General features: G+C 38.5%; 103 protein-coding genes and 1 tRNA gene (1 of these 104 running past the window's edge). 55 read left to right on the top strand and 49 right to left on the bottom strand.

Features of this window, described 5'->3' with window-relative positions:
- Positions 1-126: 126 nt before the first annotated feature.
- Positions 127-202: transfer RNA gene (locus V6260_RS12320), tRNA-Phe, on the bottom strand.
- A 348-nt stretch (positions 203-550) separates the two neighbouring features.
- Here V6260_RS12320 and V6260_RS12325 point away from each other — a divergent pair.
- Complete coding sequence (locus V6260_RS12325) at positions 551-3328, top strand: hybrid sensor histidine kinase/response regulator (RefSeq protein WP_341594439.1); 2778 nt, start codon at positions 551-553, stop codon at positions 3326-3328.
- A gap of 49 nt (positions 3329-3377) precedes the next feature.
- On the opposite strand, the gene V6260_RS12330 is transcribed toward V6260_RS12325, so the two are convergent.
- Complete coding sequence (locus tag V6260_RS12330; RefSeq protein ID WP_002962543.1) at positions 3378-3650, bottom strand: oxidative damage protection protein; 273 nt, start codon at positions 3648-3650, stop codon at positions 3378-3380.
- A gap of 35 nt (positions 3651-3685) precedes the next feature.
- Complete coding sequence (mutY, locus tag V6260_RS12335; RefSeq protein WP_341594441.1) at positions 3686-4747, bottom strand: A/G-specific adenine glycosylase; 1062 nt, start codon at positions 4745-4747, stop codon at positions 3686-3688.
- A 161-nt stretch (positions 4748-4908) separates the two neighbouring features.
- On the opposite strand from mutY, the gene trmB reads away from it, so the two are divergent.
- The 4 genes from trmB to arcA all read left to right on the top strand — a co-directional run bounded on the left by trmB (position 4909) and on the right by arcA (position 9699).
- Positions 4909-5634 (top strand): tRNA (guanosine(46)-N7)-methyltransferase TrmB, encoded by a 726-nt coding sequence (gene trmB, locus V6260_RS12340; RefSeq protein WP_341594443.1) that lies wholly within the window; start codon positions 4909-4911, stop codon positions 5632-5634.
- A 64-nt stretch (positions 5635-5698) separates the two neighbouring features.
- Complete coding sequence (gene rsmC, locus V6260_RS12345; RefSeq protein WP_341594445.1) at positions 5699-6724, top strand: 16S rRNA (guanine(1207)-N(2))-methyltransferase RsmC; 1026 nt, start codon at positions 5699-5701, stop codon at positions 6722-6724.
- Positions 6725-6886: 162 nt separating this feature from the next.
- Positions 6887-8506: a HAMP domain-containing sensor histidine kinase gene (locus tag V6260_RS12350; protein WP_341594447.1), complete on the top strand. Its 1620-nt coding sequence runs from the start codon at positions 6887-6889 to the stop codon at positions 8504-8506.
- A 476-nt stretch (positions 8507-8982) separates the two neighbouring features.
- Complete coding sequence (arcA, locus tag V6260_RS12355; RefSeq protein WP_341594449.1) at positions 8983-9699, top strand: two-component system response regulator ArcA; 717 nt, start codon at positions 8983-8985, stop codon at positions 9697-9699.
- A gap of 14 nt (positions 9700-9713) precedes the next feature.
- On the opposite strand, the gene arcB is transcribed toward arcA, so the two are convergent.
- Positions 9714-12032 carry an aerobic respiration two-component sensor histidine kinase ArcB gene (gene arcB / locus V6260_RS12360; protein WP_341594451.1) on the bottom strand — a complete coding sequence of 773 codons (2319 nt, stop codon included), beginning with the start codon at positions 12030-12032 and terminating at the stop codon, positions 9714-9716.
- Positions 12033-12266: 234 nt separating this feature from the next.
- On the opposite strand from arcB, the gene folE2 reads away from it, so the two are divergent.
- The 4 genes from folE2 to V6260_RS12380 all read left to right on the top strand — a co-directional run bounded on the left by folE2 (position 12267) and on the right by V6260_RS12380 (position 15668).
- Positions 12267-13187, top strand: coding sequence for a GTP cyclohydrolase FolE2 (folE2, locus tag V6260_RS12365; RefSeq protein WP_341594453.1), 921 nt, complete (start codon positions 12267-12269; stop codon positions 13185-13187).
- A 111-nt stretch (positions 13188-13298) separates the two neighbouring features.
- The gene (locus V6260_RS12370) at positions 13299-13892 is read left to right on the top strand and encodes a DUF2726 domain-containing protein (protein ID WP_341594455.1); all 594 of its coding nucleotides are present in this window, start codon (positions 13299-13301) and stop codon (positions 13890-13892) included.
- 123 nt (positions 13893-14015) lie between these two features.
- Positions 14016-14723, top strand: a complete 708-nt coding sequence (gene mtnN / locus V6260_RS12375) for a 5'-methylthioadenosine/S-adenosylhomocysteine nucleosidase (protein ID WP_341594457.1) — start codon at positions 14016-14018, stop codon at positions 14721-14723.
- Entirely contained in the window at positions 14724-15668 is a 945-nt protein-coding gene (locus V6260_RS12380) for a cobalamin biosynthesis protein CobD/CbiB (protein WP_341594459.1), read from the top strand.
- A gap of 81 nt (positions 15669-15749) precedes the next feature.
- Here V6260_RS12380 and tyrS read toward each other — a convergent pair whose 3' ends face one another.
- Positions 15750-16949 (bottom strand): tyrosine--tRNA ligase, encoded by a 1200-nt coding sequence (gene tyrS / locus V6260_RS12385; RefSeq protein ID WP_341594461.1) that lies wholly within the window; start codon positions 16947-16949, stop codon positions 15750-15752.
- Positions 16950-17272: 323 nt separating this feature from the next.
- Between tyrS and V6260_RS12390 the strand changes: the two genes are divergently transcribed.
- A complete protein-coding gene (locus V6260_RS12390) occupies positions 17273-18586 on the top strand; it encodes a peptidoglycan DD-metalloendopeptidase family protein (RefSeq protein ID WP_341594463.1) in 1314 nt (437 codons plus the stop codon).
- Positions 18587-18849: 263 nt separating this feature from the next.
- Here the strand turns inward: V6260_RS12390 and V6260_RS12395 are convergent, their stop codons facing one another.
- The 4 genes from V6260_RS12395 to V6260_RS12410 form a co-directional block, all read right to left on the bottom strand.
- Positions 18850-19821: an aldo/keto reductase gene (locus V6260_RS12395; RefSeq protein ID WP_341594465.1), complete on the bottom strand. Its 972-nt coding sequence runs from the start codon at positions 19819-19821 to the stop codon at positions 18850-18852.
- Between the two features lie 300 nt (positions 19822-20121).
- Complete coding sequence (locus V6260_RS12400) at positions 20122-21252, bottom strand: sodium ion-translocating decarboxylase subunit beta (RefSeq protein WP_341594467.1); 1131 nt, start codon at positions 21250-21252, stop codon at positions 20122-20124.
- Positions 21253-21265: 13 nt separating this feature from the next.
- Positions 21266-23047 (bottom strand): sodium-extruding oxaloacetate decarboxylase subunit alpha, encoded by a 1782-nt coding sequence (gene oadA / locus V6260_RS12405; protein ID WP_341594469.1) that lies wholly within the window; start codon positions 23045-23047, stop codon positions 21266-21268.
- Between the two features lie 11 nt (positions 23048-23058).
- Positions 23059-23304 carry an OadG family protein gene (locus V6260_RS12410; RefSeq protein WP_341594471.1) on the bottom strand — a complete coding sequence of 82 codons (246 nt, stop codon included), beginning with the start codon at positions 23302-23304 and terminating at the stop codon, positions 23059-23061.
- Positions 23305-23823: 519 nt separating this feature from the next.
- Between V6260_RS12410 and V6260_RS12415 the strand changes: the two genes are divergently transcribed.
- Complete coding sequence (locus V6260_RS12415) at positions 23824-23997, top strand: DUF1328 domain-containing protein (RefSeq protein ID WP_002961939.1); 174 nt, start codon at positions 23824-23826, stop codon at positions 23995-23997.
- 56 nt (positions 23998-24053) lie between these two features.
- Positions 24054-24245 carry a hypothetical protein gene (locus V6260_RS12420; RefSeq protein WP_341594480.1) on the top strand — a complete coding sequence of 64 codons (192 nt, stop codon included), beginning with the start codon at positions 24054-24056 and terminating at the stop codon, positions 24243-24245.
- Positions 24246-24515: 270 nt separating this feature from the next.
- Here V6260_RS12420 and V6260_RS12425 read toward each other — a convergent pair whose 3' ends face one another.
- Positions 24516-25214, bottom strand: coding sequence for a tRNA1(Val) (adenine(37)-N6)-methyltransferase (locus V6260_RS12425; protein ID WP_341594481.1), 699 nt, complete (start codon positions 25212-25214; stop codon positions 24516-24518).
- A gap of 76 nt (positions 25215-25290) precedes the next feature.
- Between V6260_RS12425 and srmB the strand changes: the two genes are divergently transcribed.
- From srmB to V6260_RS12440, 3 genes are all read left to right on the top strand, one after another.
- Positions 25291-26517 carry an ATP-dependent RNA helicase SrmB gene (gene srmB, locus V6260_RS12430; protein ID WP_058549508.1) on the top strand — a complete coding sequence of 409 codons (1227 nt, stop codon included), beginning with the start codon at positions 25291-25293 and terminating at the stop codon, positions 26515-26517.
- 271 nt (positions 26518-26788) lie between these two features.
- Complete coding sequence (locus tag V6260_RS12435) at positions 26789-27109, top strand: BON domain-containing protein (protein WP_341594482.1); 321 nt, start codon at positions 26789-26791, stop codon at positions 27107-27109.
- A gap of 357 nt (positions 27110-27466) precedes the next feature.
- The gene (locus tag V6260_RS12440) at positions 27467-28171 is read left to right on the top strand and encodes a hypothetical protein (protein WP_341594483.1); all 705 of its coding nucleotides are present in this window, start codon (positions 27467-27469) and stop codon (positions 28169-28171) included.
- A 202-nt stretch (positions 28172-28373) separates the two neighbouring features.
- Here the strand turns inward: V6260_RS12440 and V6260_RS12445 are convergent, their stop codons facing one another.
- Together V6260_RS12445 and yaaA are read right to left on the bottom strand one after the other, a co-directional pair.
- Complete coding sequence (locus V6260_RS12445; protein WP_341594484.1) at positions 28374-29330, bottom strand: mechanosensitive ion channel family protein; 957 nt, start codon at positions 29328-29330, stop codon at positions 28374-28376.
- Positions 29331-29452: 122 nt separating this feature from the next.
- A complete protein-coding gene (gene yaaA / locus V6260_RS12450; protein ID WP_341594485.1) occupies positions 29453-30232 on the bottom strand; it encodes a peroxide stress protein YaaA in 780 nt (259 codons plus the stop codon).
- A gap of 225 nt (positions 30233-30457) precedes the next feature.
- Between yaaA and tal the strand changes: the two genes are divergently transcribed.
- Together tal and V6260_RS12460 are read left to right on the top strand one after the other, a co-directional pair.
- Entirely contained in the window at positions 30458-31408 is a 951-nt protein-coding gene (tal, locus tag V6260_RS12455; protein WP_058549502.1) for a transaldolase, read from the top strand.
- 190 nt (positions 31409-31598) lie between these two features.
- Positions 31599-31787 carry a DUF3545 family protein gene (locus V6260_RS12460; protein ID WP_210998904.1) on the top strand — a complete coding sequence of 63 codons (189 nt, stop codon included), beginning with the start codon at positions 31599-31601 and terminating at the stop codon, positions 31785-31787.
- A 67-nt stretch (positions 31788-31854) separates the two neighbouring features.
- Here V6260_RS12460 and ung read toward each other — a convergent pair whose 3' ends face one another.
- The 8 genes from ung to V6260_RS12500 all read right to left on the bottom strand — a co-directional run bounded on the left by ung (position 31855) and on the right by V6260_RS12500 (position 39592).
- Positions 31855-32517, bottom strand: a complete 663-nt coding sequence (ung, locus tag V6260_RS12465) for a uracil-DNA glycosylase (protein WP_341594486.1) — start codon at positions 32515-32517, stop codon at positions 31855-31857.
- The gene (locus V6260_RS12470; protein WP_341594487.1) at positions 32514-33374 is read right to left on the bottom strand and encodes a cobalamin-binding protein; all 861 of its coding nucleotides are present in this window, start codon (positions 33372-33374) and stop codon (positions 32514-32516) included. Before V6260_RS12470 ends, ung begins: the two co-directional genes overlap by 4 nt.
- Positions 33374-33973, bottom strand: a complete 600-nt coding sequence (gene cobO / locus V6260_RS12475; RefSeq protein ID WP_256847850.1) for a cob(I)yrinic acid a,c-diamide adenosyltransferase — start codon at positions 33971-33973, stop codon at positions 33374-33376. Before cobO ends, V6260_RS12470 begins: the two co-directional genes overlap by 1 nt.
- The gene (locus tag V6260_RS12480) at positions 33963-35447 is read right to left on the bottom strand and encodes a cobyric acid synthase (protein ID WP_341594488.1); all 1485 of its coding nucleotides are present in this window, start codon (positions 35445-35447) and stop codon (positions 33963-33965) included. Before V6260_RS12480 ends, cobO begins: the two co-directional genes overlap by 11 nt.
- A 4-nt stretch (positions 35448-35451) precedes the next feature.
- Positions 35452-36456 (bottom strand): iron ABC transporter permease, encoded by a 1005-nt coding sequence (locus V6260_RS12485; RefSeq protein ID WP_341594489.1) that lies wholly within the window; start codon positions 36454-36456, stop codon positions 35452-35454.
- 1 nt (position 36457) lies between these two features.
- Positions 36458-37270, bottom strand: a complete 813-nt coding sequence (locus V6260_RS12490; RefSeq protein WP_341594490.1) for an ABC transporter ATP-binding protein — start codon at positions 37268-37270, stop codon at positions 36458-36460.
- A 355-nt stretch (positions 37271-37625) separates the two neighbouring features.
- The gene (locus tag V6260_RS12495) at positions 37626-38558 is read right to left on the bottom strand and encodes a porin (protein WP_341594491.1); all 933 of its coding nucleotides are present in this window, start codon (positions 38556-38558) and stop codon (positions 37626-37628) included.
- Positions 38559-38740: 182 nt separating this feature from the next.
- Positions 38741-39592: a LysR family transcriptional regulator gene (locus V6260_RS12500; protein ID WP_341594492.1), complete on the bottom strand. Its 852-nt coding sequence runs from the start codon at positions 39590-39592 to the stop codon at positions 38741-38743.
- A 91-nt stretch (positions 39593-39683) separates the two neighbouring features.
- Here V6260_RS12500 and V6260_RS12505 point away from each other — a divergent pair, with 91 nt between their 5' ends.
- Both V6260_RS12505 and V6260_RS12510 read left to right on the top strand, forming a co-directional pair.
- Complete coding sequence (locus tag V6260_RS12505; RefSeq protein WP_149603214.1) at positions 39684-40058, top strand: DUF413 domain-containing protein; 375 nt, start codon at positions 39684-39686, stop codon at positions 40056-40058.
- Positions 40059-40143: 85 nt separating this feature from the next.
- On the top strand, positions 40144-41379 hold the full coding sequence (locus tag V6260_RS12510; protein WP_341594493.1) for a diguanylate cyclase: 1236 nt from the start codon (positions 40144-40146) through the stop codon (positions 41377-41379).
- 12 nt (positions 41380-41391) lie between these two features.
- Here V6260_RS12510 and rarD read toward each other — a convergent pair whose 3' ends face one another.
- Together rarD and V6260_RS12520 are read right to left on the bottom strand one after the other, a co-directional pair.
- A complete protein-coding gene (gene rarD / locus V6260_RS12515) occupies positions 41392-42309 on the bottom strand; it encodes an EamA family transporter RarD (protein ID WP_341594494.1) in 918 nt (305 codons plus the stop codon).
- Between the two features lie 51 nt (positions 42310-42360).
- The gene (locus V6260_RS12520) at positions 42361-42816 is read right to left on the bottom strand and encodes a thioesterase family protein (RefSeq protein WP_341594495.1); all 456 of its coding nucleotides are present in this window, start codon (positions 42814-42816) and stop codon (positions 42361-42363) included.
- 133 nt (positions 42817-42949) lie between these two features.
- Between V6260_RS12520 and recQ the strand changes: the two genes are divergently transcribed.
- The 4 genes from recQ to V6260_RS12540 all read left to right on the top strand — a co-directional run bounded on the left by recQ (position 42950) and on the right by V6260_RS12540 (position 47566).
- Positions 42950-44773, top strand: a complete 1824-nt coding sequence (gene recQ / locus V6260_RS12525) for a DNA helicase RecQ (RefSeq protein ID WP_341594496.1) — start codon at positions 42950-42952, stop codon at positions 44771-44773.
- 7 nt (positions 44774-44780) lie between these two features.
- A complete protein-coding gene (locus V6260_RS12530) occupies positions 44781-45065 on the top strand; it encodes a DUF3630 family protein (RefSeq protein ID WP_341594497.1) in 285 nt (94 codons plus the stop codon).
- Between the two features lie 124 nt (positions 45066-45189).
- Entirely contained in the window at positions 45190-46899 is a 1710-nt protein-coding gene (locus tag V6260_RS12535) for a BamA/TamA family outer membrane protein (RefSeq protein ID WP_341594498.1), read from the top strand.
- A gap of 94 nt (positions 46900-46993) precedes the next feature.
- Positions 46994-47566, top strand: coding sequence for a mechanosensitive ion channel domain-containing protein (locus V6260_RS12540; RefSeq protein ID WP_341594499.1), 573 nt, complete (start codon positions 46994-46996; stop codon positions 47564-47566).
- A 92-nt stretch (positions 47567-47658) separates the two neighbouring features.
- On the opposite strand, the gene V6260_RS12545 is transcribed toward V6260_RS12540, so the two are convergent.
- The 3 genes from V6260_RS12545 to V6260_RS12555 are packed head-to-tail and all read right to left on the bottom strand — an operon-like array spanning position 47659 to position 50048.
- The gene (locus V6260_RS12545; RefSeq protein ID WP_341594500.1) at positions 47659-48717 is read right to left on the bottom strand and encodes a succinylglutamate desuccinylase/aspartoacylase family protein; all 1059 of its coding nucleotides are present in this window, start codon (positions 48715-48717) and stop codon (positions 47659-47661) included.
- Positions 48704-49609 carry a 30S ribosomal protein S6--L-glutamate ligase gene (rimK, locus tag V6260_RS12550; RefSeq protein WP_341594501.1) on the bottom strand — a complete coding sequence of 302 codons (906 nt, stop codon included), beginning with the start codon at positions 49607-49609 and terminating at the stop codon, positions 48704-48706. The genes V6260_RS12545 and rimK overlap by 14 nt, the downstream gene beginning before the upstream one ends.
- A 10-nt stretch (positions 49610-49619) precedes the next feature.
- Positions 49620-50048: an ATP-dependent zinc protease gene (locus tag V6260_RS12555; RefSeq protein ID WP_341594502.1), complete on the bottom strand. Its 429-nt coding sequence runs from the start codon at positions 50046-50048 to the stop codon at positions 49620-49622.
- A gap of 286 nt (positions 50049-50334) precedes the next feature.
- Between V6260_RS12555 and zntB the strand changes: the two genes are divergently transcribed.
- A complete protein-coding gene (zntB, locus tag V6260_RS12560) occupies positions 50335-51306 on the top strand; it encodes a zinc transporter ZntB (protein WP_341594503.1) in 972 nt (323 codons plus the stop codon).
- Positions 51307-51538: 232 nt separating this feature from the next.
- On the opposite strand, the gene rraB is transcribed toward zntB, so the two are convergent.
- The 9 genes from rraB to V6260_RS12605 all read right to left on the bottom strand — a co-directional run bounded on the left by rraB (position 51539) and on the right by V6260_RS12605 (position 60573).
- Positions 51539-51874 carry a ribonuclease E inhibitor RraB gene (rraB, locus tag V6260_RS12565; RefSeq protein ID WP_341594504.1) on the bottom strand — a complete coding sequence of 112 codons (336 nt, stop codon included), beginning with the start codon at positions 51872-51874 and terminating at the stop codon, positions 51539-51541.
- On the bottom strand, positions 51874-52587 hold the full coding sequence (locus V6260_RS12570) for a 1-acylglycerol-3-phosphate O-acyltransferase (protein WP_341594505.1): 714 nt from the start codon (positions 52585-52587) through the stop codon (positions 51874-51876). The genes rraB and V6260_RS12570 overlap by 1 nt, the downstream gene beginning before the upstream one ends.
- 161 nt (positions 52588-52748) lie before the next feature.
- On the bottom strand, positions 52749-55043 hold the full coding sequence (gene parC / locus V6260_RS12575; protein ID WP_341594506.1) for a DNA topoisomerase IV subunit A: 2295 nt from the start codon (positions 55041-55043) through the stop codon (positions 52749-52751).
- Positions 55044-55053: 10 nt separating this feature from the next.
- The gene (locus tag V6260_RS12580) at positions 55054-56148 is read right to left on the bottom strand and encodes a PQQ-dependent sugar dehydrogenase (protein WP_341594507.1); all 1095 of its coding nucleotides are present in this window, start codon (positions 56146-56148) and stop codon (positions 55054-55056) included.
- Positions 56149-56177: 29 nt separating this feature from the next.
- Positions 56178-58067 carry a DNA topoisomerase IV subunit B gene (gene parE, locus V6260_RS12585; RefSeq protein ID WP_341594508.1) on the bottom strand — a complete coding sequence of 630 codons (1890 nt, stop codon included), beginning with the start codon at positions 58065-58067 and terminating at the stop codon, positions 56178-56180.
- Positions 58068-58144: 77 nt separating this feature from the next.
- On the bottom strand, positions 58145-58705 hold the full coding sequence (locus tag V6260_RS12590; RefSeq protein ID WP_341594509.1) for a YqiA/YcfP family alpha/beta fold hydrolase: 561 nt from the start codon (positions 58703-58705) through the stop codon (positions 58145-58147).
- Complete coding sequence (locus tag V6260_RS12595; protein WP_341594510.1) at positions 58690-59475, bottom strand: metallophosphoesterase; 786 nt, start codon at positions 59473-59475, stop codon at positions 58690-58692. The genes V6260_RS12590 and V6260_RS12595 overlap by 16 nt, the downstream gene beginning before the upstream one ends.
- The gene (locus V6260_RS12600; RefSeq protein ID WP_341594511.1) at positions 59462-59920 is read right to left on the bottom strand and encodes a DUF1249 domain-containing protein; all 459 of its coding nucleotides are present in this window, start codon (positions 59918-59920) and stop codon (positions 59462-59464) included. Before V6260_RS12600 ends, V6260_RS12595 begins: the two co-directional genes overlap by 14 nt.
- A 26-nt stretch (positions 59921-59946) precedes the next feature.
- Positions 59947-60573: an NUDIX domain-containing protein gene (locus tag V6260_RS12605; RefSeq protein WP_341594512.1), complete on the bottom strand. Its 627-nt coding sequence runs from the start codon at positions 60571-60573 to the stop codon at positions 59947-59949.
- Between the two features lie 151 nt (positions 60574-60724).
- Here V6260_RS12605 and tolC point away from each other — a divergent pair, with 151 nt between their 5' ends.
- From tolC to V6260_RS12620, 3 genes are all read left to right on the top strand, one after another.
- Positions 60725-62080 carry an outer membrane channel protein TolC gene (tolC, locus tag V6260_RS12610; protein WP_341594513.1) on the top strand — a complete coding sequence of 452 codons (1356 nt, stop codon included), beginning with the start codon at positions 60725-60727 and terminating at the stop codon, positions 62078-62080.
- 109 nt (positions 62081-62189) lie between these two features.
- Positions 62190-63119, top strand: a complete 930-nt coding sequence (lpxL, locus tag V6260_RS12615) for an LpxL/LpxP family Kdo(2)-lipid IV(A) lauroyl/palmitoleoyl acyltransferase (RefSeq protein WP_341594514.1) — start codon at positions 62190-62192, stop codon at positions 63117-63119.
- A 46-nt stretch (positions 63120-63165) separates the two neighbouring features.
- Entirely contained in the window at positions 63166-63738 is a 573-nt protein-coding gene (locus tag V6260_RS12620; RefSeq protein WP_341594515.1) for a TcpQ domain-containing protein, read from the top strand.
- A gap of 87 nt (positions 63739-63825) precedes the next feature.
- Here V6260_RS12620 and glnE read toward each other — a convergent pair whose 3' ends face one another.
- The gene (gene glnE, locus V6260_RS12625; protein WP_341594516.1) at positions 63826-66621 is read right to left on the bottom strand and encodes a bifunctional [glutamate--ammonia ligase]-adenylyl-L-tyrosine phosphorylase/[glutamate--ammonia-ligase] adenylyltransferase; all 2796 of its coding nucleotides are present in this window, start codon (positions 66619-66621) and stop codon (positions 63826-63828) included.
- A gap of 77 nt (positions 66622-66698) precedes the next feature.
- Here glnE and V6260_RS12630 point away from each other — a divergent pair, with 77 nt between their 5' ends.
- The 6 genes from V6260_RS12630 (at position 66699) to ruvX (ending at position 71108) form a co-directional block, all read left to right on the top strand.
- Positions 66699-67592, top strand: coding sequence for a hypothetical protein (locus V6260_RS12630; RefSeq protein WP_341594517.1), 894 nt, complete (start codon positions 66699-66701; stop codon positions 67590-67592).
- 70 nt (positions 67593-67662) lie between these two features.
- Positions 67663-68124: a hypothetical protein gene (locus tag V6260_RS12635; RefSeq protein WP_341594518.1), complete on the top strand. Its 462-nt coding sequence runs from the start codon at positions 67663-67665 to the stop codon at positions 68122-68124.
- 84 nt (positions 68125-68208) lie between these two features.
- Entirely contained in the window at positions 68209-68943 is a 735-nt protein-coding gene (gene rsmE / locus V6260_RS12640) for a 16S rRNA (uracil(1498)-N(3))-methyltransferase (RefSeq protein ID WP_341594519.1), read from the top strand.
- A gap of 54 nt (positions 68944-68997) precedes the next feature.
- Positions 68998-69948: a glutathione synthase gene (gene gshB, locus V6260_RS12645; RefSeq protein WP_341594520.1), complete on the top strand. Its 951-nt coding sequence runs from the start codon at positions 68998-69000 to the stop codon at positions 69946-69948.
- 115 nt (positions 69949-70063) lie between these two features.
- Positions 70064-70621 carry a YqgE/AlgH family protein gene (locus V6260_RS12650; RefSeq protein ID WP_341594521.1) on the top strand — a complete coding sequence of 186 codons (558 nt, stop codon included), beginning with the start codon at positions 70064-70066 and terminating at the stop codon, positions 70619-70621.
- Between the two features lie 37 nt (positions 70622-70658).
- Positions 70659-71108, top strand: a complete 450-nt coding sequence (ruvX, locus tag V6260_RS12655) for a Holliday junction resolvase RuvX (RefSeq protein ID WP_341594522.1) — start codon at positions 70659-70661, stop codon at positions 71106-71108.
- A gap of 49 nt (positions 71109-71157) precedes the next feature.
- On the opposite strand, the gene V6260_RS12660 is transcribed toward ruvX, so the two are convergent.
- Positions 71158-72291, bottom strand: a complete 1134-nt coding sequence (locus tag V6260_RS12660; protein ID WP_341594523.1) for a PilT/PilU family type 4a pilus ATPase — start codon at positions 72289-72291, stop codon at positions 71158-71160.
- A gap of 9 nt (positions 72292-72300) precedes the next feature.
- Entirely contained in the window at positions 72301-73341 is a 1041-nt protein-coding gene (locus V6260_RS12665; RefSeq protein WP_341594524.1) for a type IV pilus twitching motility protein PilT, read from the bottom strand.
- Positions 73342-73343: 2 nt separating this feature from the next.
- Here V6260_RS12665 and V6260_RS12670 point away from each other — a divergent pair, with 2 nt between their 5' ends.
- From V6260_RS12670 to V6260_RS12705, 8 genes are all read left to right on the top strand, one after another.
- The gene (locus tag V6260_RS12670) at positions 73344-74057 is read left to right on the top strand and encodes a YggS family pyridoxal phosphate-dependent enzyme (RefSeq protein WP_341594525.1); all 714 of its coding nucleotides are present in this window, start codon (positions 73344-73346) and stop codon (positions 74055-74057) included.
- 17 nt (positions 74058-74074) lie between these two features.
- Positions 74075-74896 (top strand): pyrroline-5-carboxylate reductase, encoded by an 822-nt coding sequence (gene proC, locus V6260_RS12675; protein ID WP_341594526.1) that lies wholly within the window; start codon positions 74075-74077, stop codon positions 74894-74896.
- A gap of 26 nt (positions 74897-74922) precedes the next feature.
- On the top strand, positions 74923-75456 hold the full coding sequence (locus V6260_RS12680; protein WP_341594527.1) for a YggT family protein: 534 nt from the start codon (positions 74923-74925) through the stop codon (positions 75454-75456).
- A gap of 60 nt (positions 75457-75516) precedes the next feature.
- The gene (locus tag V6260_RS12685) at positions 75517-75960 is read left to right on the top strand and encodes a DUF4426 domain-containing protein (RefSeq protein WP_341594528.1); all 444 of its coding nucleotides are present in this window, start codon (positions 75517-75519) and stop codon (positions 75958-75960) included.
- A gap of 4 nt (positions 75961-75964) precedes the next feature.
- The gene (gene rdgB, locus V6260_RS12690; RefSeq protein ID WP_341594529.1) at positions 75965-76564 is read left to right on the top strand and encodes an RdgB/HAM1 family non-canonical purine NTP pyrophosphatase; all 600 of its coding nucleotides are present in this window, start codon (positions 75965-75967) and stop codon (positions 76562-76564) included.
- The gene (gene hemW, locus V6260_RS12695; protein WP_341594530.1) at positions 76561-77697 is read left to right on the top strand and encodes a radical SAM family heme chaperone HemW; all 1137 of its coding nucleotides are present in this window, start codon (positions 76561-76563) and stop codon (positions 77695-77697) included. The genes rdgB and hemW overlap by 4 nt, the downstream gene beginning before the upstream one ends.
- A gap of 79 nt (positions 77698-77776) precedes the next feature.
- Positions 77777-79609, top strand: coding sequence for a DUF885 domain-containing protein (locus V6260_RS12700; protein ID WP_341594531.1), 1833 nt, complete (start codon positions 77777-77779; stop codon positions 79607-79609).
- Positions 79610-79696: 87 nt separating this feature from the next.
- Positions 79697-80365 (top strand): hypothetical protein, encoded by a 669-nt coding sequence (locus V6260_RS12705; protein WP_341594532.1) that lies wholly within the window; start codon positions 79697-79699, stop codon positions 80363-80365.
- Between the two features lie 420 nt (positions 80366-80785).
- Here V6260_RS12705 and V6260_RS12715 read toward each other — a convergent pair whose 3' ends face one another.
- Positions 80786-81502, bottom strand: a complete 717-nt coding sequence (locus tag V6260_RS12715; RefSeq protein ID WP_341594533.1) for an SIMPL domain-containing protein — start codon at positions 81500-81502, stop codon at positions 80786-80788.
- Between the two features lie 104 nt (positions 81503-81606).
- Between V6260_RS12715 and V6260_RS12720 the strand changes: the two genes are divergently transcribed.
- The gene (locus V6260_RS12720; RefSeq protein WP_341594534.1) at positions 81607-84276 is read left to right on the top strand and encodes a bifunctional acetate--CoA ligase family protein/GNAT family N-acetyltransferase; all 2670 of its coding nucleotides are present in this window, start codon (positions 81607-81609) and stop codon (positions 84274-84276) included.
- Positions 84276-85229 carry an ion transporter gene (locus tag V6260_RS12725; RefSeq protein ID WP_341594535.1) on the top strand — a complete coding sequence of 318 codons (954 nt, stop codon included), beginning with the start codon at positions 84276-84278 and terminating at the stop codon, positions 85227-85229. The genes V6260_RS12720 and V6260_RS12725 overlap by 1 nt, the downstream gene beginning before the upstream one ends.
- Positions 85230-85254: 25 nt before the next feature.
- Here V6260_RS12725 and V6260_RS12730 read toward each other — a convergent pair whose 3' ends face one another.
- From V6260_RS12730 to V6260_RS12740, 3 genes are read right to left on the bottom strand one after another with little or no spacing between them, the layout of a single operon-like run.
- Positions 85255-89763, bottom strand: coding sequence for an EAL domain-containing protein (locus V6260_RS12730; protein ID WP_341594536.1), 4509 nt, complete (start codon positions 89761-89763; stop codon positions 85255-85257).
- Positions 89764-89788: 25 nt separating this feature from the next.
- Complete coding sequence (locus V6260_RS12735) at positions 89789-90190, bottom strand: GNAT family N-acetyltransferase (RefSeq protein ID WP_341594537.1); 402 nt, start codon at positions 90188-90190, stop codon at positions 89789-89791.
- A 14-nt stretch (positions 90191-90204) separates the two neighbouring features.
- Positions 90205-90408, bottom strand: a complete 204-nt coding sequence (locus tag V6260_RS12740; protein ID WP_002962585.1) for a DUF3283 family protein — start codon at positions 90406-90408, stop codon at positions 90205-90207.
- A 119-nt stretch (positions 90409-90527) separates the two neighbouring features.
- Here V6260_RS12740 and V6260_RS12745 point away from each other — a divergent pair, with 119 nt between their 5' ends.
- Positions 90528-91226: a transporter substrate-binding domain-containing protein gene (locus V6260_RS12745; RefSeq protein ID WP_341594538.1), complete on the top strand. Its 699-nt coding sequence runs from the start codon at positions 90528-90530 to the stop codon at positions 91224-91226.
- Here V6260_RS12745 and V6260_RS12750 read toward each other — a convergent pair.
- A complete protein-coding gene (locus tag V6260_RS12750) occupies positions 91223-91468 on the bottom strand; it encodes a DUF1289 domain-containing protein (protein WP_341594539.1) in 246 nt (81 codons plus the stop codon). The genes V6260_RS12745 and V6260_RS12750 overlap by 4 nt on opposite strands.
- Before the next feature lie 105 nt (positions 91469-91573).
- On the bottom strand, positions 91574-92707 hold the full coding sequence (locus V6260_RS12755; RefSeq protein ID WP_341594540.1) for a 1-acyl-sn-glycerol-3-phosphate acyltransferase: 1134 nt from the start codon (positions 92705-92707) through the stop codon (positions 91574-91576).
- A 425-nt stretch (positions 92708-93132) separates the two neighbouring features.
- Between V6260_RS12755 and V6260_RS12760 the strand changes: the two genes are divergently transcribed.
- Positions 93133-94077: a D-2-hydroxyacid dehydrogenase gene (locus V6260_RS12760; protein ID WP_341594541.1), complete on the top strand. Its 945-nt coding sequence runs from the start codon at positions 93133-93135 to the stop codon at positions 94075-94077.
- A 185-nt stretch (positions 94078-94262) separates the two neighbouring features.
- A complete protein-coding gene (locus tag V6260_RS12765) occupies positions 94263-94643 on the top strand; it encodes a DUF3192 domain-containing protein (RefSeq protein ID WP_341594542.1) in 381 nt (126 codons plus the stop codon).
- A 590-nt stretch (positions 94644-95233) separates the two neighbouring features.
- Here V6260_RS12765 and V6260_RS12770 read toward each other — a convergent pair.
- The 3 genes from V6260_RS12770 to V6260_RS12780 form a co-directional block, all read right to left on the bottom strand.
- Positions 95234-96133 (bottom strand): diguanylate cyclase, encoded by a 900-nt coding sequence (locus V6260_RS12770; RefSeq protein ID WP_341594543.1) that lies wholly within the window; start codon positions 96131-96133, stop codon positions 95234-95236.
- Positions 96117-99905: an ATP-binding protein gene (locus tag V6260_RS12775; RefSeq protein ID WP_341594544.1), complete on the bottom strand. Its 3789-nt coding sequence runs from the start codon at positions 99903-99905 to the stop codon at positions 96117-96119. Before V6260_RS12775 ends, V6260_RS12770 begins: the two co-directional genes overlap by 17 nt.
- A gap of 66 nt (positions 99906-99971) precedes the next feature.
- Positions 99972-101369 carry a PhoH family protein gene (locus V6260_RS12780; protein WP_341594545.1) on the bottom strand — a complete coding sequence of 466 codons (1398 nt, stop codon included), beginning with the start codon at positions 101367-101369 and terminating at the stop codon, positions 99972-99974.
- Between the two features lie 305 nt (positions 101370-101674).
- Here V6260_RS12780 and rapA point away from each other — a divergent pair, with 305 nt between their 5' ends.
- The 3 genes from rapA to V6260_RS12795 all read left to right on the top strand — a co-directional run bounded on the left by rapA (position 101675) and on the right by V6260_RS12795 (position 106812).
- Positions 101675-104569, top strand: coding sequence for an RNA polymerase-associated protein RapA (gene rapA / locus V6260_RS12785; protein WP_341594546.1), 2895 nt, complete (start codon positions 101675-101677; stop codon positions 104567-104569).
- 210 nt (positions 104570-104779) lie between these two features.
- Positions 104780-105433, top strand: a complete 654-nt coding sequence (gene rluA / locus V6260_RS12790; RefSeq protein WP_341594547.1) for a bifunctional tRNA pseudouridine(32) synthase/23S rRNA pseudouridine(746) synthase RluA — start codon at positions 104780-104782, stop codon at positions 105431-105433.
- A 449-nt stretch (positions 105434-105882) separates the two neighbouring features.
- On the top strand, positions 105883-106812 hold the full coding sequence (locus V6260_RS12795; RefSeq protein ID WP_341594548.1) for a DUF3530 family protein: 930 nt from the start codon (positions 105883-105885) through the stop codon (positions 106810-106812).
- Here V6260_RS12795 and djlA read toward each other — a convergent pair.
- Genes djlA through V6260_RS12810 form a run of 3 tightly spaced genes read right to left on the bottom strand, consistent with a single transcriptional unit; the run spans position 106795 to position 109339 of the window.
- Entirely contained in the window at positions 106795-107652 is an 858-nt protein-coding gene (djlA, locus tag V6260_RS12800; RefSeq protein ID WP_341594549.1) for a co-chaperone DjlA, read from the bottom strand. The genes V6260_RS12795 and djlA overlap by 18 nt on opposite strands.
- A 23-nt stretch (positions 107653-107675) precedes the next feature.
- Positions 107676-108341, bottom strand: coding sequence for an N-acetylmuramate alpha-1-phosphate uridylyltransferase MurU (gene murU / locus V6260_RS12805; RefSeq protein WP_341594550.1), 666 nt, complete (start codon positions 108339-108341; stop codon positions 107676-107678).
- Entirely contained in the window at positions 108338-109339 is a 1002-nt protein-coding gene (locus V6260_RS12810; RefSeq protein WP_341594551.1) for an aminoglycoside phosphotransferase family protein, read from the bottom strand. Before V6260_RS12810 ends, murU begins: the two co-directional genes overlap by 4 nt.
- 112 nt (positions 109340-109451) lie before the next feature.
- Here V6260_RS12810 and lptD point away from each other — a divergent pair, with 112 nt between their 5' ends.
- The 6 genes in view from lptD to V6260_RS12840 are tightly spaced (at most 39 nt apart) and all read left to right on the top strand, a layout consistent with a single transcriptional unit that may run on beyond the window.
- Positions 109452-111704, top strand: coding sequence for an LPS assembly protein LptD (gene lptD / locus V6260_RS12815; protein ID WP_341594552.1), 2253 nt, complete (start codon positions 109452-109454; stop codon positions 111702-111704).
- Positions 111705-111743: 39 nt separating this feature from the next.
- Positions 111744-113039 (top strand): peptidylprolyl isomerase SurA, encoded by a 1296-nt coding sequence (surA, locus tag V6260_RS12820; RefSeq protein ID WP_341594553.1) that lies wholly within the window; start codon positions 111744-111746, stop codon positions 113037-113039.
- A 2-nt stretch (positions 113040-113041) separates the two neighbouring features.
- Entirely contained in the window at positions 113042-114034 is a 993-nt protein-coding gene (gene pdxA / locus V6260_RS12825; RefSeq protein WP_341594554.1) for a 4-hydroxythreonine-4-phosphate dehydrogenase PdxA, read from the top strand.
- Positions 114031-114837, top strand: coding sequence for a 16S rRNA (adenine(1518)-N(6)/adenine(1519)-N(6))-dimethyltransferase RsmA (gene rsmA / locus V6260_RS12830; protein ID WP_341594555.1), 807 nt, complete (start codon positions 114031-114033; stop codon positions 114835-114837). The genes pdxA and rsmA overlap by 4 nt, the downstream gene beginning before the upstream one ends.
- Entirely contained in the window at positions 114821-115210 is a 390-nt protein-coding gene (gene apaG, locus V6260_RS12835; protein WP_341594556.1) for a Co2+/Mg2+ efflux protein ApaG, read from the top strand. Before rsmA ends, apaG begins: the two co-directional genes overlap by 17 nt.
- A gap of 13 nt (positions 115211-115223) precedes the next feature.
- Positions 115224-115343, top strand: the 5' end (the start) of a protein-coding gene (locus V6260_RS12840; RefSeq protein WP_341594557.1) for a symmetrical bis(5'-nucleosyl)-tetraphosphatase. Its footprint extends 699 nt past the window's final position; 120 of the gene's 819 nt are visible here — the first part of the coding sequence; its start codon is at positions 115224-115226; its stop codon lies off the right edge, out of view.

The following is a 115343-nucleotide window of genomic DNA, read 5'->3' on the forward strand; positions in this document are numbered from 1 at the left end:
CGGTTGACCTACTGATTACAAGTCAGTTGCTCTACCAGCTGAGCTAAGTCGGCACACAAAACTGTGTGCTAAGGCACGCATAATAACATTTAATATTTTTTATTTTAAACATTATTACTTTAATAATGGTGCCTCGACCCGGAATCGAACCAGGGACACGAGGATTTTCAATCCTCTGCTCTACCAACTGAGCTATCGAGGCACTTAAATAGTGCTAATTAAAAATCTTAAAGGATTTTTAATGCAATCCCTAATCAGCTCTATCAACTGAGCTATCTGGGCGTGCGGCGTATTAAACGAGTTTTGCCCTTACAAGTCAACTTTTTTTTTATTCTTTATAACTGTTTGAACGGTTTTCAAGCAACTAGAGGCTTTTTTACAAATTTGTGTTTGTTTATTCAACAGATAAATTAAAAAACAATTAGTTAATCAATTAAACCAGACTAAAAACGTAGTGAATTATTTTTTGTAAATGTTACGATTACCTAGTAATACGGTAAAGGCTTACCGTATTTAAATATACCAACTGGATACCAACTGGGAACATTCAATGCAGAGTAAACTCTCTTCACCGGTAAAAGGCTTACTACCTCTTTTTTTAATTATAAATATTGTAGTAACTGCACTCGCTCTTATTGCATATTCATTTTATTTAAAAAAAGAAACAAACTCCTTACAACCAGAGCCATCAATCAATATAACAGCACTTGCAAGTAAACTTGATTCACCAATGATTGATGCACTAACTATGTATGGGCAAGGTAAGGTAAAACAATTGCTTGATTTGACCTCACTACTGGATGATAACTTCGAATATACTTTGTATCGTTTCAACACGACTTCAGATATTCAACTGGTATATAGTAGTACTAAACCCACAATTGATGCGGCTAAAACAGATCAACACATAGCTGAGAAAGGTATTTTACATCATTTATTAATGCTAAATGATCAGCCCATTGGCGAACTCATCATTAAACAGAAGCAGCCCTCGCTCATTTTAAGTGCACAAAACTCTCAAGTTATTGCTTACGTTATTGCTATCGCCTATGTCGTTACATTATTAATGCTTACTTTAGTATTTAATACTTACATAAATACTCGTTTACGTAAAAGCACCGACTACCTTACACAAGAGTTACAGGCCGTTACTGAAGAGGGAAATTATGATAGTAATGTTAATGAGCAGCTAGATATTGGGCTCAGTGTAGTAGCCAAACATATCAATTTATTACTACAAAAAGTACAAAGTGCAATGAGTGATAATGAAGCTGCACAAAAGGAGCTTCGAAAATTACAAAATGGTCTAGAAGCAGAGGTACAAAATCGCACCTTAGCACTTGAACAGGCAACATTAAAAGCCGAGCGAGCTAGCGAAACTAAAACAACGTTCTTAGCTACAATGAGCCATGAAATAAGAACACCAATGAATGGTGTTATAGGGACAATTGATTTATTACGTCAAACCGAGCTCGATGGAGCACAACATCGTTTGAGCACAATCATTCGCGAATCTGCATTCTCTTTATTAAGTATTTTGGATGACATTTTAGATTTTTCTAAAATTGAGGCTGGAAAGTTAAATATTGATCCAACCCCTTTTTCAGTAACCGATACTATTGAGGAGGTTGCTCGTGTACTTTCATCGGTTGCCAAAAAGCGTGAACTTGATTTAGAGCTAGCAATTGCACCAGACATCCCTATAAACCTTACAGGGGATAGCGTTCGTGTACGCCAGGTTCTTTATAACTTATGCAGTAATGCAATCAAATTTACTAGTACCGATGAAAAAACTCAAGGTCATGTGAAAATATCTGTAGAAGTGGCGCACAATACAGCGGACCATTTTACCTTACGTTTTTGTGTAACCGATAATGGTAAAGGGATGACGCAAACACAGCTGCGCGAAATATTTAATCCATTTATACAAGCCGAAAACTCAATAACTCGAGAGTATGGAGGCACAGGCTTAGGCCTCTCTATCTGTAAAAGTTTGACAGAGCTTATGCTAGGTACTATTCATGTAACTAGCCATGCAGGCATAGGTAGTGAATTTACGGTTGAATTACCCTTTAGCACATCAGGTAAAATTAAGTATGCACATAAAGGCGCACTTAATGGCAAGCAAATAATAGTAGTAAGCGACCATCTTGAGCGCGAAAAAGTAATGTATCGTTACTTATCTTTCATGGGCGCTAAGATAACCTACATACATGCCGAAGAGGAAATTGAAGAATATCAGCATTCACAAGGTATTATTTGGGTAGCTGATGGTATAGATAATATGGATAAAATTAATGCGCTTTTAAGGCGCTTATTATACTCATTAGAGGACTATAATCAGCAAATCGTTGTACTAAGTAAGCTTGATGAGGCGGCTATTAACCATAAAAATATTTTTTATATTAATGCTTCACCTTTATGTAAATCGAACTTTATGCTTTCTATTTTAGTAGCTGCTGGTTTACATACACCTAAGCAAATTAAAAAAACTAAAACTCTTAATAACTACTTAAATGTCGAGCAAGCCCGTAAATCAAATAAGCTTATTTTGCTTGTTGAGGACAATCTACTAAACCAGCAAGTACTCACCGATCAGCTGCATATATTAGGTTTTGGTGTTGAAATAGCTAACAACGGTGAAGAAGGCTTAGATATGTGGAGAAAAGGTGATTATTCACTTATTTTAACCGACTTACACATGCCTAAAATGTCGGGTTACGATATGGTTGAAAAGATCCGTAATGAAGCAGAGCTATTAGAATCCATCGATGCACAGCCTTACATTATTGCTGTAACTGCCAATGCACTCAAAGGTGAAAAGGAGCGCTGTTTAGCGGTAGGTATCAACGATTTTATCACTAAACCTATCGAGTTAAACGCACTTGAAGAGACTTTGAAACGCTGGAGTGATAAGAAAAACCTAAATCAAAATGTAGTACTTCACCAAGTTACAGCACTACCGATTGACATGGAAGCGGTAGCTAAGTACGTAAATGGTGATCACGCAAAGCAAATTCGTTTTTTCAAAATGTATTTAGACCAAAGCCAAGGACTGATTAAAAGCATTAACTCTGGCGTTATGGTTAATGATTTAAATGAAATTATTGATGGATGCCATCAATTGAAATCAATTTCCAAAACAATTGGTGCTCAAACGGTGGCAGAACTTTCAAATATGTTTGAAGATAAATGTAAAGAAAGTGAACTCACAATTGATGAATTAATAGACTTAAGAGATAAATTAGAAATTGAATACTCTAAAGCAGCTCAATTTTTAAAGGAACAAATTAAAATATCTGAGCAAGAAGATGAGTTAAATGAATAAATAAACATAAAAAAAGGGCTAAATAGCCCTTTTTCTTATGTTTAAAACATTACTTTTCAGGCGGTCGATAACCTTCAATTTCTACATCTTTGTTTTCAAACAAAAAGCCAACCATTTGCTCTTCTAAAAATGTGCGGTGCTCTGGGTCCATCATATTTAAATGCTTTTCGTTGATAAGCATTGTTTGTTTATGTTGCCACTGAGCCCACGCTTCTTTAGAGATGTTATTAAAAATCTTTTCACCAATTTCACCAGGGTATAACTGAAAGCCAAGCCCTTCGGCTTCTTTTTGTAACTTTTGACAAAATACTGTACGTGCCATGATTGATTCTCTCTAACGCTAAATATGGAGCTATTCTATACTATTGCTGTAATTTGTTTAACCAACTTTTTAGTTGGCGCTGCTAGGCCAACCTCTATTGATTGATCAAGCGGATACCAGACCAATTGCTTATCGTTTACCACATCAGGAGCTTTCTTAACATTAAGCACATGCGGGTTAATCCTCAACTCAAAGTGTGAAAACACATGAATGAACGCTTCAAGCTCTACCAAACTAGCCCCAAGGCCTTGCTGAGCTAAAAATATTTGAAGCTCTTCATACTCATTAAATTCAAAAAAGCCAAACAATCCTCCCCAAATACCGCTGTTAGGACGTTTTTCCATAAGCACTTTATCACCACACTGAATAATTAACTGATGACAACTCTTTTTAGGCACTGCTTTTTTTGGTTTTGAATGTGGGAACTCTTTTACCTTGCCTGTATTAAAAGCGCCACAGCCTGAGTTTAATGGGCAAGCCTCACAATCAAACCGACTACGTGAGCAAACGCTCGACCCTAAATCCATCATAGCTTGATTAAACTCGGTAACATTATCTTTAGGCGTTAACTGCTCTGATAAATGCCAAAGCTGGTTTTCGACTTTTTTAACGCCGTACCAGCCTTCAATCATAAAGTAGCGCGCTAAAACTCGCTTAACATTCCCATCTAAAATAGGATGATGCTGCCCAAGCGACAATGATAAAACAGCTCCAGCAGTAGAGCGCCCTATTCCTGGTAAACCCATTACTTCATCGAGTGTTTTCGGGAACTCACCTTGGTATTTGTCACGCACTATTTTAGCTGTTTTATGTAAGTTACGCGCACGAGCGTAATATCCTAAACCAGTCCAGTGATGCAGTACCAAGTCTTCATCCGCATCAGCTAAAGCGATAATGTTCGGAAAGCTTTGCATAAACTTTTCAAAGTATGGAATAACAGTAATAACTTGGGTTTGCTGCAGCATAACCTCTGACACCCATACTTTATAAGGTGTCTTACCTAGCTGCCACGGGAGTGTTTTACGCCCATGAAGGTGATACCAATCAACAACTTGATTAGAAAAACAGTACAACTGCTCTTTATTTAAATCCAACATTTTTTACTTTTACTGATCCCCAATGGCGGCTCAGTCTATTGCAGTTAACAAAAAGATCAAGCTATGTGGGGTGTAAAACCAGCTAATACTTGTGATTGCGGGCTCGGTCAGGGATAATATGCAACCATTTTAAAACACATTGTTTTTGTCAGGCCAATAATATGAGTGAATCAAGCAACACTAACCTTGAGCAAGCTAAGCAAGAAGGTAAATACATCCGCACTATTCGCAGTTTTGTAAAACGCGAAGGTCGATTAACCAAAGGCCAAGCTGCTGCAATCGAAAAATGCTGGCCAACAATGGGCCTAGAGCATAAAAACGGTATGCTTGATTTAAGTGAAGTTTTTGGCAACAACAACGATGTTGTAGTAGAAATTGGTTTTGGTATGGGTAAATCGCTTGTCGAAATGGCAGCAAATGCCCCTCATCTAAACTTTATTGGTATTGAAGTACACCGCCCAGGCGTTGGTGCTTGTTTAATGGATGCCGATGAAGCAGGCGTTACCAACTTACGTATTTTTGAACACGATGCAGTTGAAGTACTAGCAGATTGCATACCTAATGAAAGCTTAACAACACTACAGTTATTTTTCCCTGATCCTTGGCATAAAAAGCGTCATCACAAACGCCGTATTGTACAAACTGAGTTTGTTGAAAAGCTAAGGGCCCAACTTAAAATGGGTGGTGTTTTTCATATGGCAACAGATTGGGAAAACTACGCAGAGCACATGCTTGAAGTAATGAATGTAGCGCCTGGTTTTAAAAACCAGTCAGAAACAAATGATTATGTTCCACGTCCAGATTTGCGTCCGCTTACTAAGTTTGAGCAACGCGGCCATCGTTTAGGTCATGGCGTATGGGATTTAATGTTTGAGCGTATTAAGTAATTAAATTTTAATTACTTAATCTCACTTTTAATAAAACTAAACATACTGTAAGGCAAAGCCATTTATGAGCGTATTAACCAACCCAAGTTTACTGTTACTTCGAAATAGCGAGGCACTAACGGGTAAATCTATCTTGGTGGTCAACTTTGTTCAAGATGGCTTCTTAACAGAGCTTAAAAAACTTAATCCGCAAAGCAAAGTAACTGCGTTTAGCTACAACTATGCTAACGGAGAGTTTGCTAAAAACACCAAAGACATTGACGTTCATGTAAGCCACACAATACCTGGTAACGACTACGATTTAGTTATTCTTTACTACCCTAAATCAAAACCAGAGTTATTAATGGCACTTGATAATATTCGTTCTGCTATTACCGATGATGCCGAACTGTTGGTGGTAGGTGAAAACAAAGGTGGTGTTAAGTCAATTGAAAAGCAATTAGCTGGTAAAGCTGAGTTTAGTAACAAGATTGATTCAGCTAAGCACTGCGTTCTTTACTCATTTGCTGAAATTTCTAAGCACCCTCACTTTGATATTACGACTTACCATAAAAAGTTTGTTGTTAATGTTGCCGATACTGAATTTACAGCTGTTAGTGTTCCAGGAGTGTTTAATCACGGTAGTTTAGATATAGGAACGAAAGTTCTACTGGAAAACGCACCGACAATTAATCAAGGTAAAGTTCTCGACTTTGGTTGTGGCGCAGGTTTAATAGCCGCTTTTTTAGGGCTCCATAATCCAGAACTTGAGTTTGTGTGTAGTGATGTAAGTGCGTTGGCAACTTACGCAACACAGCAAACCCTAAAGCTTAACAACATAAATGGCAAAGCGATATTAAGTGACGGCCTTAAAAGCATTAATGGCAAATTTGATTTAATTATTAGCAATCCACCTTTTCATACTGGTATTGCAACCGACTACACAGTAGCAGAAACATTTTTAGAAAATGCAAAGCAGCATTTAACTAAAGCAGGAAAACTAAATATTGTTGCGAATAGCTTTTTAAAATACCCTCCTATTTTAGAGATGCAATTTGGAAAATATCAAACCGTGTTTAAGAACAATAAATTTGCGGTGTATAGTAATTAATCTAAATTTTGGATAGTAAATCTAATTCTAACTTTATAGATTGAGTATATAAGATACTCAATCTAATTGAAGAATAACGATAAATTTTGGCTTATTTTTCTCCATATCCTCTCTTTTTTGCTAAACTAAAAACTCCCAACCATTGCAATTAATTCAGCGATAATGCCTAAAAAAGCTCATCAAAGTAGTATCCGAAAAGCACTTATAAGCTTAATTATACTTATTACAGGAATATGCCTGTCGTTATCTATTTCTGTATCTACCTATTTAAGTATTAGAGAACAAAAACAATTAAAAACGAATAAACTTATTATTCTTTCTGAAATTATTGCCTTTGATGCTGGTAAGTCAGTATTAAATAATGATCGAAAAACTGAAGAAAAGCGTCTCAAGTCATTTGAAAAAATCCCTCTAATAAAAAACATCCATATTTATTCGATAGAGAAAAGTACGCAAAAACCTATTTTTTTTATTAGCTTTAATGCTAAAAAAACACCACCCGTACCAATTAAAATCAATAGTGTTGCTGAGTTAATAACCCCCCGCATTACGGGCAACTATATTGAGCTTACTCGACCTATCTATGACGGTAAAAATTTAATAGGTCATATATACATACGAGGTAGCCTAGAAAGCTTAGATATTTATATTAAGAAAAAGATTTTTATCGACATATTATTAACATTGTTAATTTCTGTGGTGGTTTATTTTATTACCATCAGAGTTCAACGTCGTATAGCTGGGCCCATTGAGCAATTAAGCATGCTTTTACAAGACGTATCTAAAAACCATAACTATGATGTACGTGCAAAAAGAACAGACATACAAGAAATTACAGCACTTTCTAATAATTTAAATATCATGCTATCGCGCACTAGAAAACAACTAACTCGTCATGAAAAAGATAAACAAGAAATAAAACGTTTAAATCAAAACCTCGAAGAAAAAGTAAATCAACGCACCATTGCACTAAGAGAAGCCAATCAGGAGCTCTTATCAACTCTTGAGCGAATGCATCAATATCAAACACAAATTGTTGAAAATGAAAAAATGGCATCTCTTGGGCAAATGGTAGCTGGAGTTGCCCACGAAGTTAATACACCTATAGGCCTTGGCATTACAAGTTCAACATTGTTACAAGATAAACTGTCTAATATTCAGACTAGTTTTAACGAAAAAAAGCTTACCTCAAATCAGCTAAAACTTTTTATCGACGAAGGCATAGAGAACTTAGAGTTAATTTATCGTAATTTAAATCGTGCCGCTGATTTGATCGCTAACTTTAAAAAAGTAGCTGTGCTAAAAGATGACGGTATAAATACACATATTAATATCTACAAATTAATAAATAACGTTTTAATATCAATACAATCTGAAATAGTAGTGAGAAATCCAGAAGTTATTATAAACTGCTCTCCGCATTTAATGGTACTTAGTAAGGCTGAACCCTTACAGCAAGTATTTCAGCAGCTCATCATGAACTCTATAGTTCATGGCTTTGTAACCAATAAAAATAATAAGATATATTTCGATATAGATCTAACAGCGAATCAACTTACTATTGTTTACTCTGACAATGGTCAAGGGGTTAGCGGCAGTATTAAACATAATATTTTTGACCCCTTTATTACATCAAAAAGAGGACAAGGAGCAAGTGGCCTTGGAATGCACTTGGCATATAACTTAGTTACTCAAACTCTTGGGGGGAAAATAATATTTGACCTTGAAGAAAAGCACGGTGCACGCTTTATAATTACAATCCCACAAGTAAAGAACACCTAAAAGCATACTAATTTAAAATTTGTCCTTGAATTAGTATTTAATGGCCTCATTTAGAAAGCATGTGGTAAATGTGTAACATTTTTTAATTATATTAAATAAATATTGCCAAGCAAATTATGAACTTTATTGCCTTTGCAGTATCACATACATTGATGAAAGGTTAGAAAATGGTATAATTTCGCTTTGGATTAGTCTGATTATTTTGAGTACTTTGTTTGATTGGTGGATATATCAATTATCAGAGGAAAACGGCTTCAACTTTTATGATTCAAATAACTACATCCATGAATATACCAATTAAACAGTAGTTTTTGCACAGCCCTTTTTATGTAGACTTTGGATACCCTACTGTTTTATTTTTATCCAATTTGTTTTTTCTTGTTAACAAATGGGTATAATCCTATAATCTCTAGCAATCGGTTATAAATTCATCACCGATTTTTTATAAATAAAATATTCCAAAAGGTTAATTAATAATGCAAACGCCAGTCATTCTAATCGTAGAGGATGAAGACGTAACTCGACTCAACCTCGTTAGTTTATTTGAAGCTGAAGGTTACAAAGTTATTGAAGCCATTGATGGCGATGATATGCATGACAAGCTTACAAATAACGATGACGTTAATCTTGTAGTTATGGACATCAATCTTCCAGGTAAAAACGGCCTCATTTTAGCCCGTGAGTTACGTCAAAAACGCAAGGTAGGCCTTATTTTCTTAACAGGTCGTGATAATGATGTCGATCGTATTTTAGGCCTTGAAATTGGTGCTGATGATTATATCACTAAACCATTCAATCCTCGTGAATTGACTATTAGAGCGCGTAACCTTATTACTCGTACTGCTTTAGGTGGTGAAGAGTCGGCACTAGAAACAAATGGTGTTATTACATTTAACGGTTGGGAGCTGGATGAAAACAGCCGTTGTCTTACTTCTCCAAATGGCGATGCTAAACGTTTACCAAAAGGTGAATACAGAGCACTTCGTTTAATGCTCGATTCTCCTGGTCGTATTTTTAGCCGAGAGCAATTAATCAAGCACATGACAGGCCGAGAACTTCGCGCAAATGACCGAACTGTTGACGTTACTATTCGTCGCATTCGTAAGCATTTTGAAAGCGACAACTCAACGTCTGAACTAATCAGCACCATTCATGGTGAAGGTTACCGCTTTATTGGTAAAATTGACGCTTAATTAAAGTAAATTCATTACTCTAATTGTTGTAAGAATAAATGAAGGGCCTGCTGTCCTTCATTTATTTTATCTGCTAGCACATCCAACCACCCCTTTAATACTTCATCTGACTCTTCAATCGCACCATACTCCATTATTTTTGCATGTAGCTGTACGTCATTTAAACCTACTGAGCCTGCAGACCCTTTAAGCTTATGCGCTACCGACTTATATTCTTCCCTGTCGTTTGAGTTGAGTGAAGTTAACATTTCTTGTTGGTACTGAGGATTTAATTTTTCAAATAACTGACTACTGCGCTTAAACACATCTAAGCCCATTGAGTTAACAAAATCTTCTATCGTTTCAACATCGAGTAAATGTGCATTAATTTCTTTAAGTGCTTCTTCGCTCACTTTTAATTGCGGCTCAGTACACTTAGCCTGCTTAATATCAAATAAATCGGCAAGCATTTTATCAAGCTTCACGGTATTAATTGGCTTAGCTAAAGCACCTTGTATCGAAATCCCTTCAAGCTCTTCTTCAGCGCTGCGCACGTTAGCTGTAAGTGCAACTATAGGTAGATTATCAAAATGGCTATCTGAGCGTATGTGCTTAGCAACCACATCCCCGTTTATATCCGGTAACTGCATGTCTAGCAGTACTAAATCCAAATCGTCTTCGGTTTCTACAAACGACAGTGCATCTTCGCCGGTTTCAGCCCAAAGCACTTCATGGCCTCGTTGCTCTAATAAGTTAGTTGCTATTTCGGCATTTAATGGGACATCTTCAACAAGTAATATATATAAACCTCGTCCCACATAGCTTTGCTCTGTAGGTGCTACACATAAACTAAGTGGAATTTGTACTGTAAAGCAGCTACCTTCCCCTTCGGTACTATTAACTGTAATTGTGCCTTTCATAGCGCTAACAAGCGCTTTAGTTACAGCAAGCCCAATGCCAGAGCCTATGGCATTAGTCCCTTTTAAATCTGGCGCTTTATAGTACATATCAAATATTCGAGCAAGTTGTTCTTGCGGAATACCTTGCCCAGTGTCTGATATTTTAATAACGAGCCAAGGCCTCTCTTCGTGGTTTTCACGGCTACACTCAAGAGTAACTTTACCTTGTTGGGTAAACTTAACGGCATTATTAATTAGATTCCAAACCACTTGACGTAAGCGAGTCGGATCGAGCAACGCATACACGTCTAGCTTGCCATTTCGCTCAATATTAAACTCTAACTCTTTTTGCTCAGCAATAAGTCCTGCAAAATTAACCACATCATTTATAAAGTCAGATACATTGATTGAGTCAGTTGCAATATCAAGCTGATCTCTATCTATTTTATCTAAATCTATAATATCATTAAATATATTACCGAGCGTCTCAGCACTTGAAAATACAGTATTACACCAACTTCGTTGCTGTTTATTTAACTCTGTATCAAGTAACATACGCGTTAAACCTACGATACCATTTAGAGGGGTGCGTAGCTCATGACTTAATGTAGCTATAAATTTACCTTTATCTTTATAGGCAGTTTCTAGTGCCTGCGCAGCTTCTTTACGGCTAGTTATATCACGCCCAAAACCAAGCAACCCAATATACTCGCCTCTGTCATTAATAAACGGTAACTTACGTAATTCAAACCAACGTTTTTCACCTTCAACTTCATAGCCCACATCTATAGTAATAGGTTTATGTGTTTGCTCTACTTGCTCATCAGTAGTAAGTACCTGGGATAAAAAGTGTGTTGGAAATATTTTCTCAGCACTTTTACCAATAATTTCGCTACTTGATTTTCCCATAACCTCTTCAAACATTTTATTACAACCAGCAAATACGCCATTGTTGTCGCGGTAGTAAAATAAATCGGGGGATGAATCAACAATAGAGCGCAGTAACATGCCCTGCTGGGCTAACTCTTGCTGCGTTTTTTTACGCTCTGCAATTTCTCGGCGTAGCTCTTCAATTGCACGGTGCTTGGCATGAAATGCCATTTTTCGTTCATCAATTTCAATGTTTAAACGATTAATATTGTCTTTTAAGGTTTGGTTTAAAAGCTTTTCTTGTTTTGTAGCGCTATCTAAATAGGCGTATGAGGCATCAAGCTGACGAATAGAATTCAGCAGAACATTAATTATAAGTGGTGAAACAACTGCAGCAAAAAACATTACAGCCAAAATATCAACAATATGTAGTTCACCAATAGCCACATAATAAAACATACTTGATAAAATAAGTGATACAGACAGCAGCAAGCCATAACAAAAAGCGGCGGTTTTAAATTCACCAAATCGCTTTATAGAGCTGGAAAGAGCCCTGACCCAAGGGCTCAATGAATAATCAGTCATACGTAATTTTATCTCTTAGCTGTATGCTTTAATGTTATAAAGAAAGCAATGTATATGTATAAACATACTATTTTTCCAGATTTTAGCATTTTTATGTGTTCTCTACTCATGTTGTGCAACAAAAACAGAAGATTTTCTGCTTGAATTTCCCCTCTTCTTAAACTCATCATTTCAGCCATAAATTATTTAGTGTAAAATGCAGCGCTTTATTATGATCAATAACGAGTAGTGTAGATGCAAACCAACATGCCCGATATAGCTGATACGGCACCCGCTTTACAAACAGGTAAGTTAGACTGGGTTGGTATGGGCGAAATAGAACTGCCATTTATTTTTGAAACAAAAAACTTAGCGCCGGTTACCGTTAATGCTAAAGCGCATGCATTTGTTAATTTACATAAAGAAGATGCCAAAGGCATTCATATGTCACGCTTGTTTTTAGCTCTCGACCTGCTATCTACCGAACAACACGTTAACCCACATACAATTGCACAAGCACTCGATACTTTTATTACTAGCCACGAAGATTTAAGTGATAAAGCAAAAATTGAATTTAAATTTGAGTTACCACTTCGTCGAAAATCATTATTAAGTGGTAAAGCTGGCTGGAAAAGCTACCCGATTACGCTTACAAGTACAATTGAAAGCAATACCATTAGCTACGAGCTAACAGTAGATGTCACCTACTCATCAACATGCCCTTGCTCAGCAGCACTTGCTCGTCAGCTTATACAAAATGCATTTAATAAAAAGTTTAATCAAGAAACACTAAATCAAAAGGACGTACTCGAATGGTTAGGAACTACCCAAGGTATTGTGGCTACTCCCCATTCTCAACGTTCTGTTGCCAACGTAAAAGTAAAGCTTGTTGACAACATTGAAGAGTTTGATGTTGTTAACTTAATAAACACTCTTGAAAATGAACTCAAAACGCCTGTGCAGGCGGCAGTAAAACGCGAAGACGAGCAAGAGTTTGCCCGTTTGAATGGCCAAAACCTTATGTTCTGTGAAGACGCAGCCCGTAAAATTAAAGCCTTATTAGAAGCCGATAACTACAAAGACTACTGGTTACAAATAAACCACTATGAATCACTACATGCACACGATGCTGTAGCTATTGCGATTAAAGGTATTGAAGGTGGCTACAAAGCTTAATAGCTGCGTAGCGTCATTTTAAAAAACATACGATAGTTTATAACAACCACTATATAGGCACGTTAATTGCTTTAATTAAACAGTGTCAATTTGTTGTTATGGAGTTACCGTATGGAATTCGCTTTATTATTAATCCTAGTATTAGTCGTCGGGGCATCTATCGTTGCGTCAAAATTTAATGATGATGGCGGAAACCCCTATCCTTTTACTCGTAAGCAAACTGTATTCACACAGGTTGAAGGGGCTTTTTTAAACCTTCTAGAACGCGCCGTTGGCGATCAATATAAAATTGTTAGTCGTGTTAAGCTAATTGATGTTATTGATTGTAAAGAGGGTCTTTCTGTAAAATCTAAGCGTGTGGCATTAGCAAAAGCTAAAAATAAACAGCTTGATTTTGTATTAGTCGACAAAGAGAAATTAACTATAATTGCAGCTGTTGACTTAGTTAACAATTCAAACAGAGATGGGCATAAAGCTCAACGCGATTGGTTTGTAAATGGTGCTTTAGAGTCCGCGGGTATTCCGCATATTCGCATGAAAGTAAAATCAGGATACCGCCCATCAGAAGTGCGTGATGCAATCATGTTTAAATTAGGTAAGCCATCAGCGCAGACACAGCGTCCTGCTCGTAACAGAGCCTATAAACCCGCAGTGCTTTCCCCTTCACAAGCAAAAGCGCAAACAACTTCATTGGCCGAGATTTAAAATTCAATTATATACTCTCCTCCTAAAGGTATTTCAAGCGAGCCGCAAAAACTGCTCGCTTTTTTGTTTTTTATAGCTAACTTCACGTATAATAAAGTTATTCAAACTCAGGAATTTAACACTATGAATGTTGGTATTATTGGCGCAATGGAGCCAGAAGTTAAGATTTTACGCGAGGCAATGCAAAATCCAGAAATCTTAACTAAAGCAGGTTTTACTTTTTATACTGGTGAGCTGGCTGGTAACACAGTAACACTTGTTCAATCTGGTATAGGTAAAGTTGCATCAACTATTGCAACTACTTTACTTATCGATAATTTTAAACCTGATTGCGTTATTAATACAGGCTCTGCTGGTGGCTTTGATCCGTCACTTAGTGTTGGTGATGTAGTTATTTCCTCTGAAGTTCGCCATCACGATGTAGACGTAACTGCATTTGGTTATGAAATTGGTCAAGTACCACAAATGCCTGCAGGCTTTGCTGCCCACCCTAAATTAGTAGAAGCAGCACAACAAACAATTACTCAAATTAGCGAAGTAAACACCTTAGTTGGTCTAATTTGTACTGGCGATTCATTTATGTGTGACCCTGTACGCATTGATAAAGCTCGCAGTGATTTTCCTACAATGCTTGCCGTTGAAATGGAAGGCGCCTCAATCGCACAAACTTGTTTTACGCTTAATACACCTTTTGTGGTCATTCGCTCTATGTCTGACATTGCAGGAAAAGAGTCTCCACAGTCATTTGAAGAATATCTAGAAACTGCATCAATCAACTCGTCTAAAATGGTTGTTGCACTTCTTGAAAAGCTAACAACAGTATCGTTGTAAATGCTTAACAATATTGTTCAGGAAAATTTGGACTTTGTTGCCTTTGTAATAGCGCTCATTGCCGAGCGCTTTTTTCCTTTGCTAAGCTTATATCACCCAAATACAGTTTTAACGGCTATTTTTAATGCGATAGGAAAGCGAGTTTACAAACCTGCTGAACCAAAAAGTTATCTCTATTTAGCGTCGAGCCTTGCATGCATGCTCCCTCTTAGTATTATACTGATTATTACTACACTACTGCTCGAATTTGCCTTTTACCCTGAACTTCTCTCTGGTCTAATATTATATTTATGCCTTGAAAGCAAAGCCATAGATAAAAAAGCACTGCGCATAGCAAAACTTACTAGACAGAACCAAAAATCGACAGCGCGTGAGTTACTAAGTCCATTACTTGCACGAGAGGTAAATAAACTTTCAGCTTCTGGAATTATTAAAGCCTTAATAGAAAGTTTAATCCTGCGCACTGCCCGCAATTACTTTGTCGTTATATTTATATTTATATTACTTGGTCCGATTGCTGCTTTAGCCTATAGATTGCTTACTCTAATGCAACAAGCATGGCGAGCCGACATTTCTCCTAATAGCTATTTTTTACAGCCACTTAAAGTAATGCTATTTGTTATAGAATTTATTCCTATACGTTTACTTGCTTTAACTATTGCTGCAACAAGGGCAAGCAAACAAAGCCTTCATTATATAAGGCATTATGGCAGGCACTTCTATCAAACAAATTCCGGTTGGCTACTAAGTGCGTGCTCGGCATCACTTGGCGTACAACTTGGTGGCCCTGCGTTTTACTTTGGTAAGCGCTTCAATAAAATGCGCATTGGTACGGATAGGTTGCCCACTGCCGATGATGTCCCCTTAATAATTAATAGATTAAATCAAGCTCGTGTATTTTGGCTGTTAGTTATTGTAAGCGTCGAAATATTGAAAGTGATTTAGTGATTACCTCGTATTTAATTTTGTAGCCACAATACAAGCACAAAAAACCAGCCTAGGCTGGTTTTATAGTTTTCAACAAATTTAAGCTACAGTGATGTTTGCAAACTTACGTTTACCTACTTGGTAAATAGCTGTTGTGCCTTTTGCTACTTCAAGTTTGGTGTCAGTGATTTTATCTTCACCGTTAAGTTTAACCGCACCTTGCTTAATCATACGCATTGCTTCTGATGTACTTGCTACTAAATTTGCTTCTTTAAGCAAGTTAGCAATTAAAATAGTATCTTCTGCGATAGTGATTGTTAGCTCAGGGATTTCATCTGGTAACGCTTTTTTCTGAAAACGTTTTATAAAATCGTCATGTGCCGCTTGTGCATCTTCTTCGCTATGAAAACGTGTGATTAGCTCTTTAGCCAGCTCAATTTTAATATCGCGCGGATTAGTGCCTTGTTCAACACGTTTTTTTTGCGCTGCAATTTGCTCAATTGAAAGACCACTTAATAAGTCGTAGTAGCGCCACATTAGTACATCGCTAATCGACATTACTTTACCAAACATATCATTTGGCGCATCAGTAATACCAATGTAATTACCTAGCGACTTAGACATTTTTTGAACGCCGTCAGTACCTTCAAGTAATGGCATCATTAATACAGTTTGCGGTTTTTGACCTTCTACTTTTTGTAGCTCACGGCCCATTAACAAGTTAAAGCGCTGATCTGTACCGCCTAGTTCAACATCTGATTCTAGTGCAACCGAATCCCAACCTTGTACAAGCGGGTATAAAAACTCATGAATCGCAATCGGTTGACCACTTCCGTAACGCTTTTTAAAATCATCACGTTCAAGCATACGTGCTACTGTTTGGTTAGCAGCAAGCTTAATCATACCTGCTGCACCTAGTTTTTCCATCCAAGTAGAATTAAATGCAACCGTTGTTTTAGCCGGATCTAATATTTTAAATACTTGCTCTTTGTATGTTTCAGCATTGGCTAGTACATCTTCGCGAGTAAGTGGTTTACGTGTTACGTTTTTACCTGTTGGGTCACCAATCATACCTGTAAAGTCACCAATTAAGAAAATTACCTCATGACCTAAATCCTGAAAGGTTTTCATTTTATTAATTAGTACAGTGTGACCTAAGTGTAAATCAGGCGCTGTAGGATCAAAGCCTGCTTTTATTTTTAGCTTTTTGCCCGACTTTAGTTTTTCAACTAGTTCGTCTTCAATTAATATTTCTTCTGCACCGCGTTTTATCTCTGCTAGAGCGGTTTGTAAATCCACTTTTTATTACTCCAAAATTCTGCCAACGAAGAGGCGACTAGTTACTTGCGTAATCATGGTTTAATAAAGGCTTAAACCAAATATATAGATGTAGCTAACATAACAAATTTCTACCTAATTAAAACAACTTTTTAAGTGATTCATGCAACTAAACTAAATCAATTGAGTCTTAGCGAGGTAGAGCGTTAAAAAAGGCTTTCTAAGCCCGATTTTAGCGTAATTTAAGGTCAGTTTAAATCTACAAAACACTAGTATTCATACATTTTTAAGTATATCCTGCAATATTATGTATTAATTATCTTGACAGCAGAAAAAGGCACGTTATGGTTCACGTGGTTCACACGCTCCCCAAAAAACACAAATTGCTTATTCTAGGTTTGCTTTCTGCTATTGTTGGCTTAGCCTTTCTTCCTTCTGAAAAAGCCACTGCCTCCAAAGACAATAGTGCAAATGCACTAGAAATTGGAAAGCGATATGAGCTGCCTGTTAAAGTTGATAACAACGAAAAATTAACTGAGTTAAATTCAGAGCAAGCAGCAGAAAAGTTACCAGAATACGATTTCGTCAATTATAAAGTTAAAAATGGCGACAATTTAGCAATTATCTTTAAGCGTGCTGGTTTTTCAGCTCAAACGCTTCATAAACTTATTAACACTAATGCAGAGACTCGCAAGCTGACTAAAATTCACCCAGGTGAGATACTTAGCTTTGCAACTGCTGAAGATGGCTCTTTAGCTCAACTGCGTTATGTGATTTCAAAAACCGATACTTTATTTGTCACCCTAAACGACGAAGGTAACTACGATACAGCTATTGATAGCAAAGAGATTGAAACACTGACTAAAACCGCCGGTGGTGAAATATCTAACAACTTCTGGACCTCTGCGATTGCCGCAGGTCTAAGTGAACGTCAAATAATGAATTTTGCTGATATTTTTGGTTGGGATGTTGATTTTGCAAATGATATTCGTAAAGGTGATGAGTTTGGTCTAATTTACGAGTCTCATTATGTAGATGGTGAATTTATTGGCACTGGTAAAATTATTGCCGCAGAGTTTATTAATCAAGGCCAGCGTTTTGCTGCTATTCGCCATACAGACGGTAACTTTTATACACCAGAAGGCCGCAGTATGAAAAAAGCATTTCTACGCGCACCTGTTAATTTTAAGTATATTAGCTCAAGTTTTAACCCTCGACGCTTACATCCAGTTACAGGGCAAGTAAGAGCTCATAGAGGTATTGATTACGCAGCTCGCACTGGTACGCCAGTTGTTGCATCAGGTAATGGCAAGGTAATTAAGGCTGGTTACAGCAAATATAATGGCAACTATATATTCATCAGCCATGGCACAAAATATGTAACGAAGTACTTGCACCTTAATAAAAAGCTAGTTAAAACAGGACAAAGAGTTAAACAAGGACAAAAGATTGGTACTGTTGGCTCAACAGGTCGTGTTACTGGCGCTCACTTACACTATGAGTTTTTAGTAAATGGCGTTCACCGTAACCCTAAAACAGTAAAACTTCCTAAGTCTGAGCCATTACCTCGCTCAGAACTTGCTAAGTTTAAACCTATTGCTGATAACTTTATTGCCCAGCTTGAGCGCAATCGCGAACTGCAAGTTGCACTTAAATAAAGTTTATTAATAAACATTAAAAAAGCCTTTGCAGGTTTAATCTGCATAGGCTTTTTGTACACACTAGAAACCATTAATACATTAATAAATAAATGAGCTGAATAACCAAAGACCCCATCACTAATGGCCAGATATATTTACTATATTTGGTTGCACCGTTGAGTCCTATTTTACTTTGATATTTTTCAAGCAAGGGTATAAGTATCGCCAGCGCAACAAACAAACCAATTAAAATAACAAATATGTTCACATTAATGCCCTACTTATGGTAATTCGTGGCCTTTAGCGCTTACATAAAGTGCGTACCAATGCTCACGAGTTAGCTCTACGTTTACAGCATCACAAGAAGCTTTAATCCGTTTAGCATTAGTTGTTCCAATAATTGGCTGAATAGATGCGGGATGGCGAAGCAACCATGCAAGTACAATTGCCTCAGCAGAGGTTTCATAAAGTGCAGCCAGCTTATTGACTAAAAGACTGGTGTTGATGTCTGCTTGAGATGCGTTTGATAAATCACTACCGCTGTACAAGCCTTGACAAAGACTACCCCAGCTTTGAATTTGGATTTCAAAATGGCGACAGTATTCAGTGCTTCCTGAAGTAAAATTGAGGTTTTTACCATCAGCGTTACCGGCATATACACCTTCATCAACAAACTGATGTTTTTGCAGGCTCGCTTCTATTTGATTAGCAACAATTGGCATATCGAGCGCATGCTGTAAAAAATTCATTTGGTGCTGCTGCATATTAGACACTGCAAAATTGCGCACTTTACCGCTTTCTTTTAAGCAACTAAATATGCGAGCAATTTCGTTAACTTCCATGAGTGGATCAGGGCGATGTAGCATAAGTACGTCTAAATAGTCTGTATTTAATCGTTTTAAGGATGCTTCAACTGATTGCTCAATCCACTTTGGTGAAAAATCATAGCGCTTTGGCCCTAAGTCATCTTCAAAACGAATCCCACACTTAGATTGAATATACATGTGCTCTCTAAGCTCTGGTCGTTCACTTAGTGCTTGTCCAAAAACCTGTTCTGCTTTACCAAAAGTATAAATATCAGCATGGTCAAAAAAATTAATGCCGCCTTCAATGGCGTTATCTATACATTCATGAGCTTGCTTAACATGTGCATCAGTGATTGCGTCTTTATCCCAACTGCCGCCCAGCCCCATACATCCAAATACAAGTTTACTAACATGAGGCAAGTGCTTTGCTAAAGGCGTGTGAAGCATGGTAACTATCCTTAAAATGTTGAAGAGCTGTTACTGTAAACAAAAAGCGCTGAACAAGAAACCATTAAGAGGCGAAGAAATTAAGAACAAAAAAAAGCGCAGTAAACTGCGCTAATCGGTTGGATTAAAAGAAGGGTCTATTGATCTTTGCGGATTAAATTTATCCAAACTAGGGGCTATTTAATCACGGCGAGAGGTTTGTAACCTAGTGGGCTCGGTAACTGCTCCTGCGTTACTCTACTGGCTTACATCCATATAAGAATAAGTAAAAACCAAGCAACAAAGAAAATAACCCCTAGCTTAACCAACAAGTGCTAATAAAATACCCGCAGCAACTGCACTACCAAGTACACCCGCTACATTGGGTCCCATAGCATGCATAAGTAAAAAGTTATGTGGATTACTTTCAAGGCCAACTTTATTAACTACTCGTGCCGCCATTGGCACAGCCGATACACCTGCTGCCCCAATTAATGGATTTATAGGTGTTTTAGATATACGGTTAAGTCCTTTTGCCATAAATACGCCCGACGCTGTACCAATTGCAAAAGCCAGTGCGCCAAGCAATAAAATACCAATCGTCTCAACAGTTAAAAACTTATCTGCAGCAAGCTTTGAGCCTACAGCTAAGCCTAAAAATATAGTTGTAACATTGATGATTTCGTTTTGAGCACTGTTACTTAATCGATCAACAACACCCGACTCTCGCATTAAGTTACCTAAACAAAACATACCTACAAGTGGTATAGCTGCTGGTAAAAATAGTGCCGTTAAACTAAGCACCATAAGAGGAAAAATGATCTTTTCCTTTTTAGATACTTTGCGAAGCTCTGGCATTTTTATTTTGCGTTCTTCTGGGGTCGTTAATGCACGCATAATTGGCGGCTGAATAATTGGCACAAGTGCCATGTATGAATATGCAGCTACTGCTATTGCGCCTAGTAAATCAGGTGCCAGTTTTGACGCTAAAAATATTGCTGTTGGTCCATCGGCACCACCGATAATGGCAATAGCCGATGCATCTTGTAGCGTGAACTCAAAACCTGGAACATAGTTAAGTAATATAGCGCCAAACAATGTAGCAAAAATACCAAACTGTGCAGCCGCACCTAATAACAACATACGTGGGTTTGCAATAAGCGCGCTAAAGTCGGTCAGCGCCCCTACTCCCATAAATATCAACAGCGGAAAAATCCCCGTATCAATACCCACATAATAAACATAGTATAAAAGCCCACCTGGGTCTGACAAACCTGCCACAGGCACATTTGTTAAAATTGCACCAAAACCAATAGGTAGCAGCAGTAGTGGCTCAAAGCCTTTAGCTATCGCTAAAAACAGTAATAAACACCCTACCGCAATCATTATTAACGATGGGATTGTAAAGTTAGCAATGCCCGTCGCATTCCAGAGGTTTAAAATACCGTCCATCCTCTATTTACTCCTAAGCTAATGCAATGATAGCGTCACCAGTATTTACAGCATCGCCTTCACTAACTAACACTTCAGCAATTGTTCCGGTATGCATTGCGCGTATTTCAGTTTCCATTTTCATGGCTTCCATAATAATCACTACATCACCTTCGTTAACAACTTGCCCTGCCTTTACTTTAATTTTAAAAATATTACCGGCTAACGGCGCATTAAGTGTTTCGCCCGATGCAACCGATGCAGACTGAGGAATGTGCTCAGAGTCTTTTAATGTTACCTCTTTTAGCTCACCACCTTGCGCCACTACTACGTCGTAAACTTTACCGTCTACTTTTACACTGTATTGCTCAGCTTTAACGCTGTTACTATTTGAAGCTGATTGAGAAGGTGCTTTACTGCTTTTATCTTCAGCAGAAGGTACTGGCTCAAATGCATCTGGGTTGTTGCGGTTTTTAATAAACTTCAAACCAACTTGTGGGAATAATGCATAAGTTAATACGTCATCAATTTGCTCATCCGCAAGTATTAACCCTTGATCTTGCGCTTCTTTTAATAATTTAGCTTCAAGCGTTGCAAGCTCAGGGTCAATGTTATCAGCTGGACGACAAGTAATTACGTCCGCTCCATCAAGCACGCGCTCCTGTAGCTCTTTGTTTATGGGAGCGGGCGTTAAACCATATTCACCTTTTAATACACCCGCTGTTTCTTTCGTAATTGTTTTATAGCGCTCACCCGTAAGCACGTTAAGTACTGCTTGAGTACCTACAATTTGCGACGTGGGTGTTACTAAAGGTAAAAAGCCAAGGTCTTCGCGTACACGAGGGATCTCAAGTAAAACCTCATTAAGTTTATCAGCCGCGCCTTGTTCTTTAAGCTGGTTTTCCATGTTTGTAAGCATGCCACCAGGTACTTGAGCCAGTAAAATACGACCATCAACTCCTTTTAAACTACCTTCAAATGCCGCATATTTAGTACGTACATCTCTAAAATAAGCTGCAATTTCTTCTAAGTGGTTTAAATCAAGATTGGTATCGCGCTCAGTTCCTTCAACTATCGAAACAATGGTTTCAGTTGCTGAATGGCCATACGTCATACTCATAGATGAAATAGCGGTATCAAGCATATCAATACCTGCATCAATTGCTTTTTGATAAGTCGCAGTACTTAAACCTGTTGTAGCATGGCACTGCATAGCAATAGGAATTGATACCGTTTCTTTAAGTGCTTTAATTAGCTTTTCAGCATCGTACGGCTTTAATAAACCCGCCATGTCTTTAATACAAATTGAATGACAGCCTAAATCTTCTAGTTGCTTAGCAAGAGTCAGCCACATATCAAGTGTATGAACAGGGCTTACTGTATACGAAATAGTACCTTGAGCATGCGCGCCTACTTTTATAGCCGCTTTAATCGCTGTTTCAAGGTTACGTACATCGTTCATTGCATCGAATATACGAAACACATCAACGCCATTTTTATGCGCGCGTTCTACAAATTTTTCAACAACGTCATCAGCATAGTGACGATAACCTAATAAATTTTGCCCACGCAACAACATTTGCTGTTTAGTATTAGGCATCGCTTTTTTAAGCGCACGAATACGCTCCCAAGGATCTTCGCCTAAATAACGAATACATGAGTCAAATGTGGCACCGCCCCATGATTCAATTGACCAATAACCCGCATCGTCTAACTTGCTAGCAATAGGTAGCATATCGTCTAGGCGCATGCGTGTTGCGAGCAATGATTGATGCGCATCGCGTAATACCAATTCTGTTAATTTTAATTTAGCCATGTGTGTGCCCCTTATTTGTTATTTGATTTGTGCTGAGCAATGGCAGCACTAATAGCCGCAATGTGCTCATTAGGCACGCCTTGAGATTTAAAAGACGGTGACTTAACTGACGTAGCCACTTCAGGTACACCAAAGCGCGTCACCAAATTAGACATAAGCGTTACTGCACCAATTAATATCGACAGAAATACAAACACCCCAACCATGCCAGTAAGCATTAAGTTACCAGCCGTTGTGAGTAGAGCACCTATATCCATTTTTCTCTCCCTTAAAACTCATATCGAAAATAAAAAATCGATTTAATTAAATATTTATTCACTGGATAATAACAAAACTAATAGTTTTGTCTACATCCTGTAAATTGGTAAAACCAATTAAACAATAAACAACATAATACTCAATTAATTTACATGCTATAACTCAGCAATTACGCACTCTGCAATACACACAATAAATAACGACTATAGTTAATAGTTATATTGAAGTTGGTAAGTAACTATCAACCCAAGTAAAAATAAGCACTAACTTTTAATATTAAATACAAAGCAGTATGCCAATTGTTAATTGGTCTTACCATAAAAGTGTACTTATCGAACATTTAGCAGTTATTTGCAACAGTGTGAATAACTTACATAACAAAGCGTAAAAGTTACTAACCAATTAATAACTAAAAACACATCAAAAACCCATAAATCACTGATATATATGAAAAATAAATATTGGCATATAACTAGCACCTGTTACTGTGAGCAAATTTGATAACCAAGGAGAAAACAATGTTACGCTGGACAATTACATTTTTAGTTATTGCTTTAATCGCTGCAGTGTTAGGTTTTGGTGGCATCGCAGGTGCCGCAGCTGGTATAGCAAAAATTATATTTTTTATCTTTTTAGTACTTTTAGTGATTTCATTAGTCTCAGGTGCACTACGTGGTAAATCACCCAGGTAAATAATGCATTTAACTAATAAGCACTAAATTAATTAACACTTACAAGGAATTACATTATGAACACTACAACTTTAAAAGCAGCATTAATTGGCGTTTTCGCAAGTCTTTTCATCATGGGTTGCGAAGACAACCACGCAGAAGAGGCTGGTGAGCGTATTGACGAAGCAGTAACTGATGTACAAAACTCTGTTGAAGATGCATGTGAAAATGTAAAAGAAGGCGTTAACGCAGAAGAAACTAACTGCTAATTCTTCACCTAAAAAAGCCACCAATAATTAGATATCTAATTATTGATGGCTTTTTTAGTATTTTTTAATACCAAGCCACTTAATTAAGTGAGCTATTTTTAGGTAAGAAATCATGTCGATAACACGTCAAAAATTTCGCTATTCAATTGTTCTACATAAGAGTTTTTAACACTTTTAGTGTCAGATTCAATCCCTTAAATTGATTAAGTATTATTGAGGATTGGTGTAAATAGCACACCTCTGAATATTTTACCGTCATAAATGATAAATCTACATTTTCAAATAAAATGCTTTGCACAGGGCTATATAATCAGCAGTGTAGGTATTATCTAAGTTTCTAATACACAGAGTTGATGATTCTATATCGCTTTTTACGTAGCTAAATGTCATTAAACTGCGGCTAATATCTTTATTGGGCGTGGCTTTTACTTGGCAGTGAGTATTTAAATAAAGCCCATTTTGAGTAGCAAGCTCAATAAATAATGCACCTCCTATACTCGGAAGTATTAAACTAAAGCGAGAGCGACTATGGCTTAAACGTTTAAACGCATTTAGTAACTCTTCAAAACTTAATCCGTCGGTATGGCGTGCGGTATTACGCGCAGCATTATCGCCTTTTAAACTGTGATTAAAATACGGTGGATTAGAGATAACCACGTCAAATTTAACTTCACTACTAAAGCTTTGAATAGTTTGGTGCGTAATATTTATAGTTGACCACGGGCTATTAGCTACATTTTGTAATGCTTGGGTATAGGCGCTCTCGTCAATTTCTACCGCAGTTATATCAAGCTCATTACTGCGCTGCTTACACATTAGTGCTAGTAAGCCGGTGCCTGTGCCTATATCAAGTAATGACTTTGCACCGCTTAAATTAGCCCATGCGCCAAGTAAAATGCCGTCGGTTGAGACCTTCATTGCACACCTGTCGTGCTCAACCTTAAATTGTTTAAACGTAAACCCAGACATTTTTTCACCTTTTCGTTCACCAACTGGCGTATAGCGCGTATAATTGCAGGTAATTGTCCCTTATTTTAGACACTCTATGCAATTTTCTGAATTTGATCTTGATACCAAGCTACTCGACGCCATTGATAAAATGGGTTACGAAACGCCAACTAGCATCCAACAACAAGCTATTCCTGAGGCACTACAGGGGCGCGATATTTTAGCATCTGCACCTACTGGCACAGGTAAAACAGCGGCATTTTTAATTCCTGCTATTCAATACTTATTGGATTTTCCACGTCGTGAACCTGGTTTTGCCCGCGTATTAATAATGACTCCAACACGTGAGCTGGCGTATCAAATTCATGAACAGTGTGAACTACTTGCTAAACGTACGCACCTAAAAATTGGCGTGGTAACGGGCGGCATTAACTACGGTACTCACAAAGAGATTTTTGAAAAAAATAACGATGTATTAATTGCCACTCCAGGGCGATTAATGGAATACCTAGAAACTGAAAACTTCCATGCTGAACATGTAGAAATGCTTATTATTGATGAAGCAGATCGCATGTTAGACATGGGTTTCAAAAAAGAAATGAGCCGCATCTGCGATGAAGCTAAAAACCGTCGTCAGTGCTTTTTATTCTCGGCAACGCTTGAAGGCGACAGCGTAGAAAGATTTGCAGAAACAACGCTAAACGACCCTGCTCTACTTGAAGCTGAATCGTCACGCAAAGAAAAAGCTAAAATTCACCAGTGGGTTCATCTTGCAGATGATTACCACCATAAACTAGAACTTTTAGTAAACACCCTAAATGGCCCTGACGTCACTAAAGCTATTGTATTTGTTAAAACGCGTGAGCGCCTTGAAACACTCATTGGAGAGCTTACTAATAATGGCGTAAAAGCGGCGTGGTTACGCGGTGAAATGCCTCAAGATAAACGCATGAAAGCCATGGAAAACTTTCACAGCGGCCGTACTAAAATACTTATCGCTACTGATGTTGCAGCGCGTGGTATAGATGTATCAGACATCAGCCATGTAATTAACTTTGACCTACCGCGCACCGCAGACGTATACGTACACCGAATTGGGCGTACAGGCCGTGCAGGGAAAAAAGGGGTAGCAATATCACTTGTTGAAGCACACGACATTGGCATTTTATATAAAGTAGAGCGCTACATTGAGCAAAAACTTAAACGCCGTGTAATTAAAGGTATTGAGCCGCAGCATAAAGAAGCTAAGCCACCGGCTAAAAAGCGTAAAGATCCAGTAAAAATGAAAGCCAAGAAAAAGGCTAAGGTTAAAAAGAAAAAGTAACCAAACATATTTTATTCTAAGCCGACTTTTGTCGGCTTTTTAATGCAAGCCTTGCAGTCTCTGGTGTTTGTACCTGTTACATATGTAACCCAAGCATGTAACTCATACTCATTTAAATGTAATTTTTGCCCACCTGAATTCTCACTTAATAAAATTCCCTTATATTTCATAGCGTTAATATTGGCATCGAAATTGTAACTACAAAGATAACCTAGCCGATGGAATTTCCATTTTGTGGCTGCACTATTCACTGTAATGTAAGGATTAAGTTATGAACCGCTTCAAGTTAACTATCGCTTTAGTATCATTTTGTTGTTTATTTTTATTAGCTTGCGCTACAAAAGTAAGTGCAGCAACAAGTATGGCCGTAGTAAGCAGTGTAGCCTCTCAACCTAACTTACAACAAACTATCACCAACACCCTACGAACCAACCCTAACCTGGCGTTAAGTGATATTCGTGTGCAGGTAAAAAATGGTGAAGTAGATTTATACGGTGAAGCACAAACTGGTTTTCAACGTGCACTAGCTCAAAAGTTTTTAGAAAATATGGATGGGGTTAAAATCATTCGTAATAAAATTAGCGTTATTTAATACGTACCACATAAACCTATTTACATAACTAATTCGTAAGCGCGGCTTGTTACTCCAACACAAGCTGCGCTTTTTTATATGATAGTAACTCTTCAGCTAAACCTATAAATAGCTTTAATGAAGCACTTCTTTGTATTCTACAAATAACTTGTCTTACACTCGCACAGTGATGACACTAAAGTCTAGATCAACCAAGTATCAACTGCTCAATTCTGAAAAATGATTATTTTAAATAAGTTATAGGCGACACCATTGATTAGATTGTTTTAAATAGTTAGTGTCAGAGTTACACCCAACATAGTTACAATGTGAGATTTTAATAAACTTCCACATACACAGCCTAATAAGATCAACCCTATGATAAATACAAAAAATAACATTTCATTTAACAGTCTAATTGAGATTATAGAACTCTTTCAAAATGACAATACTACAATTAATGTAGTCTCATTGTTAAATGACGATCTTAATAACGGGTACAAAAAAAGATGGATGCAACTAGCTGAATACGGATGGTTTCTTCATTGGTATATTTCTACTGAAATTGAGGAGATAATTCCAAAAGGGGCTAAAAGAGTTGACGAATACATGATCACAGAAACTAAATCATATCTCGTTTATATATTTGAAAAAGTCATAAGTTTATACCCTCACCGGAAACATATTCTTGATGCAGCACTCGATCTCCATAATGAAGGTAACTATATAGCATCTATACCTTTAATTTTTGCACAAACAGACGGTATTTTTGAAGAAGAAACATCTAAATTTCTTTTTACGAAGAAAAAAAGAGAAAATGCTTTAGAGCAGCTAATTAATTCAGACTTAAACAACTTAGATGATATATCACTTTCTCCACTCCTAAAAAAATTAAACAGCTCTCTGCCCATTCGTAGTGATGATATTAGGGATTTAAAAAAGTCAGCACCTAATCGACATGGTATATTACATGGAGATCAAAAACATCTTGATTATGGTACGCAGATCAATTCTTTGAAGTGCATTACGTTGCTCGCTCATGTAGCCAACACCTTTGAAAAATTAGACAATAAACCAAAATAATTTTATGTATTTCCTCTCTAATAAAGATGTAGAAATAATTGAATGTCGACTATTTAGAGCTTGGGAGCAACGCTCTTCATTTCACTTTGCTGAATTTACCAAAATTATCTCCTAAATAATTGCAGCATAAACTTCCCTGTAAAAATGCGCTGTTGGTAAGTAACTATTTCCCAATGCTTTTGGCTAATGTGCTTTAACTAAATTACTCACTTTGGCTAGAGTCAGCACCGTCGCTACTATCTTTAGTTGATGACTGCGGGCTTATTTTATCGCTTATCATTGCATCGAGCTTTTCGCCGCCTTTAATACCAAAATCTAGAGTACGAATTGGGAAAGGAATACTAATATCAGCTTCATCAAGTGCTTGCTTAACTGCAACAACACCTTTGTGGCGAACTGTCATGAAATCAGGCTCGCCTGGGTATTTAATCCAAAACCACACCAACAAGTTAATGCTGCTGTCGCCAAAACCTTCTGCGTATACAGCGGTTTCGTCTTTGCGTATAACAAAGTCAAATTCGTTAATTTTATCAACTATAACGTCTTTGGCCTTTTCAATATCATCACCATACGAAATGCCGACCGGTACTTCTATGCGCCTAACGCCTAACGTGGTGTAATTTTTTAGTATATTTCTAAATAAGACTTTATTTGGTACGAGTATTAGCTGCCCGTAAAAGCTCTCTATTAGCGTGTTACGCAGGTTTATAGAATGTATTGAACCGAAAACATCGTCGGTTTCAATTACATCACCCGCTTTAAATGGTTTGCGTATTCCCATAGCTATACCGGCTATTAGATTTTCGGTCATGTCTTGAAATGCAAAACCAATAGCTAAACCCACAATACCGGCACCGGCAAGTAGCGAGGTAACAGTGCCCTTTAGCCCAACAAAATCGAGCGCTATAAATAAGCCAATACAAAGTACAATAACTTTAAATATAGAAGCCATTAAGTCAGCTATTTGTGTTGAGTCGAGCGAGCGGCGCAATACGTTTTTCATCAATTTACCGGCATAGCGCGCTAATATAGAAAATACGAGTGCGATAACAATAGCGACAATAAAATTAGGAATGTGACTTATTACTACATCAAACCAGCCACCAAGTTTTTCTTCTATCAGTTTTTCGGCTTCGCCAACGGTTGGCATATTCATCATAATGCTGTACCTGCTTGTTAGTCGTTAATTAATTTTAGACAATGTTTGCAAGTTTAGCGCCAGCATAAAAAAACCATGCAATGCATGGCTTTTTTGTAATTATAAGGCGTAAGAAAAACCCATTAGTTTTGCTCGTCGCGCATAAATACTGGCTCAAGATCTTTAGTTGTTGCCTCGGGGCTAAAGTAATAGCCCGCAACAGTAAACTCTTTTAATTGGCTGAGCTGCGTTATTTGGTTTTCTATAATGTAACGGGCCATCATACCGCGTGCTTTTTTAGCGTAAAAGCTAATAACTTTATACTGACCATTTTTGCAGTCTTTAAAATGTGGCGTAATAATTTGTGCATTAAGCGCTTTTTTATCTACCGCTTTAAAGTACTCGTTTGAGGCAAGGTTAACGAGGTATTGTGCGTCTTGTGCTTTTGTTACTTCGTTTAGCTTGTTAGCAATAATACTACCCCAAAACTCATACAAGTTTTTACCACGAGGGTTTTCAAGCCTGGTACCCATTTCTAGGCGGTAAGCTTGCATTAAATCAAGTGGTTTTAATAACCCATATAAACCAGAAAGAATACGTAAATGGCTTTGTGCGTACTCTAGGTTACTCGCGGTAAGTGTGGCGGCATTTAAACCACCGTAAACATCGCCGTTAAAGGCAAGTACTGCTTGTTTAGCATTACTTTGTGTAAACGGCTGCGACCATTCACTAAAGCGCGCTGCGTTAAGCCCAGAGAGCTTATCGCTAATTTTCATTAGGCTGCCAATTTGCGCTGGTGTTAGTTCTCGGCATACTTTCATGAGCTCTTCGCTGTGCTCTAGTAATTCAGGCTGAGTGAACTTGTCTGTTGCGGGTGGCGTGTCGTAATCAAGATTTTTTGCTGGTGAAATAACAGTGATCATAGTTAGCTATTGACTTGTAATTTATTTAATGTCAATTTCAACATTAAATGAAACGAAAAGCACGTTTTGTTTAAATAAATCCTCCCTTAAATAACTCATACATCGCCGTTATTCTATTGATAAGGACATAAGACCTATCAAGCATTGTCACACTGTTGCAGTATGGATTGTATATATTAAGGGTGTTTAGATTTTCTTTTAACTTGCTTGGAATGAGGAAAGCAAATGACTTCAGCTCTACAAAGGCTCAAACAACATTCATCTATCGTAGCCGACACTGGCGATATTGAAGCGATCAAAAAGCATCAACCAGAAGATGCAACAACAAACCCATCGCTTTTGTTAAAAGCGAGCGAGATTGAAGCTTATAAGCCTTACCTTGATAAAGCTTGGAGCTATGCAAAAGAAACCGAGCAAGATGCAGCTAAACAACTAGAACTTGCATGTGATTACTTTGCAGTATTGCTTGGTAAAGAAATTAGTGAAATTGTACCGGGTTACATTTCTACAGAAGTAGATGCTCGTCTATCGTTTAATACTCAAGCTACAATTGACAAAGCCCATACGCTACTTAGCCTTTACGAAAAAGAAGGCGTAAGCAAAGACAAGATTTTAATTAAAGTTGCGTCTACGTGGGAAGGCATTAAAGCCGCTGAGCAGCTAGAAAAAGAAGGGACTAAATGTAACCTTACTTTATTATTTAGCGATGCCCAAGCTCGCGCATGTGCCGATGCAAACGTATTTTTAATCTCACCATTTGTTGGCCGTATTTTAGATTGGCACGTTGCTAACGGTATGGAAAAACCAACTGATCCATTACAAGATCCTGGTGTTCAGTCGGTTCGCAGCATTTTTGAATTTTACAAACGTCATGATTATAAAACCGTTGTTATGGGCGCAAGCTTTCGTAACACGGGCGAAATTATTGCCCTTACAGGTTGTGACAAGCTAACTATTAGCCCTAACCTTTTAGAAGATTTAGGTAATTTAGAAGGCGCACAGGAATACCTATTAGAGACAGATATTCCTAAAGAGCCAAAACCTGAACCGCTTACAGAGGCTCAGTTCCGTTGGTTACATAACCAAGATGCAATGGCAACTGAAAAGCTAGCAGAAGGTATTCGCTCTTTTGCTGATGCACAAGAACAACTAGAAGCACGTTTTAAAGCAATGTAATTGGTTTAAAACGTACTTTAAAAAACGTCGCAATTGCGACGTTTTTTTATGCCTAAAATAATATAAGACCTGTATAAACCTTCATCAAGCGATCACATATTTGCAACATTACTGTCACTTTTTTATTCTATTTTAGCTAGGCCTGTGGTATAGGTATTCTTGAGGTCAATAAAATCAATAGGAGAAGTACATGGATAGCCTAAACGATATATTAGAGATATTAGAAGGTCCTGATACAACACGGAAAACCTCTCAGAAAAATAAAAAAAGGAAGTGGCGGGAAATAGAAGCAATAAAAGACAAACACCGTTTACGTAAAGAACTAGAAGAATACGATTACTTAACAGACAGCATTTCAATTGACGAGCTAGACTTTTAATCCTTTACAACCAACTAAGCAAAAAGGCTTTCACTATATGAAAGCCTTTTTAATGCGTTGCTTTTAGTTAAACCTGCCAATTAATGGGTTCATTACCTTGTGATTGTAATAACTCATTTGTTTTTGAAAAGTGCTGACGGCCAAAAAAGCCACGATGCGCCGAAAGCGGCGAAGGGTGCGGTCCTTTTAAAATATGATGGCGTGCACTGTTAATACTTTTACCTTTTTTTTGTGCGTGTGCACCCCATAAAATAAATACCACGCCTTCGCAGTGCTCGTTAATATGCGCAATTACATTATCTGTAAACAGCTCCCAGCCTAAGTGCTTATGAGAATGCGCTTGCCCTTGCTCAACAGTAAGTACAGTATTAAGTAAAAACACACCTTGCTCTGCCCAACTTTGCAGGTAACCGTGTTCTGGAATAGTAAAACCAGCAATGTCGGTAGCTAACTCTTTATACATATTTTTAAGCGACGGTGGCAGTTTTTTAACCTCAGGCAATACCGAAAAACACAAGCCATGTGCTTGCCCTTCGCCATGGTAAGGGTCTTGCCCCAAAATAACCACTCGAATGTTGTTAAGTTCTGTAGCATCAAAAGCGTTAAATACTTGCTGCTCAGGCGGATAAACTGCAACGCCTTCTTCTCTGCGCTTAGTGACATAATCTAAGGTTTTCAGCATATAGGGCTGCTGTAATTCGCTTTGTAAAAAGCCTGACCAATCGCTCATTGTGTGCTCTTAATTTGTTTGCGTGATGCATCTATTTTATCACACATATCAGCAAGCCCATCAAGCATACGCGGCGAAAAGCGATGTAATAAATCGGCATTTACACTAATAAAATGATTATTTTTAACCGCAGGCACTTCTGGCCACTTTTGCCAATTGACGACCGGTTGTGGTGTTTTTGATTTTTCATCAGGGGTAATAATAATTTGCGGCTTAGTCACAACAACATTTTCGATACTAATCTGCGGGTAGTCGGTATCGCTTTGTGCAAACACATTACTTACATGACATGTTTCAATAAGCTGGTTTATCCAAGTGTTTTTACTTACCGTCATCATTGGCTCTGGCCATAGTTGATAAAAACCAGTTAATATTTTTTTGCTTTGCTGCTGTTTTTTAATTTTTTTAAGCTTAGTAATAAATGCGTTTGCTACTTGCTCGCTTTGCTCAATACGCCCAGTAAATTTACCAAAAGTAATCAGCTCGTTTGCAACTTCTTCTATTTTTTTGGGATCACTTAAATGTACTTTTATACCTAGGCGTTTAATTTGTTCTAAATCTTCACTTTGATTTCCGCTTTTCCACGCAATTACCAAGTCAGGTTTGAGCGCTAATAACTTTTCAAGGGAAATACCATAGTAACCACCAATGCGCTCAATGTTTTTAGCCTCAGCAGGGTAATCGGCGTAATCAACAGTGCCGACAATATTACTCCCCGCACCTATAGCAAATAGGTTTTCTACTATATGCGGCGCAAGTGCCACTACACGTATCTTATTAGGATTTGTTACTTCATTTGCAGCTGCATTGCCTAATAAACTGCATAGCCCAAGTCCAACTAAAAGCGCTTTGTACATTAGTAATCAAACCCTTCTAATGCTTTTATTCCTGAGTCGAACGCATGTTTTACATTACGTACTTCACTTACTGTGTCTGCAAGATCGGTTAAAGTGCGATGCGCTGCACGACCGGTAATAATAACCGACTGCATAGGTGGGCGGTTATTAAGTGCACTGACCACTTCGTCTAGATCGATGTAGCCGTAAGTCACCATGTACGTAAGTTCATCAAGCAATACTAAATCAATACTGCTATCTGCAAGCATACGTTTAGACTCTTGCCACGTTGCTTGGGCAGCAGCAGTGTCGGCCTCTTTATTTTGTGTATCCCATGTAAACCCTGTATTCATTACTGCAAATTCAACGCCTGCACCTTGCAATAAGTTACGCTCGCCACATTCCCACGTACCTTTAATAAACTGACATACTGCGGCTTTTTTACCATGACCAACACAACGCGCAACCACACCAAAGCCCGAGGTTGATTTACCTTTACCATTTCCTGTAATTACTTGGAATATACCTTTTACGTCTTGCGCAGCAGCAACACGCGCATCTACCTGCTCTTTTACTTTTTGCTGGCGTTGCTGGTGCTTATCGTTGCTTTTATCTGTCATTATTGTACCCTTCATAAATCGATATAATTTGTTGTATGTTTAAGTGCGCCTCGCACATAGTTGCTAAGCGCTCTAATTGCTGTTCGCGATGCTGGGCAATACTAATTGGCTTTAATGTGGCCTCTGGTTTTACCCAGTTTAAAATTTGCGTTGTGGCGTTTGCTTCATCAAATAAACCATGTAAGTAAGTGCCCGCTATAGCATTATCATCGCTAATAAAGCCATCGTTTACAAACCCATTAGGATGCTCATTAAAAGTTAAAAATGGCTTATTAAGCGCTGTGCCTTTACTAATACCTGCATGTATTTCGTAGCCGCTGCACGGTGTTTGTAAATCATTTAACTGCATCGTCGCTGATAATTTAGAGAGTACTTTTTGCGTGCTCAATGTGGTTTCAAAATCGCACAGGGCAAGCCCCGTTATTTGCTTTAATGACGACTCAACTCCATCTGGATCGTTGATTGTATTGCCCAGCATTTGCATCCCTCCACAAATGCCAAGTACTTTGCCACCATAGCGTAAGTGTTGCTTTATTTGTGTATCCCAACCTTCGCTTTTTAAAAAGGTTAAATCCCCAAGCACATTTTTACTACCCGGTACAATGATCAGATCAACTGCTGGGATCGTTTGCGTGTGGCGTACATACGTTATATTAATATTGGGATGCAAACGCAGTGCATCAAAGTCGGTATGGTTACTAATATGAGGTAATAAAAGTACTGCAATATTAATGGTGGCACTCGTCACTTTGTTATCTATCGCAACGGCATCTTCAGCATCAAGGGCTAAATCGTGCAAATACGGAAGTACACCAAGCACTGGCTTATTTGTGTATTGCTCTAGCCAATCAAGCCCGCCTTGTAGCAAACTCAAATCGCCTCTAAAGCGGTTTATCACAAACCCTTTTACGCGCGCTTGTTCTGATTCGCTTAGTAGCGCTAATGTACCCACTAAGTGTGCAAACACGCCGCCTTTGTCAATATCAGCAATGATAATGACCGGGCAATCTACCGCTTCTGCATAACCCATATTTGCTATATCGTTTTCACGTAAGTTAATTTCAGCAGGGCTACCAGCACCTTCAACCAATAATAAATTAAAGCGTTTAGCTAAGCGGTTATGCGAGGTAAGTACGGCATCCATTGCCACTTTTTTATAATCGTGATATTTGCCCGCTTCCATATTACTAATAGCTCTGCCATGAATAATAACTTGTGCGCCAGTGTCGCTATTAGGCTTAAGTAATATTGGGTTAAAGTCTATCTCTGGCTCTACCTTTGCTGCTATTGCTTGAAGAGCCTGGGCACGGCCAATTTCGCCGCCATCTTTAGTTACTGCACTATTAAGTGCCATATTTTGTGGCTTAAACGGGGCAACATTTACTCCTCGCTTTGCAAACACTCTGCAAAGCGCGGCTACTAACGTGCTTTTACCCGCATCTGATGTAGTGCCTTGAACCATTAGGGTTTTCATTGGGCTACACCTTCGATTTTCTAAGAAACAATAAACTTAAAAAAAACACACTACCTATTGCAGCAGTAATAACACCGACAGGTAGCTCTTGGTTTTTTAATAATGAGCGTGCAAACACATCAACCCACACCATAAACGTGCCGCCAACTAAGCTCGTCACTAATAGGCCAGCTACACTACCTTGTGATATAAAAAAGCGCACAATATGCGGTACCATTAAACCTACAAAGCCTATACCACCACACATTGCCACCAGCACTGCGGTTATTAACGAACTTAAAACAAGCATTAAAATTCTAAATCGATGTACCCGTACACCTAGCGTTATGGCGCTTTCATCGCCCAATAACATTGCATTAAGCTGCCTTCTGAAGCTCAGCATAAAACCAATGCACACAACAATAACGACTAACGGCAACCAAAGCGTTGCCCATTGCGCACGTGCAAAGCTACCTAACGTCCAAAACAAAATGGCCGCAACAGCCTGAGGATCGCTCCAATAAAGTAATAAGCTAGTAAATGCGCTAAATAAAAACGACAATGCAACACCTGCCAACAACATAGACTCAACTTGAGCACTTTGCTGCCTACCGGCTATAAGTATTAATAAACTCATTGCAGCCAAACTACCTAAAAGCGCCGCTGTCGATAACATAAAACCAGCGCTAATACCTGTAACAGCCATAAGCACTACCACACCAAACGAAGCCCCCGATGATATACCGAATAAATACGGATCGGCGAGTGGATTACGCGTAACAGTTTGTAAAATAAGCCCTGCAATTGCTAATCCAGCGCCTGCCATAAATGCAAGTAAGGTACGCGGCATTCTCAGCTCGTAAATAATACGCGTATTGAGAGATGCATCATTTGACAGTAAAAAACTAGTTAGCACATCCTCAAGTGAAGTATCTGCTGCGCCAAAACTAAGTGCTGCAAATAAGCTAAATAACGCAGCTAAAATGCTTATAAATAGCGCAAGTGAGTGGCGAGTATTAACTGCGCTCATATTATTTGTAACCATAAAAGTAAGTGATGTGCGGAATGCTATTTCCTGATTTCGATAGTTGTGGATGGCTATTGACTTGAGCACACACACCAAAAACGTCGTCTAGCATATTTTCGGTTAATACCTGCGTTGGCGTGCCCGAATGCGTAATTTCACCGTTTTTAATAACGACTAGTTCGTCACACATTGCTGCTGCTAGGTTTAAATCGTGAAACGATGCAAACACCGTTACCCCGAGCGATTTAGCTAGCTCCATAACTTGTATTTGGTATTTAACATCTAAATGGCTGGTTGGTTCGTCCATAATTAATAACTGAGGCTGCTGCACAATAGCGCGAGCTATTAAAGCGCGCTGCTTTTCGCCGCCAGAGAGCGATTCGAAACTTTGATCACTATGATCTGCCAACCCTACAGTGTTGATAGCTTGGATGATTTTTTGTTTATCGCTGCTGGTAACTGAACTGAATATCGATTTATGAGGAGTAAACCCAAGTGCAATAACATCAAATACACTTAGGTTAAATTGCGAAGGCGTTTCTTGGAGTACCACAGCAACTTGCTTTGCATAATCTTCACTTTTAAGTTGCCAAATATCGTGATTATTAAAAGTAATCTGCCCTGATGTTGGCTGATTAAAACGATATAAGCAACGAAGCAAACTCGACTTACCTGCGCCATTTGGGCCTATTAAGCCCACAAACTTACCTGGCGATATTTGCAAATTAATATTATTTAAAATGCTTTTCTTGGCAATCCCCCACGAAACATTATTAACGTTAAGTAAAGGTGTGTTTGGCGCTAATTTAGTGTGCAACAGTGAGTCCTTGGTAGGCGCGTACCCACTAACAATACAACTAACAATACCTAGTGCATTAAAAAAAATGAGTAAACCCGCTCGTTAAAAAATTTTTACCGATCTGCTTAGATACAAAAACTATTAAGCGATAAAATTTAATTCGTTAAATGCTCAAATATTTATGCTGATTGGTATTACTCATTTGTATCTGACTTAAAGCTTTATGCTAATTACAGTTACGGGAATAGTTGAGGGTTTGCACCTCATTCCAAATGAGGGTCTATTATGGGCGGCTAAAGAATTTAAAGCAAAAAAAACCGCGCTCAAAGGAGCGCGGTTAAAAAGGGAGTGTTTTAACTAATTTAGCGAATAGTTAAAACTTGTATTCCATACCTAAACCTACATAATCTTGGTCAACGTTGTTGTCCATGTCGAAGCTTGAGTAAAAACCAAACACTTTAATGTTTTTGTTCAACTTGTGATCAACACCTACCGATACCGCTGTTTTATCATCGCTATCGTCAAAGTCCATTGCTTGGTACTGTACTTTGAAGGTGTTTTTACCCATGCTGTAAGCTGCATTTAATAAGTAACCATCCGCTTCTGCACTGCCATCTACAGTTTCTTGCGTTTGGTACATTGCGCCTAGTTTAAAGTTTTCAACTTTACCTTGGATTGACGCACGTACAACATCGTAGCCATTTACTTCGCTATCAGCTGCAACTGACGCATAAATAGCGCTCTTTTTAAGTGCTACATCACCATAAGTAACCGCTAATGAGTAACCGTTATCAGCATCTACGTCATCTTCAGCGATAAAGGTAGCAAGTAACTTAAAGCCTTCGTATGTTTTAGATGTATAAGTAATTGAATCACCTAAACGGTTTTCACCTTTAAATACGTTTTTAATATCGCCTTCAAGGTCGTTAAATAAATCTAACTTACCTTGAGATTGTTTAAGGGCTGTATCATTACGGCCCACAACTACCTGACCATATGCGCCTTTTAAGCCAACATATTGGTTACGAGCAGAAATATTATCGTCGTTATCACCTTTTGAGTCAGCATCAGACACGTCTACTTGAAACTCAAACTTATAAACCGCTTCTAGGCCATCTGTTATTTTTTCAGAGCCTTTTAAGCCAAAGCGAGATGCGTTACTTTTAATTTCAGTGAAAGACCCTTCACCATCATCAGACGATTGCACAGTAACATTCGCTTTACCGTAAACATCAACGTCTGCGAGCGCATTAAAAGATAAACCACTTACTAAAGCGACACATAAGCTCGATTTTACAAATTTCATGTTATTTCCTCGATAATCACAAAAGACTAATTTTCAAAACAGGTGCAGTTTGGCACCACTAAATGACAAAAATATTACAAATGAAATATTTTTGTCTTTTAAAGTTAATAAAACTGCATTATTTATGAAATTAAAAGTACATGAACAGTTATTGGTTACCTAGTACCAAATAAAAATACCGATTAAGTTAGCTCAACTTTAGGCAATAAGTTTATTAAGGTTTCTATTAATTCCTTTTGTTCATTGTCTCTATGATAGGCTACAAAAATATCTCTTGAGGTATTTTCTACATCTTTAACATGAAACAGCTCACCCTTATCAAGATGATCTTGCACAAGTACCTGAGGTATAAAGGCACTGCCACCACATTGCAGTATTAAATCAAGCGCAATACGCCCAGTACTCGTTCTAAAATAAGGTGGGGTTTTCCCCGTAAATTGACGAGCATGCCAAAGTGAAAACGTTGTACCCCAGTCAACATACACATACTGGTTATCAAAAAAGTTTTCGTTGGTTGCAGTATCGTAGCCACTCACTGGAATAATAGGCAACTCACATATACGCTCAACCACTAGTTCGTCTACCTTTGGCGGATCAAACAAAATTGCTAAATCGAGTGTGCGCTCTAAAAGTAGTCGTGTACTTTCTTGCTGCGCTTTAACCTCAGCTACAAGCGACACCCCAGGCATCGCCGACACTATATTAGTAATACCAAACTGTAAAAAGGCATCCCATATGTTTGGTGTGCCAGCCAAGCTTATTTGTTTATGCATATTATCAGCAAGCGCCACATCTACTTTTGCGCGCTGCATGCCCGTAATAATCATTTTTGCATGAGGTAGTAAACGCTCACCGGGTGCCGTTAATTGAATATTATTTCGTTGGCGTATAAATAAATTAACCCCAAGCCCTTGCTCAAGCTGGCGAATCCTAAAACTAACCGCAGACTGCGTAATATAAAGATTTTCGGCCGCTTTACCAAAGTGGCGAGTACGCACTACTTCTACAAATGTTTTTAATAAATCTATATCCAATTTTTTATCCTCACGATAAAAATAATTTGTTTAATAAATTGCCAAACTTGCATCATACTCCAGCTAATTACTAAGGTATGAGGATAAAGCTATGAGCAATAACATTTCATTACTACGCCAAGCATTTGTTAGCCAACGTCAATTTTATGATGATCAAAATTTTCCACGAGGCTTTAGCCGTAGCGGAAACTTCACCTTATTAGAAGCCAGCATACTTGAACAACACGGAGTTGTTTTAAAAGGCTTATACAGTAAAACAATTGAGCCGCAAAACGAACATCAAGAACAGTTTGTAGCAGTTGTAACTGGCTCACAAGAACCTACCAACCCAATCGAACGAGCTTGGGTAAAATACTTAAAACTAACGACCTGTAAAACTAAGTTTCATACTTTGTTTGGGCGTTCAAAAATGTCGAGTCCTGCACCTGTAAGTCAAGATTATTACTCAGACTCTGATAGTCTGTAAGTACTTAAGTTATTTGCTTTTTTGCGTTTTAACAGTTACAACTTGTATAAGCAAATATTTTTGCAAATATATATAGGGTTGTTCCGTGACGCGAAAAATACTAATAGTTGAAGATACACCTGCCATGGCGCGAGTGCAGAAGCATATCGCGCTTAAGGCAGGTTATGAAGTTGATATAGCTGAGTCATTAGCGCAAACAAAAGAGCTTATAAGTAAAAACAGCTATTTTTGCGCTGTAGTTGACTTTATATTACCTGATGCCCCATTAGGTGAAGCAGTACCTTGTACTGTTAATGCTGATATACCAACGATTGTAATGACGGGCAATATTGATAAAAAAACTCGCGATACAGTAGAAAAATACCCAATCATCGATTACATCATTAAAGAAAACAAGCAAGCTTACCAGTACCTCGAAAAACAACTAAACCGCCTACCTCGCAACGAAAATGTAAAAGTACTCGTTGTTGACGACTCTAAATCGACCCGACGACATATTTGTAGTTTATTAGTGCGCCATAAGTATCAAATTATTGAAGCACAAGACGGCAGAGAAGCATTAAACCGGCTTGAAGCTTCACCTGACATTTCAGTTATTATTACTGACAATGAAATGCCTAACATGAATGGCGATGAGCTATGTAGCGAAATACGCCGTTTATATAGTAACGACGAAAAAGCTATTATTGGTATTTCCGGGTCTGATTCGTCAGAATTATCTACGCTATTTTTAAAAAATGGCGCAAACGATTACCTACATAAACCTTTCAATAGCGAAGAATTTTATTGCAGGCTTAGTCAAAACGTCGATATGTTAGAGCTTATAGCCACAATAAAGCGCCAAGCAAACACAGATTATTTAACTAATTTACCAAATCGTCGTTACTTTTTTGAAGAAGCTGAAAAGTCTTTAAAGCAAATTAAACGCATTAAGGGTGACGGTGCTTTAGCGATGCTTGATATTGATCACTTTAAATCAATTAACGATACATACGGGCACGATGTAGGCGATGAAGTATTAAAAGGGCTCTCTATTTGCTTTAGTAAATACTTTAAAAATCATTTAATTGCGCGTTTGGGCGGTGAAGAGTTTGCAGTTTATTTTATGAATATAGATAAGCAAGAGGCACTTAAGCGCCTTGAAGGCTTTAGGTATTTTATAGAAATGAATAGCCAGGAGTTTAGTAGAGCTAAAATAAAATTCACCATTTCTATTGGCTTTGCAAACGGGCCTGTTTATCAAATTGATGAACTTTTAAAACAGGCCGACTTAAAGCTTTACGACGCTAAAGAATTAGGTCGCAATAAAGTAGTTAGTTAACCATTTTATTAATTATACTTCTGCGGCTGTAATAGCCGCTTTTTTACGTTTGCGTGATTGATGGTAAGAGTCCCAGCTAAAAATAGCCAGTGCACTCCAAATACATGCAAACGTAACTAATCTCTCTGCATCAAACACTTCACCATAAAACATCACAGCTAGTATAAACATTAAGCTTGGCCCAATGTATTGAAAAAAGCCCAGTGTAGTATATTGCAAACGCTTAGCTGCACCGGTAAAACACAGCAGTGGTAATGTAGTTACAATACCTGCACTAATCAGTAGTACATTAGTATACCAATCGTTAGCTGCTAAGCTTGAAGTCGGTGTTGGCACCATTAACCACCAATAAATAAGTGCGACAGGCAGTAATATAAGTGCTTCGAGTAAAATTCCAGGTAGGGCTTCGACTGGTAACTTTTTACGTAATAAACCATAAAGTGCAAACGATATAGCCAGTGAAAAGGCAACTACTGGGAACGAGCCAAAGCTAATTAGTTGCAGCACCACACCGCTAAAGGCAAGTGCTACTGCTACCCCTTGGAACTTACGCAAGCGTTCGCCTAAAAAAAGCATACCCAGTAATACATTTAAAAGTGGGTTTATGTAATAGCCTAAGCTTGCATCAAGCATATGGTTATTATTTATAGCCCAAATAAATAAACCCCAATTAAACCCAAGTAGCGCAGAAGTAATAACAAGCATGAGCAAAAGCTTAGGTTGAACAATTATGCGCTTAATTTTACCCCAATACCTTAAAATACTTACTACCAATACTAAAAACACAACCGACCAAATAACCCGATGCATTAAAATTTCAAAAGCAGAAACATGCTGAATCAATTTAAAGTATATTGGCGCAAGACCCCACATTAAAAAAGCAAGACAAGCAAAAATAGCACCTTTACGCTGTTCAGTATCAATCGACATAATAAACACTTAGTGATTTAAAAGGCCGCTAGTTTACTTGCCATACGCATTTTATCCAACTAAATACGTTCCTGTTCCAAAAGCAATTTGAACAGATTGCTCGTTATGTAATTCCATTCTGCATACACATACTTTATTACCTGAACGAATAAGTGTCGCACTGGCTGTAAAGCACTCCCCTTTACCAGGGCGTAAATAATCAGTACGTAAGTCGATAGTCCCAAGCGTTGCTAATTTTGTTTGCACGCTTGTGATATCTAAATCAGTGAGTTTATCAATTACGCTTGCTGCAGCAAGCATACCGCCTACATTATCAAGTACGGCTGAAATAACACCACCGTGTAGTATTTTTTGCGCAGGGTTACCAATTAGCACATCCTGCCACGGAAACGTAATTTTGGCCTGTTTAGGGCCTAATGATTCAACAGATATTTGTAAAAACTGGTTAAACGGCATGCCATTTACAAATAATGCGCCCACTTGTTCAATTAACATTTCTTTATTCATTATTATTCTCTACGTCCAAACTGGTAAGATGAGTAAAGCATACATAGTGTAAAACCACGAGACTGCACTTAAATAATTTATCAAGTAACTCAGCTAAAGACATCTCACTAAAAAACCACTAAAATACTAGCCAATGAATACATCAACACCACCTTCTAGCACCCTTGTGCGTCAACCCGAAACTGTCCTCAAACAAGTGTTTGGTTACAGTGAATTTCGCGACGGCCAAAAAGCAGTTATTGATGCTGCTATTAACGGCCAAGACTCGCTTGTATTACTCCCTACCGGTGGAGGAAAATCGGTGTGCTACCAAGTTCCTGCTTTAGTGCTCGAAGGCGTAACTATTGTTATATCTCCCCTTATATCGCTAATGCAAGACCAAGTAACGCAACTGCAAGCTCTTGGGGTAAAAGCCGCTTATGTTAATAACAGCTTAGCACGAGAAGAACAGCAAATGGTGTATCAACAGCTTCATCAGGGGCAGGTTAAACTTCTATATGTTGCGCCTGAAAAAGTATTACAACGCGAATTTTTAGAACGTTTATCGCACCTAAATGTAAGTCTCTTTGCCATAGACGAAGCGCACTGTGTGTCGCATTGGGGTCATGACTTTAGACCTCATTATTTTCGCTTAAGCGAATTAAAGCAACGTTTTACACACATTCCAATGATGGCATTAACTGCAACAGCCGATAAAGCCACCCGTTTTGATATAGTCGAGCAACTAAAATTACAACAGCCTTATATTCATACTGGCAGCTTTGATCGCCCCAATATTCGCTACACCATAGAAGAAAAATTTAAACCTATGGTGCAATTGCTTCGTTATCTAAAGGAGCAAAAAAGCCAAAGCGGTATTATTTATTGTACCAGCCGTAAACGCGTGGACGACATTGCCGAAAAACTTGCAGATGCAGGCCTTAATGCAGCCGCTTACCATGCGGGTATGAGTAACGAGCAACGCCAATTTGTACAAACAGGATTTGCCCGTGACGACATTCAAATAGTGGTTGCGACTGTGGCATTTGGTATGGGAATAAATAAACCTAACGTGCGCTTTGTATTGCATTACGATATTCCTAAAAGCATAGAAGCTTATTATCAAGAAACCGGGCGTGCTGGTCGTGACGGCTTAGCCGCAGAAGCCATAATGTATTTTGATCCGGCTGATATTGGCCGCGTTAGGCGCTTTTTTGAAGATATAGATGATGAGCAACGCCGCCGCGTAGAAGAACAACGCTTTAACGCCATGGCAAGTTTTGCCGAAGCGCAAACATGTCGCCGACAAATATTACTTAACTACTTTAGTGAATACAAACGCGAGCAATGCGGTAACTGCGATATTTGTATAAATCCGCCAAAAAGCTTTGATGGTACTTTAGTTGCCCAGCAAGCACTTTCGTGTGTATACAGAGCCGGACAACGCTTTGGTTTAGGTTATATTGTTGAGTTATTGCGCGGAGCTAATACAAGCCGCATACGCGATAACAACCACCACGAATTAAGTACTTACGGCATAGGTAAAGATAAAAGCAGTGAATTTTGGCTCAGTATTTTACGCCAGCTTATTCATCAGGGTTTACTAAGCCAAGATATTACTCAAGGTGCTTCACTTAGGTTAACCGAAGCAGCACGCGCTATTTTAAAAAGTGAATATGCGCTGCAAATGGCTGAACCTCGCTTGCAAGCCAAGCACGTATACCAAGATAAGTTAGCCCAATTTAATTACGACAAAAAACTGTTTGCTCGCCTGCGTGCACTTCGTAAAGAACTTGCTGATGCCGACGATGTGCCACCTTACGTTGTATTCAACGACAAAACGTTAGCCGAAATGGCGCAGCTTATGCCAACAAACGACAGTGAATTTTTAAAAGTCTCAGGTGTAGGTTTTACTAAGTTAAATAAGTACGGCGGCGAATTTTTAACGGCAATTCGACATTACCTAGCTACAAATTAAGAGCATTATGACCCAAGTAGAATACGATCATACATACAAATGTATTTTGATTAACCCTATCGAGCTACCAAATGATGAAGACTTTGAGCTATGGAGTACATTATTTTTACACTCAGACGATATAACCATCAATGAGTACTCCGCTGGTGCGGATCGCCATCAAGTTCGCTTTACTTATAATCATCAAACCTTTAACTTAAATTATGAGCATTACAGCCAAAGTACTTGGATTAATGGTGAAGGTATTGATGCTGAGCACCTACTTGCTGCGTTAGCTTACTATTTAAGCTGACTTATTTTCTTTATTCATTAACAGTGATTTTATTTTCAGACTCTATACTTTTACTTACATTTTAGTAACTTTGATGTAAGCTGACATTACGGTAGTAATTACTACGTCACTGTAAAGGGTTTGAATGGTTAATAAAAAATTGATATTACAATGCTGTATTAACTTAAGTATTTTTAGCTTATGTGTATCAAACACCTCCGCTAAACAGCAATCAAATACAAATAGCAACTGCCATGTGAAACAGTCAGTAAACGCGCATAACAAAAGCTTGCGCCGTCAACTAGATGACGAAACAATACTGATAGCAGCGAAGCCTAATGCAATTATTACCGACATAACCCTTGAACAACTCAATGTATTTAATACTAAACTAAAAGAAGAAAATAACGCTTTATTTCGTTTTGCCAATCGTGCTCATATTCAGACAGAGCCAGACGTAATTAATAATCTTTTACTATTCTCTCCTGGTGATAAGTATGATGCTAAAAAACTCGCAGAGTCTGAGCGCTTACTTCGTAAAGAAAGTTACTTATACGATGCACAAATTAGCGCAACCGAAAACTGCGATGGTAACGTTAATGTGAAAGTAGTAACCCGAGACTTATGGACATTGTTACCAGAAGTGAGCTTTAGTCGTAGTGGCGGGGAAAATAAATCCAGTATAGGATTTAGAGAATCAAACTTATTTGGTTGGGGTAAGCGCTTGTCTTTCTCGCGCACTACTGATAGTGACCGTAATGGTTATTTATTTGTGTATGATGACCCAAATATTTTATCTACTCGCTACCGAGGCCGTTTAGAGTATGCAGATAACAGCGATGGTAAACGCCATTTACTTGAACTAACCTACCCTTTCTACGCAATAGATACTCCTTTTAGTTATGGTATTTTAAGCTATTCTGAGCAGCGCCAAGAATCACTATATAAACGCGGCGAAGAGTTTAGCGAATTTGATCAAACTACAGATTTAAACCGTGTATTTATAGGGCACTCTAAAGCGCTTAATAATAATTGGACCCGACGACTAACTTTAGGCTATACCGACGAGCAACATACCTTTGAAGCTATAGACACCACATTCGCACCACTTGCCGATGATAGACGCTTAAGTTACCCCTTTATAAGCGGTCATTGGTTTGAAGATAACTATATAAAAGTACGCAACTTTGACAGCATATCTCGTACAGAAGACTTAAACTTAGGTTGGAATATTGAAAGCTTAATTGGCTATTCAGACAAATCATTAAGTAATGACGATAGCCGCGCAGTGTATTCATTTAGCTTTGAAAAAGCACATTTCACTAATGACAGCACTTTATGGCGCTTTAGTGCTGATATTGATGGTTATTGGAACAAAGAAAAAAAAGAGTTCGAAAACTTTATGGCTACTAGCCAAGTTCAATATTACTTAAACACCAGTATTGATCAATCTTGGTACGTGAAAGCTCGTGTGCAATATGCAAGAAATTTAACGCCAGATCAGCAACTCACTTTAGGTGGTGAAACCGGGTTGCGTGGCTACCCTATGGACTACCAACATGGTGATCGCAGTTTTTTACTCAGTTTAGAGAAACGCTATTATTGGGAATATGATTTACTACAACTGTTTAAAGTAGGTGCCGCTGGGTTTGTTGATGTTGGTCGAGCATGGTTTAACAATCAAGATAATGGCGAAAACGATCATGTACTTAAAAATGTAGGGATAGGTCTTCGCTTAGCCCCGAGTAGAGCTAATGCAGGTACCATGATCCACATAGATATTGCGGCTCCATTGGATAGTTATGACGATGTAGACTCAGTGCAATGGCTAGTAAGTGTAAAAAAATCTTTTTAATAGTTAAAGCCCAGCTTAAATAACTATTTTGAATCATACTAAACAGCTAAACTAACCACTTAGCTATTGCTTATCACTCATGTGGGAATGTACTTTGGAACCGTTAGAGATTTTAAAGCTATTTAGTACACAATATAAATTAATTGTAACCATAATTGCCTTATTGCTTTACCCATTACTATTAAAGCTTACTAAGAAAGTTCTCGGAAAAACAATTAAAGGAAAAGTCGATTTACACCATAAGTCACGAGCAGAACTACTACTGAAAATAATACTCGCTTGTGTGATGCTGTGTTTAGTACTGGTATTCTGGGGGATTGAACTTCGAGGTTTATTAGTACTTGGTTCTTCTTTATTTGCAATGCTAGGTGTTGCGCTTTTTGCAGCTTGGTCGCTATTAAGTAACCTTACAGCCTTTTTGTTAATGTTTATTCAAAACGATTGCCGTGTTGGTTATTGGGTACGAATTATTGATGGTGCGAATCATATTGAAGGCCGTATTGTTGAAATGGGCTTAATGAATGTAGTACTTGAACATATTGATGGGCATCGTGTAATTTACCCTAATAATTTATTTGTGACCCGCCCTGTCATGGTTTTAAATAAAGAACCAAAGCCAACAAAAGCTCTCGTTATAAAGCGTATTATTGGCCCTAAAAAAGCATAGTTAAAAAAATTCATATCCACAAAAAAGCCGCAGTAGGCAATTACCTACTACAGCTTTTTAATGCTTTAACTAAATAGAGCTCAGGTTGGCTACTAGTTATTTAGTTCAGCTGTTTTAAGCTCGTCATCTAAATCACTTATTTCATCAATAAAGTTCTCTAGTTGCTGCTCTACTAAGCTATTATCATTTGCAAAGTAAGCAAGGTGGAATACCGCATCACCTTCATTTACTAATGGCATAGTTTGTTGACCAATAACAATACCGCCCTTAGGCGCTAAAAGTTCAAGCTCTGAGTCACCTAATGGACTACTAATATAAGCAAGTACTTGTCCTTTAGTTACATGTTCCCCTAGTGATACTTGTGCACGCACAATGCCATCAACTTCAGCACGTATCCAACTGGTTGAACCCGCAATAATAGGATCTGGTAATTTTTTAGGACGCTTGCCACGGATCATTTTTAAATGACGCATAACATAATCAACACCCTGCACACCTGCCGCAATTGCGATTGGATCAAAACGCAGTGCCTCACCTGCTTCGTAGGTGATAACCGGTATACCTAGGTTTGCAGCTTCACTTCGTAATGAACCATTACGCAATGATGCATCTATAACTGCTGGCGTGCCAAATGCTTTAGCCATTTCAGCGGTTGCTTCATCAGCTAAGTTAGCGCGAATTTGCGGTAAGTTAGTTCGATGAATAGCACCAGTATGCAAATCAATAATGTGGGTACAGTGTGTTGCCACTTGATTAAAAAACATATAGGCCATACGCCCAGCTAGTGAGCCACGCTCAGAACCTGGGAAACTACGATTCATATCGCGTCTGTCTGGTAAATAACGTGATTTGTGAATAAAACCAAATACATTAACAATAGGCACAGCTATTATTGTTCCACGCAATTGGCTTGCATCTATTTTAGCAAGTAACTGGCGCACAACCTCTACGCCATTTAGTTCATCACCATGAATAGCTGCACACACCATAAGCACAGGACCTTCTATTACACCGTTGACCACTTCAATAGGAATATTAAGTGGTGAATGGGTGTAAAGCTTAGCCGCCTCTAAGGCAAGCGTTTTGCGCTCGCCTACGCCTACATTCTCTCCCAATAAGGCAAAAGGACGGTTAATTTTAACCTTTGCCACGAGTTGCGGTTCCTTTACTAGAGGCATTTTTTTCAATGAAGTCAATCACCATACCTGCAATATCTTTACCTGTTGCTATTTCTATGCCCTCCAAGCCTGGTGATGAGTTAACTTCCATCACTAATGGCCCACGAGATGAGCGAAGTAAGTCAACGCCAGCTACGTTTAAACCCATTGACTTTGCCGCCGCCACTGCCGTTTTACGCTCCTCTGGCGTAATGCGAACTAATGTAGCGCTACCGCCACGATGAAGGTTAGAACGAAACTCTCCTTCTTGTGCTTGACGTTTCATTGCAGCTATTACTTTGTCGCCTAATACGAAACAACGTATGTCTGCACCGCCCGCTTCTTTAATATATTCTTGAACCATAATATTGGCTTTTAAGCCCATGAACGCTTCAATTACACTTTCAGCTGCTTTACGTGTCTCAGCTAATACCACACCGATACCTTGAGTGCCCTCAAGTAATTTTATAACAACGGGCGCCCCCCCAACCATTTCCAACAAGTCCTTCACGTCATCAGGTTTACTTGCAAACCCTGTTACAGGCATGCCCACACCCTTACGTGATAACAGCTGAAGGGAACGTAATTTATCGCGCGAACGAGAAATCGCTACAGATTCATTTAAAGGGTAAACCCCCATCATTTCAAACTGGCGTAACACAGAGCAACCATAAAAAGTAACTGATGCACCAATACGTGGAATGATAGCGTCAAATTCTTTTAAGTTTTCACCGCGATAGTGAATTTCAGGCTGCTCTGAGTTTATATTCATGTAACAACGTAGCGCATCAATTACTTTTACTTCATGGCCACGCGCTTCTGCCGCTTCAATTAAGCGACGAGTTGAATACAAATTACTGCTGCGAGATAAAATACCGATTTTCATAGTTAAAACCTTAACTACCTAATAAATGTGATAAAGCCGGATTAACGACTAAGTGATTTTCCATGGCTGTACGGCCAAGTAACATCCTAAATTTCATTGTAGCCCTATTTGTTAAAGTCACTTCAATAGGCCAGCTATGTTGGCCCGCATGTAGTGTTGTTTCTATAAAATAGCGCATTTCTTTTTGCCCACTTGAACTGGTTACAGCTTTAATTTTTTTAACCTTAGCCTTGCAAGTGACATGTGTTTGTTCATCGTCTTGCAGTGGTTGAGCTATAAATTTCACCCATTTTTCGCCATTTTCTTCATACTCTTGAATATTAATTGCATGAATACACGAGGTACGGGCGCCGGTATCTACTTTTGCTTTTATTCTCTCAATACCAAGCTCTGGTAAGCTTAACCACTCACGCCAACCCACTGTGATATTTGTAGTCATAAATATGCCCTTAATAAAAAAGAGACTTATACGCTACGGGTCAAAAAACACCAACGAAATAAATTTATCTAGTCGATGAGTAAATTAAATTGATCTTTTTAGGTAACTCATCACACAATGCGCGCATTGCTGATTAGTGCTATAGCCGTTTTATTCAGCACACTGGTTCTGTATATGTTTTTACAAAATAAACCTAACCCATTAAAAATAAAGGTAAGTTTGTAAGCGACTAAGTAGATACACTATAGTTAACAGTATTAAAAACATACTATTTTGAGAATTAATTATGATTAATGGTTTACTACACGCCCTTGTGCTTGACGAACAAGGCGGCGCACGCCCAATAGAAAGCACGAGTGAGTTAAATAACTGGCAACCAGACCAAGGTAAACTTTGGGTTCATATGGACTATAGCCAAAGCGAAGCTGTACAATGGCTAAAGTCACAGTCTCATTTAACCGATTACGAGCTCGATTCTTTAATTGCAGATGAAACTCGCCCGCGAATTACCGCAACAACAAATGGCCATATGCTATTTTTACGTGGTGTAAATTTAAACCCTGCGCAAAGCCCAGAGGACATGGTTTCAATTCGCTTATTCATTAGCGAAAATATCCTAATCACAACACGCAAGCGTCGTTTGCTATCTGTACAAGATATTCTTGTCTCATTAAAAGCCAATAGCGGTCCTTGTAATATTTCAGAGCTTGTATGCTCTATAACGCAAAAATTAACATCGCGCATGCAAAGCGTTATTGATTCACTAGATGAAACACTCGACGAATTTGAAGAAGAAATTGATGAGCCAAGCAAAAAGTTCGATAACCAAGGCTTATCACAACTACGTCGCCAAACCATTGCCTTAAAGCGCTACTTAAAACCGCAAAAAGACGCGCTATCTTCAATGGTTAATAAACATTATCCGTGGCTTTTAGATGATGACAAAGCAAAATTAAACGAAACCACTAACCTACTGATTCGTTATTTAGAAGAGTTGGACAGCTCAATCGAACGCGCACAAATTATTCAACAAACAATTAGCAACCAAGTATCTGAGCAACTAAATCAGCGCATGTATGTAATGTCGGTAGTGGCGGCTCTATTTTTACCACTTGGCTTTTTAACAGGCTTATTAGGAGTGAATGTAGGCGGTATCCCAGGAACTGAAAACCCCTATGCATTTAGTGCTTTTGTTATATTTTTAGTCGTTCTTACAGGCGGTATTGCGGTGTATTTTAAAAATAAAAAATGGCTTTAATAAACAGCCATTTAAATACATTTAATAATGTAAGTTTTAACACTATTTATATGAAACTAGTTAGTTTCTCGTGTGTAACTAACTATGGTAAGTCCATTGTTAGCATCAGACTTTCCTTTTAAAATGATTAAAACAGTATTGAGGATTGATAGAAAAACTATGTCAGGCATAAAAAAACGAGTATTAACAATACTCGCTTTTAAAATACAAACCTAGACGTTAGATAGGCGCATTACTCTTGAAAGTAAGTGCCCCAACCGTCATATTCAACGTCGCACTCAACAGCTAAAGCTGCAAGTTTATCCACATCTTCCATTATTACGTCTACGTCTAGCTCAGCTTCGACTACTATATCGAAGCTCCAAATTTTGCTGCCGTCTTCAAGTTCGAGCTCTGCAGGCTCTTCAACATCGTAGCCTAATTTAAAAGCCGCTAATGCCGCTTGCTCTAACTTAGGGAAGTCTTCACATACAAAATGGTGTTCTACTTCGTAAAGTATTTCAGGGTCTGATCCATCTTCAAGTAGTGAAATTACGATATCTTCACTTATTTCGCGCCAGTTTTCCATTATTTATCTCTCACTTGAGCATCTAATTCAGTTATTTTAGCAGCCATAATGCTATGCACGCTTTTAGCATGCTCACGCGCGCTAATATTTTTATCAAGCGATACGGGCGCTAACATTTCAATGTAAATTGTACCATTATCCCAACGATTTAGCTTAATGGTTTTATGTGTTGTACTCATACATACTGGAATTATGGGTACATCTGCGCTCATAGCGGTGTGAAATGCACCTGTTTTGAACGATAGCAACCCTCTTCCATAGCTTCGTGTGCCTTCTGGAAACATCCATACAGATAAGCCATTATTTTTAATTTTTTCGGCGGATTTTGAAATAGTTCCCGCTGCTTTGGAGCGATTCGATCTGTCTATTAATATATTACCCGACAACCAATAAAGCTGACCAAAAAATGGGATCCACTTTAAGCTCTTTTTCCCTAAACTTACGCAGTTTTTAGGCACCATTGCTGGTACTGTAAATAAGTCGTAGCTATTTTGATGATTAGCAACGTAAACTGCAGGGCCTGCATCAACTGCATCTTTATGACGTGTTAAAACTAATTTCACGCCAATCATTTTAGCCATTGAGCCAAACCAGCCCGCTATAATATGTACATTATTGGGATGAAATGGTCTTACAATCGAAAGTAATAAACCAAAAATACAACTGAATAATATAAACATCAGCATAATAAAAACGCGTATAACAGCTAGCAAATGGGCTTCTCCAAAGATCAATTATGCTTATTATAGCGTTATTTTGTGACACAGACGAGTCAATAGCGCACAAGTGTACGCTGAAATATACAAGCTCTTTATTTTAAAACAAAAACGGCCTGCAAATGCAGACCGTTTTTAATTATACAAAAAGTAGTTGATTACTCTTCATTAATGACTTCTATTGGTTCGTCATCTTGTGAGGTTAGCTCAACAACAGCTTCATCAACACGCTGTAAGCCACGCGGTAGTTTATTCCCCCTACGCCCTCGCTCGCCATAATAATGCTCTAAATCGCTTGGTTTAAGCGTAAGTTTACGCTTACCAGCATGAAGCGTAACACTGCTTCCTTGTGGTACAACAGCAAGCACTTTTACAAACTCTTCACGGGCTTGTACCTTTGCTCCAGGTATAGAAATAATCTTATTCCCTTTACCTTTACCCAGTTTTGGTAAATCACGTAGCGGGAATAAAAGCATGCGTCCTTCGTTTGAAATGGCCATACAGTAATCGCTAGCAACATCATTCACCCTAATAGGAGAAAGTAATACGCCACCTTTAGGGACACTTACCAGCGCTTTACCATTTTTATTTTTACTCACTAAGTCTTTAAAGTCGGTAATAAAGCCGTAACCTGCATCTGATGCCATAAGCAGTACTTGGTTGTCATCAGCCATCACCACATGCTCAAAATTAGCCCCTGTGGTTAGATTAAATCGTCCTGTCATTGGTTCGCCTTGGCTACGAGCCGAAGGTAAGCTATGGGCATCGGTTGCAAACGCCCGCCCTGCTGAATCTAAAAATACAGCAGGTTGATTACTCTTGCCACGAGCTGAGGCTTTGTAACTATCACCTGAGCGGTAATTTAAGCCTTGTACATCTAAGTCATGGCCTTTGCCAACACGTGCCCAGCCTTTATCAGAGAGCACAACAGTAACTGACTCTGATGGGATTAAATCTTTTTCGTTAAGCGCTTTAGCTTCTGAGCGCTCAATCACTGGCGAGCGGCGATCATCACCATACATTTCTGCGGCTTCTTGAATCTCTTTTTTAAGCAGTGTCGACATACGACGATCTGAACCAAGTGTTAGCTCTAGTTTGTCACGTTCTTTAGCTAGTTCATCTTGCTCACCGCGAATTTTAAACTCTTCTAGTTTTGCTAAATGACGAAGTTTTAATTCTAAAATTGCTTCTGCTTGCGTATCAGTTAGATCAAAGCGTTCCATTAATACAGGCTTTGGCTTATCTTCGGTGCGGATGATTTCAATCACTTCATCAATATTTAAAAAGGCGGCTAACAAACCTTCTAAAATATGCAAACGCGCTAGTACTTTATCTAAACGATACTGCAAACGCCGACGCACAGTTTCACGTCTAAATGTAAGCCACTCAGATAAAATACTGCGTAAGTCTTTTACCTGCGGGCGACCATCTAAGCCTAGCATATTTAAATTTACGCGGTAATTTTTTTCAAGATCGGTAGTAGCAAATAAGTGCGCCATTAATGGCTCAGCTTTAATACGATTTGAGCGCGGAATAATTACAATGCGCGTTGGATTTTCGTGATCAGACTCATCACGTAAATCGGCAATCATAGGCAGCTTTTTAGCGTTCATTTGCGCTGCTATTTGCTCAAGCACTTTACCACCCGAACATTGATGCGGCAGTGCTGTAATTACAATATCGCCATGCTCTTCGGTATACACCGCACGCATTTTGATAGAGCCTCGACCCGTTTTATATATTTTATGGATATCGGCTTTTGGGGTAATTATTTCAGCATCAGTTGGGTAATCTGGTGCATGTACTAACTCAAGAATTTCCTCAAGTTCAGTTTTTGGCTTATCAAGTAACAAGCAACACGCACTGGCTAATTCGCGCACGTTATGTGGCGGAATATCTGTTGCCATACCTACGGCAATACCCGTTACGCCGTTTAGTAAAATATGCGGTAAACGCGATGGCAATACTAAAGGCTCATTCATGGTGCCATCAAAGTTTGGCGTCCAATCAACCGTGCCTTGGCCAAGCTCTTTTAGTAATACTTCAGAAAACTTAGATAAACGTGCTTCGGTATAACGCATTGCTGCAAACGATTTAGGATCATCAGCAGCACCCCAGTTACCTTGACCGTCAACCAGCGGATAACGATAAGAAAACGGCTGCGCCATAAGTACCATCGCTTCGTAACACGCACTGTCGCCGTGTGGGTGGTATTTACCTAGTACATCACCCACGGTACGAGCCGATTTTTTATATTTAGCAGCGGCCGATAACCCAAGCTCGCTCATCGCATAAATAATACGACGCTGAACCGGTTTTAATCCATCGCCAACATGTGGCAATGCTCGGTCCATAATTACGTACATAGAGTAGTTTAAATAGGCGTCTTCGGTAAAACGCCCCATTGTTTGTTGCTCAACTCCTTGCATCAGCAAGGTATCTGTATCACTCATTAAAGCTTACCTAGTTTTTCTTATAGCTTACACGGTAGATCACATTGGCGTAATCATCGCTTACCAACAGACTGCCGTCACCTAATTCTGCAAATGCAACAGGGCGTCCAAATGTGGCTTCGTCTTTCATAAAGCCCGTAATAAATGGCGTATATTTTGTGACTCGACCTTGCTCAATGGTAGCTAACGCTACTTTGTAACCTGATTTTTTAGAACGATTCCATGAGCCATGCTCAGCAACAAATAACTGCTGCTTATAATTTTCAGGAAATTGTTTACCGTTATAAAAATGAATGCCTAAAGGCGCCACATGTGCAGCAAGTGCAAGCGCCGGAGAGGTATAATCGGCAATGTTTTTGCCTTTACCAAACTCAGGATCGATTATCGCGCCGGCGTGAACAAAAGGAAAACCAAAGTGCTCTCCTTCTTTGCTTACACGGTTAATTTCATCTGGTGGGATATCATCGCCCATCATGTCGCGACCGTTATCACTAAACCACAAAGCCTGTGTGCTCGGGTGAAAGTCAAAACCGACTGAGTTACGCACACCTTGCGCAATGGTTTTAATTTGCTTAGTTTCTACATTAAGTGAAAAAATACGACCAAAGCGCTCATCTTCGGCGCAAATATTACACGGCACACCTACCGGAATAAGCAATTCGTCTGTGGGTGTAAAACGTAAAAACTTCCAGCCGTGGTGGCGCTCTGATGGTAATGCATTATAAATTACATCAAATTTTGGATCTTTTAGTTCCGTATCGATATTTTTAAAGCGAATAATACGATGCACTTCACCAACGTATAAATCGCCGTCTTTAATTGCCAGGCCCGAGGGCATATTTAAACCTTCAGCAATCACAATTTTTTTGTCCGCTACGCCATCACTATTATGATCGATAAGCGCATATACATTACCTGCTTTACGAGAGCCTGCGTACACAATACCTTTTTTTGACACTGCAATTTGGCGAGCATTTTCAACATCATCAGCAAATAAGCTTACTTCAAACCCTGGTGCAACGGTGAGTTTATCAAGTATGTTTTTCGCCATTGCTGGGACACTTGTCATCCCCAATAACAGCAAACTTCCTAGTAATTTATTCACTTGCTTCTCCTAGTATTATACAAAACACTTTATACCTGTGCTTTATTACCGTGATCTTCTAACCATTGACGACGATCTGGCGACCGTTTTTTAGCAAGCAACATATCCATCATTTCTAAGGTTTGCTCTTCTTCATCTAGGGTTAACTGAACCAAACGACGCGTGTTTGGATCCATAGTCGTTTCACGAAGTTGCAGCGGGTTCATTTCACCCAAGCCTTTAAATCGCTGTACGTTTACTTTACCGCGTTTTTTCTCAGCTTCTATGCGTGCCAAAATACCGGTTTTTTCATCTTCATCGAGGGCGTAATATACTTCTTTGCCAATGTCGATTCTAAATAACGGCGGCATAGCAACATACACATGACCTGTTTTGACCAACTGTGGAAAATGGCGTACAAACAAAGCACACAACAGTGTAGCAATGTGTAGTCCATCCGAGTCAGCATCGGCTAATATACAAATTTTGTTGTAGCGAAGTCCCGATAAGTCGCTTGAATCTGGGTCTATGCCTAGTGCTACTGAAATATCGTGTACTTCTTGAGACGCAAGAATTTGCCCTGACTCAACTTCCCAGGTATTTAAAATTTTACCGCGCAGCGGCATAATTGCCTGAAACTCACGGTCTCGCGCTTGTTTAGCAGAACCTCCAGCAGAGTCACCTTCCACTAAAAACAGCTCGGTTCGGTCATTATCAGCAGCACTACAATCGGTCAATTTACCTGGTAATGCAGGACCTGCAGTAACTCGTTTACGTACGACTTTTTTAGCTGCACGCAAACGGCTTTGCGCGTTTGAAATACATAACTCAGCTAATAATTCTGCGGTATCAGTATGTTCATTTAGCCATAAACTAAACGAATCTTTTACAACACCCGATACAAATGCGGCACATGAGCGCGATGAAAGTTTTTCTTTGGTTTGCCCTGCAAATTGTGGATCTTGCATTTTAACTGACAATACGTAACTACAGCGTTCCCAAATATCATCCGGTGTTAACTTTACGCCACGAGGTAGTAAATTTCTAAACTCACAAAACTCTCGCATTGCTTCAAGCAAGCCCTGGCGCAGACCATTTACATGTGTACCACCTTGCGCGGTAGGAATAAGGTTTACGTAGCTTTCAGCTATTGATTCACCACCTTCTGGCAGCCATACAACAGCCCAATCAACGCCTTCAATTGAGCTTTTAAATTCACCTACAAATGGGTCTTGCGGTAATGTTTCAAAACCCTTAACGGCTTCAATTAGGTAATCTTTTAAGCCCGTTTCGTAAAACCACTCTTTGGTTTCTTTCGTTTGCTTGTTAACAAACTTAATACGTAGTCCTGGGCATAACACCGCTTTGGCTTTTAATAAATGATTAAGCTTAGTAATTGAGTAGTTTGATGAATCAAAATAGCTAGCATCAGCCCAAAAGCGAACCGTAGTACCAGTATTACGTTTACCAACAGTACCAATTACGTTTAAATCTTCTACCTTGTCACCGTTTTCAAAGGCCATTCTAAATTGTTGAGCGTCGCGCCTTACTGTTACTTCTACACGTGTAGATAATGCATTAACTACAGAAATACCTACACCGTGTAAACCACCCGAAAATTGATAGTTTTTATTAGAGAACTTACCACCTGCGTGTAGCTTTGTAAAAATCAGTTCAACCCCAGGAATACCTTCTTCTGGATGAATATCAATAGGCATACCGCGGCCATCATCACTTACTTCAAGCGAGTTATCCTCGTGTAAAATGACCTCTATTTTAGTGGCGTGCCCAGCCATAGCTTCATCGACACTGTTATCGATTACCTCTTGACCTAAATGATTTGGGCGTACAGTATCGGTGTACATCCCTGGGCGTCTTTTTACCGGATCCAATCCATTAAGTACTTCAATGGCTTCGGCATTATAGTTTTGCTCGCTCATAGTTTTTATCTTTATATCCGCTAAGGCTTTAATTTGTTCTACTAGTTTTATTTTTGTATACGCTAGGATAACTAGTTTTACGTGATTTTAAGAAAATCTACAACACTTGCAAAAGTACGCTCAAATTTTACGTAGCTATGATCGCCACCAAACTCGATAAATTGCTTGCATTGCGAATAATATTTTACAGCGTGTTGAAAGTTCAACACTTCATCGCCTGTTTGCTGTAATAAATACAGTAATTCAGGATGTACTAATTTATCTACAGCGAGTAACCTCAGCGCCTCAATATGAGCATTATTTAACTCATAATGATAATCTTGATACGGATTATAATTAGGCCCAAGTAACGACTGTAATAAATTATAAGGTGCGACCGCGGGATTAATCACCACTGCAGGAATTTGATAACGCTGCGATAAATACGTGGCAAAAAAACCACCTAACGAGCTACCTAATAAAACGGTATTAGGCGTTAGTAATTGCTCAAGCTCAATGATGGCTTGTAAGGGCTCGTGGTTTAAGCACGGTACACAATAATCAACGTCATAGTTTGCCATAAGCTCGCCAAACCTCACAGCTTTATATGATTTTTGTGAACTATTAAAGCCATGAATATAAATTACGCGTTTAGCCATACCACTTCCGTTTTTACTTCAACTTTATTTTTTTTACTCTTTATATTTAGCATTCTGTAAGCAGGCCCTGCATTTTTTTGCTCCCACTTTGGAGTGTGCTTCACAAACTGTATTGAGCTGGCTGGGGTTGCATATATGGGCAGCCCTCTAAAACTTTGTTCATAATCATTGTGCACATGACCATGAAAAAGCGCAGATACATTATTACTATTAACTAAAATATTTAAAAGCTGTGGGCCATTTTCTAATAAGTGCTTATCAAGATAGCCATTTATTGGCTGCGGATTATGATGACAAAAAATAATTTTACTATTACTTGAGTTGACTAAAGTATTAGTTATTTCATCTAAATGCGTGCCAGTAACCCATCCTGCGGGTGTAGGCCCTTTAGAGTTAATAAGAAGCAGCTCAGCCCCGTTAGCAATAATATGTTTAGCCGAATTTATTTGCCCACCACTTATTCTACTAAGCATTGCTATTTCATCATGATTACCTGGTACCCAAAATACAGGACAAGTAATGTCACTGGCATTTATAAGTTCACTAAATAGTAAGTACGATTCGAAACTATGATCTTGCGTTAAATCGCCACCAAAAATCACGCAATCTACTGGCTGCTTAGCGATGTGTGCCAAAGCTTGTTCAAAATGAGCTGCAGTATTTACACTAAAATACTCACCATTTTTATCTGCAAATAAATGGCTGTCGGTAATATGCGCAATGCACAAAGATGATTTATCAAATGTATATGTATCATCAAACCAAGCCATTATTTACATCCCAATTTAACGTCGCTTGTCCGTGCTCTACGCAAGCTACTAACCAGTCGTATAAAAAAGCATTAAGTTGATACTTTTCATCTTTTTGATGCATTTTAGGGTTGGGGTACCCGTACGATGGTTTTATGCGTTGATGGTAATCGTGATGAATAATTTCAGCAACTTTCGCATCGTGATACAAGCGCACCGTTAAATACAGTGGCGTAACCCCTTTAACCATTCCTGTTAGCTGCTTAATTGAAATATCCATGGTGTATTTTGCACTGCCATCAATTTTTGTAGCAAATTCACTGTTGCCAAGTTTTACTTCACGAATGCTTCCTATATTGCGCTCGCTCGGTAACAACTTTAATAGTCGCACATAGTTATGCTCACAAAGTGTTAAATACTTTGGGAGGCTTTGAATGTATCGATTTTTTGCTAATTGTGCTGTCAAAGTTCCGCCATAATATTAGTAAGAGTTTATGCCCATTTGCTTGTTATTTTTTCGCGATTTAATGCAAGCCACTGCATACAAATAACCGTTGCCGCATTATCCATTTCACCGTTATTAAGACGTATTAGTGCATCATCAACAGATAAAATATGAGTTTTTATATCCTCGCCTTCAGTTTCAAGACCATATACACCTGATTTTACTTGGCTTAAATCAGTACGCGCTAAATATAAATGTAAACGTTCAGTTGTACCACCAGGGCTTGATAGGTATGAAAGCATAAATTCAAGTTCAGTTAATTCAAGCCCGGCTTCTTCATACGCTTCTTTTTTTACAACTGATTCGTAATCCGTACTGCCGTCAGTCATTCCGGCTATACATTCTAACAGCCATGGTGAATGCTTGCTCTTAATCGCACCAATACGTATTTGCTCAATTAAAAGAACAGTATCTGATACAGGATCATAAGGAAGTACCGCAATTGCATCTCCTCTATCTAGAATCTCACGGCTGATTAAGCTTGATTTTCCTCCCGCAAACAGCGCATGTTCAAACTGATACAAATCTACCTGAAAAAAACCTTTATAAAGATTTGTTACTGATTTTAAACTTACATCTTTATGTGTAAATTTCACCAATTTTTTATTGCCCATCCTCTAAAGTCCTGTTTATTAAAATGATTAAAGTGAGTTAATATATTCTGTTACACTTGAACATACTGTTTTACTAATTATTTTTTTTGTTATGCAGTAAAACAGGTTAACATGCTTTTAGTATAAAAATTGTCTAAGGACTGAACCGAATATGAAAAAGAACATCCTTGCGGCGCTGGTTAGTTTATCATGCGCATTAGGCGCTACAGCAGCTAAAGCAGAAGATTTACTACAAGTTTTTGAAATTGCTACAGCAAATGATCCTACTGTTTTAAAAGCAAAAGCCCAAGCCGATGCGCAATCTTACCAAAGCGATTTGGCGATGAGTGCACTATTACCTCAAATTGGTTTAACTATGGGTTATACAAAAAGTGATGCAACGTCATACCAAAGTGTTGGCGATTTATCTAACCAAGTTAAAGTTGAAAGTGACACAGACCAATTCAGTCGCGGTGTTAGCTTAAGCCAAACATTATTTGATTTAGGTGCCTGGAATACGTTAGATATAGCCGATAAGCAAGCTCTACAAGCGAATGGGCAATATGACGGCGCAAAACAAAACCTAATTGTACGCGTTGCCGAAGGCTATTTTAACGTATTAAGTGCAATTGATAACCTTGAATTTGTTGAAGCTGAAAAACGTGCAATTGAGCGTCAACTTGAACAAACAAAACAGCGTTATGCAGTAGGCTTAACAGCCATTACAGATGTACACGAAGCACAAGCCCAGTTTGATAACTCAGTAGCCCAAGAAATTATTGCCAGTAATGCTGTAGAGACTGCGCGCGAGCAACTTCGTGAGATCACCGGTAAATATCATGAAAAGTTAGACTTTTTAAATACTGATACTTTTTCAACCACTAAACCGACTAAGCGCTCAAGTGATTTTGTTAAAGTAGCAGAAGATAAAAACATTAATCTACAAGTATCTAAAATAACAGTTGATATTGCAAAAGATCAGATTGAGCTAGCTAAAGCAGGTCACTATCCGAAGCTAACCTTGAGTGCAAGCTATGGTGATTCTCTTACTGACAATCAAATAAATGGCACCAGCTTTGATACTCAACCTCGTGGCGATTCAAGCTCGGTAGGTCTTAATTTTAGCGTCCCGTTATACTCTGGTGGTGCAACGGTTGCTGCAACTAAACAAGCGCGTGCATTTTATGTTGCTGCAAGCCAAGATTATGAAACAAACTACCGTGCAGTTACTCGCACAGTCATTACCTCTTATAATCAGGTTGTTTCAGATATTGCAACTTACAAGGCGCTAGAGCAAGCCGTTGTTTCTGCTCAAAGTGCCCTTAAAGCAACTGAAGCCGGTTTTGAAGTAGGTACTCGTACAATTGTTGATGTATTAGTCAGTACACAAAACTTATACAATGCAAAGCGTAACCTTGCTGATGTACGTTACCGTTATGTGTTATCTACTCTTCGCTTAAAGCAAGCTGCGGGTACACTAACAAGTGAAGATTTAGTTGCTATAAACCAAGGTTTAAAAGCCGCTTAAACCTAATCACTCGTGTAATATGAACACATTAAAGCCAGCTAACTGCTGGCTTTTTGTATTTTATAGCGCTTAGCGTTAAACTATCGTTTTTATTCTCAGAGAGATTTTTGTGGTCACCTCATCTCCTTTTAAAGCATCTTTTTTAGGTCCTCGATACTGGTTAACGTGGATTGGCGTTCTATTTTTATATTTAATTTCTTGGTTACCACAAAAACTACAGTTAGTAATGGGTAAACAGCTTGGCCGCTTAGTGCACAAGTTTATGAAACGTCGCCGCCATATTGCTGAGGTAAACATTAGACTATGCTTTCCTAATATGAGCGAAGCAGATCAAAAAGCTCTTGTTCTAAAAAATATGGAAAATACCGGAATAGCTATGGTTGAAACCGGCATGGCTTGGTGGTGGCCGCAATGGAGAGTAAAAAGTGTATATGGTTCAATTAAAGGGCTAGAGCACTTTGAACGCGTACAAGCCTCTGGTAAGGGGATTTTATTACTTGTACCCCATATCCTGCATCTTGAAATGGCTAGTCGTGTAATGGGGTTAAAATGCCAAGGTTTAGGCTTTTATCGCCCACATAACAATGCCCTAATGGAATACTTTACTACTAATGGCCGCCTTCGCTCTAACGAATACTTAATTGGTCGTAAAGACGTAAAAGGCTTACTCAAATCATTAAAAAATAAAAAGGTATGTTACTACTTACCTGATCAAGATTACGGTCGTAACCGATGTGAATTTGTACCATTCTACGCAGTACCCGATACAGCAACAACCACAGGAACTCTGATGTTTGCAGCTAGTAAAAACTGCGAAACAATGAGCTTAATTAGTCGTAGAGATGAAAACGGTAAATATCACTTAGAAATCATACCAGAGCTTAAAAATTTCCCTAGCGGTGATGACAAAGCTGATGTAACACGTGTTAACCAACGAGTTGAGCGAGCAATAAATGCAGCACCAGAACAGTACATGTGGCTGCACCGTAGATTTAAAACGCGCCCAGATAAAAATACTCCTTCTTTTTACAAAAAGTAGTGGTATATATAACGTTATAAATAACAAAATAAGATGAGCAGGGATTATGTTATCTTGGATTAAACATATAGTAATAGGCATAGCTTTAATTCTTTGCGCTCTATACTTTATTCTTAATAGTGATTCTATAGTTAATTTTAAAGAATCGACAAACGCGGCTGCAAATGGCTTATCTCGATTCTATAAATCTATACGTAGTAAAATAAACGAAGACAAAGAACGTGATAAATATGTACTTGATTTAGACAAGCCAGAACAGAGTTTAGATCGTATTTTAAGTGCCAGAGGACGAAAGGTAGAGCCCATGTCAGTTAACTGGGGTGGAAAAGTTAAGGCTAGACGTTTTGAAAGAGGTTTTACTCTTAGAGAAGTTTTAACTGATTATGCAAAAAAAGAAGACATCGAACTGTATTGGTATCTAAATAAAGATTACGTTATTAAGGATCATTTTAGAGTTGATGGAGACTTTATAACTACCTTGTATAAAGTCAGTCGTTCTATAAATAATGACTTTGTGAACGAAGTCCATACATTTTTTTGTTACAAACAACGCGCTGCTATAATAACTGAGCTGCCATCTGAGTTCGTACGCTCTAATTGTGTTAGATTAACTGTATAATAATGAAACCAATCCACTTAAAAATAAAAGCTACGTGGATTGGTATCACACTAGTTTAATAAATAACACCAGTAATGGGTTTGGTAACTATTTTAATAAAAAGGTATTTTTCCAAATAGCCCTAACATTATTAATGTTGTTCTCTAGCCCTAAACGAGATACTAAACGACCTTGCTGATCTAAACTCAACACATGATAACGTGAGCGATAGTCAATATATGCCTGGATTAATTGCTGTTTATGCTCCTCATTAATGCAGCCTATTTTAGCTGCATCAGTTAAGATTCTTACATTATCAGAATATACTGTTAAGCTTTCAAATACATGAGCATGTTTAAGCACTAAATATTGAGTAATAAATTCAATATCAGCCATACCACCAGCATCTTGTTTTAAATCAAACTGCTGCTCATTTCCCTTAGCTAAATGCTGGCGCATTTTTTCGCGCATTTTGATTACATCGGTTTTTAATACTTCATCATCCCGTTGTTGGCAAAGTATATTTTTACGAATTTGTGAGAAGCGGTCAGCGAGTTCATTTTCTCCTAATATTAAGCGGGCACGGACTAACGCTTGATGCTCCCAAGTCCACGCCTGTGTTTGTTGATAGTGATTAAAACTCTCTAAATTAATAGCCAGCAAACCAGAGGCACCTTCTGGACGAAGCCGTGTATCTAATTCATACAAAATACCTGATGCTGTACGGGTATTAAACAAATGCATTAAACGCTGAGCGAGCTTTAAATAGAACTGACGTGAATCTATCGGCTTTTCACCATCGGTTTGACTTGAACCATCATGATTATGCACAAATACCAAGTCAAGATCAGAATCATACCCAACTTCAAAACCACCTGTTTTTCCATACGCTATAACAGCAAAACCTTTATTCTCATCATCAGTCCCAGGCGGTATACCAAAGCGTTTAGCTGTATTTTGCCAAGCGATGTTCACTGCTTGCTCAACAATCGCTTCTGCCAAGGCCGTTAAGTGATCACTTACTTTCATAACATCAATAACACCGGTTGCATCTGCAGCGGCAATACGTAATTGATGCGTTTGCTTAAATTGCCTGAGCGACTCCATTTGCAGCTCTAGATCGTCATGCTCTATCCGTAAAAAATACTGTCTTATTTCATCTTTATAGGCAGTTAGCGGGGTTGGCTTATAGAGAACAGCGGGGTCTATTAGTTCATCAAGTAATATAGGGTAGCGAGAAATATGCTCGCCTATCCATTTGCTATGACAACACAGTAAAACAAGTTGCTTTAATGCACCTTGGTTTTCGTACAACAATTCTAAATAGGCAGTACGCGAAATTATCTTATTAAAAATTTGGCAAACCATTGTAAAAGCAGCTGCACTGGCATTAAAGTCATTTAATTGACTTAATAAAACAGGCATTAACTTATCAAGAGTGTCACGCCCTCTGTTACCTATGTTTACCTTAGACAGCCTTAATTTAAAATCGTTAAGGGGCTCTTGCCATTCATCTCTGGCCTTTTTTAAAAAGCTCACATCACCATGATCCCAAGCACTAATAAATGCGCCTTCGCAGGTATCAAGTGGCACGGTTTCCTCGCCAATCACGAGTGCAAACTCACTGTTAACTTGCTTCATCACCTTTTCTATAGTGTTTAAAGTGGCAGAAAAATCAGCTTGTTCTAATAATAAATTTAAGCGCTGCTGATTCAATTCATCATCGGGGAGTGTTTGTGTTTGCTGATCGTCAAATATTTGAAGGTACTGCTCAACTTTACGTAAATAAAGGTAATTGCGTTTCAACTCGCTTGCTTCTTGCTCATCTATAACTTGGTTAAGTGCCAACTCATTTAATGCTGTAAGTAAAGATTGAGTTTGTAAATTAGCCTCTCGTCCACCTCTTACCATTTGCAGTGCTTGCACTATAAATTCTACTTCACGAATACCACCAGCGCCTAGTTTTATATTATTAGTTAGGCCTTTGCGGCGCACTTCTTGGGCGATCATTAACTTCATTTTACGCAAGGATTCAATCACCGAAAAATCAATATACCGGCGGTAAACAAACGGCTTTAAAAGCTTAATAAATTCATCCCAATATTTATTAGGAGTGCCAATTAAGCGCCCTTTTAACATTGCGTAGCGTTCCCAGTCGCGTCCTTGTTCTTGGTAGTAATCTTCAATGGCATTAAAGCTCATCACCAAAGGGCCACTTTCGCCAAACGGGCGCAGGCGCATATCAACTCTAAATACCTGCCCATCACCGGTGGCTTGGTTAAGTGCTGCAATTAGTTTTTGTGCAACTTTGGTATAAAATACCTGAGCCTCAAGGCTTCTGCGACCTCCTTGAGTTTTTGTGCTGCATGGATATGCAAAAATAAGATCAATATCAGAGGAATAATTTAGCTCCTGTCCGCCAAGCTTCCCCATCGCCAATACCATTAGCGGCATTGCTTGGTTTTGCTCATCAAGCGGCTCACCATTTACTTTTGCCACCTGTGCATGCGCCCATTGGTTGGCGCTATTAATTAGCATGTCAGCAAGCTGGCTTATGTAATTAATACTATCGGCAATGGGGTTATTACAGCATAAATCTAAAAAGGCGACTTTAAGCCAGTACTTTTCTCGATATTTGCGAAGTACTTTATGGCACTGTGCTTCATCAAGGTCAGCTAAATTCAGGTTTTTAAAAGGAGAATCTATTACTCTATTTTGTATTTCGTCTTTGCATAATAGCCAGGTATTTAAATCAGGTTGTGACTCTAAACTGCGCCAAGCAAAGTCGCTTAATGCTAATAACCTTACAACTTCACTTTGTTTACTTTGCTGCGGGTATAACTGTTCAAAGCGCATCAAGCCAAGCTTTTGTAATTGAATAGGAAGTTGCTTTACGTTAGTCATCAATCCTCTCTTTTATATCTTCAATAACCGTACTAGAATGATTAAAACCTAGAAAGGTTAACTTAATTAGGATCACCATGTCATATTTGTCTTTATCTAACACTAGTTTTATTGCGATTGCCATTAGTTTTACGGTTATTTGCCTAACTATTTTTACTTTGAGAGTTATCACTCAATTTAAAGCAAAACAAGCGCTTAAAGAGGAATTAGCACAGCACGACAACTTTGCCATGGGTATCAGTTTTGCATCTGAAATTTCCGTCGTTATAGCAACTATAGCTTTTTTATTTGATGAAATAAGCGTAAGTACCGCGCAGTCAAATCCAGTAAAAGTAATTATTTTAATCGTTTTACTATTTACGTTTATAAAAGTTGGTCACTTAATCCACAGAAAATGGATATTGCACAGATTCAATGAAGAAGCCGCTATATTAAAGCAAAATGTATGTGCCGCCTTAGTTGACTCCGGCATGCTAATAGCAAATTGTATTATTGCACTTGGCCTATATACATGGACCCACACTCAAGGGTTTAGTAACTTACTCATTGCCTTTGTTAGCTTTTTCACTTTGCAAGGGATGTTTGCACTTGATAGTAAAATACGAGAATATCGCTTTGCTAAGGCTAATCAAGGCGCTTCACTACAAAGTAATTTCAATTTAGAAAACACATCAATAGGCATAAGGTATGCAGGAAAATCAATCGGTTTAGCACTTGCAGTTTATGCAGGGTTGTCTAGCGCGGAGTTTCAAAACGGTAAAATGGTAGAAAATATATTTACACTTATAATGCATTGCAGTGTAATGTGGATACTACTTTATAGCTTAACGTATGTGATAAAAGTTATTTCTTTACCAAATATTGATGCGGCTCTTGAAATAGACCATCAAGATAATATTGGGGTAGCATGTATAGAGTTTGCTGTTTTTTGTGCTGTGGGCTATTTACTTATTAGTATGTTTTCCATTTAACACTGAACGTTTTAAATTCAGTTGTTAGAAAACCCTTTATCCAATTTATATTTAAATGCAGAAGGATCTTATGTCATTTAAAATCACTAACTATCTTTTAATAGATATAGATAGCGAGTTTAGCCGAAACTTTACTGAACATTATTTTAGTAAGGAACAACGTACTTCAGCCAGCGAGCTTGTTGTGGCTGGAGGTAATACTCGCCAGTTAGTAAAAATGATGTTCGATGAGCTCATAAAAGACTATTGTTATTGTGATCTTGAAAATGAAATTAGCGTATCCGAACTTGCCAGCTATTTACACGAACATCATGATATAAAAGGTGTTTTATTTAATAGCACCGACTACTCACTGGCAAGTGACAAGCAACGTTTTATTTATAATTCTTTGCATAAAAATCGTTTTTTAGTAACTCAAGTTGATAATAGCTTTACCTTCACTCCTGTCACAGATAAAGGCCACTCTAATCACCTTTCGTGTCATACAGATATAGCTCAAACACATAAAAACCCAATTGAATTCCCAGATTAAATTTAAAAATAAATAATTGCACCTAGCTGCTTGCTTACTTACCATAGCGGTATCTATTTTTCGCTAATGAGTAAATAACGTACCATGCGAGTTCCTCATATTTATCAGGCATCGGATATTGCCTTAAACACCCCTGTAACGTTAGATGATGACGCTGCTGGGCACATTGGCCGAGTGCTGCGCATGAAAGTAGGCGAGCATGTATCTATTTTTAATGGCGAAGGTGGCGAATACCTTAGTGAAATAATTGAGGTAACTAAAAAAACAGTTGTAGTTATGCCGATTGAACTCAACCCACATGACGTAGAATCCCCCCTTAAAATACATTTAGGCCAATGTGTTTCTCGTGGCGATAAGATGGATTTTACCATTCAAAAATCTGTAGAGCTTGGTATAACAGAAATCACACCACTTTTTAGCCAGCGCTGCGGCGTTAAACTCAGTGGCGATCGTCTTGAGAAAAAACATCAACAATGGCAAAAAATTGCAATTGCAGCAGCTGAACAATCTGGACGTAACTTTGTACCAGTTGTTAACCCTCCCGTTGATTTAAAACAATGGCTTGAGCAGCAAACACAGGCAATAAAACTGACCTTGCATCCTCGTGCTGAGCACAGCATTAAAACCATTACGGTACCTAAAGATGGTGTGCGCTTTTTAGTAGGGCCCGAAGGTGGCTTTACTGACGATGAAATGGCACTAACCAAACAACTAGAATTTGTAGATATTCGCTTAGGCCCGCGCGTTTTACGAACGGAAACAGCGGCTTTAACGGTCTTAAGTGCATTACAACTTCAATTTGGCGATTTAGCTAATTGAAATAACTAAAAGCACCCTCATATAAACAGTAACATTTATAGTAAGGCACAGCGCATGGCAATTAAGTTAGGTATTATTTCAGATCCTATTAGTGGGTTTAACATCAAAAAAGACACCGGTTTTGCAATGATGATGCAAGCGCAAGAACGTGGCTACGAAATTTACTACATGGAGATGGACGATTTATCCCTTCGCAAAGGTAAGTCGTACGCTACAGCATATAAAGCGCAAGTGTTTAATAATGCAGAAAAATGGTATGAGCTTGAAGAAAAAGCCACTATTGCTCTTGCTGACCTAGACGTTATTTTAATGCGTAAAGATCCACCGTTCGATACTGAATACATTTACGCAACCTATATTTTAGAGCGCGCTGAGCAAGAAGGTACGCTTATCATTAACAAGCCACAAAGCCTTCGCGACGCTAATGAAAAACTATTTACAGCGTGGTTTAGCGAACATACGCCAGACACACTTGTTACACGTAGCCAAAAACAAATTCGTGAATTTTTAGCCGAGCATAAAGACATTATTTTAAAACCACTTGATGGAATGGGTGGCGCATCTATTTTTCGCATTAAAGAAGACGATGCCAACATTGGTGTAATTTGTGAGACGCTAACCGAACATGGCAGCCGCTTCGCTATGGTGCAAAATTACATCCCTGAGATCAAACAAGGTGATAAGCGCGTACTAGTAGTTGATGGCGAAGTTATTCCATATTGTTTAGCGCGTATACCGCAAAATGGTGAAACACGCGGTAATTTGGCTGCCGGCGGTCGAGGCGAAGCCCGTCCACTTAGCGAATCAGATTTAAAAATAGCGCAAGCTGTTGCACCAACGCTCAAAGAAAAAGGCTTAATATTTGTAGGTTTAGATATTATTGGCGATAAATTAACTGAAATTAACGTAACTGCACCAACATGCGTACGCGAAATTGAAGCTGCTTATGATATTTCTATCACGGGTATTTTATTTGATGCAATTGAGCGTAAATTAGGTAAATAATTACCGCAATAAAAAGCCCATTAGTTTAAGCCTTTCATGCAATTAATGGACTTTTTATGTCAATTTAAATAACTATGCCATACTCAAAGTTCATTAACTAAAAAGGGTGAAATCTATGCAATCATTAGAAAATCATTTTTTAATCGCGATGCCGTCGATGCAAGACCCTTTTTTTAAACGTGCTGTTACCTATATTTGTGAGCACAACGAAGATGGGGCTATGGGTTTGGTAATAAACCAACCTATTGATGTTACTGTTGGCGAACTTTTAGATAAAATAGAGATTGATAACGACAAAAGTCAAAACGCAGCAAAAGTAAGTGTGTTTGCAGGCGGACCCGTTAAAACAGACCGTGGTTTTGTACTGCACTCTCCCCAATCGGGTTATTCAGCAAGTCAAAAACTCAGTAGCGATATTATGATCACTACCTCAAAAGACGTTCTAGCAAATTTAACCACTGCACAAGCACCAGAGCAGTTTATTATTACACTTGGTTATTCAGGGTGGGAGCAAGGACAACTCGAACAAGAGTTACTCGATAACAGCTGGTTGATCATAAAAGCCGATCCGAAGATCATTTTTGATACCCCCGTTGAAAAACGATGGGAAAAAGCAGTTTCAATGTTGGGCTTTGATATTAGCCAACTTAGTCCTGAAGCTGGTCACGCATAATAGTAACTTAACCCTTAACAAATTAAACAAGATACACATGACAAAAAAATCGCTTAAACCGCAAGGCGAACGCACTGTAATGGGCTTTGACTTTGGCACCAAAAGTATTGGTATTGCTATTGGGCAAGAGTTAACTGGCAGCGCGTCTAGCCTTAAGGCTGTAAAAGCACAAGATGGTATTCCTAATTGGGACCATATCGCCGTACAAGTAGCCGAGTGGCAGCCTGACTTAATGGTTGTTGGCTTACCATTAAATATGGATGGAACGTCACAAGAGGTAACCTTTAAAGCAAAAAAGTTTGCCAACAGATTGCATGATCATTATGGCATTCCTGTGCAAACACAAGACGAGCGTTTAACGACTGCAGATGCTAAAGCGCGACTTTTTGAAAATGGCGGCTATAAGAACTTAGGTAAAGGTAACGTAGATAATATGTCTGCGGTTATTATTTTAGAAAGCTTTTTTGAATCTAGTTACGGTGAATAAGCCTTCTATATAAATAAAAAAGCGCCTATTGGCGCTTTTTTCATAGCTATTAATCATTATTCTTTTCATCAAGGCCATCAATAGTAACGCCTTGTAAAAAGCCCGCACCTTGTTGTTCGTTATTACGTAATTTGATCATTAAACGTAAGTCATTTGGCGAATCAGCATGATGAAGTGCATCAGCATAGTTAATACGCTGCTGTTTATAAAGCTCAAATAGCGCTTGATCAAAGGTTTGCATGCCCATCTCTTTCGATTTAGCCATAGTTTCTTTAATACTGCCAATATCACCTTTTTTTATCAACTCGGCAACCATAGGTGAATTAAGTAAAATTTCTATTGCAGCCACTCGGCTTTCGCCATCTGAGGTTGGTATTAATTGCTGAGCAATAATTGCGCGTAGGTTAAGCGCTAAATCATACTTCAGCTTATCGTGCTTTTCTTTAGGTACTAAATGCATGATACGATCAATCGCTTGGTTTGCATTATTTGCATGTAGTGTCGCAACACAAAGATGGCCTGTTTCTGCAAAGCTTAATGCATACTCCATGGTTTCTTGCGATCGTATTTCACCAATTAAAATCACGTCAGGAGCTTGGCGTAATGAGCTTTTAAGTGCCGACTCAAAGCTTTCTGTATCAAGCCCTACTTCACGTTGAGTAATAATACTTTTACGATGTTCATGTACAAACTCAATAGGATCCTCAATTGTCAGTATATGACCTCGTTGGTTACGATTTCTGTAACCAATAAGTGCCGCTAGCGAGGTCGATTTCCCCGTACCAGTACCGCCTACAAATAGAACAAGGCCGCGCTTAGACATAATTACATCTGTAAGTGTAGAGGGCAGCCCTAACTCATTCACATCCGGTATTTGCGTTACAATTCGGCGAATAACCATGCCAGCCCTATCCCGCTGCCAAAAAGCAGAAATACGAAAACGCCCTTCATCAGTAGCAATTGCAAAATTACACTCTTTAGTAGTATGAAACTCTGCTCTTTGCTTTTCACTCATTGCTGATTCAACAAGCTCTAAGGACTGTTCATCAGTTAGCTTTTCGTCACTTAGCGCTATCAATTCGCCATTTATTTTAGCGCTAACAGGCAACTGACTTGATACAAATAAATCAGAGCCTTTTTTTTCTATCATAATGAGTAAAAAATGGTGTAAAGATAAATTCATCGTAGTTCCTTAACCGCCAAATTGTGTTTTATCTTGTGCTTTTTCTTTGGCTGCAGCATTTGTAACAATACCGTGATTAACTAGGTTTGTTAAACACTGATCCATTGTTTGCATACCCACAGATGCCCCAGTTTGGATAGATGAATACATTTGTGCGACTTTATCTTCACGAATCAAATTACGAATAGCTGGTACTGCTATCATAATTTCATGTGCTGCAATTCGTCCCCCACCTATTTTTTTAAGTAATGTTTGTGAAATTACTGCGCGTAGAGATTCAGATAACATTGAACGAATCATCGCTTTTTCTTCACCAGGGAATACGTCGATAATACGGTCAATCGTTTTTGGCGCTGAAGTAGTATGTAGTGTACCAAATACTAAGTGCCCCGTTTCTGCTGCAGTCATTGCAAGGCGAATTGTTTCTAAATCTCGAAGTTCACCAACAAGTATTACATCAGGGTCTTCACGAAGAGCACTACGAAGAGCATTTGAAAAGCTATGCGTGTCACGATGAACTTCACGCTGATTTACTAAACTTAATTTATTATCGTGAACAAATTCGATGGGATCTTCTATTGTTAAAATATGATGATGTTTATTTTGATTTATATAATCAACCATCGCGGCAAGTGTTGTTGATTTACCAGAGCCCGTTGGGCCAGTCACTAGCACGAGTCCACGTGGGGTATCAGAGATGGTTTTAAAAATATCTGGCGCACCTAAATCATCAAGCGTTAACACTTCACTTGGTATGGTACGAAATACAGCAGCTGGCCCGCGATTAGAGTTAAACGCATTAACACGAAAGCGTGCTAAATTAGGCACTTCAAACGAAAAATCCACTTCAAGATTTTGCTCATAGTCCTTGCGCTGATTATCGTTCATAATGTCGTAAACCAAACTGTTTACATCTTTGTCTTCAAGTGCTGGTATATTAATACGGCGCACGTCACCGTCTACACGTATCATAGGTGAAACACCCGATGATAAATGTAAATCGGATGCTTTGTGTTGAACACTAAACGCCAATAATTCGGTAATATCCATTTATGACTCCACAACTAACTGATAAATATATGGTTACAATAGCAGAACGACTCACATCCGCCTATGTGAGAATTATAAAAGCGGCAAAAAATGCACAAAGAAATAGCAACGAAATAACTTTATTAGCAGTATCAAAAACCAAACCTTGTGAAGATATCATTACCGCCTACGAGCATGGCCAGCGCCAATTTGGCGAGTCATATGTTCAAGAGGCTGTTGATAAAATAGCTCAACTACAGCCATATAGCGACATCATTTGGCATTTTATTGGCCCTATTCAATCAAATAAAAGTGCTTTAGTGGCCACAAATTTTGACTGGGTGCAAAGTGTTGATCGTATAAAAATAGCGAAACGATTAAATTCTCAGCGTCCTGACAATAAACCGCCTCTTAATATTCTCATTCAAGTGAATATAAGTAACGAAGAAGCAAAGTCAGGTTGTCACCTCGATGAAATAGATGAACTTGCCGATTATATTAGCCAATGTGAGTACTTAACACTTCGTGGTTTAATGGCAATTCCCGCTAAAAGCGACAAACTGGAGACGCAAACTCAATATTTTAAGCAATTACAAACTTGCTTTGATAAACTAAAGACCCAATATCCTCATATAGATACGTTGTCGATGGGTATGAGTGGAGATGTTGAAGCTGCCATTAGTGCAGGTTCGACCATGGTGAGGATTGGCACAGATATTTTTGGAACTCGAACTTAAAAGGTGATAACAGACATATGTCAGATAAAACAATCGCATTTATAGGCACAGGTAATATGAGCTATGCCATTATTGGTGGCATGGTAAAAAACGGTTTTAACGCAAACAACATCATTGCTACAAACCGCAACCGAGAAAAGCTTGCAAAGGTAGCAGACGATTTCAAGGTGAAAACCACCAGTGACAATAACGAAGCCCTACGCGATGCTGACGTCATTGTATTATCGGTTAAGCCTCAAATGATGGGCGATTTATGTAAATCGTTTCAAGAGTCAGGCGTAGACTTTAGTGATAAATTATTTATATCGGTTGCCGCAGGTTTAACTGTTAAGCGTTTACGTGAAATGCTAGGCCAAGACGTTAAAATGGTACGTTGTATGCCAAACACCCCATCACTACTTGGCCGTGGTGTATCGGGTTTATTTGGCGCAGGCGAAACAGCCAATGAACACGCGTTTGTACAACAAGTATTTGAATGCACAGGCATTGTTGTATGGGTTGAAAAAGAGTCACAAATTAACGATATTATTGCTGTGACCGGCTCCTCTCCTGCTTACTTTTTCTTATTTATGGAAGCCATTGAAGAAAAAGCTAAAGCACTTGGTTTTAACGATGAAGATGCCCGTCGCTTAGTACAACAGACAGCGCTTGGCGCGGCAGAAATGGCACTTAGCCAACCAGATATTACTATTTCGCAGTTGCGCTCGAATGTAACATCTAAAGGCGGTACTACACATGCCGCAGTTGAGCATTTAAAAGGCGAAGGCTTAACACAAACTGTTAGCGACGCGATGAATGCGTGTATTGCCCGCGCAGAGCAAATGGAAAAAGAACTTTAAAATTACTTTTTATTGAAGGTTACATTATGAATGCCATGCAATTTTTGATCAGTACCCTGTTTGATTTATTTTTAATGGTGGTACTACTGCGTTTTTGGCTACAGTGGGCAAAAGCTGATTTTTACAACCCAATGAGCCAATTTGTGGTTAAAGCAACCTCGTTTGCTGTAAAACCACTACGTAAAATTATTCCTGGATTTGGAGGGCTTGATTTAGCATCATTATTACTAGCATATATTGTAGCCGTTGCAAAAATTAGTACACTTATGTTAGTTATTTATGGTGCGTGGGCAATACAGCCAGTACTTATTCAAGCACTAATAACTGTACTAAAGGAAGGCCTCAACTTAGTATTTTGGGTACTTATTATTCGCGCTATTTTAAGTTGGGTTAGCCAAGGCTATAACCCTATTGAAGCGGTTTTCCATCAACTGACTGAGCCAATGCTAAAACCAATTCGTAAAATATTGCCATCAATGGGTGGCTTAGATTTATCAGTTTTAGTGCTTATTATTGGTATTCAGTTTTTGCAAATGCTGCTTATGGATTTTTTAGTCTAATATTGATTTTTTAATTAGAGGCCCAAAGGCCTCTTTTTTATATGTTTTGAGGAATACATAATGAACCGTTTAATTAAGTTTTGTTTTATTGCTTGTTTAGCCTTTGCGTTTAACGCGCAAAGTGAAGAAATGCAAGGCGCACAGTATAAAGAGCTTGGGCCTTGGCAAGTGCATTACATTGCTTTTCCTTCTACTTTTATTCAACCAAAAATAGCAAAAGCATACAACCTTGAGAGAAGCGGATACAAAGGTATTGTAAATATTTCTATATTGAAAAATGATACCGAAAATACAGCCCAAACAGCAACGCTTACTGGCACAGTAAAAAACCTACTTGGCAACAAACAAACGCTTACTTTTAAAGAAGTAAAAGAAGGTGAGTCAATTTATTACCTTGCCCAAGTTGATTACACCAACGAAGAGATTTTACGCTTTGAGATTGAAATACAACAAAGTAATCAATTTCAAAAATTACAGTTTCAGCAAAAATTTTACGTAGATTAATAACATGACCAAAACTTTAGTACTTGCTACGGGTAACCCTGGCAAAGTAAATGAGCTAGCTAACATGCTAAGCCCTCTGAATATTAATGTAGTTCCGCAGAGCGACTTTAACGTAGGTGAAGTTGCCGAAACCGGCACTACCTTTGTTGAAAATGCCATTATTAAAGCACGCCATGCCGCTAAAATTACTGGTATGCCTACAATTGCCGATGACTCTGGTTTAGAAGTTGATGGCTTAAATGGTGCGCCCGGTGTGTATTCAGCCCGCTTTGCAGGCCCGAATGCTAGCGATCAAGATAACATTGATAAGTTACTTGTAGATTTGGGTAATAACCCTATCCGTAGTGCACGCTTTTGGTGTGTACTGGTATTAATGCGTCACGCAGATGACCCTACTCCTCTTATTTGTAGTGCAAGCTGGGAAGGCGAAATTACGCTCACTCAAAATGGCAACGGTGGCTTTGGTTACGACCCGGTGTTTTTTGTAGCAGAGCAAAATTGTACCAGTGCTGAGCTGACAAAAGAGCAAAAAAATGCAGTGAGTCATCGCGGACAAGCGCTGCAAAAATTATTACTAAAACTACAGCAAAAAGGCGGCCTGTGAACCTTCCACCACTGAGCTTATATGTGCATGTGCCTTGGTGCGTGCAAAAATGCCCGTACTGCGACTTTAATAGCCATGGGCAAAAAGGCGACATACCCGAAGCTGAATATATTCAGCACTTAATTGATGACTTAAAAGCTGATTTACATTTAGTGCAAGGGCGTAAAATACACAGTATTTTTATTGGCGGTGGCACGCCAAGCTTATTAACTGGTGCAGCTTATACCCGATTATTAAATGAAGTCGATAACCTAATTGGGTTTGAAGAAAATTGTGAAATTACCCTTGAAGCCAACCCTGGTACAGTAGAAACAGGTCGCTTTAAAGATTACGTAAAAGCAGGCATTAACCGTATTTCTATCGGCGTGCAAAGCATGCAAAACGACAAGTTAAAAGCACTTGGTCGGATTCATGGCAGCGACGAGGCAAATTATGCCGCGAAACAAGCTAAAGAAGCCGGTTTAAATAGTTTTAACCTTGATTTAATGCATGGCTTACCTGGGCAAACACTTGATGATGCACTAAGTGATTTAAAACAAATAATAGCGCTCGATCCTCCGCATATATCTTGGTATCAACTAACTATTGAACCCAATACTCAGTTTGCTTCAAAGCCCCCTATCTTGCCACAAGACGAAACGCTGTGGGATATCCAAGAGCAAGGGGTTGAGTTACTCGCGCAAGCAGGTTACGTGCAATACGAAATATCTGGTTATGCTAAACCGGGCTATCAATGCCAACATAACTTAAATTATTGGCGTTTTGGCGATTATCTCGGTATTGGCTGTGGCGCGCATGGTAAGGTTACTGATGCAAATACGGGGCTTATAACGCGTACCGAAAAAGTTAAGCATCCACGTGGCTATATGGATTTAATTAAACCGCATATTTATAAAAGCTGGCATGTAGAGCAAGACGATTTAGCGTTTGAATTTTTTATGAATCGCTTTCGCCTTGTTGAGTCTTGCCCTATTAATGATTTTCATAAACTAACAACACTGCCGTTGCAAAGTCAGCAAAGTGCATTAAACCAAGCAATTAATAAAGGTTTATTGACTCAAACAGGCAGCTATTGGCAGGTAACCTTAAAAGGTCACCGCTTTTTAAATGACCTGCTAGAATTATTTGTGTAGTGCTAAGGCACTGCATAACAATATAAAACTAATAAATATAAATCACCCTAATGGGTTTCTAACAACAAAAGGGAAAACAATGCGTAAACTTACTTTTATTGCAGCAGCTGTAAGTGTTGCACTGCTTGCTGGCTGTCAACAAGCAACTCAGCAATCAACACCTGCTTCAGTTGCACAAGTACAGCCTGTACAAAGTGAAATAGATAAAGCTAATGCTTTTTTTGAAGATACATTTAACCGCGATGTAATGAGCAGTCCTGTATATCAAACATACATGGGGATTAAGCAAGATTACGATAAATGGGACGATGGTAGCGAAGATAAAAAGCTTAAAGATTTAGCACAAACTAAAGCCGACTTAGTCGAGCTAAAAACGATTAATCGTGATTTATTAGATGATGCAACAAAAGTTAGCTACGACTTAAAAAAACAGGATCTTGAAAACTCAATTGCAGACTTTAAATGGCGCTACCATAATTACCCTGTGAACCAAATGTTTGGTACGCATTCTATGATCCCTGCGTTTTTAATTAATCAGCACTCAATTAGTAATGTAAAAGAAGCTAAAGACTACATTTCACGCCTAAACGGTGTAACTGACGTTATTGAACAGCTTATTACTGACTTAGAAACTCGTGCTGATAAGGGGATTATTGCTCCTAAATTTGTGTTCCCGCATGTTATTGATTCAAGCAAAAACATTATTCACGGTGCGCCATTCGAAAAAGGCGATGATTCTACATTGCTTGCCGACTTTAAACGCAAAGTATCAGCGCTTGAAATTAACCAAAACGAAAAAGACTCGCTGATCAGCGATGCATCAGATGCATTAAAATCAGCTGTTAAACCATCTTACTCTAAGCTAATTAACTACCTAGCGCAGCTAGAAAAACGTGCTGATAACCGTGATGGTGCATGGAAATTACCAGATGGCGAAGCATTTTATAACAATGCACTTAAGCGTACTACCACAACAGATTTAACCGCTAAAGAAATCCATGCAATTGGTCTTTCTGAAGTTAAACGTATTCATGATGAAATGCGCGAAATTAAAGATACAGTAGGCTTTAAAGGTGACTTAAAAGCGTTTATGCAGTTTATGAAAACTGATAAGCAATTTTACTACCCAAATGATGCACAAGGTAAGCAACGTTACCTTGATGAAGCCACTGGGCTTATTAATACAATGAAAACACGTCTAGATGAGCTATTCATTGTTAAACCAAAAGCTGATTTAAAAGTAAAAGCAGTTGAAGCATTCCGTGAAAAAGCTGCGGGCAAGGCATTTTACCAACAGCCAGCTCCAGATGGTTCACGCCCAGGGATTTATTACGCTAACCTTTATGACATGGAAGCTATGCCAACATATCAAATGGAAGCACTTGCTTACCACGAAGGTATTCCAGGTCACCACATGCAAATAGCTATTTCGCAAGAACTAGAAGGCGTTCCTAAGTTCCGTAAATTTGGTGGCTACACAGCGTATATTGAAGGTTGGGGTTTATACTCAGAGTTCATTCCTAAAGAAATGGGTCTGTACTCAGACCCTTACTCAGATTTTGGTCGTCTTTCAATGGAGCTCTGGCGCGCATGTCGTCTAGTGGTTGATACGGGTATTCATGCGATGAAGTGGACTCGCCAAGAAGGTATTGATTACTACGTAAATAACACGCCTAATGCAACATCTGACGGTGTTAAAATGGTAGAACGTCACATTGTAATGCCTTCACAAGCAACGGCTTATAAAGTGGGTATGCTTAAGATTTTAGAACTTCGTGAAGACGCTAAAAAGCAACTTGGTGATAAGTTTGATATTCGCCAGTTCCACGACGTAGTACTTAAAAATGGTCCAGTACCACTTAATGTACTAGAGAATTTTGTTAATGAATGGGTAGCAAGCAAAAAAGCTTAATCCCTTTAAAACAACTTTTTCAAATACAAAAGGTCGCATTTGCGGCCTTTTTTGTTTTATAGTAACGAAAAAGGTTTGGAAATAATAATGGATTTAAGCATACAACTACTTAATGCGCGTATTGCAAAGCAACAGTTAAATGAACTCGATAACGACTTTAAGCAGTTAAGTCCTGCTCAGCAAGCTTTGCAGCTTAACCATTTATATGACAGCGCCCAACGGTTGAGTGTTAAGTATGACTTTATGCAAAACATAGCAACGCAAATATTAAGTTCTAATAAAGCGCCTTCTACATTTATTAATCAACTCACTAATATTGACGCATTGAGCTTTTTTACCCCAGCGCTGAAAGTAAATAAAGGCTTTTTAGTACAAGATACACAAGGAAATAACGTACTGCACAATGTGTTCAAGCATGCCAATCCAACAAAGCTACCATTTAACTATGTGCGCTCTTTAATGTTGTTTGAATCAAATGATGAGTTAGCTAAAGCGCTGGCGCAACCCAACTCTCACGGATTAACACCAGTTGCCTGCTACATAGTCTGTGCAAATAAACCTAGCACACCGGTAAAGCATGAATTTTCAGCTTTATTAGCATTAATGGAAATAGAGCAAAAACAAAACCCTAAAGCAAGACAGCAGCTTGCCAACGTACTAAAAGGACAAAAAGTTAACGAGACCACAATTTTAATGAGCGCTGCTTACTTGCAACGCTCGACGGCGCAAGTTGCTCACTTAATCAAGGCGCTTTAACTCACCCACTACTTCTGTACGCACACTGTCTATGGCATGTGTAATAGATTGCGCAGCACTTTCGTGGTCAATCATATTTGGCCAATTTGTTTGCCAGATCTTTTGTAAGTTTTTTGTTTTTAAATGTACTTCATCAACGGCTAAGTAGCTTAAGTCATGAATTAAGTTAACTTTAACCCAGCCTTTTCTGGGGTTGCCATCTATTTTTTATTATCGTAATGTGCCGCAAATACAATAAGCTCAAGCTCTGCTAGTTCTTGTAATATTTGAAAGCTAGCAATACGTGTATTGTTGTTCTCTTCACTTTCCTCCATCCGCCATGCATTATAACTAAAGCCTATAAACGCAAATACTACGCTCGCTATAGCAGTAAAAAATACGAATGGGGAGCCAGTACAAACTGATCATATTTAGACTCTGCTAATCATTTAAATAGTATTCAACACTGGTTACCACTCTTATATTTTTTATTTGCGGTGTGTTTGAATCTCGATTACTGATACTAAATTGCCCTTGGCGAGCTGTTTTTATTTTGCCTAATTTTGAATTAGAGTCTTTAGCAAATTTATTAGCGACTTCACGCGCTTTTTCAGTTGCTTCTTGCACCATCGCAGGTTTTACATCATTGAGGCCAGTAAAAATGTATTCAATTTTTGTTTCGTAGCGATCCTGTACTATTGCGATATCTTGTTTAGCAAGCTGGCTTACTTTACTCAGCGCGTTTTGTACTTTATCTGGCGCATCAGAATAAACAATAATATTTGAGCGCACTATGTATCTAAATTGTTGATTTTCATTACTGTATTCACGTGCCTGCTTATCAATAACTGACTGGCTGCCTATTGTTATTTCATCGTCGTCAAAACCATGCAGTTTTAAAAAAGCAGTTACGGCATCATTTTTTTTCTCAACTCGGCTGACTAATTTTTCAAGATTGTTGTCAGCATCGCTAAACTGCAGTGGCCAAATAACAGTGTCTGCGATTACTTCACGCTCAGCTAACCCTTTAACTTGAACACTGCGCTCCATGGCTTTTACATCAAGTGCCGCATCTTTTAAAATAAAACCTAAACTAATTAAGCCAATACTTAAAAAAATTGCTGCTATAACGGTATAAAAACCTGATGTTTTATTCACTTTAGTTTCCTTGTTCTATATTCATATTAAGCATGTAAATAACGCTTAAAACAGGGTACATTGAGACTATAAATAACGCAAAATATAATCAGCCGAGAATAGCTATGAGTCTAAAACGTATCAGCCAGTTTTTTAATCCATCGTCAGTAGCTGTTATTGGAGCCTCAAATACGCCAACTAGAGCTGGTTTTGTCGTTATGCGAAACTTATTACAAGGTGGCTTTAAAGGGCCAATTATGCCAGTTACCCCAAGTCATAATGCAGTCCATGGCGTACTTGCTTATCCTTCCATTGCTGACTTACCCAAGATACCCGATCTCGCTGTTATTTGTACTAATAAAAATACCCTTTTAAATATCATTGAACAGCTTGGGAAGCTTGGTTGTAAAAGCGCCATAGTGATTGCTGATGGTCTTTCGAGCCAGCTAAAAAATGCATTAAAGGAAGCAGCTCGATCACATAATGTTATGCTACTTGGGCCAAATTGCTTAGGTCTACTAATTCCTCATATTGGCCTAAATGCTAGCTTTTCACACACTGTAGCGGCTTCAGGTAAAATTGCATTTGTATCGCAATCGGCTGCCGTTTGTTCCACCATTTTAGATTGGGCAAAAAACAAAGAAATTGGTTTCTCATATTTTGTATCAGTAGGTGATTGCTTAGATATTGATTTCGATGAGCTACTCGACTTTCTAGGGCGTGATGCTAAAACAAAAGCCATTTTGCTCTACATTGATAATATTGAAGATATTCGAGGTTTTATCTCTGCAGCTCGAGCGGCAGCTTTTAGTAAGCCTGTTATTGCAATAAAAACCGGAAAAACAGGTGCTGGTGCATTGGCGGCCGAAATTCATACAGGTGGAAAACAAAGCTCGGATGCAGTTTACGATGCACTTTTTCAACGTGCAGGCATGTTACGCGTAAAAGATTTACGCGAACTATTTGCAGCGACACAAACACTCGCTATGCACCCTAAATTATTAAAAATAGAGCAGCTCACTATATTAACGAATGGTGGCGGGCCGGGTGTTATGGCCGTTGATGAGCTAATTCTAAACTCAGGTAAACTAACAGAGCTAAGCGATAAAACACGTGCGGAATTAAATAACGTCATCCCTCAATCGGATACCACTTCAAACCCTGTTGATATTTTTGGTGATTCAGCACCTGCTCGCTATAAACAAGCATTAGAGATTTTACTACGAGCTAAAGAAGTTAAAAACCTATTGATAATTCATACCCCATCAGCATTGGCTCCTAGTGAAGATTATGCCGACATTATTGTGCAAACTTTGCAAACAATTCCTAAAATGGCACGTCCGTATGTCATTACTAACTTTATGGGTGAAGACGCCTCATATGCGGCTAGAAGAGTATGTTCTAACAGTGCAATACCAACTTACCGTACACCAGAAGGTGCCGTTGGCGCATTTATGCATTTAGTTAGCTATCGCCGTAATCAAAAACACTTAACACAAACACCTGAGTCGAACACTGTCGATACAAAAATAAACAAAAGTGCCGCCACATCACTTATTAATGAATTTTTAACCGATGAGCAAAGCTATTTACCAACACACCAAGCAAGCCAAGTACTAAACCATTACGGTATTGAATGTATTCAAACAGAAGTAGCTTACACACCAACAGAGGCACGCGAGCAAGCTATAGAACTAGGCTTTCCTGTCGCATTAAAGCTAATAAGTCCAAGTATTGCTTCAAAATCTGAAGTAGGTGGTGTAGTTCTTAACCTAAACGATGCCAATGAAGTTGAGCAAACAGCATTTGCAATGCTCATACGTATTAAAAATACATACCCAGATGCAATTATTGAAGGCTTCTCATTACAAAAAATGGCGCCGCGTGCTGGAGCAAACGAACTACGAATTGCTATTAAAACCGAACCTAATTTCGGACCAGTCATATTGCTCGGCGAGGCAGGTAATGGCCTTGAATATGCACAAGCAGCGGTTGCTCTACCGCCGCTGAATATGAACTTAGCAAAATATTTAATTGCCGCAGCGCATGACAAAGGCGTATTAAAAGAGCGTATATTGCCCGAAAAAGTTGATAAATATCGTCTATGTGCACTGCTAACGCGTATTTCTCAGTTAGTTATTGATCAGCCTGATATTAGCTCTCTAGAACTAAATCCTATCCTTGCTAGTAACGGTCAGTTTTTAGTACTCGATGCCACTATGACGCTTAACCGTTATCAAACTCAAAGCAATCGTAAGCGTTTATCTATTCGCCCTTACCCTATAGAACTTGTTGAAGTTGTAACACTTAAAAACAATACTAAAGCAACGCTCAGACCTATAAAGCCTGAAGATGAAAAAGCTCATCAAGAGTTTGACCAATCCCTCAATAGAGAAGACAGATATAAACGTTTTTTTGGTGAGCTACCACAGTTTAACCACGATCAACTCGCTAAAATGACCCAAATTGATTACGATCGCGAAATGGCTTTTATTGTTTGCCAACGATTTGAAGGGAAGAGTCGTACACTTGGCGTAGCAAGAGTTATTATGGATCCTGATAACTTACATGCAGAATTTGCAACCGTAGTACGCTCTGATTATCAAGGATTAGGTCTTGGCCGTATACTAATGACTGCAGCAATTAATCACTGTAAACAACAAGGTGTAGAGTCTGTTGAGGGAATAACCTTGCCAGAGAACACCGGTATGATTGAACTTGCCCGTAAGTTAGGCTTTAAAATTAGTCGAGACTTTGAAGAAGGCAGTATTAACATGGTACTCAAACTTAAATAATGAACAGTCCGCAAACTTTAAGACAAAAAATGGCCTGCCTCTTTGAGGGAACAGGGCAATATCACCGTGCAGGGCACCTATTAGACATTACCCTTATTAGCTTAATAATGATTAATGTTATAGCCATAGTCATTGAATCAATTCCGAGCGTAGCGCTTAAATATTATGACGAATTTTTAGTTTTAGAAATTGTCTCTGTCGCTATTTTTGCTATTGAGTACTTAACTAGGCTCTGGGTCTGTGTAGATAAAACAAAATATATAGCAATTGAAGGGTCGAACAGTAAACGCAGATTAAAATATTTTTTATCGCCCCTGGCGCTAATTGATCTGATTGCTATTTTACCAAGCTTACTGATGTTTTTATTTCCGCTCGATTTGCGTTTTTTACGCGTACTCAGACTACTAAGAGTATTTAAGCTTACTCGCTATTCTCGTGCTATGCAGCTGCTATTACAAGCGTTCATAGATGAAGGCAGCTCACTACTGGCTGCATTCTTTATTATGGCGGTAGTACTGATTTTAGCCTCTTGCGGTATTTATTTAATTGAGCACGATATTCAACCCGATAAATTTGGCTCTATTCCCGCGGCTATGTGGTGGGCAATGGCTACGCTTACCACCGTAGGCTATGGCGATGTAGTACCTATAACCTCGTTGGGCAAATTCTTTGGCGGGGTGATCACACTACTTAGCATGGGAATGGTAGCCATCCCTACAGGTTTACTCGCGTCTAGTTTTTCAGAGCAAATACGTAAACGACGTCAGTTTTTTGAAGATGCAGTACACGAACAAACCCATGGTGGCACTCTTAACAAAGAGCAACACGCTCACTTAGAAGAACTACGCTATAAGCTGGGATTAAGTAAGCATGAGGCAAATAAGGCCATAAAAACACAACTAAAAGAGCGCAATAGCCATACTTATTGTCGTCACTGCGGTAAGCGTCCTTAAATTAAGCGCGCTTTGTTTTAAGATACTATTGCTGATTAAATATATCGCTCCAGTCACGATTAATTAGTTCCAATACTTCTTTGTTAGGTACAGGTTTAGAAAATAAATAACCTTGGAAATTCTTACATCCTCGCGTTTTTAAAAAGGCCAGTTGATGCGAGCTTTCTACGCCTTCGGCTACACATTCTTTTCCTAAGCTATCTGCAAGAGCGAGTATTGATTGGATGATGGCTTCATCATCCGAATCTATGCCTATGTCTTGAACAAAGCTCCTATCTATTTTAAGTACATCAATAGGGAAACGCTTTAAATAAGTAAGTGATGCGTAACCCGTACCAAAGTCATCCATGTACAATTTGCAACCCAGTTTTTTAAGTTGTTCCATACTTCGTAAAGCTTGCTTTGAGTCACGCATTAATACTGATTCAGTTATTTCAAAAACTATTGACCCAGATGATACTCTCGTATTATTTAACGCTTTTTTAATTTCGGGCACTAACTCATCAAACTCAAAATCCAAAGCGGATAAATTAATAGATAAATACAAATTAGAGGATTCTTTTTGCCACTCCTTTAAGTCTTGCAGAGCTCGAGAAAAAGTTTGTAACATAATTTTTGTTATTAGGCCTATTCCTTCAGCCGCGACTGAAAACTCTTGAGTTTGTATAAGTTCGTTTTCCGGCCAACGCAGCAGCACCTCAAAACCTTCTGTCTTTTTGCTTTGCGCATTGATAATAGGTTGATAATAATTGCAAAACTCTTCTTCTTGATACGCCTTAGTTAGCTGAGATTCAAGATGCAGCGCTCTGTACACATGCTGATTCATCTCTTGTTTATAAAACTGATAACAACCTTCTAATGAGCTTTTAGCATGATATAGTGCAATGCTTGCCGCTTTTAAAAGAGCTGATGCTTGTTGTGCATCTTCAGGGTATATAGCCACCCCGACACTTAATTTAACGTTAACAGCTTGACAATTAATCGTAATATTTTGCTTTACGCAATCCATCAATTTAGCGCACATGATTAGCACTTCTTCAATTTGATAAATATCCTCCACCAACACTACAAATTCATCACCGCCAAATCGAGCAATACTATCTGATGGGCGTAAAGTGCACTTTAATCGCTGTGCGATTTCTTTAATTAGCTCATCGGCGGTTTCGTGACCCAAAGAATCGTTAAAATATTTAAAGCGTTTAATATTTATATATAGCAAAGCCACTTTACATTCATGCAACTTTGCTTGTTCAAGCGCATGCTCAACCCTGTCGTTAAATAATGTACGATTAGGCAGGCCAGTAAGTCCATCGTAGTTAGCTAATAAATATAGCTCATTTTCAGCCAATTTTTGTGCATTTATATCAGTTAAAATAATGACATAACTACTTAAGCGTTGTTCATTATCAGCTACAGCACTTATTTTTACTAAAACATGACGTGACTCACCGTTAGCTAAAATCACATTATCTTCACATGAAAAATGTTCTCCGACGGAGAGTTTCTGCATTATCCGTAAGTAGTCGAAACGGCTACTACGGGATATACCTAAATCTAGTGAGCGACTAGATAAAGACTCAACAGAAAAATTAAAGGCGGTTTGTAGTGATTTATTAGAAGCCCGAATATTTAAATTTTTATCGAGTATAAACACCCAATCACGCGTTTGCTCAAACGCCGCTGTGAATAGTAAAGCATGTTCTTCAAACACCATTTCACGGGTCATATTTGTATAAGTGCCCGCTACTTTTTGTGGTGTTTTGTCATCCCATTCAACTACTTTTCCAAAATCTTTATACCAACGCCAATAGCCTTTTGCATGACGCAAACGGTAGGTACAGTTAAAATAACCTTTATCGGTAGATAAGAATTCAAGCCATTCTAAGCGAAATAGCTGTTTATCTTGCGGGTGAATTTTAGATAGGTACTCATCAAGGCTTACTGTTTCATTTTTATAGCCTAACTCACTTACTAAACGCGGCTGATAAATACTTGGGTTGCTTGATTCCCAGTCCCATACGCCGGATTCACTACCTTCAAGTGCAAGCTTTAAACGCGCTTCGCTTTCTTTACTTTCTTTATTTGCCGCTAATAAAATACGTTGAATTTTATTGCGGCGCATAACCCACATTGCAACAAAACCAATAAATAGAATGCCGTAAAGCACCATAAAATAAGGTGCACGCCAAAGTGGATACTTTACTTTTATTTTTAAAGTGGCAGGCGAGGTATATTCACCAGTCAGCGGATCTTTCGCCCAAACTTTTAATTGATAATTACCAGGGTTCAATTTTGGAAACAATACACGGTTGTTATTTCGAGTATAACTTTTTTGTCCATTATCGAGTTGATACTCATAAATGATGCGTTCTTGATTACTAAACGCCATCGCAGAGAACGCAACTTCAAGGCCTATATCATCGTAATTTAATACAATTTCATTTAACGACTGCTTTAAATCAAGCGATAAATCTCGTGACATTAAATCAACTCGAGTTATATTCACATGATCAATAAGCGACTGATAATTTTGGTTTTCCATAGGGTGAAAGTAAGTAAAGCCTTTTAAGCTACCATAAGCAATATGGCCATCTTTGAGCTGTGCCATAGCATTACTATTAAACTCAGCAGAGAGTAGTCCTTCTGATGTAGAGAACTGTTGAAAATGAAGTGTTTCTGGGTTTAATCGCCAAATGCCTTTATGGCTACTCATCCAGATCATGCCATCATCATCTAGCACCATATCGTAAAGTAATGTACCTAATTTATTCTTCTCTAAATCGATTGTATGTACTAATTGATAAGTAGATGCGTCAAGGCCTATCAAGCCAAAATTAGAAAGTGATATCCACAAAATATTGTTGTTGTCAATTAAGTAAGAAAGTACGCTAATGCCAACATTTTCATGTTGTTTTGGCACTTTATATAGCATTTTAAGTGCTAAGTTACTCGGATTTACTTGATATAAAATACCGGCATTAAAAAACAATGGTGAATCTGGTTTATTACTAAGTGCCGGTAAAAAGCCATGTGCTAAAAAAGGTTCAAACTGAGCAAACTGCCCACCTAAACGAGTCACTATTTTCGTATCTATATTGTATATAAACACACCGTGATCTGAGTGAACAAAATACAAATCTCCATTAGGCATTAATGTAACACCATGTACTCTACCGGTTATAAGCTCTTGATTAGCTGGGTTGTGAGTTGTGGGCTCACTAATTTGATGGGTTAAAGGGTTGAAAATAAATAACCCACGATTTGTATAAAGCCATAAATTATCTTTATAAGGTGTTATTTCATATACAGTAAACTCTGTAGTGAGCAAATCTACCTTATAATCTTTTAAATAAGCTTTACCAATATTTGTTTGTAAATCAACTTCAGTAATACCATTGTGCGTTGCAAGCCAAAGCTTATCTTTGTACTCAGTAATTCCCCAAATAGAGTGATGCGATAAACCATCCCCTCCTAGTAAACTGCCATCTACATTATTAAAATGGTAATTATCATGTGATAAATAAAATGCACCATCAGTTTTAGTCGCAACCCACGTACCACCCGATTTGTCTTTCACCATACCAATAATGCTAGTATCAGCAAGCGTATACTTACTTTGGGCTATTCGGGTATTTTTGATCATCTCCCCTGTGTTTAAGTTGAATTCAAACAAACCTTTATCGGTCGCTAAATCAACTTTTCCATGTTTATTTACGATTTCCCAAACATTTAAATCATTTAGCAATACTTTATTTTTGAAAGGTAAGTCAGGACGCTCAAACATTGTTGATAAGTTACTAATATCCACTTCATATAAGCCCTTCACAGTGCCTACAAGTAATTGGTTATCTTCGCCTAAAGCGAACGACTTAACATTATTCTGGTAAATATGTTCAGCTTTACCTTTTAAGTGCTGTAATGGTCTAACTTGTTCGGTATCGATATCAAATACATATGCGCCATGGCTAGTACCTATAAATATATAGCCATTGAATTCAAACAGCTCTCTGACCACTGTATTTTTATATTTGTCAGGAAGTTCGAAAATAGTTGTTATTTGTCGGGTTACTATATTAAGTTTTGCAAAATCACGTCCTCTACCAACCCATAACGTTTTATCATCAACAGCGATCATAGTAAAAACAGATTGATTGAAGATTTCGTCCTCACTGGTGGGCTTTTCTAAAAATTGCTGGTAGGAATCGGTTATCGGATCGTATCTAAATAAACCAGCAAGTAATGAGGCAATCCAAATATGTCCTTGAGGATCCTGATAAATACGGTCAATGATCGCTTCCTCTAACTCACCATTAGGGCCATTTATTGGAATAACTTGATAGCCATCATAACGATTGAGCCCGGCCTCAGTCGAAAGCCAAAGGTAACCGTTAGTGTCTATAAGCATAGTATTAACGTAGCTTTGTGATAAGCCTTCGCTTGGAGATAAACGTTTTACTTGTGCCCCTACTTGGCAACTTAGAATAGTTATTAAAACTACAAAGCAACTAATGATCCCATTAACGCATTTACTCATGCTTATTCCATATTATTATTAATTATTATGGGTACTCTAGAGCGACTATATTTCGATGTTTGTAAGTATCAAAAAGTACTTGTAAAGCAAGAGTATATGTTAACACCTGGTTAAAACCAATAGCACAATATAAATCGACTACGTTTTCATATGCGAAGGTTTTTATCTCTCCATTTTGCGACTTTAAGAGTGTTGATAGCAATTGTTTTGCAATTCCTTTACCACGATGTTCCAGCGCAACAAACATGGTAGATAAAAATAAAAACTCTGTTTTATCTTGTAACCTACATGCCGCCACTATTTCATTATTATAGTAAGTAACCCATACCTTATCTTGTTTATTAGCACGCCCTCTTACGCTGTGCTTTTTGTAAAATTTATTCACAAGTGGGATTTTTAGCTCATCTAACACTTCAACTTTATACATTTTTATATCGATATTTAGCTAAGCATTAGCGCTAAATACTGTTCAAACTTTTGTTTCAAGACCATTTGCTCTGCCATTGGGCGGCTGTGGATTGTGTTGTAAACTTGCTCTCTCGTTTTTTTATTACGTTTAATTTGATACGCCCAAAAAGACGCTTCATAATCTAGCTGAATTTGATATTTTTCTTCACGTGGTAATAGGCATAAATTAAAACTCACAGTACTTCCTCATTCGCTTTTAAGATTATTTGATTCCCTCTGTGAACTGGGCAAGAGGTAATCTACTTGTTATTATACGCGTCTTATTTTATTTATTTCTGTAGTAATTGGAACCGATAATGAACAGACTTTTTAGTATCTTGTTATTATTGGTAAATTTATTTTTTATAGCACCTTGTTTTAGCCATCAATACAGCCTCACTTTTAATCGCCCACAAAGTACACCACAAGCTGATTATGCCTTAGAGCTTTTAAAATTAGCATACGCAGATATCGGTTTTAAAATACATATAATCGATTTTAGTCACCAAAATGCTTTGTTCGCTGCAAATAATGGCGTACTGGATGGGCAGTTAGGAAGAGACGCAAGTATTGAAGAAAATTACGAAAACTTAATTAGAGTCGATTATGAGCTATTTAAGTTTGATTTAGTATTATATAAAAACTGTTTACCTAACAGTTTAGAACAGCTCGATAGCGTCGCAATTGTTGATGGCTACCCTGTGCAAGAACATTATTTAGCAAGCACACAGTTTGCAGGAAATATTATTAAAGTAAAAAGCATTAATACCCAACTTAATTTGCTTGCTCAGCAAAAAGTACAAGGGGCTTTAATGATTAATTTTATAATGCAAAACAATGGACTCCCGTCACCCCAAGGTTGCTTTGTAAAAGAAGTGTTGAATACTTATCCGCTTTATCATTATTTAAATAAGCGTAATGAAAACTTAGTAGAAAAGCTTAAAATGTCATTAATTAATTTAACTAACAATGGCACTGTGTACGCACTAAGAGCTAAATATGGATTGGGCTTTTAAAAGTCGAACCCTTGCTGCTGCGCCTGTGTACTTGGCACTGCATTTTGCTGCTTTTTTTGAAGGTAGCGCTTGTAGCGCTTCTGGCACAAACTAAGCACCTTCTTTTTTTGGTCATTCGATAAGGTATTCCAAGAAAAGCGTTCATCCCGACTGCGATAACACCCTTTGCAATATCCTCTGTTATTAACTAAGCAAATACTTTTGCAAGGGCTTGGAATATCAAATATTTCAATTTGTTGCATGTATAAGTACCGCCCAGTTACAGAGTAGGTATTAGTATAGCGTTATTTTTGAGCAAAAAAAAAGCAGCAATTTAATTGCTGCTTAGTTTCGTTGAGCTGAGATTATTAATACTCACAGCTATTGGTATTTATCTCTGTTTTGCGGTGAAATGGCTTAGCGTACATGGCCATCACTAACGGTTTTAACTCTTCTGGTACACAGGCTAAACGCTGTTCAAACGTCGCTGTATCTGGAGAGTCTATTACCGCCTCTTTACAGCCACCAGCAATGTAATTACCTGGGTGCAAATAAAACGAATCTACAATTTGCCTATCAATTGTTTTAGCAAGCTCTTCTGCACTATCGCATTTAGATTCAATTGGTTGCCCAAATGCTAAATGCACATGCCCTTTAGCTGAACTAAAACCTTCAACAATACTGGCAATATCTTCACCTGCTGACTTAATATATTCACCATGATGCTGTTTATGATAAAGCTCTTTAGCTTTAGCAATTGCGCACGGTTCATATTGATAAGAAATAGAAACAGGCACTATTTTTAACTCTTTAATATAATCGCCAAATTCTTTCTTTTGCTTACGCCCATTTAATTGCAACATTTTTAAAAGCGCAGGATCTGTTTGATCAAAACCGTCTTTTGCACGCCCTTCTTTTTGTGCAATCCAAATAGAATTTCCACCGATTAAAGAGTCATAGATATATGACGATAACTGGGTCAATGCTTTTAACATTTCTTTTGGTGCTTTAGCAGAGCGCTTAACAATAAAGCTTTTATTTAAACGCATAAGCTCAGTAATGTAAGGTATTTGCAATAAATTATCGCCAATAGCAATACGCACCGTTTTCATTTTATGCTGATATAAACCCCAATTAACTAATGCAGGATCAAGCACTATGTCTCTGTGGTTTGAAATAAATAAATAGGCCTGATTAGCATCTAACTGATCTAATCCAGAAAAGGTAACTTTTGATGTGGTGCGTTTTACTAATTTATCTAAGTATTGCGCCACTTCATTTTGCACATCTTCAACGGTGCTTACTTTGCCCCACTTTTTACGTAACTGACTTCTTACCATCGGACGCGCAATAAAAGGCACTGCCGATAAAAAGCGCGGTAAATTATACTTTGCTATTACATCAATAAACGCATTATCGTTAATTAAACGAGTAAGCGACGCCGCAACTTCGTCATCGTTGTATGGGCGTATATCTGCGTATTTATCTTCTAATTCACTCATTACTACATCTACAATGTTAAAAAACGGCACGCCAAAGCGCACCGTTTATGTCTATAACTGATTATAACTCAGCCAATCTAAAATGCGAAATAACCAAAAAACGATTTTATTTTAGAGCCTGTTGACCTTTCAGGATTAAAATTTGTTCGATAAACCTGAGTTTAATTACCTCCTATGACCATGAGCTTGCTTAAAAGTGCAAAAAACTGATCAGTTGATCAAAATACCATGTTCTCAATCAGTTAGTGGGCAGACCACTAATACTAAACCCTCAAATTAAGTGGCCTCTAATCATTTGGTAGTAATACCATTAACAAAGGCTTTCTTTCGTAGTACCTTAAGCCCATATTTTATATTTTTACTGGATCGTAGGCCTCTTTTTACGATTTTAACTCTTTTAGATCCACTTACTTTTAGGGCTCATAATGAACATTACTATTCTTGATAACGCAACGTTAGCTAAAACATCTCTTTCGTGTATTGAACAACTTGGTAAATTAACGACTTATGAACTTACTAGCCCAGAACAAGTTATTGAGCATTGCCAAGGCGCTGATGTATTAATCACCAATAAAGCAGTTTTGAATCGCGACACGATTAGTCAACTAACACAACTGAAATTAATTTGTGTAAGTGCAACGGGTACTAATAATGTTGATTTAGAAGCAGCTAAAGAATTTGGCATTGCTGTAACCAATGTCGCTGGCTATTCAACCCCTTCAGTTGTTCAACATACATTTTCTTTAATTACTAACTTACTGGGTAACACCCACCGCTATCAGGCGGATTGTCAGCAAGGCGCATGGCAAAAAAGTGAAATGTTTTGCATACTCGATTACAGCTTTAACGACTTACAAGGTAAAACATTTGCCATTATAGGCGGTGGTACGCTAGGCAAAGGCGTTGCTAAAGTGGCTGAGGCATTTGGCGCAAATGTTATTGTCGCAGAGCGCAAAGGGGTTGCATGTCGCGATGGTCGTACGCCTTTTGAAGACGTCATTAAAACAGCCGATATAATCAGCGTACACTGCCCGCTAACAGATGAAACACGTGATTTAATTGCACTTAATGAGCTAAAAATGATGAAGCCAAGCGCTATAATTATTAATACAGCACGTGGCGGCATTATTAACGAATCCGACTTAGCAACAGCACTTGAGCAAAATCTAATTGCCGGAGCTGGTGTTGATGTACTAACTAAAGAACCTGCTGAAGCTTCAAACCCACTTGCTAATTACAAAGGCAATAACTTATTACTTACTCCACATATTGCATGGGCAAGTACTGAATCTATTGTGCGCTTAATCAATGAAGTAAGTTTAAATATTGCGGCATTTAGCAAGGGCGAATCACGTAACCGCTTGGTTTAGTAATTTTATTGTAGTAATCAAATAAGCTAAAAAATGGCTGTTTTTACTAATATATTTAATACTTTCATTAGAAAAAACAGCCTACGTTACTTAACAAGCTGATTAGTAACAATTTATAAATATGGTCTACTCTTTGCTTTAATACAGTAAATAACCAATTACAAATCTTATTAAGGTAAATAAAAATGAAAAAATCACTTTTAGCCGCCGCTTTAATCGCTCCATTTTTAACAGGCTGTGTTATTGCCGTGTCAGATGGTGAAGCAGAAACACATTGGGCCGGTAAAAACTCATCCAGCTGGCAAGTACAGCATAAAAATAATCGTGAAGTTATATCAGAGCTAAAAATGGATAGCAGCTATCAATCTGTTTTAACGCAATTAAAAACGCCTAATTTTACAGAGCTATTAAAAAAAGATGACGATGTATACCAAGTACTTTTTTATGCGACGCATAGCAAGCATTCAGATTCAAAAACAACAAAAGATGAATGTACGCCACTTGTATTTAAAAATGATAAATTAGTGGGTATTGGCGACACCGCTTTAGGTATGATCACGCAGTAACCTACAATACCAATCAGCAATAATACTTGATCATTTTACGGGGCTAAACGTGTCGCTACCTGTATTAAAAAATTCTCATTTACGATTGCATGGATGCAGAAAGTAGAGCAATGCAGGAGCAATTGCCAAGAACAACTAAATAGCGAATTTTTTGCCTAGGCCGTATTGACCTTTCGTGGGTGAATTTGCAGCTGTATGTTTGGTTTTTAGGCAAGGCAGAGCCTCTGTAGTGTGGTTATTCCCCATAAATGGGCGATAACGCAGCATAAATACCAAACATGCGCTGCCCGTTGGGTTCTTTCTAGGGAGGATTAACTCTTTGTTGCCTACATGGATGTAGGTAAGGGGCGTGAGCAGGACGCGGAAGCTTTGCTCGGTTTTTACTTAGCCCACTTGGTTACAAACCTCGCGCCGCGATTAAATCGCCCCTAGATTGAGCAAATCTCAATCCACAAAGATCAACACGCCCTAGCTATCAACACGTTTTTCCACCCTCAATATAGATCACTTAATTAAGCGAATTGGTATAAAAAGTAGTTTGATACAAAAACGCCAATATATAAATATTGGCGTTTTTGTATCTTAAATTTTCAGCGTGCGACTATTCTATCTCGCCCTGCATCTTTAGCTGCATATAAGCCTAAATCGGCCTCTTCTAACAATGCTTGCTCGGCACACACTTTACCACTTTGTGTAGTGGCAATCCCTATACTTATAGTGATGTGGTCTGCGTTTAATGAAGCTTTATGTTCTATATTCAAAGCATTTACAGCATTGCGTAATTTATTTGCGAACTTCTTAGCCTCATGCTTATTCATTCCAGGTAAGACAGCTGCAAATTCTTCACCGCCATAACGAGCAATAAAGTCGCTTCCTCGTTCGCATTGCGCGACAAGTACTTGCGCTACTTTCTTTAAGCATTCATCACCAGCACGATGCCCATAACAGTCGTTGTAACGTTTAAAGTGATCTATATCCATTAGTAATACCGACAACGGCGAACCATTACGTTTACTTCGTCGCCATTCACGTGATAAGTTTTCATCAAGATAGCGTCGATTTGGAATTTCAGTCAAACCATCTATTGATGCTAGCATTTCAAGCAAATCATTTTTTTGCTTAATAAGTAGTTGGTTACGCACTCTGACACGTACAATAGAGGGGCTAAACGGCTTGGTTATATAATCCATAGCACCGAGTTCAAGCCCTTTTGTCTCGTCATCGTGGCTACGGTTTGCTGATATAAATATAACAGGAACAGATTGAGTTATCGGATTTTCTTTAAGCTGCACAATTACATCATAGCCACTAATACCAGGCATAATGACATCAAGAATGATTAAATCTACTTGTGTTGTTTTTACAAAGGTCAGTGCTTTTTCACCGCTTTCAACTAAAAACACGTCGTGCTCTTCTTTTAGCGTTTTTTCAAGTACTAATCGATTTAATGGATCATCATCCACGATTAGTACTTTAGCTTTTTTTGACATCCATAGCCCCTAAACCTTTAATAAAAACAATTACCTGCTTCAATTGCATAATAAGCTCTTTTAGTGTTATTTCAACCGGCCTATTCATTGTTTTAAGATTACGCTCGCACTGCAGAGCACAATACGATAATCGCTTAAAACCTAAATTACCTGCAACACCTTTTATACTATGCACTAAGCGTACCAAATCATCTTTACTGGTTGTTTCTTCTATTTGAGCTAGCTGGGTCTCACATAAATTAGCAAATTTATCAATCATAGTAGTAAGTAGTGCCTCATCTAAACCGAACTGCGTTAACGCAAAAGATCGCTCAAAAAAACTAGGTTTAACTAAGTTTAAATCAGCAATTGTATCAATAAGTACCTTTGCAACCACGGGCTTAGTTAAATGTTTATTCATACCACACTGTAAAGAGCGCTCTATATCGGCTGGCTCACAATGAGCTGTAAGTGCAAATATAGGAAGTTGTTTAGCGTCAAACTGTTGACGAATTAAAGTCGTTGCTTGGCAGCCATCTATTTGTGGCATTTGTACGTCCATCAATATTAGGTCTGGCTTTAAATCTTGCAACAATGCCATCCCTTCTGAGGCGCTTAAAGCAGTGACTACGTTGATATTAGCTTGGCGTAATACACTACTAATTATATCCAGATTAAGTTGATTATCATCAATCGCTAATATAAGTAGACCCGAGATGTCCACTTTAGATTGCATTTCACTTTGCATAATGTCATCTAAATTCACCTTCGTAGTTTGCTGGCTCAAACTTAGCAACCTTTGCCCAAGTGCTGATGCTTTAAGGTGATGCGCAGCTAAAAGGTCGCTACTAGGTAAATTAAGTGTATGCTGATGATTAATAATAACAGAGCATTCTTTAGCAGATAACAAATCGTTAATCTCTTCAACTTGTAAAAGTGCGGGTAAATCAGCAGCATCAACAATGATCTTTTCAATATTAGAGAGCTTAATCGGATGTTTTAATACTTCGTCTAAATTAATACTAACGAGTTGGGGATAGGCTCGGGTTACTTGTTCAAGCTCTTTACTGCGCTCTGATAGAATGACTAGTGCATTGCTAGGTAGTCTAGTACTTTTGCTAGTATCAACTAACAAGCTAATACTAAAATAAAACACACAACCATGATCTTTTTTACTTTTTACGTCAATTTCTCCACCCATTAACGTTACTGCATGCTTAACAATAGCCAAACCTAAACCAACACCATGATGCATTCGTGTTGATGACTCATCACCTTGAGTAAAAGCATCAAATAAACGTCTCTGATCAGCTTTATCTATACCAATTCCCGTATCAATGACTTTAAAACAAATGTGCTGCTGCTCTAAAGCACGACTATCTACCAATTCCATCTTTAAAGTTATTGAGCCTGTTTGTGTAAACTTAACCGCATTTGTTAATAAATTACCTAATACCTGCTGCAGTCGAATACTGTCGCAAATTAAATCGGGCGCTATTAGTGGGTCAATATCAATAATAAACTCAATGCCTTTACCTTCACATAATGGTGCTGTCAGGCTTTCACAAATATCAACAAGCTCAATTACACTAAATGGCGATAATTTCAAATCGGTTTGAGCGCTTTCTATACGTGCAAAATCAAGCATTCTGTTTAACATTAATAATAAGCTTTGTGCTGCATTTTTAGCTTGGTCTGTATGTTGTAATTGCTTTTGCGTCAAACCTTGTTCAATAAGCATATCGAGCAAGCCTAGTACTGCATTTAGTGGAGTACGAATTTCGTGGCTTAAATTAGCAATAAAACGGCTCTTAGCTAATGTTGCTCGCTCAGCATCATGCTTAGCCTTAGTTAAAGCGCTAATATCTTGAATGTGAATAACGTAATAAGCAGGGTCACGGTTTTCATCCCATACGAGCGACATACTCAGTTGCAGCCAGCTAGTTAGTTTTCCTTGAGAAAGAGTTAAGTGATGCACCTTTTTTTTATCATCAAGCAGCTGTGCTAAAGCCTCTTTAATTTGCTGCCATTGGGAGTCATCAAATAATGCTTTTAACTGTTCCCCTACGAGCACTTGATGCTCCGAAAACTGCTTTCTTGCCGCTTTATTTACTTGTAATATAGTATGTTCAAGGGATACTAAAACCACACAGTTAGCCGCAAATTCAATAGCGCTTCTAAATTTAGATTCAGATGCTTTTAGTGCCAGTAATGTTTGTTGCTGCTCAGTAATATCCCGACCAATTCCCATGGTTCCTAATAAATACTGATGCTCATTATAAAAAGGCATAATTGTTAGTTGATACGACTTTGTATCAGTCTCAATTCGCTGCTGCGCGCTATTTCTATTTTGCAATACTTGCTTTTCTAACTCATTTATATGCTGCTCATTATTATCAACATCATCTAGGTATTTACCTACTAATTCAGCTTGGTCTTTACCAATATATGCTTCAAATGCTTTGTTACATCCGAGAAATGAGCCATCTATATTTTTAAAATAAATAAGATCAGGAACGCTATTTAACATCGTATTCAGTAATGCTAAATGTTGTTCTTTTGCCTCATAACTTTTGATTAGCTTTTCTGATTGCACTTTAACTCGCTCATCAAGAGCCTTATTAGCATTTTGCAATGAATCAACTAACTGTTTATTTTTATCAAATACACGTTTTACTTTAGAAAACCAAGGCTGCCAGTTCAATGGCACATTATAGTTTAATTGGCTATCCAGTTGCGCATCACTACTTTCTAAATAGCTCATTAAATGGCTCATCGGCTTGACAAAAATACGTTGGCTTAACCAAAAAAACACACCAAACATAATGCTTAAAAATAGTGTTAAAAATATGAACTCTAATAATATTTCGTATTTAATTGAACTGACTAACTGCGGTTTAGGTTCGTAAAATGCGGCATGAATAGGCAAGTCAGCCATAGGTTGCATTAGGAAATTACTATCACTGGTTAATATGACTTCTGTATGTCCGCCTGCTAACAAATCAGGCCAGTAAAGCCGAAATTCAACTGGGTGATCTATTAAATGCTTAGAACTGGCGATAACTTGATGTGATTGATTCATAAAAACGTATTCACCATTATTTGGCGATACCTTACTTAACCACGCTGAAATTAATGATATATCGTAAATTAAAATAATATAATCATCTGAACCTAAATCTCGCTGTCGACCGATTGCAAAGTAAGATTTATCATTTACCTTAACAATTGCGCTTGAAGAGAGCTTATTTGATAAATATTTAGGTTTAAATTTACCATCCAAAATCTCGGTCAACATTAAGCTCTCGCTTTTGTCATGCCTACTTACGTAAGAAAATCCAGTTTCATCAACATATGCCACGGCAGATAAAGATTGCATTAAAGCAAGAGTAGTATTAAACGAAGGCCCTAAAGCAAAGACCTGTTGCCACTGTAAAATAGCTTTTGTAGATAAAGCAAACTCTCCCTTACCCACAATTTCAGTACCATGAACACTAAAATAACGATAATAGTAATCGTCATACTGGTTTACGCCTTCAAGTATGGCTTGATTAGTTTCAAGGTGGAGAGGTTGCTCATACAAAGTAAACATTGTATTGAGCAAGTCGCTTACAGAATCCATAGCGTGACCGACCTGAGCAGATACATTAGTAAAATCTGCTTCGCGCTTTTCAACCGCTCGTTCAAGCTTAATATTGTATAGATGTAAACATAGTAAGAATGCAACGATAAGAGGGACTAATAACGCAACAAATAGCGAACGGTAGTAATGTTTAAGAGGTAAAAAAATCAACTTATTGCCTGTAATATGGCTCGAAAATCAATCGCTAGACTATCGAGCCAGATTGTTGAGCGCAAGTTATAAATTTTCTTCAGCAAATGACGCTAAGCGACTACGTACAACACAGTTAAGGTTTATAGTTGCGCTACCTTCAAACTTTTTAAAGCGCTCAACTATATAAGTCAAACCGGACGTTACCGGGGTTAAATAGTTACTGTCAATTTGTGCCAAGTTACCCGTACAAATTAATTTAGTGCCTTCACCGCAACGGGTAATAATAGTTTTAAGTTGAGATGCAGTTAAATTTTGGCTCTCATCTAAAATCACCACTGCATTTTGAATACTGCGCCCGCGCATAAAGTTAACCGATTTAAACTGCACATTGGCTTTTTCCATTATGTAGTTTCGGCTCGATATTGGGTTTTCGTCGCCTTTATGGAGTACCTCCAGCGTATCGGTAATGGCTGCAAGCCACGGCGCCATTTTTTCTTCTTCGGTGCCGGGTAAAAAGCCAATAGACTCGGCTATTTCTGGCGTATTACGAGTGACTATTACTTTATCGTAAATCCTTTTTTCGATGACCATTTCAAGGGCGCTGGCAAGTGCTAGCAAGGTTTTACCGCACCCTGCTGGTCCTGTTAAAATAACAAGTTCAATACTTGTGTCGAGCAGCGCATCAAGCGCCATTCCCTGATAAGTATTTTTTGGCTTAACACCCCATGCTTGTTGGTGCATTAAACGCTCAACACCAATATCTTTTAGCGTTATGTGCTCGTCATCGTGCGATTTAACACGCGCTGCAAAGTGCTCACCGCCATCAAGCAAATATTCATTACAAAATACATCCGGTATTAAGTTTTTAGGAACGTGGTGAAACGTATCGCGTCCACTTTGCTGCGTATTGCACTCCCCTACATGCTCCCAAAAATCACCTTCTATTTTTTTATAACCACTAGTGAGCAAGCTTATATCGTCAATAAGTTGATCGGTACGGTAATCCTCAACATACTTAAGCCCTGCGCCTTTGGCCTTTAAACGCATGTTTATGTCTTTTGTAACTAATGTAACTTTTGAATCACTGTGCTGCTTTTGTAAGTACACGGCGCAATTAATAATACGGTGGTCGTTTTCGTTACCAGGCAGCCCTGAAATAGAGTCGGCAAATAAATGGTCGTTTACAATAATAAGTGTACCAGCAGAACTTGCTTTGGCCTTTTTATTACTCGGCAGCTCCACACCTTGTAGCATTTGTTCTGGCGTGGCATTTTTAAGTACTTCATCTAGCCCACGAATAGCTACGCGTGCATCACGGCTTACGTCATGTTTTCTGTCTTTTATGTGGTCAAGTTCTTCAAGCACTGTCATTGGGATAACAACGTCATGTTCTTGAAAAGATAAATAAGCGAGAGGTTCGTGAAGTAGTACGTTGGTATCTAGCACATACATTTTACTTTCAAGGTTTGAAGCTTTTTCCATAGCACTTTCCTTACGTTTTATGATTTTTATGCTATACCAAAATAACTAAGTAAAACGGGCAAAACTTAAACCTGCAATACTTAATTGCTAAGGCACAATGTAAGTTTAGTCTATTTGTCATAAAAGTCCGTTTTATTACAAACTGTAATTAGTTTTTATTTACCTAAAAAAGAGTCATAAACAGGCTGTTTTAATAGCAATAATTAACACTTACAAAATTAATTAAAAGTGAGTAGCATAGCGCCTTGCAGTGGTGTTACGTAACAGGTAACATAGCCGCCTTTTTCTTCATAGACGAGACATACATGAATTTTTCCTTAGGTCAGCGTTGGATCAGTGATACAGAGTCAGATTTAGGATTAGGCACCGTTGTTGCCATTGAAGGCCGTCAGGTCAGCATATTATTTCCTGCCAGTGGTGAAAACCGTGTTTATTCTAGTGCAGAAGCACCTGTAACCCGTGTGGCATTTAATTCTGGCGATGTGATCAAAAGCGTTGAAGAGTGGGAATTAGAAGTAGAGTCTATTGAAGTTCAAGGTGAATTACTTTGTTACATAGGTACGCGTGTTGATACCGGCGAACAAGCAAAGTTAAAAGAAACCTTTTTAGATCATTTTATTAAGTTTAATAAACCACAAGATCGTTTATTTGCTGGCCAAATAGATCGTTTTGATCGCTATACACTTCGCTACCAAACTTGGCAGCACCAGTTTGAACGCCAGCAATCACCTATTAAGGGTTTAATTGGTCAACGCGCTAACCTCATTCCGCACCAGCTTTATATTGCTCAAGAAGTGGGGAAACGTTTTGCACCACGCGTACTTTTATCTGATGAAGTAGGTCTGGGTAAAACAATTGAAGCGGGCATGATTTTACATCAACAAATTATTAGTGGTCGTGCAAGTCGTGTACTTATTGTGGTGCCTGAAAACCTACAGCACCAATGGTTAGTAGAAATGCTACGTCGCTTTAACTTACGTTTTTCTATTTTTGATGAAGAGCGCTGTGACGAAGCCTTTGCCGATTCGCCAAACGTATTTGATACAGAGCAACTAGTGCTTACAAGCCTTGAGTTTTTAACTAAGAAAAAACGTTGGTTTGAACAAGCAACACTTGCTGACTGGGACTTATTAGTTGTTGATGAAGCGCACCACCTAAGCATTAATAACGGTAAACCAAGTACTGAATATCAACGAATGGCTGAACTTAGCCAAGATATTCCTGGCCTTATTTTACTTACCGCTACACCTGATCAACTAGGTCATAGCAGTCATTTTGCGCGCTTACAACTACTCGACCCAGACCGTTTTTACGACTACGACGTATTTAAAGAAGAAGAAGCAAATTATAAAGACGTAGCAGAGGCTGCAAATCAGTTACTGCAAGAGCAAGCACTAGACGATACAGCTAAAGCGACACTTGTTGAGCTATTAAAAGAAACCGACATTACCGATATTCTTGCAAAAGCACAGCAAGGTGATTTACCAGCACGTAAAGAAATACTCAACATGCTGCTCGATCGCCACGGTACTGGCCGTATATTATTTAGAAACAGTCGTAGTGGCATTGATGGCTACCCTAGTCGTAAATTACACGCCTACCCAATGGCATTACCAAAGCAGTACAAAACAGCTATGTCGGTACTAGGTAACATGGGTGGTATTCAAAACGCTGAACTAAGTGCACATCGCGCTCTTTTTCCAGAAAAAATATTTCAAGAGTTTGAGGGCGAAAGTGCAAGCTGGGGGTTATTTGACCCACGTGTAGATTGGTTAATCGAAACACTTAAAACGCTTAAACACGAAAAAGTACTCCTTATTTGTGCCAAAGCCGAAACCGCCATTAGCCTTGAGCAAATACTACGTGAACGCGAAGCGATTAAAGCCTCGGTTTTCCACGAAGGTATGTCAATTATAGAGCGTGACCGCGCGGCTGCATTTTTTGCCGACGAATACGACAATGCACAAATATTATTGTGTTCAGAAATTGGCTCAGAAGGTCGTAACTTTCAGTTCTCGCATCATTTAGTGTTATTTGATTTACCACTAAACCCTGATTTACTTGAGCAACGTATTGGCCGACTTGACCGCATAGGTCAAACACAAGATGTGAATATTCACGTGCCATATTTTGAAAACACAGCTCAAGAAGTATTACTGCGTTGGTACAATGAAGGCCTAGATGCCTTTGAAACTACATCAACCACTGGTCAGTTATTGTATAAAGAGTTTCGTGAAGATTTACTTGAATACATTTCAGCGCATAACTGTGATGAAGACGAGCTAGATCCAATGCTAGAACAAGTAGCGCAACAAAATGCCGTGCTACGTAAAAAAATGGAAAGTGGACGAGACCGTTTATTAGAGCTGCATTCTTCTGGCCAAGGTGCTGCTGACTCTCTGGTTACTGACATTGAAAAACTCGACAACCAGTTTGAGCTTCCAAGTTACATGATCAACGTATTCGACACCTTCGGTGTAAGCCAAGAAGACAAAGGCGAAAACACGATTATACTAAAGCCAACAGAGCATATGCTAAACGCATCGTTCCCAAGCTTAAAAGAAGACGGTATGACAGTTACATTTGACCGCGATACTGCACTTTCGCAAGAAGATGTACATTTTATTAGCTGGGATCACCCAATGGTGCAAGGCACCATGGACATGATTTGTGACGACGACTTTGGTAGCGCATCGGTTGCACTGCTTAAAAACAAAAAATTACCACCGGGTACCTTTTTTGTTGAGTTGATATTTGTTGCCGAAGCAATGGCACCAAAAGTATTGCAAGTGGGTCGCTTTTTACCGCCAACACCAATTCGTATATTACTTGATAAATCAGGTAATAACTTAGGTGAAAACGTAGCGTTTGATGGCTTTAACCAACAGCTTTCAGCCGTGGGTCGCCAAACAGCAAGTAAACTTGCCGGTGCACTGCAAAGTGCTATTCACCCAATGATCAGTAATGCAAAAGACATGGCGCAAGAAAAACTAGAAGTGATCCGTGAAGCCTCTTTAACTAAAATGCAAAGTACGCTAGGTGAAGAGCAATCTCGTTTAGAAGCCCTTAAACAAATCAACCCGAATATTCGCCAAGAGGAAATTACTTTCTTCGATAAGCAGCGCAGCGAGCTGACTACGCATATTGAAAAAGCGCAGTTACAACTTGATGCAATTCGCTTAATTGTGGTTTCGCACTAAGGTTTTTTGAGCTTTAAGTTTATAGCTGTCAGACGTTAGTAAAAAATTGAAAATGACAGCTTAATAAAGCGCGGTATTTATATCGCGCTTTTTTATGCATTAGAAAACTGCATACAAGTTAGGAGCCTTTGTACAGGCTGTGAATGTTTTTCTTGAGCCTTTTCCTTTGCTCCCCTAAAATAGCGCCCTGCAAAATTACTGAGGTCGGCCGTGTTAGTTAATTACAATCCCCCAATGAGTCCGTATTTGACCATACTGTACCAAGATGACGACTTGCTCATTGTTAATAAGCCAAGTGAGTTATTAACGGTTCCGGGTAAAGATCCAAAACATGCCGATAGTTTAATTAACCGCGTTAATCGCGTTTTTCCCACAGCTAAAATAGTTCATCGTTTAGATATGGCGACCTCAGGTATATTGTGTTTGGCAATGAATAAGGCGGCGCATAGGCATTTAAGTATGCAGTTTCAAGAACGCGAAACCGCAAAACGTTACATTGCACGCGTCTACGGACTGCTTGAACACCCTAACGGTTCAGTAGATTTACCGCTTATTTGCGACTGGCCTAATCGCCCTAAACAAATGGTTGACCATGAAAGAGGTAAACCTTCGTTTACACATTATAAAATACTTGATCGCGAAGCTAATGCTACCCGCGTAGAGCTCACTCCAATAACAGGGCGTTCGCATCAATTGCGTGTGCATATGTTAAGCCTTGGCCACCCTATTTTAGGTGATAGGTTATACGCACATAAAGATGCACTCGCTGCTGCACCTCGCTTACAATTGCATGCGCAAATGCTTACATTAAAGCACCCTGTTACTGAGCAAGTACTTACTTTTGAGGCTGACCCTGAATTTTAATAGCAACACGCCCTAGAGCAAATAAGCTCTTTTAGATAAGAAAACCGAGTCTGCAGCAAAGATAGTGCTAAAAATAACAACTTGAGATGGTTTTTTATCCAAGTTCAGGTTAGGGCCTGTTGACCTTTCAGGATTAAAATTTGTTCAATCTAGGGGCTATTTAATCGCGGCGCGAGGTTTGTGACCTAGTGGGCTAAGTAAAAACCGAGCAACAAAGAGTAAATTGCCCTTAGGCAGAACCCTTCAGGCAGCGTATGTTTGGCATTTGTGCTACGTTATCGCCTATTTATGGGGAATAACCACACTACATAGGCTCTGCCTTGCCTAAATACCAAACATACTGCTGCAAATTTAACCTCGAAAGATAAACAGGCCCTAATTAAATCACAGGGCTAAACTTTTACACAGCTGCGCCGATACCTAATAAGTATTCATTATTTGAGTTTATTATGGTTTTTGCGCAATTTTTTAAAACAGCCTTATTTAACTTACTCTTAAGCTGTTCGCTATTTATAAGTCTGCATACGATATCTGCAGAGCATATTGCCCCGCCCCCCTATTCAGCCATTGAAAATAATGACATAAAACGTTTACTTCCAAATGACGAAATAAAACCAATTCTTGCAGGCGAAACTGAATTTCTGAGCTTATACAGTGAGTACATGAGCGCCAACTTTAGAGGTGTGGTATTGCTTATACCTGATTGGCACTCGACCCCGACTAATAATACGGGTATGAATTTTTTACGAAAAGAGCTGAATAACTTAGGTTATACCACCTATGCGATGACAGTACCCGATATAGAGTGGCAAACTAACAGCATTGATAACACTTCTCCCTCTAATACTGCACCTCCCGCTGATGCTAAAACTACAAGTGAGCAGCCTGTAAAAGTGAAAACAGATGCCCCCCCCCACTTCGTAGATGCAATAGAAAAAGTAACCGATGAAGTACTCGACAATTATAAAATAAATTTAATCTCTCGATTTAATGCGCTTTATCAAACTGCAATGAAGGAGCCGAGTAACATAGTCGTGATAGCTCAAGGTACTAGTGCAGGTGTACTCTTAGAACATTACGCTGATTTTCCAAAAGAACAGGTTGATGCATTTATTAGCCTAAGCAGCTTTTTACCTAATACTAAGCGCAATAAAAACCTAAACCAGACAACTTCACTCGTTACTCCGGCATTGCTTGATATTTATTACGCCACAGATAGCACAGATATTTTAATGAACCTCAAGAACCGTCAGCGCTGGGTCAACCGTAACGCTAAATTTGATTATCGCCAAAGAGAACTATTTGGCCTTCGAGATCAACCAGAACAACATGCGCGCCTAAGTAAAGAAATTGACGGTTTTTTACGCCGCCTGTTTTAAATACTCATAAGCGGCTTGAATGTCTTGACTCTTTTTAACGGCTAACTCCATCATGTGCTTCGGAAGACCTTGTGACACCAATTTATCGGGATGGTGTTGTGCCATTAACTTACGGTATGCAACTTTTATTTCTCGTGTAGTTGCCCCCTCATTAAGCCCTAGCAATGCTAATGCTTGTACACGGTCCATATTATCGTTGGGTGGCACATGGTGCCCAGAACCTTCACGATAACTGTTACTTTCGCTTTGTTGTTGTTTAAAGCGCTGCTGATGTTGTCTAAAGTTAAACTCTGCTTGGTAACGCTTTAATACAAATGCAAAATGTGTTTTTGAAATACCCAGTTGCTTGCTTACTTCATGAAGAAGTTGTTTTTCTTGTTCAGCTAAAACGCCATCCGAAAATGCCATTTGTATTTGAATTTCTAAAAACAACTGCATCAGGTCATGGCGTTTTGCAAAGCGCTCTTTAAAATCACTTACGGTTTCTTTGAGTGAAAAGTCCCTACCTTTACCAGATGAAAAAGCGTATTGAGCTTCACGACGCTCATCACCCTTCAATCCCATTTCATCCATGAATAAACTAGCTGCTTTTATATGAACTTCACTCACTCTGCCATTTGATTTTGCAATGTGTCCCATAACAGCAAAACAGCTAGAAAAGAATAATGCTTGTCGTTCATTTACATCATCGCCTTTAAATAAGTTTGAAAAACCACCCGCTTTCTCAAAGTCATTTTTTAAGCTTTTATCAAATAAATGGCCAATGTAAAGACCGAGAATGGCTCCAAAAAGTCTGCCAAACATAAAGCCAAAACAAAAACCGAGTATTTTTCCCCACATCTAAATAACTACCTCTATCAAATTTATGTATTGGCTATTGCTAAGCGCTCATTAAGTAATGCCAAACGTTGTGGTGTTCCTATGTCGTCCCACTGACCAATATAGAGTTCAGTAGAAACTAAACGTTCACTTAACTTACTGCGTAATATGGGTCCAAGAGGACGAATACCCGGCTCAATGCCTTTAAAAAAGTCAGCCTCATAACGACTAATTCCTGAAAATGTATACTTTTGACTATCTGGCGACAAATGACTTAACGCAAAATCACCTTCAAGGTTATGAGGTGGGTTTTCAACTAACACTATATGCGCTTCATCTGAGTGTAAATGTAGCTGAACGAGCGAGCTTATATTGTAATCAGTATATACATCGCCATTTATAACAATAAACGAATTGCCTAACAGTGGTAATGCTTGAATTATACCGCCCGCAGTTTCCAGGCCACCTTCAACTTCTTGGCTGTACTGTATATTGACACCAAACTGACTACCATCATTAAAATAATCTTTAATTTTATCACCTTGCCAGGCGAGATTTATTACAATATCGTTAATTCCTGCAGCTTTAAGGTTACTTATATGGTGCTCAATAAGTGGTTTTTCAGCCACTTTTAGCATTGGCTTTGGCATATTCTGTGTTAGTGGCATCATGCGCTGCCCTCGTCCTGCAGCTAAAATTAGCGCTTTCATGCGCGCTCCTTTGCTAACTTATCCATCACTTTGGGCACTATTATATTTTTAATCCACTCACTCAAAGCAGTAAGCTCAGAATAATTTGCAGCTACTTCAATAATGTAATTAAGAGTCGGTAAAATATTATCTAAATAACCAGATTTCCCATCGCGTAAATACAATCGGCAAAATATACCGGCTGCCTTTAAGTGACGCTGTAACCCAGTTAAATCAAAGTAATATTTAAACTCATTAAATGAAGTATCAATTATTAAATCTTGATCTGTAAATTCTTTATAAGCGAAACCAAGCAAACTTATTAGCTCTGCATCGGGCAACTTAAAATAGCAATCGCGTAGTAGCGATACCAAGTCGTAGCATAGCGGCCCTCTTACAGCATCTTGATAATCTATAATTGCCCACTGGCCATTATTATTCATAATATTACGGCTGTGATAATCCCGATGAACAGTAACGATTGGTTGTGCAAGCATGGCCTTTATTAATAGCTCTGAGCTTGTTTTCCACATTATTTTTTGATCCACACTTAATGACTCATTAATAAAACCGGTCACTAACCACTGACTAAATATATCAAGTTCAAGCTTTATAAAGTCTTCGTTATAAGCTTGCATAACATCCGAAGCTGGCGTTTTTGCCCATTTAACACTCAGGTTTATTAGTTCTTTATAATGTTCTGTTCGGTTTGTATCACCTAGCATGTCAGCTAAATGTGTACTGCCTAAATCGCTCAATATAAAAAAGCCTTGTAGTTCATCGCTAACTATTATTTTAGGGAGTAAAAAACCTTGTTCTGTAAATACCTTATTAAGTGATATGTAAGGCGCGTTATTTACTTTGTTTGGATCAGAGTCCATCACAATAAAATGCTCCCCCTTGCAATTTAAACGGTAATAGCGACGGAAACTAGCGTCACCAGTTACTACATTTAGCGAGGTTGGCTGTTCATTAAAGTGTGTGTTTATAAATTGTTGCAAATTCTCAAAGCGTTTCATTTTATAAGATATCTATTTTTCACTAAGTTAATTAGGTCAATTACTGTATTTGCCATTATTTTCCTTTATTATGTGCAGATTATATTTAATTACACAGCATTAAGGTCGATAAATGAGCAAAACCTGGGGCATATTGATGCTAAGCGTAGTTAGCGCACCATCGCTTGCCAAAACTGAACTTGCACACAATCTTTGTGGCATTTCAATGCAAACCAGAGCTTGGCAACCACTTGAAGGCCTTAACCTTGGTGAAGTTGACATTCAAGCTGATGATGTCGAACTACTTGGCACTCAAAGTGCTGAATTTACCGGCAACGTTGATATTAACACCCTTAAGATGAATTTGTCCGCACAAACTGCATTGATAGACAAACAACGCGGTTTGTTAAATGCAACAGGGCCAATTACTTACCAAGATTACGTTAGCCAAATAAGCAGTAGTGGATTAAATGCCGACTTAAATAACTCAGAAATAAGCCTACTCGGTGCAGATTATAATCTGACAGATCAGCAAGGTAAGGGTGGCGCAGAAAAACTTACTGTTAATCAGTCTGGCTTACTGCTCATGAATGCAAGCTTTACTACTTGCCCAAGTGACACCCCAGTGTGGGAAATTGCAGCTGACGAAATAAACCTTTCGCGTGAAGAAGGTTGGGGAGAAACATACAACGCAGTATTGCGCATTTTAGATACACCGGTTTTATATCTCCCCTATTTTACATTTCCTTTAGATGAGCGACGTAAGTCCGGGCTACTTACCCCAACCATTTCAAGCTCTGACAAATACGGTGTAGAAACTATTACACCATATTACTTAAATATCGCGCCTAATTTTGATGCCACTATTACTCCGCGTTATATGTCTAATAAAGGGCTGCAGCTACAAACTGAATTAAGATACCTTAGCGAACAACATGAAGGTTTAATAGGGATTGAATATTTAGACAGTGATGACTCAGAACCTAGCTTAAACGAGCGGTATATATTTCATTGGCAACAACAAAGCTACTTAGGCGAAAATTGGCGTGCTAATGTTAATGTGACCAATGTAAGTGATGATAACTACATCACAGATTTAGGCTCTAATTACGCAAATAGAACCGACACCCAGCTTTATCGTACAGGCTCACTTACGCATTTAGGTGACACATGGCAAACAGATATTAAAGTACAAAACTTTGAAGTACTTGGCGATCACTTAGAATCATATACAGCTGTACCACAAATTAACTTTACTCAAACCACACCATGGCGTTTTGATAACTTTGATTTTAGTGTATCGGGCGAAATCAGTCATTTTACTAATGATTCATCCGAAGTAGCCATAGACAGTGCAACGCGTGTCCATATAGAGCCAAAAGCACGCTATAAGTATGCAACCCATGCATGGTCTTTTTTGTCTGAAGTTAGTTTACTACAAACTAATTATAAACAAAGTGGACACTTGACTGGCACACAATACAGCGACACTGTATCTCGTACTATTCCTAAAGTACGTTTATACTCGCAACTTAATTTTGAACGTGATGCTTCATACTTTTTTGAAGATGGCGTACAAACCCTAGAGCCGCAAATTCAATATTTATATACACCTAATAAAGATCAATCAGACATTGGTTTATTTGATACAACCAAATTACAAGATGACTTTTTTGGCTTATTTAGAGATGTACGTTTTTCGGGTGTTGACAGAATAGCCGCAGCAAATCAATTTACTCTAGGGGCTACAACACGTTTATTTGATAAGAAACAAGCTGAAGTATTTAACTTTAGTGCAGGTCAAATATTTTATTTAAGTGACGACGCTAAGCCAACAGAACAAGGCTTAAATTCAGACACCAATTATAATGCACTGTTTGCAGCACAAACCATGTTACATTGGCATCGCCGTTGGTATCTTGGCGGAGGTATTCAATATGATACCGATGGTAAACAAATGGTACAGTCAAATGTAACACTTGATTACAAAGGCGATAATAATCAGCTAGTACAATTGAACCATCGCTATGCAAATGATGTCTCAGGAAATACAATCGAACAAGCAGGTATATTTACAAGTGTTCCTATTAGTGATGAATGGCAATTTATTGCTAGCTATCACCGAGACCTTGAAAATAATCGAAGCATCGAAGTATTGAGCGGATTACAGTATGAATCATGCTGTTGGGCAATCCAAATTACTGGCCATCGCCAAATAGAAACTGATTTAAATCAGTTAATAGGGCAAGAACAAGCAACTTTTGATTCAGGTATTAGTTTGAATTTTGTATTAAAAGGACTTGGCAGTAAAAGCCGTTATGATGCACAAAAATTATTACAACAAGGTATTTTTGGCTATCGTAGACCGTATTTTCTTAATAACTAGTATCACAACAGTACTATTAGCAAGAGTAGTAAAAAGAATATGAATTTAAAAAAATTATTAACATCAGCAGTTTTAAGCGTCAGCCTTTGTCAAAGTGCCATGGCTGCACCAGTAGAAATAGATAAAGTTATTGGCGTTGTAAATCAGGGCGTAATTTTACAAAGTGAAGTAGACACCATCATTGATCGTGTTAAAAAGCAAGCACAAGAGCAAGGCCAGCAATTACCGAAAGACGAGACTCTTCGTGTACAAGCTGTAGAGCGCTTAGTAAACCAAGCACTTATGATGCAAATGGCTGAGCGTATGGGACTACAAATCTCAGACAGCCAGCTAGACCAAACACTTGCCAATATGGCAAAAGAGCAAGGCGGTACTATTGCCGACTTACGCCGCACCATTGAAGGTTCGGGTGAAAGCTTTCAAGCCTACCGTGAAGAAATTCGAAAAGAGATCACCACACAACAAGTAACACGTGCCAATGTCGATCGCCGTATTTATATTAGCGAGCAAGAAGTCGATAATCTTTTAAAAATAATGGAAACCCAAGGACAAAGTGCTGAAGAGTATGACATTGGTCATATTTTAATAGACATTCCTAATGATGCGACAGCCGGCGAAATAGATAGCGCAAAAACACGTGCTGATAAAGTTATCGAACTGTTAAACGATGGCCAAGAATTTAAACGTATTGCGATTTCATCATCAAGTGGCTCTAAAGCACTTGAAGGTGGCCAGCTTGGTTGGATGGGCATCAACGAAATGCCGTCTCTTTTTGCTGAAGCTGTAAAAAATAAAAAGAAAGGCGCAATTGTCGGACCTCTTCGCTCTGGTGCAGGTTTTCACATTATAAAAGTACAAGATGTACGTGGTTTGCAGGTAGTAGAAACAACCGAAGTACGCTCACGTCATATACTTATTAAACCGTCTATTATTTTGAGTGAAGAAAAAGCTCGCTCGATGCTTGCAGGTTTTGCAAAAGATTTACGCGCAGGGAAAGCTGATTTTGGTGAGCTTGCTAAAGAATATTCTGAAGATCCAGGCTCAGCACTTAAAGGTGGTGAATACGACTGGACTGATCCTACGACCTACGTACCCGCGTTTAAAGATACATTACTTTCTCTTAAGCAAGATGAAATCAGCGAACCGTTTAGAACACAATTTGGCTGGCATATTGTTCAGTTACTTGGTAAACGCGTAGCAGATAAAACAGAACTAGCTAAACGTAATCGTGCACATGGCATGCTATTTAACCGTAAATTTAAAGAAGAAAGTTTTAACTGGCAGCAAGAAATGCGCGAGCAAGCCCACGTTGAAATTTTCCCAACAGAACAATAAATATGACCCTACGAATTGCTATTACTCCGGGTGAACCTGCCGGAATCGGCCCTGATTTGCTACTCACGCTTGCTCAGCAAGCGTGGGATGCTCAACTTGTAGTGCTGGCTGATGGAAAATTACTAAAAGAGCGCGCTAAACACCTTGGTTTATCTATAAACCTAATTGAGTTTGATGAACAATTACCAGCAACCTCAGCACCAGCTGGAAGCATCTATATTCATCAAGTTGATTTAGGAGTTGATGTAGAGCTTGGCGTACTAAACGACGGCAATGGTCAATATGTATTAGACACTTTGCGTATAGCAAGTGAAAAAAACATGGATGGTACGTTTGACGCAGTTGTTACTGGTCCAGTTCACAAGGGCATTATTAACAAAGCGGGCATTTCATTTAGCGGGCACACTGAATATTTTGCGCAGCAATCAAATACTGCAGATGTAGTAATGATGCTCGCAACTGAAGGATTGCGTGTTGCACTTGTAACTACTCATATCCCACTAGCCTATGTATCACGAGCAATCACACAAGAACGTTTAATTAAAGTAGCCGGTATTTTAAATCACGATTTACAAACCAAGTTTGGCATAGAAAAGCCGCGTATTTTAGTGTGTGGCTTAAATCCACATGCTGGTGAAGACGGCCACCTAGGTCGTGAAGAAATAGAAACAATCACACCCACGCTTGAAATACTCACAAGCGAAGGTATGAATCTAATTGGCCCATTACCGGCCGACACCTTATTTCAAGATAAGTACCTATCTGAAGCAGATGCCGTGCTTGCTATGTATCACGATCAGGGATTACCTGTGCTAAAATACAAGGGATTTGGTAAATCAGTAAACATTACCCTTGGCTTACCATTTATCCGCACCTCAGTTGACCACGGTACTGCACTCGATTTAGCAGGAACGGGGACTGCTGACGTTGGCAGTTTTGAATTAGCGATCCGCGAAGCAATTAAGCTCGCCCAAGAAAAAGCACAAAATCAATGACCGATAAAGTACATTTAGGACACCGCGCCCGTAAACGTTTTGGGCAAAACTTTTTATTTGATGAATCTATCATCGATAAAATAGTCTCTGCAATTGATCCTAAACCTGAAGACAACTTAGTAGAAATTGGCCCCGGCCTTGGCGCAATTACTGAGCCAGTAGCCGACTTAAGTGGCCATTTAACGGTTGTTGAATTAGATAAAGATTTAGCGCAACGATTAATTGAGCACCCATTTTTAGGGCCTAAATTAACCGTTAACCAAGGCGATGCAATGACGTTTGACTTTGCAAGTTTGGTACGCGATGACAAAAAATTAAAAGTGTTTGGTAACTTACCTTACAATATTTCGACACCGTTATTATTTCATCTTTTTGAATTTGCAGATCATATTGAACACATGCACTTTATGCTTCAAAAAGAAGTGGTAAAACGTATGGTTGCTGGCCCGGGAAGTAAAACATTTGGCCGCTTAAGTGTAATGACTCAATACTACTGTCACGCAATGCCGGTAGTTGAAGTGCCACCTGAGTGCTTTAAGCCAGCACCAAAAGTTGACTCTGCGGTTATTCGTCTAATACCTAAAAAGCCAGAGCAACGCACCGCCAAAAGCGTTAAAATATTAAATACAGTTTGTTTAGAAGCCTTTAATCAACGCCGTAAAACACTGCGTAACAGCTTAGGTAATTTACTAACTGCAGAAGAGCTTACCAGCATCGGCATTGATATAACGCTGCGTGCTGAGCGCTTATCTTTACAACAATTTATTGATATAGCTAACTGGATTTATGACAACAAGCAGTAATATTGGGTCACCTGTAAAGGTATCCGTAGAAACATTTTATGTTGAAGGTCAATCTCAACCTGAACTTGAAAAGTATGTATTTGCTTACTCAGTAACGATTAAAAACCATAGCTTATGTAGTGCGAAGTTACTTAGCCGCTACTGGTTAATTACAGATGCTAACGGTAAGGAAATTGAAGTTGAAGGTGAAGGTGTAGTTGGTGAAATGCCAGACATTGGACCTGGTGAAAGTTATAGATACACCAGCGGGGCAATTTTAGATACTCCCGTAGGCACAATGCAAGGTCATTACACTTTACGTAACGAGTTTGGTGCTGAGTTTCAAGCCCCTATAAACGTTTTTCGTTTAGCCTGCCCCAATATTTTGCATTAAGCCGTAACCACTAATGGCAGACTATGCGATAGGTGATTTACAAGGGTGTTTTAGTGAATTTAGCACCCTACTACAGCGAGTTAATTTTAACCCCAGTAAAGATCATTTGTATTTAGTTGGTGATATAGTTGCT

The sequence above is a fragment of the Pseudoalteromonas aliena genome (genome assembly GCF_038155085.1).
Lineage (GTDB): Bacteria > Pseudomonadota > Gammaproteobacteria > Enterobacterales > Alteromonadaceae > Pseudoalteromonas > Pseudoalteromonas aliena_A.

Bases quoted from the DNA above. Each gene is read 5' to 3' on its own strand.
- V6260_RS12325 (WP_341594439.1), top strand. From the start codon at position 551: ATGCAGAGTAAACTCTCTTCACCGGTAAAAGGCTTACTACCTCTTTTT.
- V6260_RS12330 (WP_002962543.1), bottom strand. From the start codon at position 3,650: ATGGCACGTACAGTATTTTGTCAAAAGTTACAAAAAGAAGCCGAAGGG.
- mutY (WP_341594441.1), bottom strand. From the start codon at position 4,747: ATGTTGGATTTAAATAAAGAGCAGTTGTACTGTTTTTCTAATCAAGTT.
- trmB (WP_341594443.1), top strand. From the start codon at position 4,909: ATGAGTGAATCAAGCAACACTAACCTTGAGCAAGCTAAGCAAGAAGGT.
- rsmC (WP_341594445.1), top strand. From the start codon at position 5,699: ATGAGCGTATTAACCAACCCAAGTTTACTGTTACTTCGAAATAGCGAG.
- V6260_RS12350 (WP_341594447.1), top strand. From the start codon at position 6,887: ATGCCTAAAAAAGCTCATCAAAGTAGTATCCGAAAAGCACTTATAAGC.
- arcA (WP_341594449.1), top strand. From the start codon at position 8,983: ATGCAAACGCCAGTCATTCTAATCGTAGAGGATGAAGACGTAACTCGA.
- arcB (WP_341594451.1), bottom strand. From the start codon at position 12,032: ATGACTGATTATTCATTGAGCCCTTGGGTCAGGGCTCTTTCCAGCTCT.
- folE2 (WP_341594453.1), top strand. From the start codon at position 12,267: ATGCAAACCAACATGCCCGATATAGCTGATACGGCACCCGCTTTACAA.
- V6260_RS12370 (WP_341594455.1), top strand. From the start codon at position 13,299: ATGGAATTCGCTTTATTATTAATCCTAGTATTAGTCGTCGGGGCATCT.
- mtnN (WP_341594457.1), top strand. From the start codon at position 14,016: ATGAATGTTGGTATTATTGGCGCAATGGAGCCAGAAGTTAAGATTTTA.
- V6260_RS12380 (WP_341594459.1), top strand. From the start codon at position 14,724: ATGCTTAACAATATTGTTCAGGAAAATTTGGACTTTGTTGCCTTTGTA.
- V6260_RS12390 (WP_341594463.1), top strand. From the start codon at position 17,273: ATGGTTCACGTGGTTCACACGCTCCCCAAAAAACACAAATTGCTTATT.
- V6260_RS12395 (WP_341594465.1), bottom strand. From the start codon at position 19,821: ATGCTTCACACGCCTTTAGCAAAGCACTTGCCTCATGTTAGTAAACTT.
- V6260_RS12400 (WP_341594467.1), bottom strand. From the start codon at position 21,252: ATGGACGGTATTTTAAACCTCTGGAATGCGACGGGCATTGCTAACTTT.
- oadA (WP_341594469.1), bottom strand. From the start codon at position 23,047: ATGGCTAAATTAAAATTAACAGAATTGGTATTACGCGATGCGCATCAA.
- V6260_RS12410 (WP_341594471.1), bottom strand. From the start codon at position 23,304: ATGGATATAGGTGCTCTACTCACAACGGCTGGTAACTTAATGCTTACT.
- V6260_RS12415 (WP_002961939.1), top strand. From the start codon at position 23,824: ATGTTACGCTGGACAATTACATTTTTAGTTATTGCTTTAATCGCTGCA.
- V6260_RS12420 (WP_341594480.1), top strand. From the start codon at position 24,054: ATGAACACTACAACTTTAAAAGCAGCATTAATTGGCGTTTTCGCAAGT.
- V6260_RS12425 (WP_341594481.1), bottom strand. From the start codon at position 25,214: ATGTCTGGGTTTACGTTTAAACAATTTAAGGTTGAGCACGACAGGTGT.
- srmB (WP_058549508.1), top strand. From the start codon at position 25,291: ATGCAATTTTCTGAATTTGATCTTGATACCAAGCTACTCGACGCCATT.
- V6260_RS12435 (WP_341594482.1), top strand. From the start codon at position 26,789: ATGAACCGCTTCAAGTTAACTATCGCTTTAGTATCATTTTGTTGTTTA.
- V6260_RS12440 (WP_341594483.1), top strand. From the start codon at position 27,467: ATGATAAATACAAAAAATAACATTTCATTTAACAGTCTAATTGAGATT.
- V6260_RS12445 (WP_341594484.1), bottom strand. From the start codon at position 29,330: ATGATGAATATGCCAACCGTTGGCGAAGCCGAAAAACTGATAGAAGAA.
- yaaA (WP_341594485.1), bottom strand. From the start codon at position 30,232: ATGATCACTGTTATTTCACCAGCAAAAAATCTTGATTACGACACGCCA.
- tal (WP_058549502.1), top strand. From the start codon at position 30,458: ATGACTTCAGCTCTACAAAGGCTCAAACAACATTCATCTATCGTAGCC.
- V6260_RS12460 (WP_210998904.1), top strand. From the start codon at position 31,599: ATGGATAGCCTAAACGATATATTAGAGATATTAGAAGGTCCTGATACA.
- ung (WP_341594486.1), bottom strand. From the start codon at position 32,517: ATGAGCGATTGGTCAGGCTTTTTACAAAGCGAATTACAGCAGCCCTAT.
- V6260_RS12470 (WP_341594487.1), bottom strand. From the start codon at position 33,374: ATGTACAAAGCGCTTTTAGTTGGACTTGGGCTATGCAGTTTATTAGGC.
- cobO (WP_256847850.1), bottom strand. From the start codon at position 33,973: ATGACAGATAAAAGCAACGATAAGCACCAGCAACGCCAGCAAAAAGTA.
- V6260_RS12480 (WP_341594488.1), bottom strand. From the start codon at position 35,447: ATGAAAACCCTAATGGTTCAAGGCACTACATCAGATGCGGGTAAAAGC.
- V6260_RS12485 (WP_341594489.1), bottom strand. From the start codon at position 36,456: ATGAGCGCAGTTAATACTCGCCACTCACTTGCGCTATTTATAAGCATT.
- V6260_RS12495 (WP_341594491.1), bottom strand. From the start codon at position 38,558: ATGAAATTTGTAAAATCGAGCTTATGTGTCGCTTTAGTAAGTGGTTTA.
- V6260_RS12505 (WP_149603214.1), top strand. From the start codon at position 39,684: ATGAGCAATAACATTTCATTACTACGCCAAGCATTTGTTAGCCAACGT.
- rarD (WP_341594494.1), bottom strand. From the start codon at position 42,309: ATGTCGATTGATACTGAACAGCGTAAAGGTGCTATTTTTGCTTGTCTT.
- V6260_RS12520 (WP_341594495.1), bottom strand. From the start codon at position 42,816: ATGAATAAAGAAATGTTAATTGAACAAGTGGGCGCATTATTTGTAAAT.
- recQ (WP_341594496.1), top strand. From the start codon at position 42,950: ATGAATACATCAACACCACCTTCTAGCACCCTTGTGCGTCAACCCGAA.
- V6260_RS12530 (WP_341594497.1), top strand. From the start codon at position 44,781: ATGACCCAAGTAGAATACGATCATACATACAAATGTATTTTGATTAAC.
- V6260_RS12535 (WP_341594498.1), top strand. From the start codon at position 45,190: ATGGTTAATAAAAAATTGATATTACAATGCTGTATTAACTTAAGTATT.
- rimK (WP_341594501.1), bottom strand. From the start codon at position 49,609: ATGAAAATCGGTATTTTATCTCGCAGCAGTAATTTGTATTCAACTCGT.
- V6260_RS12555 (WP_341594502.1), bottom strand. From the start codon at position 50,048: ATGACTACAAATATCACAGTGGGTTGGCGTGAGTGGTTAAGCTTACCA.
- zntB (WP_341594503.1), top strand. From the start codon at position 50,335: ATGATTAATGGTTTACTACACGCCCTTGTGCTTGACGAACAAGGCGGC.
- rraB (WP_341594504.1), bottom strand. From the start codon at position 51,874: ATGGAAAACTGGCGCGAAATAAGTGAAGATATCGTAATTTCACTACTT.
- parC (WP_341594506.1), bottom strand. From the start codon at position 55,043: ATGAGTGATACAGATACCTTGCTGATGCAAGGAGTTGAGCAACAAACA.
- parE (WP_341594508.1), bottom strand. From the start codon at position 58,067: ATGAGCGAGCAAAACTATAATGCCGAAGCCATTGAAGTACTTAATGGA.
- V6260_RS12590 (WP_341594509.1), bottom strand. From the start codon at position 58,705: ATGGCTAAACGCGTAATTTATATTCATGGCTTTAATAGTTCACAAAAA.
- V6260_RS12595 (WP_341594510.1), bottom strand. From the start codon at position 59,475: ATGGCTTGGTTTGATGATACATATACATTTGATAAATCATCTTTGTGC.
- V6260_RS12605 (WP_341594512.1), bottom strand. From the start codon at position 60,573: ATGGGCAATAAAAAATTGGTGAAATTTACACATAAAGATGTAAGTTTA.
- tolC (WP_341594513.1), top strand. From the start codon at position 60,725: ATGAAAAAGAACATCCTTGCGGCGCTGGTTAGTTTATCATGCGCATTA.
- V6260_RS12620 (WP_341594515.1), top strand. From the start codon at position 63,166: ATGTTATCTTGGATTAAACATATAGTAATAGGCATAGCTTTAATTCTT.
- glnE (WP_341594516.1), bottom strand. From the start codon at position 66,621: ATGACTAACGTAAAGCAACTTCCTATTCAATTACAAAAGCTTGGCTTG.
- V6260_RS12630 (WP_341594517.1), top strand. From the start codon at position 66,699: ATGTCATATTTGTCTTTATCTAACACTAGTTTTATTGCGATTGCCATT.
- V6260_RS12635 (WP_341594518.1), top strand. From the start codon at position 67,663: ATGTCATTTAAAATCACTAACTATCTTTTAATAGATATAGATAGCGAG.
- rsmE (WP_341594519.1), top strand. From the start codon at position 68,209: ATGCGAGTTCCTCATATTTATCAGGCATCGGATATTGCCTTAAACACC.
- gshB (WP_341594520.1), top strand. From the start codon at position 68,998: ATGGCAATTAAGTTAGGTATTATTTCAGATCCTATTAGTGGGTTTAAC.
- V6260_RS12650 (WP_341594521.1), top strand. From the start codon at position 70,064: ATGCAATCATTAGAAAATCATTTTTTAATCGCGATGCCGTCGATGCAA.
- ruvX (WP_341594522.1), top strand. From the start codon at position 70,659: ATGACAAAAAAATCGCTTAAACCGCAAGGCGAACGCACTGTAATGGGC.
- V6260_RS12660 (WP_341594523.1), bottom strand. From the start codon at position 72,291: ATGAATTTATCTTTACACCATTTTTTACTCATTATGATAGAAAAAAAA.
- V6260_RS12665 (WP_341594524.1), bottom strand. From the start codon at position 73,341: ATGGATATTACCGAATTATTGGCGTTTAGTGTTCAACACAAAGCATCC.
- V6260_RS12670 (WP_341594525.1), top strand. From the start codon at position 73,344: ATGACTCCACAACTAACTGATAAATATATGGTTACAATAGCAGAACGA.
- proC (WP_341594526.1), top strand. From the start codon at position 74,075: ATGTCAGATAAAACAATCGCATTTATAGGCACAGGTAATATGAGCTAT.
- V6260_RS12680 (WP_341594527.1), top strand. From the start codon at position 74,923: ATGAATGCCATGCAATTTTTGATCAGTACCCTGTTTGATTTATTTTTA.
- V6260_RS12685 (WP_341594528.1), top strand. From the start codon at position 75,517: ATGAACCGTTTAATTAAGTTTTGTTTTATTGCTTGTTTAGCCTTTGCG.
- rdgB (WP_341594529.1), top strand. From the start codon at position 75,965: ATGACCAAAACTTTAGTACTTGCTACGGGTAACCCTGGCAAAGTAAAT.
- V6260_RS12700 (WP_341594531.1), top strand. From the start codon at position 77,777: ATGCGTAAACTTACTTTTATTGCAGCAGCTGTAAGTGTTGCACTGCTT.
- V6260_RS12705 (WP_341594532.1), top strand. From the start codon at position 79,697: ATGGATTTAAGCATACAACTACTTAATGCGCGTATTGCAAAGCAACAG.
- V6260_RS12720 (WP_341594534.1), top strand. From the start codon at position 81,607: ATGAGTCTAAAACGTATCAGCCAGTTTTTTAATCCATCGTCAGTAGCT.
- V6260_RS12725 (WP_341594535.1), top strand. From the start codon at position 84,276: ATGAACAGTCCGCAAACTTTAAGACAAAAAATGGCCTGCCTCTTTGAG.
- V6260_RS12730 (WP_341594536.1), bottom strand. From the start codon at position 89,763: ATGAGTAAATGCGTTAATGGGATCATTAGTTGCTTTGTAGTTTTAATA.
- V6260_RS12735 (WP_341594537.1), bottom strand. From the start codon at position 90,190: ATGTATAAAGTTGAAGTGTTAGATGAGCTAAAAATCCCACTTGTGAAT.
- V6260_RS12745 (WP_341594538.1), top strand. From the start codon at position 90,528: ATGAACAGACTTTTTAGTATCTTGTTATTATTGGTAAATTTATTTTTT.
- V6260_RS12750 (WP_341594539.1), bottom strand. From the start codon at position 91,468: ATGCAACAAATTGAAATATTTGATATTCCAAGCCCTTGCAAAAGTATT.
- V6260_RS12755 (WP_341594540.1), bottom strand. From the start codon at position 92,707: ATGAGTGAATTAGAAGATAAATACGCAGATATACGCCCATACAACGAT.
- V6260_RS12760 (WP_341594541.1), top strand. From the start codon at position 93,133: ATGAACATTACTATTCTTGATAACGCAACGTTAGCTAAAACATCTCTT.
- V6260_RS12765 (WP_341594542.1), top strand. From the start codon at position 94,263: ATGAAAAAATCACTTTTAGCCGCCGCTTTAATCGCTCCATTTTTAACA.
- V6260_RS12770 (WP_341594543.1), bottom strand. From the start codon at position 96,133: ATGTCAAAAAAAGCTAAAGTACTAATCGTGGATGATGATCCATTAAAT.
- V6260_RS12780 (WP_341594545.1), bottom strand. From the start codon at position 101,369: ATGGAAAAAGCTTCAAACCTTGAAAGTAAAATGTATGTGCTAGATACC.
- rapA (WP_341594546.1), top strand. From the start codon at position 101,675: ATGAATTTTTCCTTAGGTCAGCGTTGGATCAGTGATACAGAGTCAGAT.
- V6260_RS12795 (WP_341594548.1), top strand. From the start codon at position 105,883: ATGGTTTTTGCGCAATTTTTTAAAACAGCCTTATTTAACTTACTCTTA.
- djlA (WP_341594549.1), bottom strand. From the start codon at position 107,652: ATGTGGGGAAAAATACTCGGTTTTTGTTTTGGCTTTATGTTTGGCAGA.
- murU (WP_341594550.1), bottom strand. From the start codon at position 108,341: ATGAAAGCGCTAATTTTAGCTGCAGGACGAGGGCAGCGCATGATGCCA.
- V6260_RS12810 (WP_341594551.1), bottom strand. From the start codon at position 109,339: ATGAAACGCTTTGAGAATTTGCAACAATTTATAAACACACACTTTAAT.
- lptD (WP_341594552.1), top strand. From the start codon at position 109,452: ATGAGCAAAACCTGGGGCATATTGATGCTAAGCGTAGTTAGCGCACCA.
- surA (WP_341594553.1), top strand. From the start codon at position 111,744: ATGAATTTAAAAAAATTATTAACATCAGCAGTTTTAAGCGTCAGCCTT.
- pdxA (WP_341594554.1), top strand. From the start codon at position 113,042: ATGACCCTACGAATTGCTATTACTCCGGGTGAACCTGCCGGAATCGGC.
- rsmA (WP_341594555.1), top strand. From the start codon at position 114,031: ATGACCGATAAAGTACATTTAGGACACCGCGCCCGTAAACGTTTTGGG.
- apaG (WP_341594556.1), top strand. From the start codon at position 114,821: ATGACAACAAGCAGTAATATTGGGTCACCTGTAAAGGTATCCGTAGAA.